This is a genomic window from Bacillus sp. Root131 (assembly GCF_001429475.1).
GTDB lineage: Bacteria > Bacillota > Bacilli > Bacillales > Bacillaceae_G > Bacillus_A > Bacillus_A thuringiensis_S.
Genome location: NZ_LMJQ01000034.1, coordinates 1 through 115,343, shown reverse-complemented (window position 1 = coordinate 115,343; position 115,343 = coordinate 1). Strand labels below are relative to the sequence as shown.

Here is a 115,343-nt window from a genome sequence, read left to right as displayed (position 1 = left end):
TTCCCCTTTCGCTTCAAGCTTTTTATAAAGATCGATAAACTCTGCTGCTAATTCTTTCACTGTAATCGCATTCATTAAATGATCTTGTGCGTGAATTAAAAGAACACTAACCTCTGTTTTTTCTCCTCTTGCTTCTGATTGTATGAGCTCTGTTTGGAAATGATGCGCTTCATTAATCGCTTCTTTCGCCTTTACCATCGCTTCATCTGCTTCTACCATTTTCCCCTGTTTGGCAAATTGAAGTGCCTCCATCGCAAAGCTTCGTGCGTTACCACTATTTAAAATCAATTGGAATGGAATTTGTTCTGCTGTAGTCATCATAATTACCGCCCTCTCTATAAGGTTCAACCGATTTAAATACCCCTTCAGTTTGAACATGTCTATTAAAGTATGAATTTATTAATGATAGTTTAGTGTTCATATAGATGTTTTTCATCTTTTTGAACATGATATAAAGGTAATTGTTCTCACAGGTATCGTTGTCTATGAGAACAATTACTATGTTACATAGGTACAGAGTTGTTATTTTCTTGTGCTGCTTTCTCAGTACGGATAACTGAACGATCGCATGCGACAACGAATGGGAAGTAAATCGCCATTGCAACAACAAAGTTGAATAATTGTAAAATCGCACCAGAAGGATGTAAACCTGTTACAAGATACCCACTAATAATTGGTGGAACGTTCCATGGAACCATCGCTACTGTTTTTGGTACCCATCCTAAGTAAATTGCTGTATAAGATGTAATAACTAACACAACAGGTGTTAATACGAACGGGATGAATAAAATTGGATTTAATACGATTGGTGTACCAAAGATTACTGGTTCGTTAATGTTAAATGCACCAGGTCCAATTGATAGACGAGATACACCGCGTAATTGTGCACTTTTCGCTACAATTAATACAACTACTAAAAACGCTAATGTTGCACCAGAACCACCAAGATATACGAAAGTATCAAAGAATGGTTTTGTAATAATGTTTGGAACATCAAATGCAGATGTACCATCTTGGAATAACTTAATATTTTTCTCTAATGCTGGTAAATAAAGTGGCTCAATAATACCACCAACAATATTTGGACCATGTAAACCGAAGAACCAAAGTACATGTACTAATAACGCAATAAAGATTGCACTTGGTAACGTACCCGCTAAACCTTGTAATGGAACTTGTAATGTATTAAAGATATACTCATGAACACTTGTACCTGCTAGTTTTACTGCTAATTGAATACTTGCAATACCTGTTAAAATCACAAATGCTGGAACTAAAGCAGCGAAAGATTTCATTACTGCTGGTGGTACACCGTCAGGCATTTTAATTGTAATGTTTCTTTGAACAAAGAAGCGGAATATCTCCGTTACGAGTATGGAGACAATAAGTGAAACGAACAAACCCTGTGCGCCTGTCCAAAGCATATTTATTCCAGCTTCTTTTGGTGTTGTTGGTGTAAGAATAATTAATGCACCAAACGAAATAATACCTGCTGACAATCCATCAACACCGTAAGATTTTGCTAAGTTATAACTTATGGTAACCGCCACCATCAGAGCTAATACCCCGAAGGACCCTGTCCACATACCAGCACCAATTTGTGTCCAAGTTTCACCGAATAAATCTTTCATAAAATTTTGGAATGCTGGAATTGGTAAACCATTAACTAGTACTGCCATCGAACCAACTAAAATAAGTGGCATAACTGCAATAAATCCATCTCGGATCGCAGCTAAGTGACGTTGCGATCCGATTTTACCAGCAATCGGAACCATGTACTTCTCCATAAATGCAATAAACTTTTGCATTTTACTTCCCCCCTAATTATTTTTTAAGTGTTAATGCGTGATCTAAAACTGCTTCTCCATTCATCATGCCGTAGTGCATTGGATTGATAACGTCGATTCCAACGTTTCTCTCGTCAGCAAGCGTTTTCATTGAAGAAAGCATGTAACGAACTTGTGGTCCTAGTAATAATACATCTGCTTGATCGATATTTGTTTTTACTGCATCCCCAGATACAGCCCAAATCTTTCCTTCTAGACCGCGAGCTTTTGCGGCCGCTTCCATTTTTGTAACTAGTAAACTTGTAGACATCCCTGCTGAGCAACATAATAAAATATTCATTTGAAAATCCCCCTTGTGTAGTATAAAAAATTTATGTTTTATTTATTTTTCTTTACGCTATTTATTAATGCAATTAGCGTGCCAACTTTTTAAAACCACTAAAATCAGCACTTTTTCGACTGTTTTCTTTGTGTGTTAACGCTTTCAATTAGTGTGTTACTCAAAAAACACACAGTGTGTTATAAAACAACACGCTTTTAACACATAACTGTATGAAAATAGATTAGTGTTTAGTTGTCTAGTTATGCTTAACATAAAAAAACACTAAAAAAATCTTTCATCGTAGAATCTAGTAAAAAAACAACATGCTCTTGAACACACTCTTCTATCTATTGTCCAAGCAAATTCTACTAGATTACATAGAATAGAGTAAAATAACACAATTCGAAAGGAGATTCCTATGCCAAAACATAGAAAACAAAGCAAAATAAAGATTTATAGAATAAAAAGCTATAAAAAAGACAAGCGTTCTGAAGTAGACTCTGACAAATTTGAACTAGAACAGCAGGACAAGCACGATACACAAGACAAACAAGATGAACAGGATAAACAAGTACAATCAGAAAATGTAATTATAGTACCCACAGATTCACACAACTTAGATGTGTGGGATGAAATTTCTCTAAAGGAAATACAAGCTGGTGAACATACAAATTTATTTAAAGAAAAGAGTAATTATCAAAATATTAATTTAGTCCAAGTAAACGATATTCGCTTATACTTGGACAAGCAACTACAATTCAGCTCCGTCGATGAGCAAATTTATCATGAAGCACTTGTACATCCAATTATGTCAAAAGTAATTGATCCAAAACGTGTTCTCATATTAGGCGGTGGCGATGGTCTTGCCCTGCGAGAAGTTTTAAAATATGAAACTGTACTACATGTAGACCTTGTTGACTTAGATGGATCGATGATTGATATGGCTCGTAATGTTCCAGAATTAGTTTCTTTAAACAAAAGTGCATTTTTTGATAATCGTGTAAATACACACGTATGCGATGCAAAAGAGTTTTTAAGCTCTCCTTCCTCTTTATACGATGTAATCATTATTGATTTCCCAGACCCAGCGACAGAGTTGTTAAGTACTTTATATACAAGCGAACTTTTTGCTCGTATAGCTACATTCTTAACAGAAGATGGCGCATTCGTCTGCCAATCTAATTCACCTGCTGATGCACCTCTAGTATACTGGAGCATCGGTAATACAATTGAACATGCTGGACTAACTGTGAAAAGTTATCATACAATCGTTCCTTCTTTTGGAACTGACTGGGGATTTCATATCGCTGCTAATTCTGCCTATGTACTAGATCAAATTGAACAATTATATGTAGTACCAACTCCTCGAACCTTGCCTGCTCTTCTTTTTCCTTTATTTCAATTTAAAGAAGAACATCTAGAACAACGCAACCTCGCTCTTTTAAATTCAGAATCGAACCTTATCCTACATCAATGCTACAAACAGGAAATGAAGTTTTGACGATATTATAGTAAGGAGTGTTGCCTATGGAATATTCTACTTTTGGCAAGCATATAATAGTAGATTTATGGGGAGTAGATTTTTCTCTACTAGATGATACGCACTTTTTAGAATATCATTTAGTTACAGCTGCAGATTGCTCTGGTGCCCATGTTTTAAACGTAAGTAAAAAAGAATTCCAGCCATATGGTGTTACTGTATTAGTGTTATTATCAGAAAGCCATCTTTCCATTCACACTTACCCGGAACAAAATTTTGCAGCTATTGACTGTTATACTTGCGGTACAACCGTTGAACCACAAATTGCGATTGATTATATCGTAAATATATTAAAACCGGAGCGGATGCATATAAAAAGATTAATTCGTGGTATAGGAGAAATTGTTACTGCCGATTAATTATAACTCTTACTCATCCGGAAAAAGGAGGATTGTAAATACCATCAGTGGGATGAACATTCCACTGATGGTACAGGCATATACATAAAGTGAAACTTTAATTAGTGGGGGTTTTGTTCATCTCCCACTAATTATTAGTTGAACCAATCGGGCCTTTACGGACAGTTAAGCTCCCTCCTAACTTCCTTGCTCCAGCCACATTTTGAGGTGGGAGTTTTACTGCCCGTTAATGCGGGATAAAAAAACCTTGCATAAGCAAGGTTCATTCATCCACCGACATCTTCCTATATAACTCTACAAACTCACTTGCTAATTCTTTCACTGTAATTGCATTCATTAAATGATCTTGCGCGTGTACCATTAAAAGAGTAACTTCGGTCTTTTCGCCACCAGCCTCTTTCTGTATAAGCTCCGTTTGTACACGGTGCGCCTCTTTTAATTCCTCTAGCGCTTCTTGTAATTTAGCTTCTGCTTCTGTAAACTCCCCACGCTTCGCACAATCAATTGCTTCCATTGAACAACTTCTCGCGTTTCCTCCATGCAAAATTAAATGAAAAGCTTTCGTCTCTATCGTATCCATTTTACTTCTTCACTCCCCCTTTTCTTCTGCTACTTTTTGTTTATCCCATATTTTTAAGAACGGTAAATAAATGAAGAATGCAAGCGCAAAGTTGACGAGTTGTAAAACAACACCTGAAATTTTCCCACCCGATCCTAAATATCCACTGAAAAGAATAGGTGTCGTCCAAGGTACAGCCGCCCCACTCGGACGTGCGACCCATCCCCATTCCATTGCAAAGTAAGAAACAATTGTTAACACAACTGGAACCAATATAAATGGAATTAATAAAATTGGGTTCATTACAATTGGCATACCAAAAGTTACCATCTCATTAATATTAAATATACCAGGCGCGATTGACAATCTCCCTAAACTTTTTAATTGTTGACTTCGTGCAAATAGTAACATTCCGACAACTAGAGCCAGCGTTGCACCAGAACCGCCCATATAAATCCATAAGTCAAAAAACTGTGCCGTAATGGTATTTGGTACATCTTGCCCAGCTTGAAAAGCAACTCGATTTTGATCCATTAACGACAACCAAACAGGGCTCATTACACCACCAACAATAGTAGCACCATGAATTCCACACGACCAAAGAACATGAACGAGAATAACTGCTATTATTGCGCCCCAAAGACTAGCACCAAGTACACTAAGTGGTTCCTGTAAAATTTGTCCTACAATATTATGGATACTGCCAAAAGAAGTATTTTCTATAATTAAGCGTAAAATCCAAATAACTGTTACAACAATAAAACCTGGAACAAGTGCCGCAAATGAACGCGTGACAGCTGGTGGAACTGTCTCTGGCATCTTTATAATTATCTTTTTTTGTACAATAAACCGATAAAGTTCAGTAGATATAAGTGCAATAATCATTGCTACAAATAACCCTTGGCTTCCCATTAATGCAGCTGGGATAGCGCCTTCTACAAGTACACTCTCTTTTGTACTTGGTATAATATATGCAACTTGAAATGGAGTCGCAAGTAAAAACGTCACAAGCGACAATGCCCCGGATGCTAAAGCATCCACTTTATAATACTCTCCAAGCCTGTAAGCGATTCCAAAAACAGCTATTAAAGCCATTATATTAAAAGTTGCACTAACTGGATACCCTAAAGCTCTCTGCCAATTCTCACCAAACAAACCTGCCATAAACTCGTTATATCCCGGTATCGGCAGTGCACTAATAATGAGGAAAAACGATCCAATAATTAAGAAAGGCATCGTTAAAATAATTCCATCTCGAATTGCTTGTAAATGCCTCTGCTCTGCAACCTTCCCTGCCACCGGCATCACATACTTCTCTAAAAACCGTATCATCTATCCCACTCTCCTCATGGTTTCATTGACAAAGCTGCTTGCAAGATAGCTTCTCCATTACAAAGTCCGTAATGGACGGATTGAATAACATCAACAGGTACCCCTTTCTCCTTACATAATTCTTTCATTTTCGGTAATAAATAACGTACTTGCGGTCCAAGTAAAAGGACATCAGCTTTATCAATATGACTATTCACTTCAGAACCTGATACTGCCCAGATTTTCACTTCTATCCCTCTTGCCTCTGCTGCTTTCTCCATCTTTGTAACAATCAAACTGGAAGACATTCCCGCTGCACAGCAAAGCAAAATATTCATTCCGCTTCCCTCCCCCTTTTTCTAAACCTAAGTTATGGTGCATCCCTTGCCACCACTAGGTTACAAATATATATGTCTAGATTTCCTGCTGTATGCCGAGCTTAAAAACAAAAATTTCTTGGTTTTCACGCTATTCCATTTATCCGTATTCTCCTAGTAAAGAGGACTCTAACTCGCTATAATGATTCAGTATGATTTTTTAATTGATAGGAGGATATATTTATGAAGGCATATCGCTTTCCACTTATTTTATTATCTTCTATCCTAATTGGTGGTTTCATTGGTTATTTCATGGGTGCCGATGCAGTTGCTTTAAAGCCGCTTGGTGATATTTTCTTAAACTTAATGTTTACGATTGTTGTACCTCTAGTGTTCTTTAGCATCGCATCGTCTATTGCTAATATGGATGGATTAAAACGTTTCGGTAAAATTATGTCTAGTATGGCTGGGACTTTCTTATTTACAAGTATTTTAGCTGCTATTTTTATGATTATTGTCGTGAAAGTATTCCCGCCAGCACAAGGTGTTGTACTAGAACTAACACAACCTGACAAAGCCGGCAAAGCTGTTAGTGTTGCAGATCAAATCGTCGGTATTTTAACAGTATCTGACTTCTCGAAGTTACTATCTCGTGAAAATATGTTAGCTCTTATTTTCTTCTCTATCTTAATGGGGATTGCAACTTCAGCAGTTGGCGAAAAAGGAAAGCCATTCGCTACATTCCTACAAGCTGGTGCAGAAATTTCAATGAAAGTTGTATCTTTCATTATGTACTACGCTCCAATCGGACTTGCTGCTTACTTCGCAGCATTAGTTGGTGAATTCGGACCACAACTTCTTGGAACTTACTTCCGAGCAGCAATGGTATACTATCCAGCTTCTCTTATCTACTTCTTTGTATTCTTCACGTTCTATGCATACCTTGCAGGTCGCAAACAAGGTGTACAAGTATTTTGGAAGAACATGGTCTCTCCTACAGTTACATCACTTGCAACTTGTAGTAGTGCCGCAAGTATTCCAGCGAACTTAGAAGCAACGAAGAAAATGGGTATTTCTTCAGACGTTCGTGAAACAGTTGTCCTTCTTGGATCTACACTTCATAAAGATGGATCTGTTTTAGGCGGCGTATTAAAAATTGCTTTCTTATTCGGTATTTTCAACATGGAATTCGAAGGACCGAAAACATTAGCAATCGCACTTGTTGTTTCTTTATTAGTAGGAACAGTAATGGGTGCTATTCCAGGCGGTGGTATGATTGGTGAAATGTTAATCGTATCTCTATACGGTTTCCCGCCAGAAGCATTGCCAATTATTGCAGCAATTAGTACAATCATTGATCCACCTGCAACGATGTTAAACGTAACAGCAGATAACGCTTGTGCGGTAATGACAGCTCGCCTTGTAGAAGGTAAGAATTGGATCAAAAACAAATTTGCTTAATAGATAGAAAGAGGATGCTCGTTTAGAGCATCCTCTTTTTGTCGTTATTTGTTGATAAGTTGATATCTCCTCTCGCCACAAATTTGTTACAATCTTCACAAATATTCCACATCCATTATCCATTCTCCGTACTATAATCATGTATGGAAAAGGAGATGGAAATAATGACTCAAAGCGCACCAGAATTTAAAGTTTTGCAAAGCATTGCATTTCTCGCTGTTGTTTTGCAAAGTTCCTTATTATATACAATGAATCAAGGAAATGTCTTACTTGAGCAATCTCTCATTATGGGCATGCTATTCAACCTTGCAAAATTCTCAGCACCAGCATTCATATTTATCGTTGGATTTCACTTAATTCGGCACTATACCAAGCAATTAGTATATAAAGAATATATTTCTGAAAAAGCGACACACTTACTCATTCCTTATTTCTTTTGGTCTATTCTTTACCTATTAACAACAAACGATCTTATTACGTTACAAAGTGGAATAAAAAGTTTATTACTCGGAACAGCCGCGCCCCATCTTTGGTACGTTATTATGATGTTCCAAATTCACTTATTGTTCCCTTTACTATGCACACTTTTTTATTGGTTTCAAAAACGAACAGAAAATAAAAAAGACATATATAAATATATGACCTTTTTCGCGTGCCTATATTTTCTATTAATGTGGTTCTCTTCTCACTATATTTTTAATGGAGAAAAATTAACAAGTTCAACAATTTTACATTATACAGATCGATCATTTCTATTCTACTCATTCTATTTCGTTATGGGTGGCATTGCCGCTGTAGCACTAAAAACTTGGCGTCTATTCGTCATGAAACATATCCCGCTTATAACAATATTATTTTTCATCTTATTTTTATTCATCAATTATGAGTTGTTTAGTTTTCACGGAGCAAACTCTATTCATTTAACTGTTTCTACCTATTTAAAACCATCTATGTTTTTATATATCGTATGCGAAATTATCATACTGTATATGTTATCTATTATGATAGTACAGCGTCGTGGTTTCTTATATAAAACGTTACGTTTCATTGGAAATTACACGTATGGTGCTTATTTAGCTCACTTATTCTTCTTGCAACTATGCACAAAGTTTCTTTCTTTATTCACACTGCAAGAAAATACTATATTATATAGCCTATTACTATTTGTGTTAACGGCTATTATCTCTATTTCAACAATGGTCATTTGTAGCACAATACCATTTCATACTTGGATTACAGGGCCTTCTCCTACAACAAAGATGAAATGGGCGAAGGTTGTATTCCGAAAAAATCATAAAAAACTATTCAAGCCATATATTTGATATAATGATACGCATATAAAAAGAAAGCGAGAGACACCTATGATTAATCAAGTTGGACAAATTATGCTATATGTAAATAACCAAGACGAAACAGTACAATTTTGGACAGAAAAAGTAGGGTTCCAAATCATTGCGGAAGAAAATAACGGAAACGGATTCTGCTGGATTGAAATTGCACCGGCGAAAGAAACAGGAACAAGCATCGTCCTTCACGATAAAGCGTTAATCGCGAAGATGCAACCTGAATTAAACTTAGGTACTCCTTCACTTATGTTCTTCTCAAATGACTTAGACCGTCTATATAAAGATCTTTCAGAGAAAAATGTCACAGTTGGACAGGTTGTAGATTTACCTACTGGTAGAGCATTCAACTTTGCTGATAATGAAAATAATTACTTTGCAGTAATGGAACGTAAATAAAAAATAAGCTATCCGAAAAAATCGGATAGCTTATTTCATTTTAAGAAACTTGTTCTGCATTCGTTTCTTTATGCTGTATATGGCTCGTGATCCAAGCAATTCCACCGGCAACAACGAGATAACATAACAATATTAAAATTTGCATTTGTAATTGCGACCAATCTCCTAAAGAGATAACATCTTGTAATCCTCTAAGAGAATGGGACATTGGGAGAAACTGTCCAATTTTGCTAAGCACAGCTATGTTTAATTCTCCTGGGAAAGTACCTCCACTCGTCGCTAATTGCAGGACAAGAAGCGTTACCGCTAAGAACTTTCCAACAAGACCAAATACTGTTACTAACATAAGAATAAATGTCATGAACGTAAAGGAAATAACAATACTTGATAAAACAAAAAGTGGCACACTGGCAACTTCTAGTTTCATAACACCTAGCACAACTACATCTACGAGTAGCGCTTGAATAAGTCCAATTAAATATACCAATCCTAATTTATTAATAAAATGTACCGTTCCGCTTACCTTCATATTTTGTCTGCGGCCAAGAGGTAAAATATTCGATGCCATAATTCCGCCAACATAAAATGCAAGTGATAAGAAATATGGTGCAATGCCTGAACCGTAGTTAGGAACGTCAGAAACTGTTGACTTCACTAACTGAACTGGCTCTGAGAACATCGTATTGCGTGCATCATCATTACGGACATCCGCTATCTTCTCTGCGCCCTCTCCCAATTTCGTAGAAAGTTCTTTCGCACCATCATCAAGTTTAACAAGTCCATTTGTTAATTTACTAGCACCGTTATTCAGCTCCGTTCCACCACTCGCAAGCTGATTTACACCTTCTTGTACTGTTGTAAATCCATTTCCCCACTTCGTAAATCCATCAGCTAAATTCGATGCACCATCTGCTACCTTTTTCGTTCCAGCAGTAGCTTCATTTAACTTAACTCCGAATGTATTCATGCCTTCTTCAATCTTATGTTGACCCTCAGTAAGCTTCTTCGCACCTTGTGTCAATTGTTGTTGGCTATTATTTAAAGTACTTGTTGCTTTAGCTAGTCCATTAGACGTAGCAACAATTTTTTGAAAAGCGGGATCTTGCTGCACTTCTGGATGATTTTTCACGTACTCTTCTAATTGTTGTTTTACACTATTAGCTGCACCATCCGCTTTTACTTGGCCTTCAGCAAGCTTCTCACTTCCACTCACCCATTCATTTGTACCAGCACTTAATTCACTAACTCCTGATTGTAACGTTTTTTCACCTTGTGCTAATAACTCCATACCACTATGAAGTGATGTCACTCCTTGACTCAGCTCATTTGCCCCCCCGGTTAAAGCAGATTGACTGGATGCAAGCTTTTCACTTCCCTCTTTCAATTTCGATGTCCCATCACTTAAACGATCAATACCATCCGCAAGCTGATTCGCTCCATTTTTTGCATCGGTCGTTCCTTCATGTAACTTCTCAGCCCCATTACTTGCATCACTCAATCCTTGTGCCAAATCTTGAAACTTTGAAAAGACACCCTCTGTATAAGATTTCGTAATACTATTTGAGATTTTTGTTTTCATATTTTCAACAGCTGTCGTTCCAATTTGAGCTGCTACAAAGTTTTTACCTGGATTTACTTTGTACTGTAACTTTGCTGGCTCTGGTTTCTCATCCATAAGTGTACTTACCTTTTTAGAGAAATTCTCTGGAATCGTAACAACCATATAATATTTATCTTCTTTTAACCCTTCATCAGCATTTTTTTCTGATACGAAATGAAAAGCCAGTTCCTTATTCTCTTTTAAATTTTTAACAAAATCGTCTCCTGCATGAATTGTTTTTTCATCCATCACAGCACCCTTATCTAAATTCACAACTGCAACAGGTAATTTATCTAATTTTCCGTACGGATCCCAATATCCAGCCAAGAAGAATCCTGAATAAATTAACGGAACGATTAATAAAAAAATTAAAGCGATACGTCCATGTTTATGGTGCCACATCGCTTTCCAATCTTTAAATATAAGTTGAATTCCTTTCATGAAACATACTCCTTCTCCTAATTTCACACCATTACAATGGTTTAACAGATTTACTATACACGTCACTTTCCATACTGTATAATACATCTTTAATTATCAATTCATTCCTTTTGGTCTATAGAAAGGAGATTCGAAATGGAACTGCTCCAGTTAAAATACTTTCAGACAGTTGCACGACTAGAACATATGACAAAGGCAGCTGAAGAATTGCATATCGCGCAACCTTCACTCAGCAAAACAATCGCTAGACTCGAAAAGGATTTAGGCGTCCCTTTATTTGATCGCCAAGGCCGACAGATTACTTTAAATTCTTTCGGAAAAGTATTTTTAAAACGGGTAGAACGTATTTTTCATGAATTAAGTGAAGGGGAACGAGAAATTAAAGATTTAGCCGAATTACAACAAGGCTCTATTACAATGGCCGTTTCTATTCCAAGAATATTACCAGAACTACTAGGTTCTTTTTTACGAGAACATCCTAATGTTCGATTCCAGCAATTTCTTGCGTCTACTCCTTCTATGAAACGACAACTGGAAAATATGGAAATTGACTTTTGTCTTTCCTCTGTACCAGTTGAAGGAGAAGAAATTGTTTGGGAACCACTTATTACAGAAGAAATTTTCTTAGTCGTTCCTTCAGGCCATCGGTTATCAAACCGCGAAAGTATCCACCTGCATGAAGTAAAAGACGAACCGTTTATTAGTATGAATACTGGCTATGGATTTCGGCACTTAACGGATGAATTTTGTAAAGAAGCTGGTTTCACTCCGCATATTGCTTTTGAAGTAGATGAACCGACAGTGATTAGCGACCTCATTAAGCAAGGTCTCGGCATCGCTTTTGTTCCAAATTTAACTTTATTAAAAAACTCTACTTTAGCAGCAAACAAGTTGCGTATTATTGAACCCGCTTGTAAGCGAACCATCGGATTAAGTTGGTCAAAAAAGCGATACTTATCAAAAACAGCTCAGCAATTCCGTGAATTCGTGATTGACTACTTCTCTAATATTAGGACGCAAAATTATATCAACCAATAAAAGGTGCCACCCTCATATGGTGGCACCTTTTATTGGTCACTCTTTTTTAATTCCATTTCAGCTAAAAGTGGTAGTACATTATCAAAAATATGCGTATTATTATTTTCACCTGTTACATATCCACCATAATATCTACTAAATACGTTGTCATTTCGGAATGTGGACATATGATCATACAATTCCTTCGCAAACTTTGTATCACCTGTTTGTAGTACGTACAAAATCGTTAGTCCATACGCGGCTGGCGATTCATAATTCACAGTTTGTTTTCCCGTTTCTAAATTGTAACGACCGTATAGCTTTCCATCCTCCTGGAATCTCTTCTTTATAAATTCCAAATAAGCAGCTGATGAAAGACCACCTAAACTTCGATGATATGCAACGTATGATTGGTCAATAAGATTCACTTCTTTATCGTACTTAAATGTACCATCTTCTTTATATTCTTTTGGGAATGCCCAGCCATGCCTTGGATAATCCGCTAAAAATTGAACAATTTCCTGATATTGCTGAGCAGAAACTTTACCGTACTTCTTCATATAAGAGAATGCACGCGGATTTATGTATGATGTTGTTACAAAATTATTTTGTTTCCCTGCATCTGCATCATAATAATCAACATAATAATTATCTTTTTTATTATAACGAAGTACAGCATCACTTAATTGATCGGCAAGGTTTTTATAACGCTCTTCCTTATACATTTCATAAGCACGATATAATTGTTCTATAATACGAAGATCATCTATAAGTGCATTTGTAGCTGACTGCCTCTCTCCCTTTTCAGAGAGTTTCCATAAAACGATATGATTCTTATATACGAAATTATCTTGAATAACCTTTACTTGCTCATCAAATAACGCCTGGTCATCTTTATCAAGTGTATATTGTAACCATAATCCCGCCGATTCTGATAAAGCTTCACGTCCCTTCGCTTCACCCGTACCTGCCTTAGTATCTACTAAACGATACGTGGCAAGCGTTCCATTTTCATTCACCATATGTCTTAAAATAAAATTTTCTGTACGGTTTCCTTGTAAAGCTGACCAAAATACAATTCCACCTAAAGCGATTAAGAAGATAACTCCAATCCCTATATATAAACGTTTCCGCAATCTTTTCACCTCCCTAGTAAGGCTAACCTTAATTTTATCAGAACATACATAAATTTAAAAAAGACAATCTATTAGATTGTCTCCCCCATTTCTATCCCCCACAAACCTCTTTAGAAGGTTTATATAGCGATTGTACAAGTCGATCATATTCACGACGTGTAATTTCTTTATTATATAGCTTCAATAATAAATCTCTATGCTCTTTTGAAAATGCCATCTTTTTAATGACTTCAGGATACATAAAACACCCTCTCCATTTCACATAAACTTCTTTTTCGAAAAACAGAACTTATGTTCGCATAAAAGATTATAAAAGATTCCTGCGCAAAAAACAAACAAAATATAAGCAACTACTTATTTCTTTCTATTCAAAATATTACAACATTATATTATTATATTCACTTTTTAAATACATATATATTTTTGGTAGTTTTTTTGAATAAATCTTCCAATTCAATCAGAAAATAATGGCAAAAAAGAAGAGGAGTTTACATATGGATACGGTAACATTAGCAAGAGCATTTTTTGGTTCTTCATTAGCATTCCACATTATCTTTGCAACACTTGGCGTTGGACTTTCATTGATGATTTTTATAAGCGAAATACTCTATCACTGGAAGAAAGACTCCGACTATGCCATTATGGCGAAAAGATGGACAAAGGCGTTTGCTATTCTTCTCGGTGTAGCAATTCCAACTGGAACAATTGTCGGTGTGCAAATCTCACTTCTTTGGCCTGGTTTTGCCAAAATTGTTGGGCAAGTTATTTCTGTTCCCTTCCAAATTGAGATTTTTGCCTTCTTTTTGGAGGCTTTATTCATGTCGATTTACGTATATGCAGCCGATAAACTTCCTCCATTTATGAGATTAATCTCGCTATTTTTCGTCATGCTTGGTGCCACGGCATCCGCCGTTCTTATTACATCAGCAAATACATGGATGAATACACCAGCAGGATTTTCAATGAATCCAGATGGATCTGTTTTTAACGTTGATCCTTGGAAAGCTTTCTTTAATCCGAGTTTTGGCACAAGTGCATTCCATGTCGTTATTACGGCTTATGCAACTGGTGCGGCTGTCATTGCTTCTATCGCTGGATTTAAATTATTGAAGAAAAATTTAAGTACACGTGAAATTGCTTATCATAAAAAGGGGCTACTATTAGGGCTTGTCGTGACATTTATTACAGGCGCTACGATGTGGCTTTCAGGGCACGAATCGGCAATCGCCCTACATAAACACTCACCTGAAAAACTTGCATCTGCTGAAGCTTTATTTGAAACGACATCACACGCACCGCTATCCATTGGCGGGATTGTGGATCCTAATACGCTTGAACTAAACTATGCACTTGAAATTCCAAACATGCTTAGCTTATTAGTGGGACTAGACCCTAGCACTGTCGTAAAAGGTCTAAATGAATTCCCACAAGAAACATGGCCACCATTTTATACACATACACTGTTCAACTTAATGGTCGGCACTGCTGCGTTTACCTTTGCAGTTGCAGCAATTGCTCTCTTATATTGGTACTTCGTTTACCGAAAAAAGGGGACAGAACTACCGAAGTGGCTACTTTGGGGGGCTGCCGCATGCGGACCAATTATGATGCTCGGTATTGAATTCGGATGGATTTTCAGTTGTAGCGGTCGTCAGCCATGGACAATTTATGGTATGCAACGTACAGTCGATGCTTCTACTCGCGCTGATTTCGTCGGTCCTTTATTTGTTTTATTCATCATTTTATATATTGGACTCGCTATTTTAACAGTCTTTGTTCTACGGACATTCTTTAGAAGACATCCATTAAAGAATGATTTACAACACCAAGGAGGCGATTCTCGTGCATGAGGAAAGTATTGCAATCATCATCTTATGGGCCCTTATTTTCGTATACAGTATATTAGGGTCCATCGATTTTGGAGCTGGTTTTTGGGGCATGGTATACGCAAAACATCCAACGCTCGCTGCCAAACTTGCCAATCGGTACTTATCACCAACTTGGGAAGTAACAAATACGTTTCTCGTTTTCGTCGTTGTCGCATTTCTCGGCTTCTTTCCGAAAGCGGCCTTTACTCTTGCAACCGTTATGTTCGTACCAGTTATGTTAATTTTAGTACTCGTTGCAGTACGTAGTACATTTATGGTATTTGCTTACTCCTTGCCAAAATATCAGTACCTTCTTCGGGTTATTTCAGGTATTACTGGTCTCTTAATTCCAGCACTATTAATTACCGTTTTACCCGTTACAGAGGGAGCGTATATTACAATGTCTGAAGGAAGAGAAGTACTCCTGTATGGAAAACTTCTTTCTAGCCCGGTTATCTATTGTTATATGCTCTTCGGACTAACGTCTGAACTATTTCTCTCCTCTCTCTTTCTTGCTGATTTTGCGAGAGAGCAAGGTTCAGAAGATGCATACAAACTTTATAGAAGGAATGCCATCATACTTGGCCCTGCAACACTTGTTACGGCGATTATCGCTCTCGTTGTAATGGATCCAGAAACACATTGGCTTATGCAAGGATTAATAAAGCAATTCCCATGGTTTACAGTTTCTATTGTTCTATTCGTTATCGGATACTCGTCCCTTTGGTGGACAAACAAGAAGTATAACACACTAGGATTCCCTCGCATTGCTGTTTTAGCTGTCGTCGCTCAATATGCATTTGCAAGCTATGCTTACGGGGTCGCGCATTTACCGTATATTATTTACCCTGACGTAACTGTATTTACAAGCTTTACAACGAAAGAAACGTTCTATGCACTGCTCATTCTATACGCAATTGGGATTGCAATTTTATTACCAGGATTTATTTTCTTCTGGAATTTATTCTTGAAGGATCGTACTTTTTTGAAGGAAAAATAATATAGCCTTGGAGTCTGTTCCAAAAGGTATTTTGGGATAGACTCCTCTTGTTATATTTTGTCGTTAAGTCGATATATTTTAAAAATTTCCGATATAAATCTCATTTCCTACCTTACTGCCCAATCGATTTATAGACTCCTATCACAATAGTTATTTCACTACTAGTGACACTTGTCCTTTAGCATGAAAAACACATATTCGCTTCATCTCGTTATACGTCTAGTTCTTCTTATTTTTTGCTGAATATACTACCAATATAAACTTGAGACAAGCTACATCTGTTTAAGGGAAAATAGAAAGGTAGGCAAAATATGAGCATTGAAATATGGATTACTATTATTGTATTCTTCTTAACAATGATTGTTATCTTTTGGCGGCCTCGAGGTTTAAATGAGGCGTGGCCAGCAGCAATCGGTGCTGGCATTATCCTAATTACTGGACTTGTGTCAAAACCAGACGTCATAGATATTGTTAGTAAAATAGGAGGAGCCTCCATAACAATATTAGCGACTATTGTTATGGCAGTTATATTAGAAAGCTTCGGCTTCTTCCATTGGTCCGCAGCGAAACTAGCAAATTTAGCAAAAGGGTCCGGTCACCGTTTATACTGGTATATTCAATTACTATGTTTTCTTATGACTCTTTTATTTAATAACGACGGCAGTATTTTAATTACAACTCCAATTTTAATTCTTCTTCTAAAAAACCTTCAATTAAAACCACATCAACAAATTCCTTATTTATTAAGTGGCGCTTTAATCGCTACTGCGTCTAGTGCACCAATTGGTGTAAGTAATATCGTAAACTTAATTGCATTAAATATCGTTAATATGACTCTTTATATGCATACTGCTATGATGTTTGTACCTGCAACATTAGGCTTATTATTTATGTCATGGCTCATGTATACAGTTTTGAAGAAAAAACTTCCGAAAAAATTACCTGTTTCTTCATATGATATTGAAGAAATTTTTTTCACGAAAAACTTCCATCCACTAAAAGGAAATAATTCTGTTGATACGAAACAAAAACGGACAAGATTCATGTTAAAAGTATTAGGTTTTGTCTTCCTTATGCGCTGTCTTCTATTCGTTGCATCCTTCTTATCCATACCAATTGAAATCGTTGCGGTACTCGGTTCACTCGTTCTTCTCATTTGGAGATGGTACTACTTACGAACAAATCCTGTCGACATTTTGAAAAAGACACCGTGGCACATTTTAATTTTCGCCTTCTCTATGTACGTCATTATTTACGGACTCCACAACGCAGGATTAACAGCTGCACTTGTACAATGGCTCGAGCCAGTTGTGAATCAGCATCTACTCTATGCTAGCTTTGCGATGGGCGGACTTGTATCCATCCTCTCTAACGTCTTCAATAACCATCCTGCCCTTATGATTGGTACAATCACATTAACAGAAATGGGACTAGATCCAGTCACATTAAAAACAATCTATCTCGCAAACATCATTGGTAGTGACATCGGTTCACTATTACTACCAATTGGTACGCTAGCTTCACTCATTTGGATGTATATTCTGAAACAAAACAAAATTAAAGTAAAATGGAAAGACTATTTAAGTGTATCCCTTATCGTTATCCCGCTCACAACAGTCGTCACACTATTCCTCTTATTCTACTGGGTACACCTCTTCTTTGCCTTATAAAGTGAAACTTTAATCAGTGGGGGTTTTGTTCATCCCCCACTGATTATTAGCCCTAACCAATCGGGCTTTTACGGGCAGCCCGACCCCGACCTAACTTCTTTGCTTCCGCTGAATTTTGAGGTGGGGGTCTTACTGCCCACAAATAGCGGGATAAACAACAGAATCCCCATTTGCTACCGTCTTAGCAAATGGGGATTCTTCTATAATAAAGTTAGGTACTACAGTGTGATCAATCAAGTAAAGAGGTGTAACGTGTTATTGATATAAATGACTACCAGCTTCTTTAAATTCTTCTGCTTTCTCTTTCATTCCTTTTTCAATTGCTTCTGTCGTTTCTAAATCATTTTCTTTTGCATATTCACGAATATCATGTGAAATTCTCATACTACAAAACTTCGGTCCACACATTGAACAGAAGTGAGCTGTCTTTGCCCCTTCTGCAGGCAACGTTTCATCGTGATATTCCATCGCACGTTCAGGATCTAAAGATAGATTAAATTGATCGCGCCAACGGAATTCGAAGCGTGCTTTTGAAAGTGCATCATCACGCTGATGAGCCGTTTTATGTCCTTTCGCAAGATCAGCCGCATGCGCTGCAATTTTGTACGTAATAACACCCGTGCGTACATCATCTTTATTCGGTAAACCTAAATGTTCTTTCGGCGTTACATAACAAAGCATCGCCGTTCCAAACCAACCGATCATCGCAGCTCCAATCGCCGATGTAATATGGTCATAACCTGGTGCAATATCTGTCGTTAGTGGCCCAAGTGTGTAAAACGGCGCGCCCTGACAAATATCAAGCTCTTTCTCCATATTCTCTTTAATTAAGTGCATCGGTACGTGTCCAGGTCCTTCGATCATAACTTGCACATCATGTTTCCAAGCAATTTTGGTTAATTCACCAAGTGTTTCAAGCTCAGAAAACTGTGCTTCATCATTTGCATCTGCAATAGACCCTGGACGTAATCCATCTCCAAGAGAGAACGAAACATCGTACTGTTTCATAATTTCACAAATCTCTTCAAAATGAGTATATAGGAAGTTTTCTTTATGATGGAATAAACACCACTGCGCCATAATCGAACCACCGCGTGAAACGATACCTGTCGTACGCTTTGCCGTGATTGGAATGTAACGAAGCAATACACCAGCGTGAATCGTAAAGTAATCAACGCCTTGCTCCGCCTGCTCAATTAACGTATCACGATATACTTCCCACGTTAAATCTTCTGCAATTCCGTTTACTTTTTCCAGCGCTTGATAGATCGGTACAGTTCCAACTGGTACAGGCGCGTTACGAATAATCCACTCACGCGTCGTATGAATATTTTTACCTGTAGATAAATCCATAATCGTATCTGCACCCCAGCGAGTAGCCCACGTCATCTTCTCTACTTCTTCTGCAATAGAAGAAGATACAGCAGAGTTTCCGATATTTGCATTGACCTTCACATGGAAGTTACGCCCGATAATCATCGGTTCAGCTTCTGGATGATTAATATTCGCTGGTAAAATAGCGCGGCCTTCTGCGATTTCCTTACGAACAAACTCCGGCTCTACCCCTTCACGAATCGCAACATACTCCATCTCAGACGTAATAATGCCATTACGTGCATAGTGCATTTGCGTAACATTTGCACCTTGCTTTGCTCTAAGCGGCTTACGATCCATTTGCGGGAAAACAGGTGTATGTTTCGAAGCCACTTTCACACCGTCATCCTCTGGTTTTACTTCACGCCCTTCGTATGCTTCTACATCACCACGCCCCATAATCCAGGAGTGGCGCGGCGTTGGAATGCCTTTTTCCAGCTCGACCTTATACGCAGGATCTGTATAAGGACCGCTCGTATCATACACACGGATTGGTGGATTTGGGACGCCATTCGTTTCGCTTTGTTCAATCTCACGCATCGGCACTTTCATACCTTCTCGTGGTCCATCCACATATACTTTCTTACTCCCTGGTAAACTCGATTTCAATTCAATTTGCTCAGCTGAAACAGATTGTTTCATAAATTTTGTTGCCCCCCTGTTCGTGACAAGGACAAGATATGGCCAGCGCATGCCAAAATAAAAAGAGCCAGGTCCATAAAAAAATAAGGACCTGGCTCATAAAGACATCATTATGTAAAGCCGTTAACTTCCCTACGCTGGTACGAGCCAGATCAGGTCCAAAGGGTTAAGAAGTTCACGCGCTTCTCTCTCAGCCTACGCATACGTTAGGCACCCCTAGTTTATCACTGATTTAATTTTCAATACTTTCCCATCATACACTATAATCTGAAAAATTAAAAGTTTATTTCTTTTTCTCTTTATGGAATCATCCACGTTAAATAATATGCTTGAACATACGTCATAATACCAACAATAATTACGAAGAATAAACTATGCTTCACTGTAAAACGGAATAAATCTGATTCTTTTCCAGCAAGTCCAACTGCCGCACAAGCAATCGCAATCGATTGCGGTGAAATCATTTTTCCTGTTACACCGCCTGTTGTATTTGCTGCAACGAGAAGCACTTCAGATACGCCGACTTGCTGCGCTGTAATGGCTTGTAAATTCGAGAACAGTGCATTCGCAGACGTATCAGACCCTGTTAAGAATACGCCAATCCAGCCTAAGAATGGTGAGAAGAACGGGAATAGTCCGCCCGTTCCAGCTAATGCTAACGCTAACGTAGAAGATAGGCCAGAATAGTTTGCGATAAATGCAAACCCTAGTACAAATCCGATAGATAGAATTGGCATTTTTAATTCGTTTAACGTTTCTTTAAATGTCACTACTGCATCTTTTACATTCATTTTCAAAATAAACATGGAAATGATACAAGCAATTAAAATCGCTGTTCCAGTTGCCGATAATACATCAAACTTTAGAATTGCCTGGTAAGGCGTTGGTTTATTTACAATTGGCTCTGCTTTCATTACTAGATTATGCAAACCTGGAATTTCAAACTTAAATACAAGACTTGCTAAAGCCCCTCCTGGAGCAAATAATGCCTTAAAGAAATTTTGGCTCCAAATGACTACCATAACCGTTAATACGATAAATGGGGACCATGCCTTCACTACTTTTCCAAACGTTAATTTCGGCATCGATGCTGCTGTCGTTGTTGCTGCTACCTCATTATTTGCTTGCCCGGATTGATAAATTTCTTTCGGCTGCCAAACTTTTAAGAACAGTGCTAAACTCACTAAACTTACAAGTGCTGACGTAATATCCGGAAGTTCCGGTCCTAAGAACGTCGCTGTAATGAACTGCGTAATCGCAAATGAACTACCTGCTACAAGTAACGCAGGCCACGTTTGTCTTACCCCTTTAAATCCATCCATTAAAAATACGATAAAGAATGGAACAAATAATGATAGGAACGGTAATTGATGCCCAGCCATTTGTCCAATTTTATGTGGATCAATACCTGTTACTTGTCCAGCAACTGTAATCGGAATTCCCATCGCTCCGAACGCCACTGGTGCAGTATTTGCAATTAAACAAAGACCCGCTGCGTATAAAGGATTTAACCCAAGACCAGCAAGAAGCGCTGCTGTAATCGCTACTGGCGCTCCAAACCCTGCCGCTCCTTCTAAAAATGCTCCGAATGAAAATCCAATTAAAATAACGAGTAAACGATGATCGTTCGTAATCGATAATACCGATGCACGAATCACATCGAATTGACCTGTTTTTACAGAAATTTTATATAAAAATACCGACATAATGATAATCCAAGCAATTGGCCATAACCCGTACAAAAAACCGTACCCGGTTGCTGCCATTGCCATCGTGAACGGCATTTTATAAGCGAATAATGCTACTAAAACTGTAAGTACAACTGTAATAAATCCTGCCACATACCCCTTCATGCGAAAAACCGCTAAAGCTAAGAAAAAAAAGATAATCGGAATAAGTGCTACTGCTGCTGAAATCCAAATATTACCGAACTGATCATAAACTTGTGTCCATGTGTTCATTGTCCTCTCCCCCTAAAGAATCCCCTTTTAAATAAATACAATCTTATCAATAGACTATCAGGTCATCATACCTTTAAGCCTAAAAATAAAAAACGTTTAAGAAAACGTTTTCAATAACTTCCATTTATACTGTACCATAACAATTTCCATTAAAAAAGATTTTTTTGAAAATTTTATCATTTAACAAAAAAATCTTACAAAATCGTCATGTTCTTGTAATGTTCATCGATAGAAAGCTTAACTAAATTATTGCATAATAATAGTATAACAACAGACATTATTCATGAGGTGATATATATGAACGGAAATAAAATATTAGCTGCGTTATCATACTTTAGTGTACTATTTGCCCCTATCTTATTCCCAATTATCGTTTGGATTGTGGGGGACGCTGAAACAAAGCCACATGCAAAACGTGCTCTATGGACACACATCATTCCAAGTATCGCTACATTTATCGGCTTAACCATTTTAGGAATTATGGGCATAGGATCTGACCAACCAGATGTAACACTTGGAATTGGAGCAATGATTGTCTTAGCTATTTGCGGAATCATCAGCTTATACTACTTCATCTGGAACATTGTAAAAGGAATTAAAGTACTGAAAGCTTAATTTTAAACAAACGTTTGTTTAAAAAAGGACCCTTGCAAATTGCAAGGGTCCTTTTCCCGATTAGTTACTTTATCTTCTGCGTTTCTTCTTTTTTCTCATCATTTTCTTTCGGCGCGTATTCACCTTATCCGCTATAATGTGGAGCGTACTTGCCACAACAATTCCCATTAAGAACGTTACAATTTCAACCTCATGTTTCTTCGCAATTTCTATTAAATTACCATCCAGTGCGATTACATTTAATAGGAATAAAAATGGAGAAAAGACGATTAACATGTACGCAATACGAATCACATCACCAAGTATAATCGTATGCGTAAAGAAAGATCGATGTGGCATTACTTTCTTATAAGGATACCAAAATATACGTAAGAAACCCCATTTGTTATAAGCATTACTGTACGTATCTAAATCTGGTGTTAAAAATGAAGTACCTACTAAAAAACCAATTGCAAAAGTTAATAAAAAATCAAAATTTGTTAATCCATACGAAAAGAGCAAAAACAAAACAACCGGAAGGGATATTAAGTTTATTTTCGTATGCGTTCTTCCTGATGGCATAATGCACTTCCTCGCTTACGTTCGTCCTGTCACCTTATGACAGATTTCACCTATTGACCTAATTTCTGATCGATAAATGTTGTGTCTATATCCGAACCAAACCATTCTGCCAACTTCACTCGTGCCTTATCTTTCACATCTTCATTGACGTATAACGACACCTGTATTAGTGCGGCCGTTAACGCCCCTAAATCATCCGTATAGCCAATTCCAGCAATGAAATCTGGAATCGCATCAATCGGTGCAATAAAATAAGCAAGTGCTCCAATTACAATAATTTTCACTCGTTTTGGAACATCGGGTCTTTGCAAAACGTAAAACAGTAATAAACTTGTATAAATGACCGACTGCCCTGCTTGCTTTGCAACATGTTTTACTTTCTTCCAAAACGCTTCAACTGAAAATTTTTGTTTCATGTAAAAGCCTCCCTATTTTTAAAAAGAAATAAGCTACAATATGTTATCAGTAAAAGTTCATGGAAATTACACAAAACCTATCAATGAACTTTCATTGTAACAAACAAACCAAAAAAGAACAAGCGTTCGTTAATTTTTACACGATTTCCTTCATATAATAGATTTCTAGATAACCCTTATCCATCTTCGTTTCTTATTTCTCAACAAAGAAATTTTCACTTCCACTTAACATTCTGCTCTATCTTTGTTATATTTTCTAGTTGACGGACATATAAACGAATGTTAAAGTTTTCTCTGGTAGTGACAAATCTTATACAAAAAATGTAAAATGTTATAGTGTTTCTCAGAAATGAATTTTGTTGTATAATACAGAAATGACGTTATGCTTATGAGCAACAAAAGAAACCAAAAGGGTATGCATAGTTATAGTCGTATATGGGTGAATATAGAACCTTTAATTATGGCCAAGAAAACTATGTATTTTTTATTTTAGCATTTTTCGCTCCAAAATCGACCAAGCCTGATAGAGAAAGGGTGGAAATGAATGAAAGAAACCTTGAAATCGCAATTTCAAAATGTGCGTTTCACTGTATTCGTAGCTTTAGCCTTATGGCTGAAAACTTACATTATTACACGCACAAGCTTTGATTTAAAACTTGAATCTTTCATGCAAGAATTCATTTTATTCCTTAGCCCATTAGCAGCATCATTACTGCTTGTTGGTCTTGCATTATTTGCAAAAGGGAAAAAACGTAACTATATAGCACTTGGAATTAATTTTGTCTTAACAATCGTTCTTGTTGGTAACGTAATGTTCTACGGATTCTACAATGACTTCGTTACTTTACCAGTACTCGGACAAACATCTAACTTCGGAAGTTTAGGTTCTAGTGTGAAAGAATTATTTAACTACAAAATTATTCTTGCATTCGCAGACATTATCGTATTCTTCGTTCTATTGAAGAAAATGAAAAACTTTGCACCTACAGAGCGTGTAGCACGCCCGATGCGTTCTCTATACTTCGTATCAACAGTTGCTATTTTCTTCGCAAACTTAGGACTTGCAGAAGCTGAACGCCCAGAACTATTAACACGTTCATTCGACCGCGTTATGCTTGTTAAAAACTTAGGATTATATGTACACCAAGTATACGATCTTGGCTTACAAGCGAAATCAAGTTCACAAAAAGCATTCGCTGACGGTAGTAAATTACAAGAAACAGAAAACTACGTGAAAACAACACAAAGTAAACCAGATCCAAATATGTTCGGTACTGCAAAAGGGAAAAACGTAATTGTTGTCTCTCTTGAGTCATTACAAACATTCTTAATTGGCGCAACAGTTAACGGACAAGAAGTTACACCGTTCTTAAACCAATTTACGAAAGAAAGTTATTACTTTGATAACTTCTTCCATCAAACTGGGCAAGGTAAAACATCTGATGCTGAATTCCTAGTAGATACTTCTTTATATCCACTAGACCGCGGTGCTGTATTCTTCACACACGGTAACAATGAATATACAGCAACTCCAGAAATTTTACGTCAGCAAGGGTATCACACGTCGGTATTCCACGCAAACAACGCAACATTCTGGAACCGTAACATTATGTATCCAGCACTTGGTTATGATCGTTACTACAACGAGCTTGATTACAAGATTACGCCGGAAACAAAATTAAACTGGGGATTAAAAGATATCGAATACTTCGATCAATCTATGGATATGTTGAAAGAAGTGAAGCAACCATTCTATACTCGCTTCCTTACTTTAACGAATCATTACCCATTCACTTACGATGACAGTACAAAATTAATCGACGAATATAATTCTGGTGATGGAGTATTTGACCGTTACATGGTAACTGCTCGTTACTTAGACGAAGCAATGAAACACTTTATTGAGCGTCTAAAAGCAGAAGGTATTTACGACAACTCAGTAATCGTATTCTACGGTGACCACTACGGTATTTCTGAAAACCATAACCGTGCAATGGCACAGTTCTTAGGAAAAGAAGAAATCACTGCATTTGACCATATGAACTTACAAAAAACACCGATGTTTATTCACGTTCCAGGTCAAAAAGAAGGTAAAACAATTTCGAAACCAACTGGTGAAATTGATATTAAACCAACTATTCTAAACTTACTTGGTGTAGATTCTACAAATGACGTTCGATTCGGTCATGATGTATTCTCACCTGATAATAAAGGATTTGTTGTTCTTCGTGACGGTAGCTTCATTACAGATAAATACATGTACACAAACAGTACATTCTACGACCGTGCTACTGGCGAAGTTGTACAATTACCGAAAGAAGAATCTCAACCACTAATTGATCGTGCCCAAAATGAATTGCACATGTCTGATAAAATCATTGAAGGTGACTTACTTCGCTTCTCTGAAAGTAATAAGATCAAAACTGGTGAAGTAAAAACAGCTATTAAAGAAGAAAAGAAGAGCGCTGAGTAATCTCAGCCTCTTTTTTTATTTTCTTCCATACAACTGCTTATATTCATTAACTTTAAAATTACATAACCTTTACCAAATATTCACATAGGGTTAATGAAGAATCTCTATAATAAAATATGTAAACAAGGTTCTACATATTTCTTACCTCTCATCTTTCGTAAGATCCCTTAAAGAAATGTGTAAATCTTTTGTTTCTACTTTCTTATAATTGTCTTTCAACATGCTTTGTTTCCATACACAAAGCATTCAACGAGACAATGTCCCTATGAAAGATAGCTACCCTCCTTGTGCAGCATTCCATAAGAATGTTGCTTTTTTTTATTTAAAAGCAGGATTCTCATTTCTTATTTTCGAATTTGTATATACAAAATGCTGTAAAGTGAAACTTTAATCAGCCCGTTAATGCGGGGGAAATCGTCCTTACTTCTCTATGATTTACAAATACATATACGGTCATATATAGAGAATTGCTTACATAAAAATTACTATAGTGATTTTTATCTCGCATGAATGAAAGTTTCACGTTATTTACGTACTTACGAAAGGATGGGACGGAAATTGGCATACGAAAAATTTGTACTTTGGAATGATGAAGTTATTGATACAACAAAACAACAAACGTACATAGAACTTGAAGAAAGAGGTTTGCAATTCGGAGATGGTGTCTACGAGGTTATTCGCCTATATAAAGGGAACTTTCACTTATTAGATCCGCACATAACAAGATTATATCGATCCATGGAAGAAGTAGAATTATCGCTTCCTTTCTCAAAAGCTGAACTCATCACTTTACTTTACAAATTAATTGAACGAAACCATTTCCACGAAGATGGCACAATTTATTTGCAAGTATCTCGCGGTGTACAAGCTCGCACACATGTATTTTCATATGACACCCCTCCGACAATTTATGCCTATATTACAAAAAAAGAAAGACCAGCATTATGGATTGAATATGGTATACGCGCTATATCAGAACCTGATACTCGATGGCTACGCTGTGACATTAAATCATTAAATTTATTACCAAACGTACTCGCTGCTACGAAAGCTGAACGTAAAGGCTGTAAAGAGGCACTTCTCATAAGGAATGGTATCGTAACGGAAGGAAGCCATTCCAACTTCTTTTTAATTAAAAACAGAACTCTTTACACACATCCAGCCAATCACCTTATTCTAAATGGCATTATTCGTCAATATGTCCTTTCTTTAGCGAATACTCTTCACATTCCTGTACAGGAAGAACTTTTCAGCGTTCGTGACGTTTATCAAGCAGATGAATGCTTTTTTACAGGCACAACGATTGAAATTTTACCAATGACCCACCTTGATGGAACCGCGATTCAAGATGGGCAAGTTGGGCCTATCACCAAAAAACTGCAAAAATCTTTTAATCAAATCTTGTTACAATCCAATATGGCATCTTCTTAAACACGAATAATTTCTGTCCTTTCATATTCAATATATACATTTAAATGGAAATCAAGGTGTAAATTTATGCCTTGATTTTTTTTTGTAATCTTTTTGTCATATTCAGATTCCTACATAAGTCTTGACAGTAATCGACATGCTCTTTAGAATTTTTAACAGTTGGTAAATATTTCTTCACTACATTACAGACAGAAAGGAATCGACAAATTATGAAAAAGTATCTTGCCGGTCTTGCGGCAGTGTCTGTAGCAGGAGGAGCAGCACCTACACTTGATAGTGTTCAAGCTGCACCTGAACAAAATACACAAAAAGCTGCTACAACTGTCCAAGCTTCTGCATCAAACGACTCATCTTATAAGGTAAACGCGAGCGTATTACATGTTCGTGCGGGATCAAGCATTTCTCACGACATCATCTCACGCGTTTATAACGGTCAATCACTAAACGTGATTGGCGAAGAAAATGGTTGGTTCAAAATTAACATTAACGGAAAAACAGGCTTTGTTAGTGGCGAATTTGTATCAAAAAGTGGAGCAACAAACAACAATGTAAGCACAGGCGGAAACAATAAAGTTACTGCTGATGTATTACGTGTACGTACAGCTCCTAACACTTCTAGTTCTGTTTCTGGACGTGTATATGCAGGACAAACATTAAACGTAATTGGACAAGAAAATGGTTGGGTGAAAATTAACCATAATGGTCAAGTAGGTTATGTAAGTGGCGAATTCGTATCTGGCGTTTCTTCTAATGCGGGTTCTTCAAACAACAATACGAATAATAACAATAACAACCAAGAAGTAAAACCAGCAAGCGGAAACTATACAGTAAATGTATCTTCCCTTCGTGTTCGTACAGGTCCTAGTACTTCTCACACAACTGTAGGTTCTGTTACAAAAGGACAAGTAGTACAAGTTGTTGGCGAAGTTCAAGATTGGTTCAAAATCAATTATGCAGGACAAACTGCTTATATAAGCAAAGACTACGTAACAAAAGGCGGTTCTAACGAAAACGTTACAGAAGGCAACAAACAAGAGCAAAACAATAATAATGGAACTATTCAAACTGGCGGTTCTTACGTGGTTAACGCTACATCTTTACGTGTTCGTACAGGCCCTGCTGCTTACCATAGTGTAATTGGTGGTGTTTTAAACGGTACAACATTAAACGTAGTTGGATCTGAAAACGGTTGGTTTAAAGTAAATTACCAAGGAAAAACAGGCTTTGTTAGTAGCGAATTTGTAAAATTCGTTAAAGGTGGTACTACTACTCCTGAGCAACCAAAACAACCTGAAAAACCTAACCAAGGTGCAATTGGCGACTACTACATTAATGCTTCTGCACTAAATGTACGTAGCGGCGAAGGTACAAATTATAGAATCATAGGTGCACTTCCACAAGGACAGAAGGTTCAAGTAATCTCTGAAAACTCTGGATGGAGCAAAATTAACTACAACGGTCAAACTGGTTATATCGGAACACGTTACCTATCTAAAACACCAGTTGGAGGCGCAGTAGATAATAAGCCTAACAATAACCAAAATAACAATCAAAACAATAACAACAATAATAATACAGGCAATAATAGTGGCGACAGTTCTTCCGTACTTGCATATGCAAAATCAATGCAAGGTGTACCATACGTTTGGGGCGGAACTTCTGCTAACGGCGTAGACTGCAGTGGCTACATCTACCATGTATTTAAGAAATTGGGTCATAACATTAGCCGTCAAAGTGTTGCGGGATATTGGAGTAGCCTACCAAAAACTTCAAGTCCACAACCTGGTGACTTAATTTATTTCCAAAACACTTATAAATCTGGTCCTTCTCACATGGGTATTTACCTTGGGGGCGGATCATTTATCCAAGCTGGAGATAAAGGTGTAGCAATCGCTTCATTAAGTAACTCTTATTGGAAGAGCCACTTCTTAGGATACACGAAAGCACCTTAATTAATAGTTTCAAAGCCTTCTAGTTTACTAGAAGGCTTTTTTGTTACGAGTTCAACACATTACTCCCTTTCCCCTAGTTTCTCTCTACAAAAATAATGTATCCATTCTTCTATTTCATACACTTTATTCTGCAAAAACAATGCATAACGTTATCATAATGTATATATTTTCATAAAAAACATAACCTATTTCATGTCTATTTATTTTATATGTGTTTTTTTGAAGAATTTTCTTTTTATTTAAACTTTTCATTAGACGTTTGACCTCCGATGTCCATTATGATAAGTTACTTAAGATGTTATATTCGTAAATGTATAGACAACTGGTTTATACACTGTTTTTACTATGAGGAAGGAGCATACACTGCATGAATCTTTTATGGGGAATTGGCGGCGTGATTGGAGTATTAGCAATTGCTTTCTTACTATCTTCCAACCGCAAAGCTATTAATTGGCGCACAATTTTAATTGCGCTAGCATTACAAATGTCATTTTCATTTATCGTATTACGATGGGATGCTGGTAAAGCAGGTTTAAAACACGCTGCTGACGGTGTTCAAGGATTAATTAATTTTTCTTACGAGGGAATTAAGTTCGTTGCTGGGGATTTAGTCAACGCAAAAGGACCTTGGGGATTTGTATTCTTTATTCAAGCACTACTTCCAATCGTATTTATTAGTTCATTAGTAGCAATCTTATATCATTTCGGTATTATGCAGAAATTTGTTAGCGTCGTTGGTGGTGCATTAAGTAAACTTCTTGGAACTTCTAAAGCAGAAAGCTTAAACTCAGTAACGACTGTATTTTTAGGACAAACTGAAGCTCCAATCTTAATTAAACCTTACTTAGCACGCTTAACAAATAGTGAATTCTTCACTATTATGGTAAGCGGTATGACAGCTGTTGCCGGATCAGTTCTTGTCGGCTATGCAGCAATGGGTATTCCGTTAGAGCACTTATTAGCAGCTGCAATTATGGCAGCTCCATCAAGCTTATTAATTGCGAAACTAATCATGCCAGAGACAGAAAAAGTAGATAATAACGTTGAACTTTCTACAGAACGTGAAGACGCAAACGTTATCGACGCAGCTGCACGTGGTGCATCTGAAGGTATGCAACTTGTTATTAACGTAGCAGCAATGTTAATGGCTTTCATTGCATTAATCGCTTTATTAAATGGTCTATTAGGATTAGTTGGGTCTTTATTCCATATTAAACTTAGCCTTGATTTAATCTTCGGTTACTTATTATCACCATTTGCAATCTTAATCGGGGTTTCTCCAGGTGAAGCTGTACAAGCAGCAAGCTTTATCGGTCAAAAACTTGCAATCAACGAATTCGTTGCATACGCAAACTTAGGACCACATATGGCAGAGTTCTCTGACAAAACAAATCTAATTTTAACATTCGCAATCTGTGGATTCGCAAACTTCTCTTCTATTGCAATTCAATTAGGTGTAACAGGAACGCTAGCTCCTACTCGCCGTAAACAAATTGCACAATTAGGGATTAAAGCAGTTATCGCTGGTACATTAGCTAACTTCTTAAATGCAGCAGTTGCAGGTATGATGTTCCTATAAACTTATATAGAGTCTTCTCTTTCTCCAAGAGAAGACTTTTTTCATGCACTCCAAACGCCTTTTATGTATCTATCAATCACCTTATCCCAAATATGAGAACATTATGATACAATAATGTTTAAGTCTTTTTATTTTTCTTATGAAAATAGAGATACTACTTGTTGTTGCCCTTCAAAAGAATTTAACGACATAGTCAATTTCTTAATAATTGCGCATACTACAAGTATCTATGGATGAAATAGCTTTAAGGAGGAAAGTTTTGTGAAAGATAAGTTCTATAAAATCCTCTCTATGTGGATTCTACAAATTGTATTTTATTTTACTACTGTACATGTGACGAATTATGAGCATGCGCTCATTTTTACAATAATATACGTAATCGTAAATGTACTATTCTTATTTTTAGCTGATAAAACAGCATTTATTTTCTTCATACTAGGAACCATTATTTCCGTATTTTATTTATTTTATCAAGCATGGCTTCATTTATGGAGTACATCAGATCAATGGCAATATATGATTACCCACTTCCTGATGGTAGCTAACTTCTTCATTGTATATATAACAACTCATCTATTGAAAAAAGTGATTCATGAAAATAAAACTTTAACTGAGCGTGTGAGAACGTTGGAACAATATATTGGAGAATCAAAATTATTAACTAGACAAGAATTCGAGAGACGCCAAGCGTTATTAACGACTGCAATGAATCGTCGTAATGAAACAGGCGTTATCGTTTACTTTGATTTCACTTCCTTTAGTAAATATACGAAGGAAAGTGTTATGGATCGTGTAGCTTCCTTATTAGTTGAAACGGTAAGGAATGATTTTGACCTTGCTGCTGAATATGATGAGAGTACATTAGTTATTTTATTACAGAACACAAATGAGGCTGGTGCAGATATAGTAATGAACCGTCTACAGCCAAAATTAGAAAAATGGCTTGCAGCTGAAGCAATCCAAGATATAAAAATTTCAAGCGAGCAAATTGGAAACAAAGGACAGACATTGTTATGATGACTCTCGTTATACTTCTTTTATTTCTTCTGTTTTGCGTACTCGTTTTTTGGATCAGTATCACATTTTCAATTAAATATGTACTTATTTTTACGGCCTTTCTATTCTCTGGCTTACTCGTTTACTACTCTTTCTTAACAATCGCGGGCCTAATTCACCGAAATAGCAAACGAAAAGATCGTACACTAGAACATTATCCTAGCGTCGATATTTTCATACCTGCCCATAATGAAGGGGTCGTTATTAAAGATACTTTAGAGGCGATGGCGAAGATTGAATATCCAGGAAAGCTAACTATTTATTTATTAAATGATAACTCTCAAGATGAAACACCTGAAATCGGCGATGATTTCGACAAAGCTTATGCTCATATTCGCCACATTCGTGTTCCCTCCGGTGAACCGAAGGGTAAATCACGTGTACTAAACTATGGGCTTAGTATTTCAGATGGTGAATACTTCTGTGTTTACGATGCAGATAACCAACCTGAACCACACGCACTGCGAATGCTTGTAGAGCACGCTGAAACAACTGAAGATGGGGTTGGAGCAGTTGGACACGTTCGTACTGTAAATGAAAAAAGAAACTGGTTGACGCGAATGATTTCGCTAGAATTTCAAATCTTCCAGCTCCTTATGCAATCTGGACGCTGGTTACTATTCCAAACGGGTTCACTAACAGGAACAAATATGCTTCTTCGTCGCTCAGCACTAGAAGAGCTTGGTGGCTATGACCCTTATGCAATTGCAGAAGATGCTGAATTAACATTACGAATTACACAAAAAGGTTATCTCTTACCAATCGTCCCAGAATCAGTTACTTGGGAACAAGAACCAGAGCATTTAAAAATTCTTATTAAACAACGTACACGTTGGCTCCAAGGAAATTTATACATTTTAGAAAAAATGTTCTCGTCATTAAGTTTCTTTAAAGGAAAACTGCTCGTTCATTCCTTACAACAAGTTCTAGTGTATGTTGTATTTTGGCTATTCCTAATCATTTCAAACGTTTGGTTTGTAATTGGGCTACTCGGGATATTCCAAATTCAATATAGCATTCCGCTACTATTTATGTGGTATGTAGCATATATTACATATGTTTCACAATTATTTAGTGCCCAGAGTGTCGAACGAACCTTTACACCGACTAATATTTTTATTAGCGTTATTATGTACTTTACGTATGCACAGCTCTTTACGTACTTATTTATTCGCAGCTTAATCTTATATTTACGTGCAAAGAGCAAGAAACAAGTCATCGGCTGGGATAAGACAGTTCGATTTAAAAAAGATAAATAAAAATAAGCACAGAGCGCCGTATGCTCTGTGCTTATTTATTGCCGTATAAATTATATATCAGACAATACCCCTTAGCTGAAAGTAATTTCACGTCCATCCCCCAACGAACGATCGACCTTCATTTATATACGAAAAAGTGATTGCTATTTTTGTAGAACCAATTGCTTCTCTTGCTGTTCTTTGCGCGTTTCAGTCTTAGGTTCCGTGCTTTCTTGGACACTACGATGTGCCACACGTTTCAAACAAATATGCTTCCACTTTCTTTCGTAACGTTTCATTATTCTAGATGTCCCCCTTGAATGCGCTTTAAAACTATTTGAAATCGCTTACAGGAAATAATATAGCACATATACATAAAAGTGACAACACATTTCCGACATATTTTTGACAAAAATACGAATAGAATTCGTAAGATATCGAATATTGTCGAAACCCATCGTTTTTTCTTCGTATAAAAGGCATACTACTTATATAGTAAAGTATTTTATTTCCCTTACCCGCATTTCAAATTCCTTCTATATAAAGTGAAACTTTAATCAGCCAACAAATAGAGGGATAAAAAAAGAGCTGATATAAAATCAGCTCTTTTCCTTCTATTATTAATGACGCTTCATACGTCCTTCTTTTTGTAACTCTTTAAATAATGCTGCCATCATAAAGAAAATAACAAAGACGAATGGGAATGCTGCAATGATAGCTGCCGTTTGTAAGGCTTCTAATCCGCCAATATATAATAAGGTAGAAGCTATCGCGGCTAGAACGATACCCCAAATCATTTTAATACGATTTGGTGGGTTTAAACTACCATGTGTCGTTAACATTCCTAAAACAAATGTTGCAGAGTCTGCCGATGTAATAAAGAATGTAGAAATAAGAAGAATCGCTAAAACAGATAAAGCTGATCCAAAGCTTCCCATCTGATCGAACATAGCAAACAATCCTACTTCTGTTCCCATCTCTTTAATTTTTTCAAAGATATGTGCATCACCAAACAGCTCCATGTGAATACCAGTCCCGCCGAAAACGGAGAACCAAAGCGCACCGATTACGGTCGGTACAAGTAACACACCGATAACAAACTCACGAATTGTACGACCTCGTGAAACACGAGCAATAAACGTACCTACGAACGGTGACCATGCAATCCACCATGCCCAATAGAAAATTGTCCATGACTGAATCCATTGATTTCCGCCTTCATCCAATGGACTTAAACGGAAACTCATACTTGGCAATTCCTGAATATAAGAACCTATTGTTGAAGTGAAGTAATTCATAATAAAGTTTGTTGGACCTGCAAATAATACAATGATCATAAGTGCAAATGCAAAAATAATGTTCGTATTACTTAAATATTTAATTCCTTTATCAAGACCTGTTTGTGCAGATAACATGAAAAGAACTGTTACGATTGCAATAATAACTAACTGTGTCGTTAATGAATTCGGAATAGATGTTAAATAGCTAACACCACCTGCAATTTGTTTTGCACCGAGACCTAATGAAGTTGCAACACCAAACACAGTTGCGAAAACAGCTAACACATCAAATGAATGAGCAATACGTCCGTGTTCCCCGCCCTTAAATAACGGACCTACCGTCGCACTAATCGTACTTGCTTTTCCTTTTCTAAAGGTAAAATAAGCAATACATAACGCTACAAACGCATATAGTCCCCAAGGATGTAATCCCCAATGGAAAAATGAAAAACGCAATGCAAGGCGCGCACTTTCCTCAGTTGCACCTTCTCCAAACGGAGGTGCGTACAAATGGTTTAATGGTTCAGCAACGCCCCAGAAAACTAAGCCGATACCCATACCAGCACTAAATAGCATAGCAAACCATGTCATATAACTATAATCAGGTTCGTCATCATCTTTACCTAAACGAATAGAACCGTATTTCGAAACAATTAAAAAGATAGACACACCTAAAATAATAGAAACGGAAATAATATAAAACCACCCAAACTTACTAACTAATGCAGTTTGAATTGCAGTTGTTACATTTCCTAAGCTACCTTTTCCAATAATAGATTCGGGAATAATCCCCCAAATTGTAAATGCAATACATAATGTTAATGAAACGATGAATGTTTTTGTCAGTTTCCTCATCAAATCCCCCTTCGTAGGTTTCGCTTTTGTAAATAACATAAATTCCGATATGTAAAATCGGATAGAAAACTATAATTTTGCGGTGATTTTCTTACTTTCACCTTCACCAATTCGAATTCTTATAGACAGCCTTACCTTTCGTATAACCTTTTCACTCTGCAAGAGCTACAAGTTAGAAATACTGCTGTCAAATTGTGTGAGAAAAACGCGGATAGGAATGTATTTTCCTAAAAAAGGATGTGTTACATATGTAAAAAAGGGCGAATTTCTTCCTTGCAACCCTTTCGTTTTGTAACAATTATGCGGTTTTTTTGCTAGTATATAGCACGTGTTTATAGCTTCACAAACAAAATGTTTATGTTTATATAACTATATTACCCATAAAACGGTAAAATACTCAAGGAATGTAATCGTTTAGTAAACATCATGTAACATTCCTGTAATATTTTTATTTACGTCGAAAAAAATATGTTGTATTAAATATTTTGAATATAACCAGCAACCTATGAGTCATATAGAATGAAAAACGCTTTCCTATATTTTTTGTTATATTACAGGATGTTAACGACTGATTACGAATGGTTTGTAATTGTGTGTTTTCCCCAAATCCGAAAAAATCTGTTGCTATAATGAGGACACGAAAACAAACGCAATGGAGGCTATCATGAAAAAATTAATTGGAATAGCAACAGCAGCAGTTTTTGGTCTTGGGATTTTCACATCATCTGCTAATGCAGAAACTGTTGTAACAACAGACGTACTAAACGTACGCGAAAACCCTACTACTGAATCAAAAGTTGTCGGTAAATTACTAAACGGTAATAAAATAGATGTTCAAAATACAGAGAACGGATGGTCAAAAGTTACTTTAGACGGTAAAGACGCATTCGTAAGTGCAGAGTTCACAAAAAGCATCTACTACGTAACAGCTAACGTATTAAACGTACGTGCTGAAGCGAACACAAACTCAGAAATTCTTGGAAAGTTGAAGAAAGACGATGTAATCGAAACAACGAGCCAAGTACAAAATGAGTGGTTACAATTTGAATATAACGGGAAAACAGCTTATGTTCATGTTCCTTTCTTAACAGGTACAGCACCTGTAATTGAGAAACAAGAAACAACTGCTCCTGCTAAAGCTAAAGTTGAAGCACCAGCTAAGGCTCAAACACCTGCAGCACAAGCAAAACCAGCTGCTAAGCCTGCTGTGAAAGCTGCTGAAACTAGCGAACCATCTGGTGGTCGTGAGTTAACAGTTGTAGCTACAGCATATACAGCTCATCCGAGCGAAAACGGTGGCACATATGGCGGCCGTGTATTAACTGCAATGGGTCATGATTTAACTGCGAATCCAAACATGAAAATGATTGCTGTTGACCCGAAAGTAATCCCATTAGGATCTAAAGTATGGGTAGAAGGTTACGGAGAAGCTATCGCTGGAGATACTGGTGGTGCAATTAAAGGTAACCGTATCGATATCTTACTTGGATCAGATAGTGCTGCTCAAAAATGGGGCCGCAAAACTGTTAAAGTGAAAATTTTAAAATAACCAATGACTGCTAAATTACAAGCCGGTTCTCTTTATTGAGAGCTGGCTTGTATTTATTTATAATACATATAAGGAGGCTATGCCCATGAATGTACAAGCAAAAATAGACTGGATTGGTACGCCAAAACCGTACATATATAAAGATGAAGTAACATATAACGCTACTTCTATTGATTTCTCACTCGCTGGCGATGATAATCGCTATAAGCTAATTGTGCTCAAGTCAGAAAAAAATACACATTACAAAATTGTGCAATATGGAATAAAACCAGGCTCTCAAAAGCCATTTCCTATCGACATTCCATTTGAACAAAACATGTTACCAATTATAGAGCAAATATTACATGATCCATATGTACAAGCGATATTAAAGGAAACGCACTCATAATTGTAAAAAAAGATATCAACGATTTTCCGAATATATCTATCATAAATCGCAATATATCAACGATTTTTCAATTATATCTATCATAACTTACGATATATCAACGGTTTGACACGAAATATCGATTTAGCTACCAAAAGAGGCTGTTCAAATATTGAACAGCCTCTCTCATATTAACGAGTTGGACCAGATACATCTTCTGATTTCAACGTATTATTTGCACCAAGAGAATGATACAACATCTTTCCATTTCCATTCACAGTTACAATATGTTCGTTGTTAAAACTTTTGAACTTCACAGATCCATCACCGTAACGAATATGATACTCTTCATATGTCGTTACTTTATATTTCGTATCACTTTGACGCTCTACATTACGAACTTCCATCGTTAATAAGTCTTCTGTAATTCCTTTTTTGTGTAAATACTGTATATAATCACGGTCTTCCTTATACGATTTCCCGCTCTTATCATAATTATTTTCAATTAAACTAAAATCATTTAATGAAATTGCACGTACGTTATCATAAATATGATTTTTTACAAATTCGCCCACTGCTGAACTTGATGTTTCTTTCGGGAATTTTAAGTAATAGGTGCTTTGGTCTCCAACTTTAACGCTTTCTGATTTAATTAAGCCAAACTCAGCATTTTTCTCTAAATGCACTTCTACCGTTTCATCTGTTGGTACAGGACCAAGTTTATAACTTCCGCGGCTTAACTTCCCACGCTTCTTACCATTCACAACTACATTTGCATCATTTTCATCAGAGGAAATTGTTACATAATTGCCTTCTAATGATAAATTTACATCTACCTTCGCACTTTTTTCATCTGCTAAATCTACTTCTTTTTCTGTTTCTAACTCAGTTAACTCTGACTTTGCTTTTGCCTTTACAACGTAAGAACCCGGAAAATATGGACCAATTTCTTTTGAAGTTTTGTCATTAGACAATTCTACTTCTTTCTTATCATTCACATATATTTCTGCATTCTTCGCAGTTGTACTTACATTCATATAATACGATTTCATGCTAAATTTATACTTCGGATATAAAAACCATTCTTTTCCGTCTTCTATAATTTGTCCATCTTTAAACGATGCTTTATCACTTGCTAGTTTTTGATCCACTGTCTCTCTTTGTAAATAAGACAGCAGCTCTTTATTATATGAAGGGTTGTCTTTTAAATAACGGATATATGCCTTAATATCCTCTGCCTTAATCTTTAAGCTCGGATCATCTACCTTTACAAACTCATCAATTGCATTCGCATCTTTCTTTTGAAACGCCTCAATCATAACGTTTACTTGTTTTTCCTTTGAAAACTTGCTTGCACCAAATTTATATGCTCCGAACAATATAGCAAAAATAACAAGAAAACCTAGCAGTAAAAATATGTTCTTCTTACTTTTCACCGGCTTTGTTTCCCGTTGTATTTCTGAACGAGAAGAAGCTGTTTGATCAGCTATTTCTTCTATCTTACTTCCACACTCTGGACAAAAATTTAAATGGTCTGCAACTTTTTCATTACATATTCCACAAAACTTCAAGCGATTCTCCCCCTTATTTTTTTACCAACTTCATCCCAGCAAACACTAATACGTAAGAAAGAATAAAGCTACCTACTATTAAATACATCGTGCTACTTTGAATCGATAATAGCGGACCAGAAATCCCCGTAAATTCCTTCATAATTTCCTTACTACCTGAAGCTTCGATTTGGATTTTTGCTAATCCATTTACACAAAGCATCATCACAGTATAAACCGCACTAAACATCGCAATTGTTACATATATATTTTTCATTGGATATTGAGCTAATTTCATTCCAGCTCTAAATAGTAAGATACATGGTATTAAAATTAATAAACCCCACCAATGCATGTAGGAATTGAAATCATCCATATATTTAATTTCTTTAGCAGAAGCACCATTAGCAATTGCCACATCTTTTAAAGACGTACCATTTAATGATATGCCTGATGTATATGATAAATGTAACGGCCCTTTTCCTCCTGGATAGTTCTGTATTTCTTTCTCCATGTTCGCCCATTCAATTGCAGTTGGAGCAAAGTGAGCCATATTCCACATATACGGTGTTGCTTCTAATGAAATTAATGCTTTATATGTTTTCTCAGGGAAATCAATTGGTCCCATTGATTTTGAACTACTAAATAAAATCGTAATAAGTATAATACCAAATGTAATGATTAATCCTTTTAAAACAGTCACTACACTATAATAAATAGATGCTGCATATGGAACACTTTGACTAATTGCGGAAAGCATACGATGTGGTCCCGCTGCAATACTCATGCCAATAAAGCTAAATAATAAACCAAATATAATACCGTACAACAAACTAATAATATGAGAATAACTAACATTAATTGTCATTGTTTCATAGAATTGAGAAATCGTCGTAGAAGAACTTGCTACAAAACTTATAACACATAAGAAACTTCCATATACAATACCGATAATACATGCTGTTACTAGCTTCTCACGCCAAACAATAGACGGGTTTTTTTTCTCTACAAAAAAGCCAATTCCACCTAATATAAGTGCTGGAATAGTTAATAAAATGAACAATGGGACATGAAGAATAAATGACATTATGTATGTACCACTTCCACTGACTTCAAGACCCGCTAAATGATACATTAAAATTAATGGCGCTATGCCAATGAAAGATTGATTAATAGTAGTCATATCCAGCATACCGTTCGTATTTGTAACCATCGTTCTCATTAAATCATTCATCGCTGCATCGATAATTAAACTACTAATCCAGCCAGCCAAAAACATGCATATAATTGCCAGACCACCACCAAGTAAGCCTTTTTTCAAAGCAATTCCAGATGAACCCACATTTAGTTGTACACCCTGGTCTGGTAATTTCGTTTTCATTTCTTTTTTCGTAATACCTACTAGTAAGGAATCGCCGCATTTCTCACAATATGTAGCAGTTTCTTTACTTTCCACTCCACAAGTTCGGCAATATTTTGAGTCTTTAGGCGCTAATATAATATGACTTGCTACACCACCTGTACTAGACCCATCATGCGTACAATAATTTGATACATCAGACTGTTCTAAACCACAAGTTTTACAATACATGTTCCTCACTCCTTACTTTGCTTCATACCACAAACTGGACAGAATATAGCTTCTGTTGCGATTTGTTCACTACATGAAGAACATGATTTATTTTCAACATTGTTTGTTTGAAGGAGTAACTCATTTTCTTTCCCGCACTGTCCACAAAATTTATCATTTAATGATAATGAGCCACCACAGCTACACTGCCCTTTCTGACCTTGATTCTGCAAATTAGCAATTTGCTTACGCATGTTATAAATAGCAATATCAAGCTCTTGTACCGGTTCTACAATTCCTTTCAATACCTCTATTCGAACTTCATCATTGCGCAGTTGCATATATGTAGTTTGACCAAGCTCCAACAAAATTTCAGTTTTCGCTTGTAACTTCTCCTGCGTAATTTTCTTTAGTTGTGCAACCTCTTGTGCAACTTGCAACTTCATCTTTCCTTGCTCAATTCCCTCTTGCAACTTGTTCATACCATTCCCAAACTTCGCTTGTAAATCTGACACAACTTCCCCTCCTATAAATATATAGTAATATACGAAATTAACATTTTATATATTACCATGATTTTCAAGTTATGTAATCCAAATTTCATTTTTTCTGTTTTGAGCATTTTTTGTTTATAATGGTAAAGGAAAGAAATATGTGTACGGAGGAATATTATGCTGCAACACTCAATTACGAAAGATGAAATTATGATGATTGCGAATGAGTTCGTTCAAGGACTAGATCCACAGCAAACAGCTGATCAGGAACATGTCGCTACAGCTCGGCACCTATATCGTAGTGGTGTTGTCTATAACGTTGACTTTGATGGTTATACACTATCAGGAACTGTAGATGCGGAAGGCAACGTATATAGCGTTCATATTCCGATTCGTAACGTCGCTGAAAGCTATTGTGATTGCTTCGCACCAACACAATGTGAGCATATGCTCGCTGTATTACTATCTGCAGCGTCTAGTTTTGGGCAAGTAGGAGATGTATTAACTTTATTTAAAAATAATACGAAACCTTCCCTTCCCCCTATTCGAACTGCAAGACAAGTATTACAATCATCAGCTTTTGAAGAAACTGACTATAAAAGTTGGGAATCATATTTTGAAAAAGAATATGATTCATTTAAAAAAGAACAAGCTCGGCTTACTTATAAACAAATGTATTTTCTTATGAGTATCTTTACAGATTTCTATACGAAACTTGAGCGGAAAGCTCCGCGTATCATTGCGATACATGAATTATTCAGGTTACACGCAGCACTTTACTGCTTTCAAAAATTATTAGAAGAAATTCAGGCATTCGAAGCAAACAAAACATATTCTTATCACCAACCTGTTAATGTCATTCGCCTATTTGTAGACAAAGTGGAATCCATCGTTCGGGACTTACAATCAGAAGCGATTCCTTCAGAGTCTGAAATAATTTTACAAGAAACAGCTCGTCTCGTTCATGAAGTATTCTTCTCTACCGACGCTTATACGCAAGAGCGATTTTTCATTTATCGTCACATATGGAGTGAACTTTTAAACAATAAAGAGAAAATACAAGAAGAAGAAAAACGAATCGATACGAAAATCAATCCACTATCTAAAGCGTTAGCGTCTTCTCATCTTCTCTTTTTAAATGACGAAGATCTACTAGCGATGGACTTACTAAAAAAACAGCCTGCTTCTGTTGTGAGTCTATACTTCTATTGGTTAGAAGAACTATTAAGTGCCATGCATTGGGATCGTGCAAAAAACTGGCTTTCCTTTACGTATAAACAAGTAAAGAAAACGATCCAAGATCACGAAAATACGATTTTCATAAAAGATGTCGTTCGGCTATTTGTAATCATGTATGAAACATATGCAACACATACAAATGAACAAGCTGGTTTCGAAATGATCTTACAAGAACTATTACCGTATAGTTTCACAAACTATGAACAGTACGTACTCGCGAAAAAACAGTATCGTACATGGGCAGAGCTTCATCTCCTATATGGATTTAAAGCAATTGAGCTGTTGAAAGAGCCACTGAAAGATATTGAAAAAGAAGCGCCAGAAGTGGCACTTCCTCTTTACCATCTTGCTGCTGTAGAGGCGATTGAAGAACGAAATCGTAAATCATATAAACGCGCAGTTCGTTACTTAAAGAAATTACGTACATTGTATAAACGATTAAAACGCACCGATGAATGGGATGCTTTCATTATTCACATCGCCAATCTCCATTCACGTCTGCGTGCACTACAAGAGGAATTACGGAAAGGAAAATTAATCGATGATCAATCAAACTGAAGTAACAATTAGGCTCCAGCATGTTAGTCAAGGTTGGTTCCTTTGGGGAGAAGATGACAGCGGTACTCCATTATCCGTAACAAGTTGGAAACGAAATGCATTCACATGGCACTCCACTTCTTTCTACGGTACTTCTCTAAAAGAAGCAACCTTCGAAGGAAAACAAGGTGTGCTCCTAACAAATGCACAAGCCTTTGAATACATTGCAAACAAACCGATGAATTCCTTTGCACATATGCAAATAAACGGACCTATTACAGCACTTACGAAAGATGCAAATGAATTATGGGACGCCTTTACGAGTGGTAGCTTCGTACCAGATATGAATCATTGGCCTAAACAGCCATCTTGGAAAGTTCAAAATACACCAATTGAAGATGAAACATTAGCATCTCTTTTCTCAGCAGCAGTTAATGAAAGCATATTACAAGATAATCGCTCAAATGACGGCTGGGAAGATGCTAAAAGGCTATATGAACATTACGACTTTACGAAAAGACAATTGGAAACAGCACTACATGAAGAAGATTGGCTTCGAAAAATCGGTTATATTGAAGATGATCTTCCGTTTACAATCGGACTAAGACTACAAGAACCACAAGAAGAATTTGAAATGTGGAAGCTTGAAACAATTGTGACACCAAAGCGCGGGGCTCATCGCATATATGTATATGAAAACATCGATTCCTTACCGAAAAGATGGCACGATTACGAAGAACGGATTACAGAAACACAAGAAGGTTTTAGTAAGCTCATACCGTGGTTAAAAGAAGGAGATACATTCCGAAATGAGCTCTTTGAAACAGAAGCTTGGAACTTCTTAACAGATGCAAGCAACGAATTACTTGCAGCCGGCATTACAATTTTACTACCATCATGGTGGCAAAATTTAAAAGCAACAAAACCGAAATTACGTGTCCAGTTGAAGCAAAATACAGCACAAACACAATCGTTCTTCGGTATGAATACGCTCGTTAATTTTGACTGGCGCATTTCGACGAACGGCATTGATTTATCAGAAAGCGAATTTTTCGAGCTCGTTGAACAAAACAAACGTCTATTTAATATAAATGGTCAATGGATGCGACTAGATCCAGCCTTTATCGAAGAAGTAAGGAAACTCATGAACCGTGCCGATAAATACGGACTAGAGATGAAAGATGTCCTGCAGCAACATTTATCAAATACGGCTGAAACAGAAATTGTAGAAGATGATAGTCCGTTTACTGATATTGAAATCGAACTAGATGGATATTATGAGGAACTATTCCAAAAGCTGCTTCATATTGGAGATATTCCAAAGGTAGATGTCCCTACTTCACTAAACGCAACACTTCGTCCGTATCAACAACATGGTATTGAATGGTTATTATATTTACGAAAGCTTGGATTTGGAGCATTGCTAGCTGACGATATGGGACTCGGGAAAAGTATTCAAACAATCTCTTACTTACTATATATAAAAGAAAACAATCTCAAAACAGGCCCTGCATTAATCGTAGCGCCGACATCTGTTCTTGGAAATTGGCAAAAAGAATTTGAGCGTTTCGCACCGAATTTATGTGTCCAATTACATTACGGAAGTAATAGAGAGAAGGGCAATTCATTTGAAGATTTCCTTCAATCAGCAGATGTTGTATTAACATCTTATGCATTGGCTCAACTCGATGAGGAAGAACTGACTTCATTATGCTGGGATGCTGTTATTTTGGATGAAGCACAAAATATTAAGAACCCACATACGAAACAGTCGAAAGCAGTACGAAACTTGCAGGCAAATCACAAAATCGCTTTAACTGGTACACCAATGGAAAATCGCCTCGCTGAACTTTGGTCCATTTTCGACTTTATTAATCATGGATATCTCGGAAGCTTAGGACAATTCCAACGCCGCTTCGTCACACCGATTGAAAAAGATCGTGATGAAGGAAAAATCCAGCAAGTCCAACGGTTTATCTCACCATTTTTACTGCGCCGAACGAAGAAAGATCAAACAGTCGCATTAAATTTACCAGATAAACAAGAACAAAAAGCTTACTGTCCTCTTACTGGTGAACAAGCTTCCTTATATGAACAACTTGTTCAAGATACACTGCAAAATGTAGAAGGATTAAGCGGAATTGAAAGACGCGGCTTTATATTACTTATGTTGAACAAGCTAAAACAAATTTGTAATCATCCTGCTCTTTATTTAAAAGAAGAAGAACCACAAAATGTCGTTGAACGCTCTATGAAAACAAAAACGTTAATGGAGCTCATCGAAAATATAAAAGATCAAAATGAAAGTTGCCTCATCTTCACTCAGTACATCGGCATGGGAAACATGCTAAAACGTGTGCTAGAAGAACAATTTGGCCAGCGTGTCCTCTTCTTAAACGGTAGTGTACCGAAAAAAAATCGTGACAAGATGATTGAGGAGTTCCAAAACGGAACGTATGACATTTTCATCTTATCCTTAAAAGCTGGGGGAACAGGATTAAACTTAACTGCTGCCAACCATGTCATTCACTACGATCGTTGGTGGAATCCAGCTGTGGAAAATCAAGCAACAGACCGCGCATATCGCATTGGTCAAAAAAGATTTGTTCATGTTCACAAACTCATTACAACAGGAACATTAGAAGAAAAAATCGATGAAATGCTAGAAAGAAAACAATCTCTAAACAATGCGGTCATCACAAGTGATAGCTGGATGACCGAACTATCAACAGACGAACTAAAAGAATTACTTGGTGTATAAAGTGAAACTTTAATCAGTAGGGGTTTTGTTCATCCCCCACTGATTATCAGCCCTCACCAATCGGGCTTTTACCGGAAGTTTTACTACCCGCAAAAAAAGCGCTAATCTCGAAATGAGATTAGCGCTTTTTTCTATTCCAAAACCAATTACTTATTATAATTCCCGTTAATCCGCCGCACGTATCAAGCAATGAATCTTGCCACATTGGTGTACGGTCCCCCGTATACCATTGGTGAATTTCATCAAATGTTGCATAACCCGCAACGAAAAGAATGGCATATATAAAACATCTTTTCCTCGAATGACCTGATCGATGAAAAGCGTAATAAATCAATGAACCTAGCATAAAGAACACCATAAAATGAGCACCTTTACGAAGGAAAAACTCAATAAATCCGCCTACACCTTTATTCGCAATACTAACAGGGGTTCCTCCACCATAATCAATAGATACCCATGAAAAATGCTCTTTTACAAATTCAACATTTACATATTGTTCAATATCTGAACGCATATCCTGCTTTTTATATGGTTGTGCCGAAGAATAGAAAATCAGCCCCATCCATAGTAATACAGGAATCCAAAATAACCATTTACGATTCATTATCCAGAATTCTCCTCTCTTAATCTTTTAAGGGTACCAAAAAAAAGAAAAAATTTCACGCCAAAACATGACATTCACGCCCTATTTATAAAGTGAAAGGAGGTGATACACATGGCAATTGAAACAATCGTAATGGATTTAACTTTACGTCTAGTATTAAACAACGGATTAGATAAGAACGGCAAAACAGTTTTCAAGAGCAAACAATTTAAACGTGTTAAAACAAATGCGAGCTTAGATCAAGTACACAACGTAGCTCATGCTCTTGCTTCCTTACAGGCATCACCACTTCACGCTGTACAACTTGTAAGCACATCAGATCTTTCTAAACTATAAAGTAAAACTTCAGATCAGTAGGGATTTTATTCATCCCCGCTGATTATTAGCTCGCAATTTAACCGGCAGACCCGAATCCCGTAAATAGCGGGATAAATACAAAGGAGGGAATAACACATGCAAGTACTGGAATTGATTTTCGCGAAAGAAGATGGAAAAACAGTCGTTTTTTCTATCGATATGCCCATCACACCAATTGATGCAAAAGTCGTAAATCAAGTAATGGATACAATCCTTGCCTCATCTGTATTTTCATCCATTGATGAAAATACAAGAAAAAAGGGAGCTCGCCTTGTAGAAAAAAATGTATCTGAAATTCCAATTACTCTATAAAATGAAAAAGACGAATCTGCATCATTTTGCAGATTCGTCTTTTTTCTTCGGCATTTCAATCGGAATAAAAATCTTTGAAAAACCGACGCATACGTACTTATAATGTTCTTCACCTATATCAAACTCAGTCGTATATGTTGAGAAGAATATATAATCATTTCGCTTCGTATAATGATCAATTAATAACCCAACTTGTGGCTCAACATACTTTTTCGCTAACTTTTTACCGGCCGATGCCAAGTCGCCAAGAAGACCCTCTTCATTCTCTTTTTGAACTTCATCTAGCTTCTTACTCACATCATTACGCTTCATAAACTGCTTCGCTGCCCATTCTGTATATTCTCCTTTACTCGGATTGCTGTTTGCTAAATATACTAGGAGAATGACAACTAAAGCCATAATAATATACTTTTTCTTCATACTATATCACCGCCTACTCTTTTCTATTTTCATATATATGTACAAGCGATGCAAATTAGAAAGACTATCACCTATTGATTGTAAACGAATAGCCAAGATTTACAATACAAAACAAAATATTAACAATTAATTTACTTATTCCGTATATAATTATATTCGAAATATAAATTTTATAAGGGAGGACTTAAAATCATGAATGATGAAAATAACATTATTATTTCTAGTTCTACTATGATGCTTGTTCCATACAATCACCCTTATTACCGTACAAAAATTATTGACAGTAGCGGAAATGATCTTTGTTCCTGCCAAACCGCACTACAACTCATCAAGAAATCTTGCTTAACCCAGATTCATTCTACTTATCAAGGCAGGCGTAATGCAGTCCAAACAAATTTTAGATTCAAACAAAACGTTCCAATTCCAATTAATCATCGGGAATACATTTGTACTTTTCCAACAGAATCTCCTTCATCTCCAAACTGTATATGGCTATTTTATAACCACATACATGATATAGAGTTTTGCCAAAAGATTAAAGAGGCTAAAATACATTTTTCAAATGGCACTACTACAACAATATCTATTAGTCCCCATAAATTGCAGCAACAATTATTAAAAGCTGGATACATACTATCTCGTATGAACATGCAAGATTCACTACAATTTAAAAACCCCTTGTTGCATTTACTACATTAAACTAACAAGTAGAATGGAAAGCAACATCTCTTGCCTTCCATTCTTATATTAATATTTATCCCCTTACACTATCTCGCATTTTCTCGAGTGCTTGCCGATACATCCATCTTACTTGATAATATGTCATTTCCGTCTCTAAAGCGATTTCCCCCATCGTCTTTCCTACAAAAAAGCGTTCAAAAATAATATACTTCTCCTTCTCATCTAGCACGCTCATAAAATCCTTCACTTTCATTTCAACATCTTCAAAATGAAAGATATCCTCATACTCTCCTACACATACACACCTTTCTTGCACTGTGAACTCTTTCTTCAATCTTTCTAATATATAACCACGCACCGTTACAAGTGCGTATGCAGGGAAATACCCTTTCTTTGCATCAAATCTTTCATACGCATGCCAAAGACCAATTAAACCACATTGATAATACTCTTCATAATCTTGGCGAATACCTAATTTCTTTATTTGATTTACAATCATTCCTTCATACAAAACAACTGCCTCTTTAAAAGTCGCTGGCTTCACACAGTACCCGTTTCTAAAAGGTATACCTTTCTAGTATTCCGCGGTACCTTCACAATATAAAAATAAAGAAAAGATTTCACTGTGAGTAATTTCAAATACTACCGACGGAATTTGAAATTACACTAGAGAGTATTTGAAATTTTGTTGGTGGTATTTGAAGTAAGGGTAAAAATAAAAAAGGTGAATCCTTTGAAGAGTCACCTTTTTCTAAAAGAATGAATTATGCACCTAATTTTGGAGCTAGACCACTTAAACTACTAAATCCAACTGAAAGAATAAAGAAAATAACAATTAAAATCGTTGCTTGTTTTTTACTTAATCCAGCCGTAATATGTAATCCTAATCCCATTACAACTAATGCCCAAATATTGAAAACTTCGAATGATGAAGCAGCACCATGAACAACTGTACCTGGCTCAAATAAAGTTGCTAAACTTGTATAAGAAGTTTCAATATCTCCACCAATAATCATTCTAATAATAAAGTTCACAATTGCACCTAAAATTGAAATCGTATATGTGTAGACATAAATAGATAATAATTTCATGTATGAAGTATCATTACTCATAAACATCATAATCACTTTATAAATAGCTGCCGCAATGAAGAACCAAATCGCAGTACCAAATAGTCCACCAACAATACCTGCTCCTATTCCGAAGTAACCAACAACTTTAGCCGCTTCGGCATCAGGTACCTCACTCATTACATCAGGATGATTCATTACTTGATACATGCTAATCCCTGCAATTACAGCTGTTAATATAATGAAAAGGAAAAATGCCCCCCAAACCGGACTTTTCGTCTTCATTCTCTCAAATTGCTCACCTGGAGAAGTAATCATTCCTAATAATGATGGCTTCTTCGCACCTACATCTTGCGTATTAATATTTGCTTCCATTATAACGCCTCCTTCTATTTATATAACCCGTTCTAACGGGCGGTTCACTTCCTCACGCAAGAGGCTACGAACCGCCCATTAGAACGGTAATGTGTAGTTCTACTACACTATTAATTACTCATAACGCAATGCTTCAATTGGATCTAATTTCGCAGCTTTATTTGCTGGAATTAATCCGAAAATAATACCGAGTGTCATCGAGAACAGTACGCCTCCAACAACAACTTCCCACGAAACGAGCGGTGGCCATTTTGCGAATGTGGAAACGATATATGCTCCGCCGTACCCAAGACCAATTCCGATTAAACCACCTAGAAGTGTTAACATAACAGCTTCAATTAAAAACTGTAATAAAATTTTACTACGTGTTGCCCCGAGTGCTTTACGTACACCAATTTCACGTGTACGCTCCGTTACAGATACAAGCATGATGTTCATAACACCAATTCCACCAACGACTAATGAAATACCAGCAATACCACCGATGATCATTGTCATAATACCGGTCATCTTCGAAATACCTTCTTGAATTTCTTTTAAATTCATAACTTCATATTTACCAGTTGCATCAGTCGGTTTACGACTGTTTAAGACATCTGCAGCTTTTTTACCTGCTTTTTCTAGATTATCTACATTTTTTGCTTGAACAGAAATGTTTTGAATTTCATCTTTTCCATACAGTGTCGGCCATAATGAAATTGGAACTAGTGCTTCTGATGGTCCCATTCCCATAAACTCATTATCTGATTTGTAGACACCGATAATTTGCATCGGTTGACCTTTCATTTCAATAATTTTACCGACTGGATTGGCATCCTTAAACACCTTTTCTTCCATTTGTTTACTAATCATAACAACGTTATTACCTTGATCCACATCTGATTCTTGTAAAGAACGTCCCTTTAACAACTTTACTTTATTTACTGCAAAGTACTCGCTATCTAATCCAGTAATACTCACCATTTCTTTTTTATCTTCAATATCAAGTGGTTCCATGCTGGAATTTGTTGTTACCACATGTGCGATTTCTGGAATTTTTTTAATTTCAAAAATGTCTTCTTCAGTTATCTTCGGTGCTTCTACCATTCCCATACCGAAAGGATCGTTTATATCTGCACTATAATGAATCGGAACCGTTTGATTACCTGCCCCAACAAACTGCGATTTCAATGCAGCTTCCCCGCCTTGCCCAATCGCAACGACAGTAATAATTGAACCTACCCCGATAATAATACCGAGCATCGTAAGAGCTGAACGCAATTTATGAGCTAAAATAGAAGAGAGGGCAATTTTTATACTATCTAGTAAACTCATACCGCACACCTTCTATCTTCTGTAACTTTCCCGTCCCGCAGTACAATGCGGCGGGAAGAATACGCTGCTACTTCCTCTTCATGCGTAACCATAACAATTGTTGTGCCTTCTGCATTAAGCTTCGTGAAAATATCCATAACTTGCTCACCAGACTTCGTATCAAGTGCACCAGTCGGTTCATCGGCCATAATGAACGTCGGATTATTTGCAATCGCTCTTGCAATCGCTACACGTTGCTTCTGTCCACCTGACAATTCGTTCGGTAAATGATGCACGCGGTCTGCTAATCCAACTTTACCTAACGCCTCTAAAGCACGCTTGCGACGCTCCGCTTTCTTCACGCCACCATATACGAGCGGAAGCTCAACATTTTCGACTGCCGAAAGACGCGGAAGCAAATTAAAGTGCTGAAACACAAAACCGATATATTCATTACGAATTAAAGCAAGCTTTGACTCGTCTGCTGTTAAGATATTCACATCATTCAGCATATATTCGCCTTCAGTTGGACGATCTAAACAACCGATAATATTCATAAGCGTCGACTTACCAGAACCAGACGGTCCCATAATCGAAACGAACTCACCGCTCTGAATCGTTAAACTAATACCATGCAAAATCGGCACCGCCAATTTTCCTTGATAATACGTTTTAGCAATATTATTTAACGTAATCATTTCTCTTTCACTTCCATTCCGTCATACACATCGTCGGAAGGATTTTTAACCACCTTTTGCCCCACTGTTACGCCTNTCATGCAAAATCGGCACCGCCAATTTTCCTTGATAATACGTTTTAGCAATATTATTTAACGTAATCATTTCTCTTTCACTTCCATTCCGTCATACACATCGTCGGAAGGATTTTTAACCACCTTTTGCCCCACTGTTACGCCTTCTACAACCTCTGTCCAGTCTCCATCAGTAGAACCTTTTTTCACATTTTGTTTACGAAGCTTCCCTTTATCCTCAACATAAACAAATGCATCATCGCCTTTTTCTACAATGCTTTTACTTGGAACAGCAATCATCGTCTTATTCTCTAAGTTTACTTGCAGAGAAACGTGGTAACCCGGAGATAAACCATCTTGACTATCAAGGCTAGCTTTATATGTATATTGGGACATATTTTGAGTTGCTTCACCCACGCCGCCAGCTTGCGCCATCTCTGCACTCGTTGGGAACTCACTTACCTCTGTAATCTTACCTGTCCACTTCTTCTTATTATTTGCTTTCGCTGTTACAGTGAATGTTTGATCCTTTTGAATTTGTGACTTCTGAAGCTCAGTTAACGTACCTTGAACTTGGAATGGATCTTTAGAAGCTACTTGTAAAAACGATTTTCCTTGACCACCTAACGCTTGAGATGAACTTTGCGCCGCATCTTTATCTAACTTTTGAACAACACCAGCGAAATTACTATAAATCGTAAGCTCTTTCTGCTTTTTACTTAACTCTTCTTTCTGCAACTTTCCTTTTTCTTTCTCAAGATCAGTTGTCTTTTGAGCTATTTCTAATTCGTTTACTTGCTCGTCCATCGGATCTGTTACTTCTTTCCCAGCTCCGCTATCTTTCGCCTTCTTAATTTCTTTCTTCAATGAATCAATCTTCTTTTTCCCTTGATCATAACGCATATCCGCCATCTTCTGATCAAGCTCAGCTTGCTTCATTTGAAGATTAATCTCTTCATTATCATAAGAGAATAACTTCGTACCTTTCTCTACCTCTTGCCCTTCTTTTACCTCAATATCTTTCACTTTCCCTTTGGCTGGATCTGCATAGAAGCTTTCAATATTACCAGGCTTCACCTGACCAGAAATTAACTTCGTATTATTCAGCTTACGCTCCGTTACCTTCTCAAAACTTACAGCATCAGCATTTGTTGATGCTCCTTTCTTCTTACCTTGCATAACAAAAATATTAATTGCTGCTACAATAACAATTAGTGCAATAACCCCAATAATAATCCATTTCTTCTTCTTGTTTGGAGTACGAACCGTATTTGGTAACATATTCTCGCTCCCTTTTATAACTTAATAGTTTAATATAAAAATTGTATAAAACTTTCTGAAAATATATTACATATTATTACATTATTTTTACAAAGTTTTACACATCCATTTATATTGTAACAAAAATTCCAATGATTAGAAATATGACATTATATCTTTTAAGATAGATTTAAGGAAAGGAAAAAGAGCAATTTTAATTGAATGGAAGCCATTCTTTATTAACATACTTCTTGCCAAAATGAATCATTAAAATCATTTTCCTAATTGCACCATAGCTATTTTGTCATATATATTTGACATTTCATCTATTCAATTATAAAATGTCACATATAAATGACATTTCGGTACACGAGGTCTACAACCATCAATGGGAGGGTTATATTTGAATAACGTTAAACAATATCGAAAATCTGAAGGGCTATCGCAACTAGAGTTAGCTAAAAAAGTTAACGTGGCGAGACAGACAATAAATTTAATTGAAAACAAGAAATATAATCCCTCTTTAGCCTTATGTATCGAATTAGCAAAAGCACTAAAAACAGATTTAAATAGTCTATTTTGGGAGGGAGATTAAATGATGAAAATTGAATGGAAAGAAAGAGTTTATAATAGTTTTGTTGGAACACTAAGTGAGAGAGATGAATACCAAAAACAAGAAATCAATAAAGAGTTATCTGTAGCTGGAATTGGTTTGTGGTGGTTAAATATGTTGGTAATGCTTATTATGTTACTTGTTGATACTATGAATCACACAATATCTATAGGGACAATATTCATTTTTCTATCTAATATGATTTATGCTAATTACTTAGCCTTTAAATTCAAGAAAAAAGGTTTAAGTGATACTGAATGTGCAACAAAAGAAGAATATTTACAACACAAGAAAAAATTAAGAAAAGCTGGCTTAAAAGCAGGTGTGCTTTGGGGCTTTCAAATGTTTGTTTTTATGAATTATATCCTTCCCTATGTAGGTTCAGAGGAAATCTCTATTTCTTTATTTAAGGTTGTAATTTTCATCTGTGGCGGCGGATTTTTCGGTATAACCATGTATCTATTTGGTTTATGGAATCTAAAAAAATTATATTAATTAACAAAAATCATTTATATATTAAACTGCAATTTTTCATACTGTTTGTTTTTTCTAATATAAAAGCTATCCAATCACACACAATTGGATAGCTTTTTCAAACAAAATATTACGCTACTTTAGGATCTTTTCTCTCATGTCCACGTTGAACAATAAATAAGAAGATTGTTGATAAAACCGCTCCTGTTAATAGTAAGATGAAACAACCATCCCAGCCAGAACGATCAACAATAACACCAATTGCTGCGTTAGCTACAAGACTTCCGCCTACATAACCGAATAAACCACACATACCAACTGTCGTACCTACTGCAAATTTCGGTACTAATTCCATTGCACTTAAACCGATTAAGAACTGTGGTACATAAATTAAACAACCGATAATAGAAACTGCAATACTTACAACAAGTACGCTAGTTGCTTGCCAATATATAAACGTACCAATAACAACACCAACCATACTAATAATACATAATGGCATACGTTTTCCTTTAAATAATTTATCACTTAAAAAACCAACGATTAATGAACTTGGAATTGCCATACCTTCAAAGATTGCATATGCCGCATGCGCTTCTGCTTTTGAAAATCCTTTAACTGTCGTTAAATAAAGTGGAACCCAGTTAATAACACCGAAACGAATTAAATAAACAAAAGCATTCGCAATACATAAGAACCATACAAATTTATTTTTCACTACATACTTCATTAAAATTTCTTTTGGTGACATCTTGTTAGCGTTATCTGCTTTTTCAAGATTTTCATAGTCATTACGATACTCATCAATTGGAGGAAGACCTTCAGATTCTGGTGTATCCTTCGCATTAATCCAAACAAGAACTGAAATTACCATTGCGATAATTGCAGGGAAAATAAACACGCCGCCTTGCCAATGGTTTTCACCAAAAATACCTACACCAATTCCGACAAGTGGTGGCACAAGCATTCCACCAACGTTATGTGAAATATTCCAAAGACCTGTTTTCGTACCGCGTTCTTTCTTCGAGAACCATTTCGTCATAACAATACTACAAGGTGGTGCTCCCATACCTTGTACAATACCGTTAACAACAAGTAATGTAACAATCATCCCAAATGAAGATGCAAAGCCAAAACAAATATTTACAAGCCCTGATAAGAATAAACCGACTGCAATAAAGCGCTGGGCGAAAGCTTTATCTGATAAATTCCCCATAAAGAACTTACTAAATCCATAAACAATTGCCATTACTGAACCTAGTAGACCAATTTCTGCTGTACTAAAACCATATTCTTGTACTAAGTACGTACTTGATAACGTAAAGTTACTACGAACTAAATAATAAGCAGCATATCCAACTGAAATCCCGATTAACACACGAATACGTAGTAATCGATATACACGGTCGATCATATCCGCTGGCAATCTTTCAATTGCAGGTGCTGGCTTGAGCCATTTAAACATATATTTTCGTCTCCTTTTCTCACTTCAGAGAGAGACGCTGTCTATTCCATATCTCGATTATCCCGCTATTTGATATATTTTGGTTCGTCCTTCTAACCGGCTGTCCTTCTATTTCTTTCTCATTCTTCGCAAACATCGTTGGTACGCCAAACGACACTTTTTCTAAAATGTGACCCGCTTCTTCTGATAAACAATAATCAATAAATAAATCCGCAATAATACCACTCGGTGCACGTTTTAGTTTAGAAATCGCATTAACGGATAACCCTGTTTGCTCAGGTTCGTTACTTAAAATAGGAAAGCCTTGTTTTTGAAGCATTCTCTGATCTCCCATAAAGTTGATGCCTATCATATATTCACCGCTCGCAACAAGTTCTGCTGGGATATAACCATTCACTGTTACTTCTCCAACTTGTTCTGCCAGATTCTTCACATATTCCTTCGCTTCCTCTTCACCTAACGTATCAATAAGTGATTGAAAAAACGTATATGCTGTACCTGAAACATTTGGATCGGGCATGACAATCTTTCCTTTATATACTGGATTCAATAAATCTTTCCATCTTAACGGATACGAGAGACCGAGCGGCGCTATTTCCTCGTTCCACCGCTCTTTATTAATCGCAATTGCTAGCTTCTCCACTTCATAACCGTACCAATAACCATCTTTATCTTTAACAGTCTTTGAAATACGATTTGCATGTTGGCTTATCACAGGAATAGAAAGATTTTTTTGCTTCATCATTTGATGCGCATCTACTGTACCGCCAATAATAATATCCGCCTTCGGATTTCCAGCTTCTTCTTCCACTCTACGAAGAAGTTCTTCTGTTGAAAGACGAATAAATTCATACGTACATCCGCGTGGCTTACAAAATGATGAAAGTAACGCTTCACCAACTTCCTCACGAGCCGCTACATACGCAACAATATGACGATCATCCAAAATAGGGAGACCATTTTTACTATATTTAATAGAGGTTGTATCTCGAGAGCAACTAGACATCGCTCCTCCAATTACTAGCAAAAAGAAGAAAAAGGCTATCTTTCTCATGACGCATTCTCCTTTACGAATAACTCCGCTAGAGAGCCTTTCATATACATGACATTCCCGTTATTATCACCGAGATATTGCACTACAAAGTACGATGGATACACAGAAATCGTAAGAATATCTTCACGATCACTCTTTACACGCTTACCTGTTTTATAAGCTGTAATATAAGCAATCGGTTCATTCTGCGATTGTAATAACTTCTGAATTTCTCCGTAATCTGTAATTTGCTTTGCGTACCGAATAGAATCAAGTATGTGCGTAAGATTGATAGTACGTACCACATCACCTTGACGTACTACGACATCCTTTGCCGAAGCAAAGAAATCACTAATACGCTCTGGCGTGTAATACAGGCTTAATAAATACGTTTGAAGTGCTGAAATCATCGGATCCATGCCATTCTTTCCGTATACATTTTCCCCATACTGGAACAAGTCACCTACTGCAAAAGTACGCTTATGTCCATTCAAGTACGTTACTTCTCCAGTAAATACTTGTTCTTGGCTCTTAACGCCCTCAGGTTCTATTCGAATTCGGTCAAAGAATGAAACAATCGTATGCAAACGAACTTCATCCGTTACAACAATTTCTCCCCACTTTTCATGTCTTACTTTCACTTCAATTGGAAGAGATTCATTCACCCTTTGTAAAACGGCTTGTTTATCATTTACAATGTTGATTCGATTATAGATTTGCTTCTCCATAACATAAAACAAAACAAGAGAAACAATTATACAAATGACAAACATAAGAATTTGAAATGATAGCCTTTTCATTTCTGCCTACCTCCAAGATAAAAAAACGTTGTTTCGAAAATACCGCATAATTGTTTCATAAATGTATCATTTAACCGCTTTCAAGTTTTTTATGTCTTCCATCCTTCTCGGAAGCAAAAATGTAATGAATATTGTAGTACCTATTTCTTCACTACTCTCAATCCGCATGCTTCCGCCCTGCTTATTCATAATCTCCTGACAAATATACAAACCATAACCATTCCCGTAACTAGACGGAAGTGCCTTTCCTTTCGGAGACTCATTCCACTCTGCAAGCGCCACTTCATCTATACCGATCCCATCATCATGAACAAAAACCTTCGCCTCATGCTCATTTATAATTACATTCATACGAATGTGCGAAGCATCACTATACTTAATTGCATTATCAAGCACATTTAAGAAAATTTGCTTCGTCTTATCAAAATCCGCAACAACATGTACATCCGTTAACTCATTTATCACTTCAATTTCAAACTGATTTAGACGAGGTTTCACAATTGAAACTGCTTCTTCTGCCAATTCCTTTATGTTCACAACTGTAGGAGACACTTCAAACGTACTCGTCCCATATTTCGAAGACTTAAGCAGTTCCTCTACAAGTGATAATAAACGCTCACTTTCCACCGCCACATAACGAAGACTTTCCTGTACATCTTCTTTCGATTGTAACTTTGGAATTAAATCAACATAACCGATAATTGCCGTTAGCGGTGTTTTTAGCTCATGCGTAATGCGGTCTAGGAAATCTTTCTGCTTCTCTTTCTCCTCCTGCAATTGCTTAATATGCAGTTCAATTCCATCGGCCATCGCGTTAAAAGATGCTGAAAGCTGAGCGATTTCCACGTACTCATTTAACTCAATCTTACTCTTATAATCACCATTCGCGAGCCTCTGTGCCATTTGTCTCAACTGATCAATTGGTTTATGAAGAGACTTCGCCAAACGAATTGCAAAGAAAATACCGGTTGCTACTAGGCAAAGAGATGTCATTAAAAACGTCCAGCTCACATTTGTTAAAACTTCCTTCTCACCCGTTAACTCATTTATAAAACGAATACTTCCAATGACATCGTTTCCATAATAAACCGGGCTTGAAAACAAAAGAATGGGAGCCGGATCCGCCTCCTCAAAAACATAAGACTTCTTTCCCTTCAAGGAACTCTCAATGTCGATGTTACGGTGAAGCAATGCTCCTTTTTGTGTATCTGCAACAACATCGCCATTCTTCCCGATCATCTGCACACGGACATCCATACGCTTCGCTAAATACGACGCAATTAAAAGTGAATTAGGACCAAGCGTATCCACTTCTGCTTCCTTCTCTAAATAATTCATCGTATAAATTTGTGCTTCTACACTTAACTTTTCTAAAGAATCTGCTGCGTTATGATACATATTCTTTTCTAACGTAATATAAACAACTGCATATAAAAGAACAAAAATCGGAATTAACAGCCCAACTATTCCAAACACCATATTTCGCTTTAAAGACATACCATCACCACTTAACAATCCAGTTTATAGCCAACGCCATAAATTGTCTTAATATATTCTCCGCTCGTCCCAAGCTTCTTTCGAAGTCTCTGCACCATAATATCAACTGCTCTCGTATTTCCGATATACTCAAACCCCCATACTTTCTCAAGCAACTCATCCCTCATAAACACACGCTGCGGATTTGAAACAAACAACTGACATAAATTAAACTCTCGGTACGTTAACTGAATCTCTTGTCCACTCACATGTACCTTTCTTTCCTTAGGACAAATCACTATCTCTCCAGCCTCAATTACTTCATGACTTACAGCCGCCTCCGTCTTCTTTACACGCCGCGCCATATTCTTAACCCGAAGAATAAGCTCCGCATAATTAAACGGCTTCGTCACATAATCATCAGCACCAAGCTGCAATCCAAGCAACTTATCATTCATCTGACTCTTTGCCGTTAACATAAGTACCGGAATATCCCTATCCCTCTCACGGAACAAACGAAGCAACTCATACCCATCTGTATCCGGAAGCATAACATCCAAAATCAATACATCCGGCCCTTCATTCCATCGCTCTAAAGCTTCTCTCCCATCAGCCGCTGCCAATACTTCATAACCTTCCATCTCCAACTGCATCCGAATCAAATTACGAATACTCGATTCATCATCAACCACAAGTATTTTCATTACTCTCCTCCTTCCATCATGTATTATAGTACAGTTTAGTATAGCAAAAATCCTATAAAAAAAGAGAGGGTATTGTCGAACATATTTTGTCGACGATACCCTCTACCCTTTTATTATTTAGCTACAAAATAATCCGTTACATATTGTGCCCAAACTTCATGACCTTTAGCAGTTGGGAAACCAAATTCTTCTTTTAAATATGGTAGGATAGCCTTTGTCGATGCATCCGGCCATGCTCCCCAATGATCAATGTATGTATAATTATTTTGCGTCGCAAATTGTTTTAATGCTTCAATCGCTTTCGGATAATTTTTCGCACCATACACTGGATTTGATGGCTGAATCATAATCGTAGCGCCCTTTGCACTAGTAGAAAGTGCTTGAACAAACTTCTGTGTACTCGCAACAGAATTCCCATTACCAGTTTTACCGTTATCAGTAATAAATGGTGGCTCAAATAAAATCACATCTGGATTCTCTTTCGCAATCTCTTTATCACGCTTATTCGCGATTAACTCTTCTGTACTTTCACCCTTATATTCCTTTACAGTCACATTCCATAAACCTTTACCGTAAGCAGCTTCTAAATTAGCCGTTAACTTAGCTGCCCAAGCACCTTTTTCAGATGAAGAACCTTCATCACCAACAATAACAAGATTTACTGCCTTTTTATCCTCCGCAGCTTTCTTTAACTTCTCTTTCACTGCATCTGGCAAATTCTTCGCATATGCTTCATTAAAAGATGACTTCGTATCTTGTTTTTTCTCTTCTTTCTTCGCTCCGCTATCTTTCACTTCAGCCTTTGTTTTCGTTACTTCACTCGTTTGTCCTGTTGCATTCGCAATCTTCTTATTCCAGTACAATTTACCGCTCACAATCGAAGCAACAAACAATACAAAAATAACAAGGACAAGTACCGCTTTCTTATTCATCGATTCACCTCATCTATTAATCTCACAATATATAATACTAATATAAATTCATGCAAAAATAAACCCAACTCCTTCCAAAGGAGTTGGGTTATTACATATTATTTAGTCACTTCAAGATGCGCTCTTAATTTATTCGTTAAATCTTGTTTTGCAGCATCTGGAACGTAGTAATACCAAATACCATCAGCAGCTTTGTGGCCGTCACCTGGGATTTGAATATCTTCACTATTCTGCAGACAATCTTTATAATTCTTTTGCATATCAAACATTTGATCTTGCGTTAAGTTTGTCTTCACATTCTTTTGAATTGCTGTTAACACATCACCATAACTTGTTAAAGAAGAGAAAGTTGCGCCTTTCTTAATAACAGCTTGCATCACTTGGCGTTGACGCATTTGACGACCGAAGTCGCCTCGTGGGTCCTCTTTGCGCATGCGTGTATATGCTAGAGCTTGGTCACCCGTTAAGTGAATATTCCCTTTCTGGAAGTGTTTCCCTTCCAGAGAGAATTCTAAATCATTATTAACATCGACCCCGCCTACTGCATCTACAATATCTTTAAATCCTTCCATGTTTACTTCAATATAGTAATTGATTGGAACATTTAAGAATTTTTCTACTGTCGCTACAGACATGTCTACGCCACCAAATGCATACGCATGATTAATTTTATCACTTTTACCTTTTCCAACAATTTCTGTATATGTATCACGAGGAATACTTACTGTTTTCATTGAATTGTTTTTAGGGTTTAATGTAATGACCATTAAAGAATCTGAACGTCCTTTATCTCCACCACGCTCATCTGCACCTAATAGTAAAATTGAAACAGGTTCAGATTTATTGATTTTTTCTTCTTGTTTATTACCTTGATCACGTTTTAATGGTTTATGAACTTCATCTAATGTTTTTGAAACAGAAGAATATATATTATAAGCGTAAGCTCCTCCACCTATAATTAATACCCCTATGATTCCTAATATCCAAAATAAGATTTTCTTTTTCATGCTTTTAACCTTCTTTCTTCAGGTACCGCTATCAAATTATTATGACTACAAAATATAAAATACATTATACATCTAATTCAATTTTTAAGCCAAACTATATTGATAACTCAATGAAAGTTTTAGCACCTATAACCTATTCTCTAGTTACTAACTTTCTGATATCCAGTCTTATTTTCAGACTGCCATCTCCAAGAATCTGCACACATTTCTTCTAATCCGCGTTTTGCCTCCCAGCCTAATTCACGCTTTGCTTTCGATGCATCAGCAAAACATACTGCCACATCACCTGGGCGACGCTCTGTAATTTTATGAGGGACTTTCTTGCCCGAAACTTTTTCAAACGCTTCAACCATCTCTAGTACACTATAGCCCATGCCTGTGCCCAGGTTATAAGCATCTACTCCTGTTGTACTCAKTACTTTCTCAAGCGCCTTTACGTGACCATTTGCTAAGTCCACAACATGGATGTAATCACGGACTCCTGTTCCATCTYTCGTTGGATAGTCATTTCCGAATACACTTAATTCTTTTAACTTACCTACTGCTACTTGCGTTACATATGGCATTAAGTTATTTGGGATTCCATTTGGATNTCGTTGGATAGTCATTTCCGAATACACTTAATTCTTTTAACTTACCTACTGCTACTTGCGTTACATATGGCATTAAGTTATTTGGGATTCCATTTGGATCTTCTCCGATACGCCCACTTTCGTGTGCACCAAATGGATTGAAATAGCGAAGTAATGCGATACYCCATTCTGCATCTGCAAATGCYACATCACGCATAATTTGCTCAATCATTAATTTCGTTTGACCATATGGATTTGTTGCACTTAATGGAAACTCCTCCGTAATCGGTGACGTTTCCGGGATACCATATACAGTTGCAGATGAACTAAAGATCATCTTCTTTACATTATGTTTCTGCATTACTTCACATAGCACTAACGTGCTTGTAATGTTGTTATGATAATAKGTTAATGGAATCGCTACTGACTCCCCTACAGCTTTAAATCCTGCAAAGTGAATAACTGCTTCAATTRCATTTTCTTCAAAAATTGCGTCAAGCGCTTCGCGATTTAAAACATCTTCTTTATAAAACTTAAATTGTTTTCCTGTTATTTCTTTCACTCGATTTATRGATTCTACCGAGCTATTCGAAAGATTATCCACTACTATAACTTCGTAACCGCTATTTAGTAATTCTACACATGTATGACTACCAATATATCCTGCTCCACCTGTTACAAGTATTGCCATAATTATAGTCCTCCATATTTCATTCATTATAATATACAGTTGCAGATGAACTAAAGATCATCTTCTTTACATTATGTTTCTGCATTACTTCACATAGCACTAACGTGCTTGTAATGTTGTTATGATAATAGGTTAATGGAATCGCTACTGACTCCCCTACAGCTTTAAATCCTGCAAAGTGAATAACTGCTTCAATTGCATTTTCTTCAAAAATTGCGTCAAGCGCTTCGCGATTTAAAACATCTTCTTTATAAAACTTAAATTGTTTTCCTGTTATTTCTTTCACTCGATTTATAGATTCTACCGAGCTATTCGAAAGGTTATCCACTACTATAACTTCGTAACCGCTATTTAGTAATTCTACACATGTATGACTACCAATATATCCTGCTCCACCTGTTACAAGTATTGCCATAATTAAAAACCCCCCAGTTATTACATATCTTTATAATAAACATGTAAACATTAACCTAGCTAAAACTTAAAATAGCTAGGTTAATAAAAAACTTCTTTATTTATAAAAATTAGTCTTACAGATTCTCATCCTATAAATTATCCCCTAATTATAAAGAAACTTTTTCACGAACTACAGCTGGTCTTCCTACTGAATAATAGTCTACATTAAACTTCTTCACATATTCTAAACCATGGCAATTACGACCATCAAAAACAATAGGTTGTTTCATTAATTTAATATACTGTTCAATAGGGAATTCCTTTATATCATCCCATTCAGTTACAATAATTGTTACATCGGCATTTTCAACTGCTCCTTCAACAGAAGATACATATTGAACCTCATTAGGTAATATCTTCTTTGCATTTTCAGTAGCAATTGGATCATAAGCTACAACCTGCGCACCCATTTTTACTAAATCATTTGCAATAACAATAGACGCCGCTTCTCTCATATCATCAGTATTTGGTTTAAAAGCTAAACCAAGCATAGCCACTTGTTTACCTTCCATATCACCTAATACATTTTTTATTTTTTCAACAAGCGATGCCTGCTGATTATTATTTACTGTAATAACTGATTTTAACAAGTCAAAATCATGATCTACATTACCAGCAATTTGTATTAAGGCATGTGTATCTTTTGGGAAACAAGAACCACCATATCCAATACCAGCTTTTAAAAATTGTGTACCAATTCTTTTGTCTAATCCCATACCATTAGCTACATGCTCTACATCCGCACCTATTTTTTCACAAATATTAGCAATTTCATTAATAAAGCTAATTTTTGTAGCCAAGAAAGCATTTGCTGCATATTTAATCATTTCTGAACTTCTAATTGTTGTTTTAAAAACAGGAACATTAAAAGGTTTATTCACTTCTTCCATAGCCTCGGCAGTTTTAGCATCATCAGTCCCAATAACGATACGATCTCCATAGAAACTATCGTGAATTGCTGAACCCTCTCTTAAAAATTCAGGGTTCGATACCATGCTAATTTTCACATTTGCTTTTAAATTTTGCTGAATTAAATTTTTCACATGATCATTTGTGCCAACTGGAACTGTACTTTTAATTACTACAATCGAATCTTTTTTAAGGTTATTAGCAATATCCAAAGCGACTTGCTCAATATATTGTAAATTAGCTGAACCATCTGCTTGCTGCGGTGTACCAACTGCTATATAAATAACATCTGCTTCTTCAATCCCTTGACGACAATCTGTTGTAAATAACAATCTATTTTCTTTAATGTTTTTACTCATTAAATCATCTAAACCTGGTTCATATATTGGTGAAATACCTTTTTTCATTCTTGCAACTTTATTTTCATCAATATCAATACAAGTCACGCGATGGCCAATATCCGATAAACAAACCCCCGTCACTAGTCCTACATAACCTGTACCAAAAATAGCAATATTCATCTTATATCCTCCTTAATTATTAACAATAAAAAAAGCCCTTTGAAGAAAGGGCTTTTTTGCTTATTTAACAAAATGTTTTACTACTCCATTCAGAGCATAATTTATAAAACACCATGCAGATTTCAGGATACTTAATCCCTCAATTTCTCTATATAATTTCCAATTCATTTTAGCCATTTTGAATTTTTTACTAGAAATAGAGTTTTCAACTTTTCTATATTTAGATAAAACTTCATCTAAGCCATAAGCAACATGGCCTTGTCTTAATATTTTCAGCCATGTTGCAGTATCCTGACGTGTTCTAATATTAGGCATTTGTACTTTCCCTAACTTCTCAATATCCAACATAACCGTTAAACAGCCGATTATCGTATTTTTTAATAATCCATTATAATTAATTTTCTCTGGAACATGCACAACCTTATCAGTGAGAATACCATCTTGATTCATAATTTGATAACTCGTAAATGAAAAAGCTATATCATTATTCTGCATAAATTCTAATTGCTTTTCAAGTTTTTCCGGTAGCCATAAGTCATCACTATCTAGGAAAGCTACATACTTTCCTTTTGCATTATTAATGCCAGTATTTCTCGCTATTGCTGCTCCACTGTTTTCTGTCAATTCAATTAACCGAATACGGTTATCTGTTTCAATTTCTTCTTTTATTAATTCACGAGTATTATCTTTTGAAACATCATCTACAATAATCATTTCCCAATTATTATAAGTTTGAGATTGTACGGAATGAATCGTCTCTTTAATAAAGGAACTTGCGTTATAAGATGGTGTAACAATTGAAATAAAAGGTTTAATATCTGATACATTCGAATCAATATCCATTTTTTTACAATACTCCTTTAAAAATCATAATAAGAGCTACTAATGCTAAAACACTAGTAGCTTAGGTAAAACTATATCTAAATATAGACTATTTTGAAGATAGCATAGACTTTCCACATTTAATTAAAAGGTCATTTTAAATACAACTTAAAAACTTCATTAATGTACCTTGTAAATCACAATGCTTTCACATCTCAATTAATCCTCTATATTATTATAAACCTCAAGCATAATCCTTACACTTTCTTTCCAACTGTACTTAGAGCTTACAAGTTCTCTACCGTTTTCTCCAAACTCTTTTCTTAATTCTGGGTTTAATGCTAGTTCATATAACCTCTCAGATAGCTCTTTTGAATTTCCTGCATCGACTAGATATCCAGTTTCCCCATGTAATACGACTTCTGGTAATCCTCCTACATTTGAAGCAACAACTGGAACCGCACAAGCTGAAGCTTCTAAAGCTGCAACCCCAAAGCTTTCTGATAAACTAGGGATGCAAAAGATATCTATTTCATTCAAATAATTAGGGATTTCTACATTTGGAATATTCCCTATAAACTCTACATGATTTTCTAACTCAAGTTCCTTGACTAATGAATTTAATTCCTCTCTCTGACTTCCCTCACCAATAATAATTAATTTTAAATTATCGGCTATATTATTATATCCCTGGATTTTTAATTTCTTTTTTAATTCACTTACTGCTCGTATTAAATAATCAATCCCATATACCTTCTCTAGTTTTTTTGCAATTCCTATACGAAGCTGATTATTTTCATTATTACTCTTATTATCATTCGCCCTAAATAATTGGGTATCAATACCAAATGGTGTAATGTATATTTCCTTATTATAATCTAAGTATTTTTCTGTCTCTTTTTTCATATCATGGCTTGTTGAAGTAATATATTTTGCATGGCTCAAATTTTTCTTTAATATTCGTCTATTTACTTCCCTTTTATTAGGAAATAAATACACATCACTTCCCCAAACAGACAGGATTGTTGGTTCAAATTTAGCTAATCGAGCTAAAGTTCCATAACCACTTGCATAATGTACATGTAAGAAATCTGGACTATATTTTCTTAATACAGATTTTAAAGCCCATGCATTTAAATAATAACCATATCCCTTTTTAAAAGGTAACACCTCTATCTTGACATTAGAATCTATCTTATCCATATCAGGTTCATGCATAGTGACTAGGGTAACATCAAATTGATTTTCAACTAATGCATTTACCCATCGAACAGTATGAATATTTGATGCAGGGGCTAAATAGCATATTTTTTTCATTATTTTACTCCTTTGAGGTATTTTTTTCGAATTAAACCTCCACTAAATCCTAAGGAAATAATTATCCATTGCATTATACCAATTGCTAAATTATTTTGAATTAACGTTACTTCAAATAATTGATGTATTATTATAGCAATTAAAGCTGCTCCTGAAATTCTAGAATTAGCATAATGACCATAACGACACAGATACAACCAAAGACAATAGAATAAGATTAACAAAAGTCCTACTCCTAATATTCCTGACTGTAATATAATTTCTAGATACATGTTATGTGCTGACATACCACCATTAAATCTCATATCAAAGCTATATCCTAATAATGGATTTTCCATTGCTGAATTCAATAGATCTTTCCAAACAAGCTGCCGTCCAGAGAATAATGATTTCCCTGTTAATTCCAATAACTTACTATTCCATTCTAGTGCAAAGTCATATTCTGGCAATCTAGGATACCAGAAGCTAAATAACATACAAAAAGCTAAAACAACACATATATATATATGTGTTAAAATTTTTCTTTTGCAAAGAAAATCCCATATATAGTAAGTTATAAAAAAGACAGCAAGACTAATCCAAATGGATCTAGCTTGGCTATAAAAAATTAATATTATTGAAAAAAAAGACACACAAAGAAAATATAAATTACCCATTCGCTCTGTTTTAAAATAATTCACTCTAAATATAAAAAATATATACAAATAGAATACTGTTGCCCCCAAAGTGTTAGGGTTTGTATATAATATATTACTCATTCTTCCATTAGTAGCAACATCTAATATATAACAAATAACCACATATGCTATTCCAAATATAGACATATACTTTATTATATTTTCAGTTAAATTATAAATTGTTAAAGAAATAAAAAGTATGTTAATTAACAACAGTTCGCTAAATATATAGACACCTTTACTACTTGGATGATCTAGCAAACTAAAGAATGAAGAAATCGTAAAAGCAATAAACACAACATATATATATATTTTTCTCGATCCTACTCTAAAATTAATTGATAGTAAAGATAATAAAAAAAACGCTCCCATACCGAAAATAGACAGTAAACTAAGGAAGCCTAGTTTATTTAAGACCGGTATACCACTATTATTTAAAATAGCACAAATAATAAACATACTTAGTAATATTGATAGTATTTTATTTGATACTTTTTCTACTTCAGTAGAAGAAATAATATTTTCCAATCACTTTTACCCCCAGCATACGATACGACTTAGTATCCTTATAAAAATTTACTCACTTATTATTTTCTTCTCATATTCTGAAACAATTTTATATATCCATATTATAAATACAATACAGCTTAATGAACCAATCAGTGATAACCATGGTAATAATGTATAGATGTCTTTACTAAAGAAAGGAATAGCTATTATAGTTGATATCGTCATAACTGTTTGAATAAATGAATAAACTAAAGCATTCCTCTGCTTATTTAACACAACAAATGTCTGTACAATGGGTGAACTCATAAAATTAAAAAATAACCAAGGTGATAATATTTGAACATAGCTTCCAGCCTCTTTCCAACTTTGACCAAAAACAAAACTAAAGATTACGTCTCCCTCAAGCCCCAAAATAAGAAATAATGGAAGTGCAACTAATAACAATCTAAATATAATTTTGTTCATTAATGGTTTAATGGCTTGTTTATCATTATAATATTGAGAAGCTCTATTCAAATAGACTTGTCCAACAGCAGATCCAATAACTGCTAATGGTGCCCTCAATACTTTCCATGCAAATGAATATAATCCTAAAACAGCACTTCCATAAAATATACTAATTAAAAATAATAACCCATTATTCATAATTACATCCATAAATGCATGAATAGAATTATACATTGGCATATCTTTATATTTTTTTGCAACCTTTATTATACTTCTGGAACCTTTTAACTGAAAATTGATTTCAAAAAAGTTATTACTTCTTCGATTCTTTAAGTATATATAAGATGCTATCACTGACAATATATGTGCAATAACTAATCCATTACCACCTATTTTATAAAAAGCTATTGATAAGACAGAAAATAGTAGCGTCTGTATTATACGTGAATTACCCATCCCTTTATAATCGTTACTTCTATTGCTTAAATAATAATATGTTTGATATAAACCCGTAAATAAAACAAATATAAACAAACCTAAAAATAACTTATTTCCTTCATTAGAAATACTATTATAAATTAAGGTAGTAAATAATATTATAGTAGATATCATTAAACTGGAGGATATGCATAGTTTTTTTAAGCTATCAGCTTCTTTTTCATCTTTAGGTAGTAAAATAGCCATTTCATATCTCATTGTAGCAAAAAGGCCTAACGATGTTCCTATTGTCAGAAATAAAGTATATAATCCAAATTCACTTGGGCTATAAACTCTGGTGATAATTGGAGAAAATAAAAATGTAATAGCATGAGCAATTGTAGTACCTGTTAATAACTTCATAGCATTTTTAACAAAATCATTTTTCAACAAATTCTATTCCTCAAATCTTTACTCTTTTTATTTATTATATTCAATCTAAATTTAAGCAATTAGAGAATTTATTATATCATCTAGCGCCATCGCCAGTGATTACAACTCTAACTGTTTTAATAATAATTTTAAAATCTAAAATTATACTTGCATGATTGATATAATAAACATCTAAGTTTAATTTTTCTTTCGGGGTAATTTCATATCCACCATTGACTTGTGCCCACCCAGTCAATCCTGGTTTGACTTCTAATCTTTTCTTAAACCCAGGTATATCTCTTTCAAATTTCTCTGTAAATATCGGTCTTTCCGGTCTTGGTCCGACAAGAGACATATCACCTTTTAAAATATTAAATAATTGCGGTAATTCATCAATTCTTGTTTTACGAATAAATAATCCTATTTTTGTAACACGTGGATCATTCTTTTCTGCCCATTTTGCTCCATTTTTTTCTGCATCATTCCGCATGGAGCGTAATTTTATAACTTTAAATCTCTTCCCATTCAATCCTAATCTTTCTTGCAGGTAAAAAGGAGACCCTGGAGATTCTAAAATAATAAGTATACTAAATATCAATATAACAGGCATCAATAGAATTAATCCTACTAAAGAAAACATAACATCTAATAAATACTTAATTCCTAAATAGATTTTAGATTGATTACTTTCTACTTGAATAGTTTGAGTATCAGGTGTAATTTGATAATCCCTCGCTATATTTTCACCAGTTTTCATATTCCCTCTCCCTTACAATTATTTGATCGCTTCTTTATGTACTAGTTCAACCATATATTTTATGAGTTGTTCTTTTAATTCTTTTTGTTGCAGTGCCATTTCAATTGTAGTCCTAATAAACCCAAACTTTTCCCCAACATCATAACGAGTACCTTCAAAGTCATACGCAAACACACGTTGCATTTCATTTAAACGCTGAATCGCATCTGTCAACTGAATTTCTCCACCAGCACCTGTCTGTTGATCTTCAAGAAACATAAATATTTCCGGTGTTAATACGTAACGACCCATAATTGCTAAATCGGATGGTGCTGTTCCTTCTGCTGGTTTTTCTACAAATTGACGCACTTGATAACTGCGGCCATTTCGCTCAATTGGATCGATAATGCCGTAACGGTGTGTTTCATTTTCTGGCACTGTTTGTACACCAATTACAGATGATTGTGTACCTTCATATTGATTCATTAATTGACGCAAGCATGGTGTTTCTGCCTGCACAATATCATCACCAAGTAATACCGCAAACGGTTCATTTCCAATAAATTTACGAGCACACCATACTGCATGTCCAAGTCCTTTTGGTTCTTTTTGCCTTATGTAGTGAATATTAATTTTTGAAGATGCTTGCACTTTTTCAAGCATTTCATACTTGCCTTTTTCCAAAAGGTTTTGTTCTAATTCAAAAGAGTGATCAAAATGATCCTCAATAGCACGTTTACCTTTTCCAGTAACAATAATAATATCTTCAATTCCTGATTCTATCGCTTCTTCTACTATGTATTGAATTGTTGGTTTATCAACGATAGGTAGCATTTCTTTCGGCATCGCTTTCGTTGCTGGCAAAAACCTTGTCCCAAGACCAGCAGCTGGAATTATCGCCTTTCTTACTTTTTTCAATTATAGTCCCCCTGCATCCTTATATTTATATGTAGCAATAACAAAAACCCTACCTATAGAGTTATTTTTATAACTCTATAGGTAGGGTTTCTAGTAAAAATAAATTATGGGCATCCAACCCATCCTCACGCCATACTCCCGACGACAAGCGTCTAAGGTAGGTTGAAATATAATTTCTACCCACAGCACGACCGAGTGCCTCCGTTGATAACGGTTAGGAGACATCACCAATTCTTTATTTAAAAAATACCGAATAATTTTTTGCGGCGAATTTGTTCTGGATCTTCTTTATAAATTGCTTTCCCGCTAATTAATAAGTACGGATTCTCTTTTAAATCACTCATAACACTCGTTCCAAATTCTTTCTCAATTAATTCATAGCTTTCCGCTAAATGAAATCCTCTTGAAGTTGTGTTATGTGCATCTGAAGCGACCATATGTGTTAAATTATGTTCTACAAGTTGAAGTGAAAACTTTTTAATTTTTTTACCGAAGTTCCCTAATAAACTACCTGCCGTTACTTGCGTTAATGCCCCTTTATTTACAAGGTTATATAACTTATCTGGCCGCTCGATTAACTCGGCATTACGTTCCGGATGAACAATAATTGGAATCATTCCTTTTACACGTAGTTCATATAATAGGTGTTCAGCATAACGAGGTACGTGATTCGATGGGAATTCAATGAATATGTATTTATTTGTTTCATTTAAAGTAACAATTTTACCAGCTTCATAGTCTTCTAATAAATCGCCATATAACCTAATCTCCTGCCCCGGTAAAATGGTAAGTGGAATATTGTATTGTTGTAGTTCATCATTTAGTTGTTTTACGTGATGAATAACTGAGGTATATTCATTTATATATTTGCCATTTTGATGGTGCGGCGTTGCGACAATTGTATGTATTCCTTCTGAAACGGCTTGTTGTGCCATTGTTAAACTATCTGTTATTGTCTGTGCACCGTCATCGATACCAGGTAAAATGTGACAATGTAAATCTATCATTTGTTTCATCCTCCCTCTCTCCTATAAAGATCTTTTTTCCCTTGAATATGAGATATCGCTCATATTCAAGGGAAAAAAGGAGATATGTTTTTACCATATCTCACTTTAAAATTAGTTTGCACCGTAGTAATAATATAAGCCCTCTTCACGTTCACGGTCATTTAGAACAACGCCTAACAATTTACCTTTAGCCGATTCTAACAATCCTTTTGCTTTTACTGCCGTTTCCTTTTCTGTTGATTCACTACGAACAACAAGAATAGAAGCATCGCATACATTTGCCATAATTTGCGCATCGGTTACAGCTAAAATTGGTGGCATATCAAAAATAACTAAATCATACATACTGTATGCTTGTCCAAGAAGTTCTTTCATTGATTTTGAACCTAACAATTCTGCCGGGTTTGGTGGGATTGGACCACAAGCTAAAAAGTGTAGATTGTCTACAGATGTCGTTTGTACACATTTTTCTAAACGTTCACTATGTGTTAATACGTTCGTGAGTCCAAAAATATTATCTACTTGGAACATTTGATGCATTGCTGGTTTACGCATATCTGCATCAATTAATAATACTTTTTTTCCTTGTTGAGCAAACACAACTGCCATATTCGCTGTCGTTGTCGTTTTCCCTTCACTTGGGTTCGCAGATGTTACCATTAATGAATGTAAATTCGTATCAACAGCTGCAAATTCAATATTCGTTCGAATATTACGATATTGTTCTGAAATTGGTGATTTCGGTTGTTGATGAGCAATTAATTGACGGCGTTGACGATGATTTTTTTTCTTTTTAAATAAATTAAGAGCCAATTGTTTGTCCCCTCACTTTTCTTGATGATGGAGCGTGTGATTTCACGTTCAATGTTTCTTCATCCATACGAGCTACAATACCTAATACTGGTAAACCAAGTAAATTTTCTACATCTTCTTCTTTTTTCACTGTGTTATCTAAGTATTCGAGTAAGAATGCAAGACCAACCGAAGCCATTAAACCAACAATAAAAGCAATTGCTATATTAAGCATAGGAGCTGGTTTAATCGGAGATTGATTTTCTGCAACTTCTGCTTTAGATATTACTGTTACGTTATCAACGTTCATAATTTTTGCAACTTCGCCTTTAAATACATCTGCAGTTGCATTAGCGATATCACGAGCTATTTTAGGATCTTTATCCTCAGCTGTTACAGCGATTACTTGTGAATCCTTTTCATTAGCAACATTAACCTTTTTTGTTAACTCTTGCGCTGTCATATTTAAATTTAATTTTTCATTCACTTGTTCTAAGATTACTGGGCTTTTAATAATAACCTTATATGTATTCGTTAATTGAATATTCGTTTGAATTTCACCAGCTTGGAACATTGCCCCCTCTTGTTTCTTCTGGTTAACAAGAATTTGCGTCGAAGATTGATAGATTGGTGTCATAAAGAAGAAGCTAATAATAGCACTTACTATTGCTGCACCAAAGGCAATTACGAGGATCATTGCTAAACGTTTTTTAAAAATATGAAATAACTCTTTTAAACTAATTGTTTCTTCCATAAGTTCCTCCAACTTTCTAAAATTTACACATAGGAAAAATTATAACATATAAATCTTACATTTTTTATTTTTAATAATTCAGTTCTATATTTGTTCACAAGAAACAAGTTTAATCTTACAAAATAATCTTAAATATGACAACACATTCCAATGATTTTCCAAATTATTTATCATATCACGTTTTTTATGCTATGTAACTTGAGAAATAAATTTCAAAATGAGAAAAAAAGCCAACAAGTATTTCTTATTGGCTTTTTTATATTTCAGTAATAACCATACTGCTCTTTTTCTTCTCTTTTATCGTTCAAAACAACACCTAGTAGTTTTCCTGATGCTTTATCTAATATTTGTTTCGCTTTTACGATTTTATCTTTTTCTGTCTTTTCACTGCGTACAACGAGTACGATTCCATCACATTTATTCGCAAGTATTTGTGCATCCGTAACCGCAAGGACAGGTGGTGTGTCAATTAATATAATATCAAACATGTTATATGCTTCTAACAACGCCTCGTCCATTGCCCGGCTCCCTAATAGTTCTGCTGGGTTTGGCGGGATTGGACCTGCTGCCATTAAGTATACGTTCTCTATATCTGTTTTTTGAATGCATTGCATAAGTTTTGCTTGTCCTGATAATAAGTTTGTTAACCCATTTGAACTATGAATGGCAAATAAGTTTTGTATCGTCGGCTTACGCAAGTCAGCTCCAATTAATAAAACTTTCTTTCCTTGTTGTCCGAAAACGACTGCTAAGTTTGCGATTGTTGTTGTTTTCCCATCACCTGGATCTGCTGAAGTAACAATGATAGAACGAACATGATTATCTACAGATGTAAACTCAATGTTTGTACGAATGTTACGGTATTGTTCTGTAATACGCGATTTAGGCTCTTTATGTGTAATTAATTGTCGTAATGGTTTTCTTTTCTTTCTCCCGAACATATTCATAATCTCCTTTTGTGAAATGCGACATTTCCCTTTTCTCTCTTTTATGCTCGATTTCATACGTCTAATTAATATTCTTGCTGAGTTCCCCACATTTCATCATAATCAATAACATTCTACTTTGTCTTATTTAAGTACCTTAACAATATGACAATGCCCTTATTTCTTTATTACCTTTATCACTTATCCTGTTTTCTAGATAAATAATAAAGTAAGTATATGGTAATTGCCATCTATTTACAAGTTATTTTCTGATTAGTTTGTAAATTATCGTTTCATCGTTATATAGCAGAAATTAAAAAATCTCCTTGTCTTTTCACAAGGAGATTTTTTAATTTCTATTCTTTTTTATCACCAATCGCAAATGTAATTTCTGCCTCACATGCAACTTCACCATCTACTGTTGCGATTGCTTTTCCTTTTCCAATCGGGCCGCGTACGCGTGTCATTTCTACTTCTAGACGAAGCTGATCACCTGGTCGTACTTGTTTTTTGAAACGGCAATTGTCGATACCTGCAAAGAAAGCAAGTCTTCCGCGGTTTTCTTCTTTCTTTAATACTGCAACTGCTCCAACTTGCGCTAATGCTTCTACAATAAGTACACCAGGCATAACTGCATAGTCAGGGAAGTGTCCGTTAAAGAATTCTTCGTTTGCGGATACATTTTTAATCCCAACCGCTCTTTTTCCTTCATCTACTTCTAATATTTTATCAACAAGTAAAAATGGATAGCGGTGAGGAATGATTTCTTTAATTTGTTCTATATTTAGCATGTAACAATCGCCCCTTTTGTAATATTGGTCTTACCACTTGGACATATTGCTATTATCCCATTTTGTTTATTATTTGTCATTACAAAGTAACATTTTATATTTAGCACAACTTCCTAAAAAAAATGCACACACTCTATTCCATTAAAATAGTTGCACATTTTTGCAACTGACACGGAGGTAGAAAAGAGTGTATGCCCAAATTAGGGAAAGGCAATATGTATTGAAACATTATTTGCCTTAATGTCGTATTCGACTCATTATATTATAAACGTTTTCAAATAAGGAAATATTAAATTTAACCATATATATGAATATTTTACCTGTTTCCTTCATATTTCTCTATTTTCCTTCCATTTTCGCAAAAAAGCAAAATAAAAAAATATAAAAATGAAAAAAAGAACTAAGGCGTCAGCCTTAGTTCTTTCAAATTATCTCAAAGCACGCTTTGGTAATCTGTCGATATTCTCTAACATAATACCTGTACCAACCGCAACGCAGTGCATTGGGTTTTCAGCAATTAATACCGGTACTTTTAGTTCTTCTGCTAGAAGCATGTCAATACCGTGTAGTAAAGCTCCACCGCCTGTTAGAATAACACCGCGGTCGATGATATCTGCAGATAATTCTGGTGGTGTGCGCTCTAATACGCCTTTTGCAGCTTGTACAATAACAGCTGCATTTTCTTTTAATGCTTCTGTAATTTCTTCAGAGCATACTGTAATTGTACGTGGTAAGCCTGTTACCATGTCACGTCCGCGAATTTCAAGTTCTTCGCTACGTGCACCTGGGAATACTGTACCAACCTTAATTTTAATATCTTCTGAAGTACGTTCCCCGATTAATAGCTTATACTTACGTTTAATATAGTTTAAGATCTCCATATCAAACTTATCGCCAGCCATTTTGATAGAGGAAGAGGTAACAATATCACCCATAGATAGTACAGCGATATCTGTTGTACCTCCACCAATATCAACAACCATGTTACCGCTTGGTTGGAAGATTTCCATACCAGCACCAACTGCGGCTACTTTTGGTTCTTCTTCTAAAAATACTGTTTTACCACCTGAACGTTCAGCAGCTTCACGAATTGCTTTTTGTTCTACTGATGTAATATTTGTTGGACAACAAATTAAAATACGAGGTTTTGAAAAGAAGCTCTTTACGTCCAATTTGTTAATGAAATACTTTAACATTGCTTCTGTAATTTCGAAATCTGCTATTACACCATCTTTAAGCGGACGAATTGCTACAATATTACCAGGCGTACGTCCCACCATACTTCTCGCTTCTTCACCGACTGCTAATACTTTACCACTATTACGATCAATTGCCACAACAGATGGCTCGTTTAATACAATACCCTTACCTTTAACATGAATTAATACATTAGCCGTACCTAGGTCAATTCCGATATCTCGCGCAAACATTCCCGTTTTTTCCTCCTCGATATTCAAAATCAGGTTACACCCGAATTCTTTTCACCTAATTTCTGATTTTATCATAAATTTAACAGAAACGTAATATTCGCAAAAAGAATTCTTCTGAAAAATATTACCGAATGTGAACGGAATGTTTGCTACTGTAACATTATTGACGTACAGGCTTCTCTACATCTTCTTTTCTATACTTTTGTTTTGTTGCTTCTCCACCTCTTAAATGACGAATAGACTTATGATAATCAAGAATTTCTTTTACTTCATTTGCGAGCTCTGGATTAATCTCTGGTAGACGTTCTGTTAAATCTTTATGAACTGTACTCTTTGATACCCCAAATTCCTTTGCAATGACACGCACTGTCTTTCTTGTCTCCACGATATACTTACCAATCTTGATAGTTCTCTCTTTGATGTAATCGTGCACACCACTCGCCTCCCTAATTTGGATGTGAGAAGGGTGAAATGAGCCTCGCTGCATACGACTAAGAAGTAAGTGTGAGTGCTGTTTGTAAGCGTTAAACATTCTTGGATTTATAATGAAATGATTCACGATTTCTCACCTCAAACACTCTCTTTGCTTTGGTTTATACCATTGTATTGCCCGCACTACTGATATATGCTACATGTTCACTATTTTTGCGGACTAAGTTAAGAAAAATTACGTTTTTTTGTGAGAAATACGTTAAAACTGACTATTATGGCCAAAAAAAATGACACCTTGTATAAAAGGCGTCATTCTTCTCGTTCCAATTCTTCTTCTAACAACTGATGGTGGGGAACCTCTTTCTTACCGGCAATATAATAATATAAAGTGAATAAAACAAACAATAAAATAATAGCAGTCGACAGAACAAATAAAAATGACACAGTATCCCCTCCCTTTTGTAATATATATTCGAGAATCTCGTCATTTTTCCTTGTTTTTGCAACTTTTTTCTCGAAATTGATTATTTTTATATAGAAATAAAAAAATCAGCTCTCCTAGTGAGAACTGATTTTTTCACTTTCTTATTCTTGTGAAGAAGAATCGTTAGATGATTGTGTAGAACCATTTGTTGATTTTTCTTCTTTCTTCGGTTCTTCTTTTTTGTCACTAGTTGAACCGCTTGTTGATTTCTCTTCTTTTTGAGACTTGTCTTCTGTTTTATTTTCTGGTTTCGTGCTCGTTGACTTCTCTTCTTTTTGAGATTTGTCGTCAGCTTTTTTACCAGAAGCATTCGTAGCTTTTGCAGCACCTGCATCAGCTTTAATTTCTGTTACTGATTTATTTAAGTAACGTTCAGGATTCACAGCCACATTGTCTTTACGTACTTCAAAGTGAACGTGAGAGCCTGCCTCTTTATTCATTGCACTTAGACCGGATGTTCCTAATACTTCACCTTGTGCAACTCTTGCACCTTTTTCTACTTTCACACTGCCTAAGCTTTGATAAGATACCGCTACACCATTTCCACTATCAACTGTTACAACATAACCAAGAAGTGAATCTTTTTCAGCTTTCGTTACTGTACCACTTAAAGCAGCAGCAACATTGAACTCTTTCCCATTCTTCGCAGCAATGTCAATTCCTTTGTTCGGGGAATATGTGTTGTTATAAAAGACAAGTGCTTTTTCTTGTTCCGCCTCAGTTGCTGCATCTTCATAGAATTTCTTCTGTACGACTACTTCCGCATTCGCGGCAGCTGGCATTTTCACTACTTCTGAAGATTTCGTTACTGGTACTGCTGGATCTTCCGATTGTGTATACGGTGTTGCTTGATCGTGGTTTGGAGTCTTCTTCGGATTAGCTCCTTGGAACCATAGCGCAACCATTAAGATTACCGCTGCACAAGCAATGTATAGTGCCGGAAACACCCATCTTTTCTGAAATAAATGTACTACCTTTTGCGACTTTTTATTATTTCTTCCTCGCATTCCATCATCACCTCAGCAATCATTTTGAACAATATTCACGTATCCTATACAACGTATAACTAATTACTTTTCGACAAAATCTGTAAAAATATGTATAAGGAATGTAAAATTTCCGAGGAAATGATAGAAAAAAAGAAAAAACTGAGCGTTTCGGCTCAGTTTTTAGTCTAATTGTTTCTTTTTGTACACAATAATACAAAGAATGATAAGACATATAGTCCAAATTGTATTGTTTAAAATATGTTCTTGAATCGCAATAAACCCTTCTCCCTTTATAACTTTTTGCAATGCCTCCATAACATGATTTGTCGGAAGAAGATTAACTACTTTTATAATAAATTCATTCTTAACCATTTCTTGTAGCATCGGCCCCATTATGAATATTATAAAAATCGGAAGCCCCAATATAGATGTTTGTGCTATATTTTGGGATAGTAAGCCAACTATAGTACCTAAAACGACACATAACAATGTTCCTATTAAAATAATAATAACTAGCATACCAATATTTCCTTTAAAAGTATCTAAAATCACTAAACTAATAAAACTAGATGCTAGTACAAAAAATACAGTTAATACACTTTTACCTAAAATAACTTCTATTGGACTTGCTGGAGACAACATCAATACTCGTAACGTGTGTTTTTCCTTCTCCTCTGCAATAATAATTGCTTGCACATAACTTCCCACCATGGTAATCGTCATTACAATAACAAAACCTGCAAAGAACTCTTTTATAGAATCCATATTACTATAGAATACAGCAAGTAGAATAGGTAATAGCGCCATTAATATAACTTGTGAGTTTTTACCTGCATCATTTATTTCTTTTCTTACAATAGCCGAAAACCGTTTCATTGAAAATGTCATTATAATCCCCTCCCAGTAACTTCAATAAAGATATCGCCTAGCGTTGGTTCGTGTGAATGAATAGATAACAGTTCGCCCTTTTTCATCCATTCTGAAATACGTTTTGCGCCTAATTCATCTTTTTGCACTACTTCTTTTTGTTTATCTTTTAATACGACCTCTATTTGATCCTTAGCGTATTGTAAGCGTAGGTTCTCTGGCGTATCAAGCGCTACAATTTCTCCGCCACAAAGGAAGGCAATACGGTTACAAAGCGTTTCTGCTTCATCCATGTTGTGAGTCGTTAAGAAAATGGTCGTTCCTTCTTCATTTAAGTCTTTTAAGATTTTATGAATGTTTTGAACGTTTACTGGATCGAGTGCAGATGTTGGTTCGTCTAAGAAGAGGATATCTGGTTTATGAAGGATTGCTCTTGCTAGTGTGACGCGTTGCTTCATTCCCTTTGATAGTTTCTTTACTGGTGTTTTTTTATCATCTAATAAATTTACTTGTGCTAGTACTTCATCGATTCGTTCTTTTTTACAATCGTATAGGTCACAAAATAATAGTAAGTTATCATAAATACTAAGTCTTTCATATAAGCCGCTGTTATCTGTTAAAATACCAATTCGTTTGTAATCGATGCTACTTGGTCCTGTAATATCTTTCCCTAATACTCTTACTGTTCCAACACTATGAAGCAATTGAGAAGTTAAAATTTTTACCGTTGTCGTCTTACCAGATCCACTCGGTCCAAGGAATCCGAAAATCTCTCCTTGCTTCACCTCAATATTTACATTTCGAAGTGCCGTTTTTCCATCGAAACTTTTCATTACATCTTTCATTTCAATTGCCAATGTCATTTCTTCATCCCCTTTGTTTTTCTTCTTTATAGATGAAAGTCGCTTTAGCGCTTTTCGTTCGTTTGTTTCGCTTTTCTTGACTCAATCATATGAAAAACAAAGGGTTTACGCAGTAAAATACCGGTAAAAGGAGTATTTTTACCGGTGAATGAATCGCATGTTGAGCTTATTGGAGCACTTTTTATAGCCCAATCACGCCTTTTAATTCATCCATGCGTCCTTTCGAAAGCGGGATTGAACTTTTTCTTTCGTCATCCAAAATTAAACTAAAACTATTACGAGTCCACGTAATCACTTCTCGTACTCTTTGTAAATTCACAAGATACGAGCGATGACATCTAAAGAAACCAAAACCTGTTAATCTTGCTTCTAGTTCACTTAATGTTAATGCACATACGAAATCACCTTCACGAACGTGAATATGCGTTACTCCGTTTTGCGTTTCAATGAAATGGATTTCCATCGGATCAAGTAAAATGATTTTATCGTTCACTTTCGCTGGTATTCTTTCTAACTTCATTTGCGGAATCATTTGAATGACTTTTTCTTCACCGACTTCTTCCACTTCCTCTTGCTCAATTTCTATCTTTTTCACACCATCGTTGTTTAATATGTATACATCTTCCGTTAACGAAAGGGCATCCGATAGGAAAGATGACGTAATAAAAATCGCCTTTCCTTGTTCTTTCATTTTCATGATTGCTTTTCGAATAATGATCGTACTCTCTATATCTACATTTTGCTCTGGCTCTTCCAAAATAACTAAATCCGGATTATGAATCATCACTCGTCCAATATGAAGACGACGCTTCTCTGAAAACGATAGTTTTTCTATTTTAACGTTTAGTTTATCTAGGAGACCAACAGACTGCACAACTTCTTCTATGCTTATCTTTGATTCATAAAGCCCTATTAAAAACTTAAAGTATTCCTTCACCTTCAAACGATCATATGCCTCATCTTTCAAAAAACAAAAGCCGATGCGTGGATAATTTTTCTTTCCAATTGCTCCCCCTTCAAACAGTACATTGCCAGTCGACGCTTCTTCTTCGCCTATAATGATGCGGTGCAACACTTTAGCTGTATGATTATTGCATTGCAAAACAACACATTGTCCTTTCGCGACTTTTAGGTCAATTACCGGTAATTGGTTCGTTTTCCCTAACTGTTTCAACTCCAGTAGCACCATTTCATCTCCCCCAAATGCCTTTTTATCCTATTATATCAAACAGTTAATGGAAAATTATGATATTTTAAACAAAAAAATAAGTGCCAGAGTTCTGACACCTATTTCTTCACCATCAATTTTCCTTCATAATCATTCATCGTCTTTATTTCAACGCCTTTATAGTAATGAGCGACGATATCTGTATATTTCTTTCCTTCCGCTGCCATACCGTTCGCTCCGTATTGACTCATACCAACGCCGTGACCGAAGCCTTTCGTTGTAATGATGATTTTATCCCCTCGTTGTTTCCACGTGAAATCAGAAGAACGTAAATCTAACTTTTCACGAACTTCTTTTCCTGTTAATGTTTTTCCTTGAAAAGCTACATCCTTTACGCGCTTTCCTTCCGTAAGGTCTTTAATATTTCCAACCTTCCCGTCTGCTAGTACTTTCACACCGAGACGTTTTTGAAAATCAGCTACTGTAAATGTTTGCTCGCTCGTAAACTTTGGAGAGGCTTGATCCCACGGACTATCTACACTTTTCAAGTACGGATAATCATTTCCCCAATAGTCAGCTGCATTTTCTGTCCGGCCATTACTCGTTGAGAAGAAGGATGCTGAAATTGGTTTTCCATCATATGTTAAAACTTGTCCTGCTGTTTTCGAAACGGCTTCTTCGATTTTCTTCAAATTATTTTCGTAGTTATTACCCCATTGTTTCTTCAATTCTTCTTTACTTTTGTACACTTGATCTTTCACCGTATCTGTCACGTCCGCATTATTTTTCTTTCCTCCGCTTAGCATACGTTGTACTACAAATGTTCTCGCTGCTAATGCCTGTGCCTTTAGTGCCTCTATTTCAAAACTGGCATTCATCTCAGAAGCTACTACACCGGTCACATACTCCTCCATAGGCAATGATTCTACCTTCTTCTGTTTCTCACGATATACAGCAACTTGAACCGCTGTATCTACTTTTCCTGGAGCTGGTATACTTTCTATCGCTGGAGGAGTTTTAGAGGCCGTTTCTTCCCCTACTTTTGCTTTCGCAAATGGGATAACAAGGGCTGCAGGTACAATGATAACGAGCGCTATTAAGAGCGCTACTGTAATAAAAAGTGGCTTTGAAAATTTCATCCTATTTTCCCCCAATATAAAAGCTTTACTCCATTCATTCTTATGGAACAACTCTTTCTTTTAGAACATACTTAAGGAGGAAGAGCATAAAACGGAAATTTTCTAAATATTTTTACTGGTACGTGCATAAGTATAGAATTTATTGACTATAACAGTAATAACCCCAAAAAAATAGCCCCTATGTCAAAAGACATAGAGACTATTTCAATTAAGCGTGAAGATCAGAAACTTCTTGTTCTTTCACTTCTTCTACTTTTTCGTTTACACGTTCAATAGTTGCACCTAATGCAGCTAATTTCTTATGGAAATCTACATAACCACGGTCAAGATGTTTTAACTCAGTTACACGAGTATAACCTTCTGATACTAAACCAGCTAAGATTAATGCAGCTGCAGCACGTAAATCAGTTGCGCCTACTTCAGCACCTTGTAAGCTGTTTGGACCGTTCATAATAACAGAACGACCTTCAATTTTAATATCAGCATTCATACGACGGAATTCTTCAACGTGCATAAAGCGGTTTTCGAATACCGTTTCTGTAATCATGCTTGTTCCATCAGCTTGTAGTAATAATGCCATCATTTGTGATTGCATGTCTGTTGGGAAACCTGGGTGAGGCATAGTTTTAATATCAACCGCTTTTAACTTATCTGGGCCGATAACACGTACACCTTCGTTTTCCTCAATAATTTTAACACCCATTTCTTCCATTTTCGCTGTAATTGAGCGTAAATGTTCAGGTACAGCATTTTCAATTAAGATGTCTCCACCAGTAATTGCTGCTGCAACCATGAATGTTCCCGCTTCAATACGGTCAGGAATAATAGAGTGGTTTGCACCATATAATTTATCAACGCCTTCGATACGAATCGTTCCAGTTCCAGCTCCGCGTACTTTCGCTCCCATTGCATTTAAGAAGTTAGCTAAGTCAACGATTTCTGGTTCTTTCGCTGCGTTTTCAAGAATTGTTGTCCCTTTTGCTAATGTAGCTGCAGACATAATGTTTTCTGTCGCGCCTACGCTTGGGAAGTCTAAGTAGATTTTAGCTCCTTTTAGTTCTCCCTCAACATATGCCTCAACAAAACCGTTACCAACCTGTACTTTTGCTCCCATTGCTTCGAAGCCTTTTAAATGTTGGTCAATTGGACGTGAACCGATTGCACATCCACCAGGAAGTGCAATACGAGCACGACCATTACGTGCTAATAATGGTCCCATTACTTGAACAGATGCACGCATTTTACGTACATATTCAAATGGTGCTTCAATGTTTAGTTCTTTAGAAGAATCGATTGTTACTTGATTATTTTCAAATACGACTTCAGCATTTAAATGACGTAATACCTCATTAATTGTGTATACATCAGACAAAACTGGTACTTCAGATAGTACATTCTTTCCATCACTCGCTAATAGGGCTGCAGCGATTATAGGTAATACAGCATTTTTTGCGCCCTCAACACGCACTGTGCCGTTTAACCGCTTTCCGCCACGGACGATGATCTTTTCCAAATTATTCCCCTCCGTGTCCTTTTTTCAGTATCTATTCACTCAATACTCAGAAGTTATGATCGGTGTGCCAACCACAATTGTATCTTTGTTGTCTGTAGAACGTATTGCTATTTGCACATTTATTTTCTCTCTATTTGTTGAAAGAGCGTCATCCCACTTTTTATTGTATGCGGAGACTGACACAAATGCTCTTTCTTCTACTTGTTCGATCGCTCTTGCTGAAAGATCTTTCAAAACCTGATTGGTTTTATTTTGCAAAACACCTTCAATCTTATCATTCAGTACACCTTGAACACAAGTGTAAATTATAGGTTTTTCACTAAAAATTTTATTCACTTTTTGAACATACTTCGGGTCCCATTTCGCCCCACTTACTTCAAAGATAATGAAAGTGTTTTCTTTAGTATTTTCTTTACTCCAAGTTACTACTACTCGTTCTTCATGAGAAGCAAACTTTTTATAGGATGTAGCTTTATATCCATCTGGAGATTGCTCTACTTCCCACTTTTGAATATTTGCCTTGTCCTTCACATCGTTTAACAACTTTTGAAACGTATGTATATTAGAAATTGTTTTTGTTTCTCTAGCTAACCATGACCATTTTTCTACTTTAGCATCATTTTTCTCTAAAGCCTTAATCATGCTCTCCATTTTCTGTTCATCGCTTATCGGTTTCATCTCTCTATATCCAACCAAAAATAAAACAACACTAAGTGCAACAATAAGAATGGCTTTAAGCTTCAATTTCATCCCCTCCTATCCCCATTGTTAACGGAGATTTGAGGTTCTATACACTTACTTTACTAAATACGTTAAACTCTTCGAATAGCCTAAATAATCAAGGAAAAAGTTACTTACAGATGTCCCAATTGCAATTGTAATTAAGATGAGTAATACTCGCGTCTGCAGCACTTTTCCGGACTTCATTAAACGCTCAATGTGAATGCCTTGCAAAGCCCACCACGTAATGGTAATAAACAATAAATGCGAAACAATGGCAATCAGTGCTTGTTGCCCTAAAAGTTGTGCCAAAAAATCGACCCCTTTTTACTCAGCTACTACTTATGAAAGAATATAAAAACGATACCATAATAAGTAGGAGCCACACTTTTTCAAATGCAAATAGACATCTTACATTTTACATCGTGATTTTCTTTCAAAAAACGTATATCTACATTACAAGTTAACACAAAATAAAAAGCGCAGAGTACTGACTCCACACCTTTTATTTTCACTATTGTACCACGTTCCCTAAGAAGAAGAAATCTTTCATTAATGGAAAATATTCATAAAAGAAATTGTACCCAATCATCGGCATAATCCCTAGTATTACAATCGAAATTGCACAAAGACTCATAACAACCTTTATATTTAACGGTAACCGTATCCTCTCTTCTGTCTCTCCGGTGCGGAAAAACATTTGTTGTAAAATACGGAAATAATATACGAATGAAACAACTGTCGTACCCATCATAATCGAAGCTAGTACGTAATGTGCTGGCTCTACATGAAGCGCGCCTAAAAAGATGTTAATCTTTCCAATGAAGCCAGCCGTCCCTGGTATCCCGGCCAGCGATAAAATAAAGATTGTCATCATGATCGCTGCAAATGGTGATTTCTTATATAATCCGGTGAAAATCGTTATGTTTTCCTTATCGTTTTGTAAGATTAAGCCGTGGATAATGGCAAACGCGCCTATATTCATAAGCATGTATGCCAGCATATAAAACCACATGCTATCCAGCGTAAATGGTGATAATGCCACAAGTGGAACGAGCAAATACCCAGCATGCGCAATACCTGAATAAGCAAATAAACGTTTTATGTTGTATTGTTTTAACGCGACTACATTCCCAACAATCATCGTTATACTTGCTAGCACCGCAATATATATACTCATATGCCCATATAAAGATTGCATATCTCCTTGTATTAATACACTTGCAAAAACCATAAGGAACAAACGAATAATGAGTAGGAACCCAGCAATTTTAGAAATCGTTCCAAGAAAAGCGGTAACAGGTGTAGTCGCTCCTTCATACACATCAGGTGCCCACATATGAAACGGCACTGTGGCAATTTTAAATGAGAGACCAACTAGCAATAAAAGAAATGCAAGAGCTAACAATAACTGAATACCACTAGCGAGCTCCCCAGTGAGTACCTTTTGCATATCTACAATGTTAGTTGAACCTGTAATACCGTATAAATAACTCATTCCGAAGAGCGTGATCGCCGTTCCAATTCCTCCGCTAATGACATATTTCATTGCCGCTTCATTTGATGCACGGTTCTTTTTTCGTATTCCGACTAAAATATAAGAAGAAAGTGAAAGTAACTCTAAACCAACAAAAAGGGTGATAAAGTCAACACTAGAAGCCATGAACATCGCGCCAAGAAGTGCCATTAAAAATAAGTAATAATATTCGCCCTTATCTTCAATCGGATTCTTCTTATCATCGCTCATTGCGATGCATAAAATGAGAGCTGAGGCGCCTAATAACAACGTTTTAAACCCTTTTGAAAATCCATCTAACACAAACGATCCATTTAAAATATCTCCAGCTGGTTCGCTATATAGCGTAATTAATGAAACAATTGCTAATACGATGGCAGCGATCGCACCAAGAGCTACATATCTATGGTTCAGCTTAAAAAACAAATCACATATGGAAAGAAGGATGGCGGCCCCGAGAATAATAAATTCTGGCACCATTAGATGCCACGATAAGCTAAGTAACGTATTCATATCCATCCTACTTCACCCCCAATGTTTTCAATGTATTTTGAAGCGGATCCCCTAGTATCTCTGGCATAACTCCAATTGCAATAATACAAAAGATAAGTAGTAAAACAGGGACGTACTCCCATCCGTGTATATCAGATTTTGCTTCCCATTCTTTCTTTCCAAATGTCACTTGAAGTGTCGCTCTTAATACGTATACAGCGGTTAAAATGATGCCAATCACACCGACTGCAGCAATGACGGGCTCTCCTTGAAATAAACCAAGAAAGGCAAGAAATTCACTAACAAACCCAGACATCCCTGGTAGTCCAAGCGATGCCATTCCTCCTGCTAAAAAGAATCCGCTAAGTATCGGTACACTTTTCGCAAGTCCGCCTAGCACCATAATATCCGAAGTTCCAAATCGTTGTTCTATAACACCTAGTAAGAAGAAGAGCAAGGCTGCAATTAAACCATGTGATACAACTTGGAATAACGCTCCCTGTGTACCAGGTGCATTAAGTGACGCAAGTCCCATTAACACAATTCCCATATGCGAAATACTAGAGTAAGCGAGGACTTTCCTAAAGTCCGTTTGGATGAGCGCTAAAAAGGTACCGTATAATAAATTAATTACGCCTAATATCGCAATTAGCGTTGCAACATCGTGAAAATATTCCGGGAATAACCCTTTCCCGAAGCGAATAATACCGTACGCTCCAATCTTTAACAAAACACCCGCATGAAGCATAACTACAGCTGGATGCGCTTCTATGTGTACATTGACCATCCAGCGGTGCAACGGAAAAACAGGTAGTTTAATTGCAAAGGCAATCATTATGGCAATAAATACACCAAGCTGCAAGCTACTTGGGATGACGAGTTCTCCCCCTGCGCTTACGCTTCTTAATATCTCTTTCAGCTCCACAATATTTGTTGTACCTGTTTTCGCGAACAAAATTGAGAAAACAATGAGCAAAATAGCTGAGCCAATGCCGTTATATATTAAATAACTATAAGCAGCCTTTTCACTCGACAATTTTCCCCACTTCCCAATTAATAAAAACATTGGTGGCAACGTAATTTCCAAGAAGATAAAAAACAACATTAAATTTTGAGCAGCAAAGACGCCGAGCATCCCTATTTCTAGCATGAGTAACAGCATATAAAATGCTTTTAAATTGCTTTTAATAGAAAAGGCTGCAATTGCTGCAAGCATCGCTAGAAGAGCCGTCAGTACCATCATGATAAGCGACAAACCATCAATACCGAGCTCGTAATAAATAGAAAACCACCTTTTATCCACCGCTGTAAAATCTCCGAACTTAATCCATTTCACCTTTTCATCAAATAGTGACAAGCTCTTTCCAGAAGCATATGTACAAGCGAGGACGATGGCGATTCCAAATGGAAGTGCCGTCCCAAATAAGCCAAGCGCCCGCACTGTACGCAATTCCTTTTTCGATGTTAATACAAGCAATAAAATTCCTAAAAGCGGGGAAAAAATGAAGAACGTTAACAACAAATCATTCATCGTAAATCCCCTCCCGTATAGAGCAAAATAATGACGAGTACAGCGAGCGAAACAGCCGTTACAGTACCGTACACTTGTACATTCCCGTTTTGAAGCTTCGATCCAAGATTACTTGTTCCTTTAACTACACTTCCAATTAAAACTGCAATTCCTTCGACTACATACACTTCAAATAAGCGAAGCACACGAGCGATTCCTTTCGTAATAGGGATCACCGTCATGTTGTATAGTTCATCCACATAATATTTTTCTTTCAAAAGATTATAAAACGAGGTTCCCGTACCCCCAGCCCACTCTCTAGAAATTGATTTCTTGCCATATATGAAATATGCAAGAGCGATTCCCGCAAATGAAACGAGCGTCGCAACAATCATAATCCAAACTGGTCCATGCGCTTCTTCAACCTTAAACCCTACATCTTTCGTCAACCAATCTCCGAGAAACGTCCCAAACCATGGTGTATTTATATATCCTGCCACTACTGCGAGAACGCCGAGAACAATCATTGGATACTTCATAACGCGGGGCGACTCATGCACATCTTCCTTCGTCTTCGCTTCCCCAGTAAAGACAAGGAAGTATAGACGAAACATGTAAAATGCCGTTAAGAATGCCGCAATTACTGCTAATACGAATAAAAAGTAATTACCATTCATCCAAGTCGCAGCCAAAATTTCATCTTTACTAAAGAACCCAGAAAGGAGTGGAACCCCACTAATTGCAAGTGTACCTATCAAAAATAGCGTACCAGTTACTTTCATCTTCTTCTGTAAACCGCCCATTTTGTTAATGTTTTGCGTATGCACGGCATGAATTACACTTCCTGCTGCCAAAAATAGTAGTGCTTTAAAAAAAGCATGTGTCGTCAAATGGAATATACCAGCTACATAACCAGCAGAACCTAACGCGAGCATCATATACCCGAGCTGGCTAACTGTAGAATAAGCAAGTACTCTCTTTATATCTGTTTGTACAAGGCCGATAGAGGCCGCAAAGATTGCAGTGAAAGCTCCAACAATTGCCACTGTCTGCATCGCTACCGCACTTGCCGAAAATAATGGAAACATCGTCGCTACTAAATATACGCCCGCTGCAACCATCGTCGCCGCGTGAATAAGTGCCGAAACGGGCGTTGGCCCCTCCATTGCATCTGGCAACCACGTGTGAAGCGGGAACTGACCTGATTTCCCCATCGCCCCGATAAAAATTAATATCGCCGTTATTGTAATCATGTAAGGAGGTAGAGCCCCTGTATAAATCGCCCTAAATATTGCGTCATATTCAAAACTACCTGCGTACCAAAAAATTAAAATCATCCCGATAAATAAACCAACATCCCCAATACGGGTCATAATAAAAGCCTTTTTTGCAGCAGCCTTCGCTTCTTCTTTAAAGAAATAAAAACCGATAAGTAAAAATGAGCCAAGGCCAACTAATTCCCAAAATATATAAAGCTGTAATAAATTCGTTGATATAACAAGCCCTAACATCGCAAATGTAAAGAGTCCTAAATATGCGTAAAAGGTTGGTAATCGTTCATCACCTTTCATATAACCTTTCGAATACACATGTACAAGCAGACTCACAAGCGTAACGATAAACAACATTAAAGCTCCTAATGCAGTCACTTCAAAGCCAAATGATATATCCACATCTCCAGCTCTAAGCCACACCCACTTATGCTTCACGCTTGCTTCTGAAAATCTTTCTATTAACACAAGTACCGCAAGTATAAAGGAGAGAAAGACGAAAAAAATACTAAGTACACTGCTTCCTTCTCTAATTTTCTTCCCGAATATAATAAGTAACAAAAACGAAACGAGTGGGAAAAGCGGTATGAGCCATGCATAATCGATCATTGTTTCCTTCCCCCTTTTTCGGTCACAATGCTATCCTTTGAGCGTATCCATTTCATCCACCTGAACTGTCGTACGATTACGATATAAAGCAATTAAAATAGCGAGTCCTACCGCCGCTTCCGCTGCCGCTACAGCCATCGTAAACAGTGAGAAAATTTGACCTGTTAAATTCGGAAATAAGCCTAATTTACTAAACGCCACTAAGTTTAAATTGGCAGCATTTAGCATTAATTCGATACAAACTAATACGATTACTGTATTCCGCTTTGTTAAAGCTCCAAATAGGCCGATGCAAAACAAAATAATCGCAAGTGTTAAATATGCAGAAGCCGGAACGCTACTCATTGGAATCCTCCTCTTTCTCGTCCTTTTTCGCAAGTATAATCGCGCCAACGAGTGCTACAAGTAAAATAACTGAAGTTAGTTCAAATGGGATAATATATTTTGAATAGAGAAGCGTACCGATTTGAAGTGTGTTGTTTTCATGGAGAGGTAAACTTCCTTGTGTGCTCTCATTTGCAAAATCAATATTATTAACAGCGAAATACATAACCGCTCCAAATGCTACAACCGCAAAGAAGATAATCCATTTTCGAAGAGTAAGACGCGATTCATTTTCCGCGTTATGTTTCGTTAACATAATGCCGAAAATCATAATAATTGTGATTGCACCAGAGTAAAGTAAAATTTGTGCAACGCCTATAAATTCGGCTGATAAAAGAAAATACAAACCTGCAATGCTGAGAAATGTTAGAACGAGAGCTAGCATCATGTGCATAACTTTCGTTAAGTTCAACATAAGAACACCGCCGATAATTGCAGACAAGGATAGTATAAAGAATGCTACAAACTCGCCATTCATGCCTTATTCTCCTTCCTGACGTTTTCGTCGTTTTCGTCAAGCCACTGCAAATTTTTAAATAAGTCATCACGTGAATATTCCGCGAGCTCAAAGTTATTTGTCATGACAATCGCCTCTGTCGGACAAACTTCTGTACATAAATCACAAAGAATACAAATTTCAAAATTAATATCATACGTGTCGATAATTTTTCCTTTTTTCGTAGGATCCGGATGTTTCTTTCCTGTTAACTGAATACAGTCTGTCGGACAAATGTTAGAGCATTGATTACAAACAATACATTTCTCCGGATAGAATTTTTGAATCCCCCGAAAACGGTCTGGCAACGGCAACGGTTGATTTGGATAATCATACGTTACCTTCTTCTTGCTCAAATTACTTAGTGTATATTTTAATCCTTTAAATAGTCCCTTCATCTCTTACTGGCACCCCCCTCATAGATTAGAAGAATAACTCCTTAATCAATGCCGTTAAGAAAATATTTGCAAGTGCAATCGGCAATAATACTTTCCATCCAAACTCCATTAACTGGTCACCTCTTATACGCGGGAACGTAACGCGGAACCAAATTAATAGAAAGACTACACTGCTAAATTTCAAAGCAAACCATACGGCACCTGGGATAAATCCAAGAAACATGACTGGATTCCATCCGCCTAAAAAGAGCACTGTAATTAACGATGCCATCCCGAAGAAATATACGTACTCTGAAAGCATGAAAAACGCCCAGCGAAAACCTGAGTATTCCGTATGATATCCAGAAACAAGTTCTGACTCCGCTTCTGGCAAATCGAATGGCGTCCGATTTAACTCTGCAACTGCTGCAATTAAGAAAACGACGAAGCCAATTGGCTGCACGAAAATGTACCAAACCTTCTCCTGCGCCGCTACAATCTCATTTAAATTCAGGCTACCAGCCAACAACACGATACCAATTACACTCATTACGAGCGGAATCTCATAAGAAATCATTTGCGCCGCCGCACGCATCCCTCCTAAAAGGGAATATTTATTATTCGATGCCCATCCCCCAGTTACAACACCTATCGTCGTAATACCGGAAACAGCGATATAATAAAGTAGCCCGACTCCAATATCGGCAAATTGAAATTTATCAGTGAACGGTATAACTGCCAGCACCATAAATGCTGGCGCAAATGCAATGACAGGTGCTAATATAAACAGTGGTTTATCTGCTGCTTTCGGAATACTATCTTCTTTCAATAATAGTTTTAAAACATCAGCTACCGTTTGCAGTAAACCGAATCGGCCTCCAACCTGGTTTGGTCCAATCCGCCCTTGCATAAATCCCATCACTTTCCGTTCTGCCAAAATTCCATATGTAACGAAGCCAAGGACTGCAAATAGTAGAAGCACCGCTAATCCGAAAAAAATGAAGAAATTCGTCCAGCTTGAAGGTGATTGTAAGAGCGTCTCAATCATTAGCCATCAACCTCCCCAAGTACAATATCAACTCCACCTAAAATCGTAATTAAATTAGCGATGTTTTCACCTTTCAATAACTTCGGTAAAATTTGCAAGTTATAAAAAGATGGCCTACGAAACTTCAAACGGTACGGCTCTTTCTTTCCGTCACTAGCGATGTAACAACCAATCTCTCCGCGCGGCGATTCGATACGTACAAACGCTTCTCCCTTAGGTGCCTTAATAATTTTCGGTACTTTTGCCAGCACTGCTCCATCTTTTGGGAACTGCTGAACTGCTTGCTCAACAATCTTTAAAGACTCCTCGATTTCTTGCATTCGGCAAACGTAGCGATCCCAAGCATCTCCCACGCTTCCAACAGGAATATCAAAATCAAAACGATCATAAATCGAATACGGCTCGTCTTTGCGAAGATCCCAGTTTACTCCAGTGCACCGCAAATTTGCTCCGCTTAAAGAATACGAGATCGCTTCTTCCGCGCTATATATACCAACGCCTTTCACACGATTTAAGAAAATCTCATTACCGCTAACAAGATCATGATAACCTGCCAATTGCTCTCTCATATACGGAACAAACTCTTCCACCTTTTCAATCCAACCATCTGGCGCATCCCACTTCACACCGCCAACTCTCATATAGTTAAAAGTAAGCCGTGCCCCGCATAATTCATTTAATAAATTTATAATCATCTCTCGTTCACGAAACGCGTACAAAAACGGGCTGACCGCTCCTATATCAAGAAGATTCGTCCCCCACCAAACGAGATGGCTTGCAATTCTCCCTAGCTCCATCGCAAGTACTCGCAAGTATTCGGCACGCTCCGGAATTTCAAGCCCCATCATCGTCTCTACAGCATGGCAAATGACGTAATTATTCGTCATGGCTGATAAATAGTCCATTCGATCTGTATAAGGGATAATTTGCGTATACTGTAAGCTCTCAGCGATTTTTTCCGTCCCGCGATGCAAATACCCAATAACCGGTGTAGCTTCTCTAATAATTTCCCCGTCAATCTTAATTACGAGCCTGAACACACCATGTGTACTCGGATGCTGAGGTCCTACATTCAAAAGCATCTCTTCCGTACGGATCATAGCTACACCTCCACATCATACGGTTCATAGTCTTTTCTAAGCGGATGTCCTACCCAATCATCTGGCATTAAAATACGCGTTAAATTCGGATGCCCTTTAAATATAATGCCGAGCAAATCGTATGCTTCTCGCTCCGGCCAGTCAGCCCCTTTCCAAAGCGCTGTCACAGATTCAACTTGCGGTTCTTCCCGGTCTAGCTTTACCTTCACCGCTACCGATTGTTTCTTACCATATGAAAACAAATGAACATATACTTCCATATGTGTCACAAAATCCGTCGCATGTAGCTCTGACATATAATCAAAAGCAAGTCCTTCATGGAATCGCAGTGACTCCATCACTTCATAATATTTTTCGGGATCCACCACAAGAGTCGGCACATCCTTTGACAGTTTATTAATGTAGGAATCTACTAATACACCCTCTCCTACCTTCTCCCTAATAGCCTCAACATACTGATTTAAATACGGCTGATTTACGGACGTTTCTTCCCGCTTCGGCTCATCCTCTTTCTTACCTTCAGCTCCCTTTGTCTTCGCTCTTGCAGCCGCTGCTGCTTTCGCTTTTGCTGCTGCAATTGCCTTTGCCTTTTCATCTCCCGAATCCCCATCACCTTGCGAAGCTTTCTGCTTCGCTAATGCTGCCGCTTTTGCCTTGGCTGCTGCCACCGCCTTTGCCTTTGCTTTCGCTTTTTCTTCTTCCGTTACTTCTTCTGTTCCTTCTCTTTTCTGCTTCGCTAACGCCGCCGCTTTTGCTTTTGCTGCTGCCGCTGCCTTTGCCTTCGCTTTCGCTTTTTCTTCTTCCGTTACTTCTTCTGTTCCTTCTCTTTTCTGCTTCGCTAACGCCGCCGCTTTTGCTTTTGCTGCTGCCGCTGCCTTTGCCTTCGCTTTTTCTTCTTCCGTTACTTCTTCTGTTCCTTCTCTTTTCTGCTTCGCTAACGCCGCCGCTTTTGCTTTTGCAGCCGCTTCTGCCTTCGCCTTCGCTTTCGCTTTTTCTTCTTCCGTTACTTCTTCTGTTCCTTCTCTTTTCTGCTTCGCTAACGCCGCCGCTTTTGCTTTTGCTGCTGCCGCTGCCTTTGCNTTTTTCTTCTTCCGTTACTTCTTCTGTTCCTTCTCTTTTCTGCTTCGCTAACGCCGCCGCTTTTGCTTTTGCTGCTGCCGCTGCCTTTGCCTTCGCTTTCGCTTTCTCTTCTTCCGTTACTTCTTCTGTTCCTTCTCTTTTCTGCTTCGCTAACGCCGCCGCTTTTGCTTTTGCTGCTGCCGCTGCCTTTGCCTTTGCTTTTTCTTCTTCCGTTACTTCTTCTGTTCCTTCTCTTTTCTGCTTCGCTAACACCGCCGCTTTTGCTTTTGCAGCCGCTGCTGCACGTCGTTTTGCTTCTTCTATAGTAATATCATTATTTTTTGGTAGCGCTTTCTCTTTTTCTTGATTTTTTGCCTCAAGCTCACTTATTTCCGCCTCGTGTTTCGCTACAAGGCGTTTTCTAGCTGCTTCTTTTTTCAGATCCTCTAAGTCTTTGTTTGGATTACTCATTTATTCGTCACCTGCTTCCCGGTCTTTGCTTCGTAACGAATTTTTTCTTTTAATTTATTAATTCCATAAATTAAAGCAGCCGGATTTGGGGGACAACCAGGAATATACACATCAACTGGTACGATTTGGTCTACACCTTTCACAACAGCATATGAATTTACATACGGACCACCTGCTGTCGCACAAGATCCCATCGCAATAACCCATTTCGGTTCGGGCATTTGATCATATAAGCGCCGAACAATAGGAGCCATCTTCTTCGTTACTGTTCCCGATACAATCATGACGTCCGATTGTCTTGGTGAAGTCCGAAAAAATGACCCAAATCGATCTAAATCGTAATGTGATGAGCCTACTCCCATCATTTCAATTGCACAGCACGCCAGTCCGAATGTCATCGGCCATAAAGAATTGCTCCTCGCCCATCCTTTCAACTGCTCCAATGTAGAAAAAAAGATATTTCGTTCTAATTCTGCTCGCTCATTTGGATGTAATTCCTCAAAATTTATAACCATTGTAACACCTTCTTTTTCCAAGCATACGCTAATCCAACTAGCAACATTACAACAAAGATGAGCATTTCAATTAATGCAAATAAACCTAGCTTGTCATACGCAACAGCCCAAGGATATAAAAATAAAGTTTCTACATCAAAGATCACAAACAATAAAGCGAAAATATAATAACGAGCATGAAACCGAATATTTGCATCATGAAACGGCTCAATTCCACTCTCATACGTCGTCGCCTTTGCTGCACTTGGCTTATTTGGGCGCAGCATCCTTCCTAATGTAAGAGCCACTACCGGCAGCAATATACCTAATAGCAAGAAAATCAAAACGATCATATAACTATTTTCATATACACTTGCCATTGTGAAACCCTCCCCCCTAAATTAAGAACAAGTTCACATAGTAAACAATATGTCCTAGTTGCAGTAATTATTATTTTTAAATTTTTCTAAATAATACAACTATTCTAATCATTATAGCAAACTTCAAATTCCTATGTCGATATGTTGGGAGACAGAAACAAGAATTATTAAAATCTATTTTTACAACTCGCTATAACTGTGCAAAATAAATATAAAACTTATATACGCTTTTCAAGAAACCGTAGGTGATATAAATGAAAAAACAAACACATGTAAGTATTCTTATAAGCATTGTATTGCTGTCTATAACGATTCACTACGTAGCGATGCCTTTTCTATATGAATATTCATTTCCTTTTCAGCTATTAATCGGAATGAGTACCCTATTAATTGATATTATCGCTTGTAGTTATATACTTTACTTTTCAAACATGAAAGAAGGGCTATCTCGTTTATTTTGGATTATATTATCTGTTGGAGCTCTCTCTTATTTTATCGGTGATATAGTCGTTGCCTATCAGCGTTTAATTGTAAAGGACTTCTATACGTTCGTTGATCCATCTGACCTTTTTTACTTACTTTTTTTAGTTACTTTTGCATTTGCCTTTCTATACGAAATCATTTATAACCGAGATTTATTAGAAAAACTTTTTATGCTATGTGATATTTGTATTATCGTTACAGCCCAATTTACTTTAAGTTACTACTTACTTATTGAACGAACCATTCACGTTTTTACAACATCCTATATCGACATATTTGTTCAACTTACCTATCCAATGGTTGATTTACTCTTTCTCTTAATAGGAATCAATCTTTTATTCAAACCACTATCCTTATTACCTAAAAAGGTTGGTGCGCTTCTTAGCAGTGCTTTAATTTTATATGCTACTACAGATGCGATTTATGCTTATATAAAATACTTCATACCAGAGTATTCTATGTTTACAGTTACTCCTTTCTATCAAGTAACCTTAGTACTAGTAGCAATCGCCTGTATTCTCCATACAAAAGAACCTGAAAAACAAGAGCAAGTACTACTAACACCTAAAATTGGTGAATCAATCCGATTATCATTGCCTTATATTTCAGTAATAACACTTATTCTTTTTATATTAGTTGAATACGTCTTTGGGCCTATTATAGTAATTGGTCTTATAATAACTTTCTCTTTCGTTCTCATACGTCATAGTTTAGTTCGAAAACAAAATAAAATATTATTGCTAGCTCAAATGCAATTCAACTCAGAACTCGAGAAACAAATTAAACTACGTACAGAAGATTTAGTAGAACAGAAAAATGAACTCTATCATAATCAACAAATGTTTAAATCTTTATACGAGCATCATCCAGATCCAATCTTCACATTAGATTTATACGGCAATTTTCTCAAAGTAAATAACGCTGGTACTACTTTACTCGGTTATCAAACGAATGAATTATTAAACCAGCCTTACTATTCACTCATATACGAAGAAGATTTAGAAGAAATGATTAATTCCTTTCATCGTGTAAAAAAGGGACATTCTATCTCTTTAGAAATACGGGCGTATCATAAAAACAGAGATATTTACTACTTGCACGTTACCGCCGTACCGATCTTTTTAAAAGAGAAAATTTCTGGGGTTTATTTAATGATTAAAGATATTACGGAAAGCAAACAACAGCAAGAACAGATTAATTTTCTAGCATACCATGATACTTTAACAGAACTTGCAAATCGTCGTGCATTTCATCAACATTTGGAACAGGCAATTGCACGAGCAAAAATATCGAAAAAGCCTTTTGCTGTTATGTTTCTCGACCTAGACCGTTTTAAAGTTATTAATGATACCCTCGGTCATCGAGTAGGAGACCTATTGCTCATCGCAGTAGCAAAAAGGCTCGAAAGAATATCAACATCAAATATGAAACTCGCGCGGCTAGCTGGAGATGAGTTCACAATCCTTATCGAAAATTACAAAAAAAAGCCAGATGTTCAAAAAATGGCTGATATAATTGTAGCGGCCATGAATGAGCCATTTGAAATCGAAAATCAACATTTACAAATCTCACCGAGTATCGGAATTGCAATATATCCTGAAGCAGGTGAAGATCCGCTATCCATTTTGCAGCATGCTGATATGGCCATGTACGAAGCAAAAAATAAAGGAAAAAACGGTAGCTCTCTTTACACGAAAGAACTATATAAAAAAATGGAACGAAAAGCTCGAATTGAAAAAGATCTGCCAATTGCTTTAGTAAACAAAGAATTTCATCTCGTCTATCAACCACAAATTGATACGACAACAAATAAAATCATCGGCGCTGAAGCTTTAATACGTTGGAAACACCCACTATTAGGTGATATTTCACCATGTGAGTTTATTCCAATTGTAGAAGAGACGCCACAAGTAGTCCCACTTGGACATTGGGTATTACAAGAAGCTTGTCTCCAATTAAAAATATGGCATATCCTTGGCTACCAAAATTTAAAAATAAGTGTTAATTTATCCGCAAAAGAGTTCCGGCAAGATCAATTAATCGAAAACATTTCACAAATATTAAACAACGTAAGCGTCGACCCAAAATATGTCACACTTGAGTTAACAGAAAGAATTGCAATGATTGACGAGAAAGAAACGTTATTAAGACTGAAGCAATTAAAAGAATACGGTATCCAAACTTCCATTGATGACTTCGGTACTGGGTATTCTTCTCTTGCTTATTTATCAATTTTTCCAATCGACACATTAAAAGTACCGAGAGAATTCACACAATTAGCCGATCATCGTCCTGAAGAACGAGCCATCGTTTCTACAATCCTTTCCCTCGCAAATACTTTAAATCTTTCAGTCGTTGCCGAAGGAATTGAAACCGAAAAACAGCTTAAGTTTCTGCAAAAACATAACTGTAAATATATGCAAGGTTACTATTTCAGTAAACCACTTACTAGTAATCAATTTATAAAGTTTCTACAAAAAACCCCCAGTATGAACAAATAATTCATACTGGGGGTTTTATAGTGCTAAATTTTTTTCTCATAATATTCTTCTGCGATTTCTTCGTAAAAAGCCGCAGATGTTGTGTAGAAATATGGAATTAACCATAAGAATCCAATCCCTAACGTAATACAACTCAATATAAACCAACCGATAAAACTTAAACATAAAATGAAATACTCCATCTTATGCCCATCCATCATACGACGGCTTTCTGTAATAGCTTGATTTATGGAATACTCAGGATGATCATTTATTATAAAGTACGTCATCGCATAAGAGAATGATTTAATGATGCCTGGAATAATAAATAGTAAAAACCATAAGAAAATATAAATGTTCACTACTATATATAATAAAAATGACTTTATAAACTTACTTCCTGCTGTAAACCATCTAAATATATGCCCAATACGCGCGTCTTTTTCTCGAATTATATGTAGCGCTAAATAATAGCCACCTAACGTTAATGGACCTACCATAAAAGTTGTAATAATATCTACTATCATGGAGTTTTTCATATCTTCCCAACCCAAAATTTGTGTAAACGAAAAATCAACAATAAAGTTAAAAGTGATCATTATAACAGAAATAAGTAATGTGGCTCCGACTGCTAATCCCCATTTCCCTTCTAATGAATCTAGTGCTTCTCCTTTTAGATCACTAATCATATTTAGCCTCCTATACACAATAATTCTATTAGTATAGCATGTTTCTATTGCAATTCACCTTTTGAGATGTAGCGATAAAAGTGTGCTGTCGTTGTACTCATATACGGACTAAGCCAAAGAAAGCCTATTCCAAAAGTAAGAAGCGCTAAAATAGCCCATCCTATGAAGCTCAGCCATAAAAGAAACAAATCTAACTTATGCCCCTTCATAAGATTCTTACATTCCTTCATCGCCTGCGAAACACTATATTCTGGATTTTCAATCATTACATAGTACGTCAGCGCATAAGAAAAATACATCACAATCATACCAACAATTGAAATCGCTAATAGCACGAAGAAAGCTATTGCAAATGACGTATTCCCTTCTTCACCTAACAATGCAAATAAGCCTATTAACAGCATCGGAATCCATGTACCTGTATATAACAAAATTGCAAGCATTGCCCACATTGTTTTCATCATTCTTTTAAAACCGCGAAATCCTTCAAATAAGTGATCTACTTTAGCATCTTCTCGTTTACTAATCTGTAAAAATACATTTGTATAACCATATGATGTAATCCCATACGATGCGTTACTCAAAATTATCATAATGCAATAAAAAATCCCAAAGGTAATACCTGCTCCAATTGACATCGTTTCCTCTTCAAATGATCCAGTTAAACTTACAACTGAGAGAAATATAATAATTCCTGGAATTAATAGTATAAGCATTGCAGCCATCGAAACGACATAACTTAAAATAAAATATAAAATTGTTGACCCAACACCTAGTCCCCATTTTCCCTTTAAAGAGTACAATGCTTCTCGTTTCATTTCACCAATCATTGATTCATCCCCTTCATAAAATATAAATTGTTGTACACTTCTACTTATACAAGCATCAATATAATTATACCAGTTTTGTAAAATTCTCCATAAAATAGACAAAAAAATCCGTAAAGGCAAGGGCCCTTACGGATTTTTTTTACTTCATATCAGAAACGTTTAAACGGTTCACGGCACGTTGCAAGGCCATTTCTGCACGTTTAAAGTCAACATGTGCTTGTTTATCTTGCATACGTTGCTCAGCGCGACGCTTCGCTTCATTTGCACGATGGATATCGATATGGTTTGCTTCTTCAGCAGATGATGATAATACAGTCACTTTATCTGGACGAACTTCGATAAAGCCACCGCTTACTGCTACATAATCAGTGTGTCCACCATTTTTCAGACGAACTGCACTAATTTTTAATGGTGCAACAGTTGGAATGTGACCTGGTAAGATCCCCATTTCCCCACTCTCTGCTTTTACACTTACCATTTCTACTTCTTTTTCGTAAACCGGTCCATCAGGAGTTACAATACTGACTGGAAATGTCTTCATACTTCGTCCCTCCTAAGGCCTTACGCCATCATTTTCTTCGCGTTTTCAATAACTTCTTCAATGCCACCTACTAAGCGGAATGCATCTTCTGGAAGGTCATCATATTTTCCTTCTAGAATTTCTTTGAAACCACTAACTGTATTTTTTACAGGTACGTAAGAACCTTTTTGACCTGTAAACTGCTCAGCTACGTGGAAGTTTTGAGATAAGAAGAATTGAATACGACGAGCACGATGTACAACTAACTTATCTTCTTCAGATAACTCATCCATACCTAAGATAGCGATGATATCTTGAAGTTCTTTATAACGTTGTAAAGTTTGTTGTACTTGACGAGCTACTTCATAATGTTCTTCTCCTACGATTTCTGGAGACAGTGCACGAGATGTAGATGCTAATGGATCTACGGCTGGGTAAATACCCATTTGTGTTAAACGACGCTCTAAGTTTGTTGTTGCATCTAAGTGAGCGAACGTTGTAGCTGGTGCTGGGTCAGTATAGTCATCGGCTGGTACATATACCGCTTGGATAGACGTGATAGACCCTTTATTTGTAGATGTAATACGCTCTTGTAATTGACCCATTTCTGTTGCAAGTGTTGGTTGGTAACCTACCGCAGATGGCATACGACCAAGAAGGGCAGATACTTCAGAACCCGCTTGCGTGAAACGGAAGATGTTATCGATGAACAGAAGTACGTCTTGTCCTTGCTCATCACGGAAATGCTCAGCCATTGTTAAACCTGTTAATGCAACACGTTGACGTGCTCCAGGTGGCTCGTTCATTTGTCCGAATACCATCGCAGTTTTCTTGATTACGCCAGAATCGCTCATTTCGTGGTATAAGTCATTACCCTCACGAGTACGCTCACCTACACCAGCGAATACAGAGATACCACCGTGCTCTTGTGCGATGTTGTTAATTAATTCCTGAATTAATACTGTTTTACCTACACCGGCACCACCGAATAGGCCGATCTTACCACCCTTAATGTAAGGAGCAAGTAAGTCTACTACTTTAATACCAGTTTCAAGAATTTCTACTTTAGTAGATAATTCTTCGAATGCAGGTGCTTGACGGTGAATTGGATCACGGTGTACATCCGCAGGAAGTTCACCATCTAAGTCAATTGCATCACCTAATACGTTGAATACACGTCCAAGTGTTACATCACCAACTGGTACAGAAATTGCTTTACCAGTATCTTCTACTTCTGTGCCACGAACAAGTCCATCTGTGGAAGACATCGCAACTGTACGAACTGTATCATCACCTAAATGAAGTGCAACTTCAAATGTTAAGTTCATGCTTCCGTTTTCGTTGCTTTGTTTTACCGTAAGGGCGTTGTAGATTTCTGGTAGCTTTCCGCCATCAAACTTAACGTCTACAACCGGACCCATGATTTGCGTAACGCGCCCTTTATTCATCGGGTTCCCTCCTAGCTTTCTTTTAATTAGCCAGCTTTCTAAGAGAAGTTGGCTTTTAATTTTTTATTAGTTTAGCTTACGCGACTCTTTTGAAAGAGCCGCTTCCGCTTTTTATTGAATCTAGCTCCGGTGGCTAGAAGGGTCGGTCATTTCACCCCTTCCTACGAGGCAAAGAACGCCTCTTTGTCAGGAGTTCCAATGCCCTTCCCTTCTGAGCAAGTCACCTACGCTTTTTATTGAATCTAGCTCCGGCGGTTAGAATGTTCGGTGGCTTCGCTTTTTCCTACGAGGCACAAATCGCCTCTACGTCAAAAGCTCCATCTCCCTCTCATTCTGAACGAACCGCTTCCGCTTTTAATACTATTCTAACGCTGCTGCTCCACCAACGATTTCCGTAATTTCTTGCGTAATCGCTGCCTGACGCGCACGGTTGAATGAAAGTGTAAGTGAATCGATAACTTCCATTGCGTTGTCTGTAGCACTCTTCATTGCTGTCATACGCGCTGCGTGCTCACTTGCTTTACCATCTAGTAATGCACCGTACACTAAGCTTTCTGCGTATTGTGGCAATAGTACTTTTAAAATCTCTTCTTCAGAAGGTTCGAATTCATAAGCTGTCGTCGGTTTATCAGACGCCACATCAGTAAGCGGTAAAATTTTATTTTCCGTTACTTCTTGTGAAATTTTACTTACGTAATGGTTGTAGTAAATATACAGCTCATCATAAGCACCATCTGCAAACATCGCAATTGCTCGAGAAGCAAGATCTTTAATATCAGTAAATGATGGGTGGTCAGATAATCCAACTACTTCATCAATGATGTTAAAGCCGCGACGTTTTAAATAATCACGTCCTAGTCGTCCAAGCACAATAATTGAATATTGGTTTGAATCCATATTATGACGTTCACGAATTACGTTACTCACTGTACGTAATACGTTACTGTTATAACCACCTGCTAGTCCGCGATCAGATGTAATAACGATGTATCCTGTACGCTTTACAGGACGCGCATTTAGCATCGGATGATTAATTCCTTTACTTCCTTGCGCAATGCTCGCTACTACTTCTTGAATCTTTTCCATATACGGAACGAAAGATTTAGCATTTTGTTCTGCACGGTTTAACTTAGATGCAGATACCATCTCCATCGCTTTCGTAATTTGACTCGTTTTCTTTGTCGAGGTAATCTTCGCTTTTATATCGCGTAAAGATGCCACAGGTTTTCACCACCTTTTTTCCGGAAGTTGGCACGATTAGTAAGAATCCTCTTCCTAATCTACGTTGCAAGATATTCTTGCTCATGATTGAAGGAAAAGAATAGGTGCACCTACTCTTTTCCTTTACATAACCGTCAGCAATCTCAAAGATTGAGATGCCTATATATATTATTATCTAGCTCCAGCGGCTTGAATGTTCGGTGGCTTCACTTCTTCCCCCTCACATTCAGGACGAGCCGCTTCCGCTTTTATTACTCAGAAGCTACGAATACTTTTTTAAATCCGTTAATTGCTGCTGCAAATTTGTCGTCATCCGCAAGTTTCTTAGTTGTGCGGATTTCTTCTAATAAGTCAGTCGCATTAGAATCTAACCAAGCATGGAATTCTTCTTCGAAACGAGTGATATCTACTACTGGGATATCATCTAGGAATCCACGTGTTAAAGCGTAAAGAATGATAACTTGTTTCTCTACACGTAACGGTTTGTGTAATCCTTGTTTTAATACCTCAACAGTACGAGCACCACGGTTTAGTTTCGCTTGAGTTGCTTTATCAAGGTCAGAACCGAACTGAGCGAACGCTTCTAACTCACGGTAAGATGCAAGGTCAAGACGAAGTGTACCTGATACTTTACTCATTGCTTTAATCTGAGCAGATCCACCAACACGAGATACAGAAGTACCTGCATCGATCGCTGGACGTACGCCAGAGAAGAATAGGTCAGATTGTAAGAAGATTTGTCCATCCGTAATAGAAATTACGTTTGTTGGGATGTAAGCTGATACGTCCCCTGCTTGTGTTTCGATGAAAGGTAGTGCAGTTAAAGAACCGCCGCCTCTTGCATCACTTAATTTTGCTGCACGCTCTAATAAGCGAGAATGTAAGTAGAATACATCCCCTGGATAAGCTTCACGACCTGGAGGACGACGTAATAGTAATGACAGCTCACGGTAAGCCGCTGCTTGTTTTGATAAGTCATCATATACTACTAATACGTGTTTACCATTGTACATGAACTCTTCACCCATTGTTACACCAGCATAAGGAGCTAAGTATAATAATGGAGCTGGTTGAGAAGCAGATGCAGTTACAACGATTGTGTACTCTAATGCACCGTGCTTACGTAGTGTTTCTACTACGTTACGTACAGTTGATTCTTTTTGTCCGATAGCTACATAGATACAAATCATATCTTCATCTTTTTGGTTAATGATTGTATCAAGTGCAACTGCTGTTTTACCAGTTTGACGGTCACCGATGATTAACTCACGTTGACCACGGCCAATTGGTACAAGAGCATCGATCGCTTTAATACCTGTTTGAAGTGGCTCATGAACAGATTTACGATCCATTACACCTGGTGCTGGACTTTCGATTGGACGAGTGTTTGTTGTATTGATTGGGCCTAAACCATCAACTGGTTGACCTAATGGGTTTACAACACGACCAATTAGTTCTTTTCCTACTGGTACTTGCATGATGCGACCAGTACGACGAACTTCGTCACCTTCACGGATTTCTGTGTAAGGTCCTAAAATGATAATACCTACGTTGTTTTCCTCTAAGTTTTGTGCTAGTCCCATAACGCCGTTAGAGAACTCTACAAGTTCACCAGCCATAACGTTATCAAGACCATGAGCACGCGCAATACCGTCACCAACTTGGATAACTGTACCAACATCACTAACTTCGATTTCAGACTGATAGTTCTCGATTTGTTGCTTTATCAGTGCGCTAATTTCTTCAGCTCTGATGCTCATGTGCTTCACCCCTATCTATTCTTCATTAATTCACGCTGAATACGTGCTAATTTTCCTTGTAAACTTCCGTCATAAATGCGATTTCCAATACGTACTTTAATTCCGCCTAGTAAATCTTCATCTACAACATTTTTCACGCGAATTGCATCTTTTCCCGTTCTCTTTGCAAATGCTTCTGCAATGTTAAGCTTCTCTTCTTCAGATAGAAGACGAATAGAATATACAGTTGCATCCGCTACGTTACGTTCTTCATTAGCAAGAACAACATATTCATCTGCAATTTCAGGTAAGATATCAATACGCTTGTTATCAATTAAAATATATAACGTATTTAAAATTGATTCAGAAACAGATCCGAATACGTTTGCAAGAAACGTTTTCTTCTGCTCTTTTGAAATGTTTGGTTGCGTTAAAAAGCTATGTAGTTCCCCGTTCTTTACATAAACGTTTTGTACAAGGCGTAATTCTTCTTCAAACATTTCTAATACGTGTTTTTCTTTTGCAATTTTAAAAAGAGCGACAGCATAACGTTTTGCTACAATCCCATTGCTCATCGCGCTTCTCCTACTTCTTTAATATAATCGCGAATTAACTTAACTTGATCTTCTTCTTTTAATTCTTTTTCAATTACTTTAGAAGCAATTTGAACAGATAAAGAAGCGACTTGTTCTTGTAAAGCAGCAATTGCTTGCTCTTTTTCGCGTTGAATTTCTTGTACAGCAGATGCTTTAATTGATTCTGCTTCTTCTTTCGCAGCAGCAACAATCACATCTTTTTGATCTACAGCTTGTTTTTTCGCTCTTTCGATTAACTCTTGTGCTTCAACACGCGATTGTTTTAACATTTCACGTTGTTCTTCTACTAACTTCTTCGCTTCAGCGTTACTTCTTTCTGCAGCGTCGATTTCATTAGTAACATGCTCTTCACGTTCTTTCATAATTCCCATTAAAGGACCCCACGCAAATTTGCGTAGCATTACTAATAGAATTAAGAAAATGAACAATGTATAAGCAATCGTTCCAAATGGAATGGCAGCTCCTAATAATAAAGTTGGCACAAGGATTCACTCCCTTCAAAATATCTAAATTGATCATATGAAAAAAAAAGACATACGTTTCGTTCATAAAGCAATGGCGAAGAAAGTTCGGAAAAACACTCTTCGCCATCTATGTAAGGGGAGTCTCCCTTATTTGTTCATTACGATGAATGCAATAACTACACCGATGATTGGAAGTGCCTCAACTAAAGCAACCCCGATGAACATAATTGTTTGAAGTGCGCCTTTTAATTCTGGTTGACGAGCAACACCTTCGATTGTACGTGATACGATAAGACCGTTACCAATACCTGCACCTAATGCTGATAAACCAATTGCAATTGCAGCTGCGATTACACCTAAACTCATTTAATTTGTCCTCCTTTGTATTATAAAAAAATAAATTTTTTCTTACTTAAATTATATTAATGGTCATGACTTACTTTATGAGCCATATAAACCATCGTTAACATAACGAAAATAAATGCTTGGATTGATCCAACGAATACACTGAATCCCATCCATGCTAACATCGGTACAAGCGCACCTAATGCTCCAAGGAATGATGCCCCGCCTAACTTAGCAAGTAATCCTAATAAGATCTCACCTGCATAAATGTTACCGAATAAACGAAGACCTAACGTTAATGTGTTAGCAAACTCCTCAATAACCTTTAATGGGAATAAGAATTTCATAGGTTGGAAATAACCTTTAACATACTCTTTCGTACCCTTCATCTTAATTCCATAATAATGGGTGAGGGTAACTACCATCACGGCTAATGTTAATGTAACTGCTGGATCAGACGTTGGTGACCTCCACCATGCAATATGTTCGCCAGCTTCAGTTGCTGAATACATGAATGGTAAACCAAGGAAGTTCGATACGATGATAAACATGATAAGCGTAACGCCAAGCGTTAAGAAACGTCCACCTGTTTTCCAGTCCATCGTACTATTGATAATCCCTTTCACGAAGTCAAACACCCATTCCATGAAGTTTTGCATCCCGGTTGGGCGAAGGGCTAAGCTGCGAGTTCCGATAACAGCGATTAAGAAAACAATAACTGCTGCTACAGTAACCATCATAACTGATGACAAATCGAACGTTAAACCTAGAAATTCAACTAATTTACCGTGTTCCACTAGTAATTCACCTCTCTTCCCTGCTCTTATACTCTAAATAAAGAAAATCTATGATCATGACAAGGTATCCTGTCAGCAATCCTACACCTAAGCCCCACATCGCAATTAACTCTTGATATTTGGCTGCAAATAAAATTAATAACCCAATCGTGGCGAATCTTGAATATGTACTTACAGCTGTCGCCTTAAACTTCACGTTTTCTCCATTTGTTACGCGATCTAACAGCTTGTCTGTTCTACGTGCAATGATGCGCAAACTAAGAAAACTGAAAATCGTTCCGATAATCAGCCCAAGAAATACATCCTTGTAAGAGGTAAATCCCCATCCTAGCACTAGAAGCGCAAGCAAGTAGTACATATATTTCTTTTGTCTTTGGACAAGTCCATGTACGTCTATCATCATTGCTCTCCCGAATAGTAATGTCGAATGAGTCGAATCATTGCGTATACCCCTGTTCCTAACCCGAGTAATAACCCTATAATAAGAAACAATGGAAACGTTCCAACCTTATTATCAATCCACTGCCCACCAAAGATTCCAACAAGTATAGAACCGACTAATTGAGCAAGAATTCCTGACATTAAAGCATATGCTTTTATATGGCTGCGATCGTTTTTTTGCAAGGATTCATCCCTCCAATACGTAACCCTCATTCACGATGTGTTAATAATAACTCATTTTTTTGCATAAATCCTATACAAAACAAAAAGTTTACATTTTCGTCACGGAATAGATGTATTTTTGTCACTGAAAGCCCTACCATCTATCCCCGTTGTTAGCATACAATAGGGTATTAACAGTGTCAACGAGAAATCGTAAAAAATCTAAAAATTTGAGTATTAGGCATTTCCTCCCAAAAATGAAAACGTTCCCCTTCTAAATACTGGTTACATATATGCAATTTCTAACAGTTTTCTCTTTATAATAGAAGGAAATGTTCACAAGTTTGTCACTATTATATTTTCGAGATATAACGCTTTTCTTCCATAATATAGTGTTCCTCAGACGTAAGACTTCTATATTATATGTGATGTGTATGCAACTTATGTTGTATATACGATGTATATTTATCCTCTCCCCTCCCCTACTTGCTTACAGCAAAAAAAAAAACGAGCAGGGGAATCTCCCCTGCTCGTCAGTTGTCTTACTTCGTTCCGAATAAACGGTCACCAGCATCACCAAGACCTGGTACTACATATCCGTGGTCATTTAATTTCTCATCTAATGCTGCTACATAAATATCAACATCGGGATGTTCTTCTTGTACTACTTTTACCCCTTCTGGAGCTGCAACGATACACATTAATTTAATTTGTTTCGCACCGCGCTTTTTCAGAGAGTTAATTGCTTCAGCCGCAGAACCACCTGTTGCTAGCATCGGATCTAGTACGATAAAGTCACGCTCTTCTACATCCGTTGGAAGTTTCACATAGTATTCTACCGGTTGCAATGTTTTAGGGTCACGGTATAAACCAACGTGTCCTACTTTTGCTGCTGGAATTAATTTCAGAATTCCATCAACCATTCCTAAACCTGCACGTAAAATCGGAATTAAACCAAGTTTTTTACCAGCGATCACTTTTGTTGTCGCTTTGCTTACAGGCGTTTCAATTTCAATATCCTTAAGCGGAAGGTCGCGAGTAATTTCGAAAGCCATTAAGCTTGCTACTTCGTCCACTAATTCACGAAAATCTTTCGTACCTGTATTCTTATCGCGAATATATGTAATCTTATGTTGAATTAACGGGTGATCAAATACATACAGTTTTCCCATGTGAATCTCTCCTTTAGATGATATTCATGCGTTTGCACGCTTTTTTACACTATTTACGATTGTAAAGAAAACGCTACTAATATTCAAGGGCAAATTTGGCAAAATCATGATTTTACGATGAATCTATCTAGTATCTTTACCAATTATGGGAGCTGTATCCTTCATTATATCGCCAAAATTTATTCATCATTTGTATACATACTTTAAAAATAATATATGTCCACAAAAAAGACTGCCAAAACAATTACGTTTCAGCAGTCTTCTTCAATCTATTATAGATTTGGATACATTGAGAATTTGCTCGTTAACGCTTCTACACGCTTACGTGCTTCTTCTAATGCAGCTTCATTTTCATGATTTTTTAATGTATAAGCAATAAGTGACGCAATTTCATCCATTTCTTCTAAACCGAAACCACGAGATGTTACAGCTGCTGTACCGATACGTACACCACTTGTTACAAATGGGCTTGCTGTTTCAAATGGAATTGTATTTTTGTTCACTGTAATACCAACTTCATCTAATACGTGCTCTGCTACTTTACCTGTGATTTCTAGGTTACGAACATCAATCAAGATTAAGTGATTGTCTGTTCCGCCAGAAACAAGTGTAAGTCCTTCTTTTTGAAGACCTTCAGCTAAGCGGTTCGCATTGTTAATGATATTTTGTGCATACGTTTTGAAATCCTCTTGGAGTGTCTCACCAAACGCAACAGCTTTTGCAGCGATTACGTGCATAAGTGGACCACCTTGAATACCAGGGAAGATTGATTTATCAATTTGTTTTGCAAACTTCTCTTCACATAAAATCATACCACCGCGCGGACCACGTAACGTTTTATGTGTTGTCGTTGTAACGAAATGTGCATGTGGTACTGGATTTGGATGTAAGCCAGCAGCTACTAAACCAGCGATATGTGCCATATCCACCATTAAGTATGCACCCACTTCATCTGCAATCTCACGGAATCGTTTGAAATCGATAACACGAGGGTATGCACTTGCACCTGCAACGATTAATTTTGGTTTATGTTCTTTCGCTTTTGCTAATACATCATCGTAATTAATACGGTGAGAGTCAGCATCCACGCCATATTCTACGAAATTATATTGTACTCCACTGAAGTTAACAGGGCTTCCGTGTGTTAAGTGACCACCATGAGATAAATTCATACCAAGTACTGTATCGCCTTGCTCTAAAATTGTGAAGTATACTGCCATGTTCGCTTGTGCACCAGAGTGTGGTTGAACGTTTACGTGCTCTGCGCCAAAAATTTCTTTTACGCGATCACGTGCGATATCTTCTACTACGTCTACGTGTTCACAGCCACCATAGTAACGTTTTCCAGGATATCCTTCAGCATACTTATTTGTTAAAACAGAACCTTGCGCCTCCATTACCGCTTCACTTACAAAGTTTTCCGAAGCAATTAACTCAATCTTTGAACGCTGTCTTCCTAGTTCTGCCTCAATTGCAGCAAATACCTTTTCATCTTGACGTTTTAAATGATCCACCAAAATCCCCCTTTTCTGAACGAATTACATCGATTCCCAACAGTTTTTTCTCATTTATTCAGAAAAAACGAAAATTCAGGTTGTAATTCTTTCGAACCTTCATGTTTTCAACTACATTCTAACATGACTTTCTATATCATAAAAGAAAAAAAAGACCGAAAATCGGTCTTTTCTTTCTTCTACTATAAAGTCAGACAACATACCTTTTATCTTATGATAAACAGCTACTATATGACTTCCTAATTTCTCATATTTAACGGCAAGTGGTAGTCTCTTCCGTCACCGCGTAAACAGCACGTGCTCCACCAATTAGTTTTCCACGTGTTTTGGCCATCGTTACATGCGCACTTCCAATTGCCTTCACACTTGTACGAACCGGAACAGCTACATGTTTTAAATGCATACCAATAAATGTATCACCAATATCCATTCCTGCATCTGCTTTAATAAACTCAACTACTACCGGATCTTTCAAATTGTGATACGCATATGTCCCCAATGCACCACCTGCTGATCTAACAGGCGTAACTGTTACAATTTCAAATTGATATTTTATCGCTACTTCTCTCTCAACTACTAAAGCACGGTTTAAATGCTCACAACATTGAAACGCTAATTCAATACCTGTTCGCTCTTGAAATTGTTTTAACTCAGAAAAAATCGCCTCTGCTACTTCCATCGTTCCTGATGTTCCAATTCTTTCGCCTAGCACTTCGCTCGTGCTACAACCCACTACAAAAATTTGACCGCTTTGTAATGAAGCTTGTTCTTGGAAATCAGAAAGCGACATTTGTAGCTGTTCTCTTACTTTTACGATTTCTGTCATTACGCCTCTTCCTTTCACAGGTTGGTTCACCAAATTATATTTCACACTACTAATAGTTAGAATCTATTACTTTGTTTCGTATGTTTTAATTTTTCCTACGCGGTTTTCGTGACGACCACCTTCATAGTCAGTTGTTAACCAGATTTTTGCGATATCACGCGCTAGACCAGCACCAATTACACGCTCGCCCATTGCTAGCATGTTAGTGTCATTATGCTCTCTCGTTGCTTTCGCACTGAAAGTATCATGAACTAACGCACAACGGATACCATTTACTTTGTTTGCTGCGATTGACATACCAATGCCTGTCCCACAAACTAAAATACCACGATCTACTTCACCGTTCGCTACCATTTCAGCTGCCGGAAACGCAAAGTCAGGGTAATCAACAGAACCAGCTTCACATTCACAACCTAAATCAATATATTCAATATTTAACTCTTCTAATAAACTTACAAGTTCTTTGCGGATATTCATACCGCCGTGATCAGATGCTATTACTACTTTCATTTTTACCCCTCCAAAGTTTCAATCAATTATCTTCATTTCACACTCGCTACCTCAATAGGACGAAGTGATCTCCAATATCGTATTATACACGAAACATCAACCTACTGAATGTTTTTTCAGTAAAGTTTGTACAAGTTTTTCCATCTCATCTAACGTTTTTTTATAAATAGAAAGCGAGCCTCCAAATGGATCTGAAATGTCCTTACCTATACCTTCAGTTAATCCATATAACGTATTCAATTTCTTTTCAACACTCGGATAATGCCCAAGTACAATGTGTTTATGATTTTCTGTCATCGTTACGACAATATCAGCCCAATCAAGCAAAGTTTCGTTTACTTGCTGCGCGGCATGATTAATTGAAATCCCTTTTTCAGCTAAAGCTTCCTTAGCATATACCGATGCATCGCTCCCAGGATAGGCGAAAACACCGGCAGATTGCACTTCAAACCTATCTCCTCCGTGATGACGAAGCAACGCCTCAGCCATCGGACTACGACATGTATTGCCAGTACAAACAAATAACACTCGTTTCATCCAACCCCACCCCTATATTCGATTTCTTACCACTCATCATAACTTACATTAGAATAGAACAAAAGAAATGTGAATATACAAAAAGCGCAGTTCTCTTATATTTTTTCTAAGAAAAATGCGCCTTATCCACATATATGTGAAACCCTATTTCCAAGTGCCCAGAGTATTTTAACATACCTACTGAATATGCAACAAAAATAAGGAATCCATTTCATACGAAACGGATTCCTCTTATACAGCAATTATTTCATTGTAACTTTCATTACTTCTGTTGAACCTTTTGTAGCTGTTACGCCTACAGTTGTCTTAATAGACTCAGCTGCATCTGTGTTTGTAATAACGATTGGAGTAATTGTGCTTTTCGCTTTTTCACGGATTAATTCTAAGTCGAATGAGATTAATTTATCTCCAGCTTTTACAGCTTGGCCTTCAGAAACGTGAGCTTCGAAACCTTCGCCTTCCATTTTTACAGTTTCTAATCCAACGTGGATTAAAATTTCTGTGCCGTTTTTCGCTTTAATTCCGATAGCATGTTTTGTGTGGAATAATTGTACGATTTCACCATCAACTGGAGATACAACTACACCTTCAGTAGGATCGATTGCAACACCGTCACCCATCATACGACCAGCGAATACTGGATCTGGTACTTCTTCAATATTTTTCACTGCTCCAGTTAATGGAGCTACGATTGTTTCTTCATTTGTTTTTGAACCAAGACCAAATAATTTTTTAAACATAGGATAGTCCTCCTTATAATTTACCTAAAAGTTTATAGGGCAATCCCTAGTAAAGCTCGGGATACATGTAAGACTTCATACTTCGAATATTATACTGTAAAAACGCTTTCGAAATAAATTACGTCATTACTAATAGACTCTTATTGTAGCGCTTCACAAAATTCCAGTCAATTCTGATTGTCTGAATAACAATAAGAAGTTAACTTCTATTTATATTTTCTCTTTTTTTGCCCAACTTGTCTAGAGGTCTTTACTACATTTTGTTTTTTGTTGTTAATTTGTAAAATTTAATTCAAACTTTTTTCAAAATCCGCTTGACTAAAGTAAGTAACTATTTTATCATTACTTACATAAGGTAAGTTAATAACTTTTAGGAGGTTTTTAAAAATGATGGATTTCGGTCTTCTTATTATTCGTCTTATTATAGGAATTACATTCATGGGTCATGGTGCTCAGAAATTATTTGGTTGGTTCGGCGGTTACGGTTTAAAAGGAACAGGTGGCTGGATGGAATCAATCGGTTTACGTCCTGGTGTATTTATGGCATTTATGGCTGGTGCAACTGAATTACTAGGTGGTTTCTTATTCGCATCAGGTATTTTCATTATAGTTGGCTCATTATTTATCGTTGGAACAATGTTAATGGCTATCTTCACTGTTCACGGGAAAAATGGTTACTGGGTGACACAAAACGGATATGAATATAATTTAATGTTAATCGCTGTTGCTGTTGGTGTAGCTTTAATCGGACCTGGCGCATACGTTTTACTTTAATTTTCATCTCAATCTTGAGATTCTTGAAAAAGAACTTACTTCATTACAATTGAAGTAAGTTCTTTTTATGAAACAAAATATTATTTCCAGCAGGATTTTCTCACCGATATCTTGTAAACAAACAATAAGTATTCATATTTAGAAAGGGGATTACAAGCATGTTATCCATTAATCCAAATGAACAAACTGAAAAAGATAATTACAAATTACTTACTGGAAGTATCATCCCTCGCCCTGTCGCATTCGTTACTTCTGTAACAAAAGACGGTGTATTAAACGGCGCACCATATAGTTATTTCAATATTGTCGCTGCTAATCCACCACTTATCTCTGTTTCTGTACAACGAAAAGCCGGAGAAAGAAAGGACACTTCCCGAAACGCAATTGAAAAAGGTGAATTTGTCGTACATATTTCTGACGAATCATATGTAGCAGCAATTAACGAAACAGCAGCTAATCTCCCGCCAAATGAAAGTGAAATTGAACTAGCAAAACTAACACCAATTGAAAGTGAAGTCATCTCTGTTCCAGGTGTAAAAGAAGCAAATATTCGAATGGAATGTATATTAGAACGTGCAATTCCACTTGGTGGAACAGAAGACTCACCAGCTTGTGATCTACTAATTGGACGCGTCGTTCGTTTCCACGTTGCCGAGCATCTATATGAAAAAGGGCGCATTCACGCAGAAGGACTCAAACCAATAAGCCGCCTAGCAGGACACAACTATGCAAAATTAGGAGAACAATTTGAACTGGTTAGGCCAGTTTAAAAGCGGAAGCGGCTCGTTCAGAATGAGAGGGGGATGGAGCTTCTGACGTAGAGGCGCTTTTTGCCTCACAGGAAGACGCGAAGCCACCGACCATTCTAGCCGCTGGAGCTGGATATATATCTAAAAGCGGAAGCGGCTCGTTCAGAATGAGAGGGGGATGGAGCTTCTGACGTAGAGGCGCTTTTTGCCTCATAGGAAGACGCGAAGCCACCGACCATTCTAGCCACTGGAGCTGGATATATATCTAAAAGCGGAAGCGGCTCGCTCAGAATGAGAGGGGGATGGAGCTTCTGACGCAGAGGCGCTTTTTGCCTCATAGGAAGACGCGAAGCCACCGACCATTCTAGCCGCTGGATCTGGATATATTTAAAAGCAAGGCGGCTCGATTCCTGCCATCACTCAAACATAAAAATCCCCTGCTTTTTTGAAGTGAACCCCGAAAACGGGACACCAATCAAAACACCTAAACCACTTGTTCCCTAAATTCTTTAGGGGATAGGTGGTTTAATTTTTCTTGAATT

General features: G+C 36.7%; 112 protein-coding genes, 5 pseudogenes and 1 riboswitch (1 of these 118 running past the window's edge). Of the genes and pseudogenes, 28 read left to right on the top strand and 89 right to left on the bottom strand.

The window, feature by feature from the left end; genetic code table 11:
- From ASE54_RS27500 to ASE54_RS27490, 3 genes are all read right to left on the bottom strand, one after another.
- Positions 1 to 321, bottom strand: partial view of a PTS lactose/cellobiose transporter subunit IIA gene (locus tag ASE54_RS27500; protein WP_000989059.1) — the 5' portion only. The gene continues 3 nt to the left of window position 1, outside the view; only the first 321 of its 324 coding nucleotides appear in the window; it begins with the start codon at positions 319 to 321; the stop codon falls past the left edge of the window.
- 182 nt (positions 322 to 503) lie between these two features.
- Positions 504 to 1,808 (bottom strand): PTS cellobiose transporter subunit IIC, encoded by a 1,305-nt coding sequence (gene celB, locus ASE54_RS27495; RefSeq protein ID WP_001168857.1) that lies wholly within the window; start codon positions 1,806 to 1,808, stop codon positions 504 to 506.
- Between the two features lie 16 nt (positions 1,809 to 1,824).
- Positions 1,825 to 2,127, bottom strand: coding sequence for a PTS sugar transporter subunit IIB (locus tag ASE54_RS27490; RefSeq protein WP_001023569.1), 303 nt, complete (start codon positions 2,125 to 2,127; stop codon positions 1,825 to 1,827).
- Between the two features lie 400 nt (positions 2,128 to 2,527).
- Between ASE54_RS27490 and ASE54_RS27485 the strand changes: the two genes are divergently transcribed.
- Complete coding sequence (locus ASE54_RS27485) at positions 2,528 to 3,610, top strand: polyamine aminopropyltransferase (RefSeq protein ID WP_001123950.1); 1,083 nt, start codon at positions 2,528 to 2,530, stop codon at positions 3,608 to 3,610.
- A gap of 26 nt (positions 3,611 to 3,636) precedes the next feature.
- Positions 3,637 to 4,008: an adenosylmethionine decarboxylase gene (speD, locus tag ASE54_RS27480; protein WP_000456838.1), complete on the top strand. Its 372-nt coding sequence runs from the start codon at positions 3,637 to 3,639 to the stop codon at positions 4,006 to 4,008.
- Between the two features lie 262 nt (positions 4,009 to 4,270).
- On the opposite strand, the gene ASE54_RS27475 is transcribed toward speD, so the two are convergent.
- From ASE54_RS27475 to ASE54_RS27465, 3 genes are read right to left on the bottom strand one after another with little or no spacing between them, the layout of a single operon-like run.
- On the bottom strand, positions 4,271 to 4,588 hold the full coding sequence (locus ASE54_RS27475) for a PTS lactose/cellobiose transporter subunit IIA (protein WP_000379645.1): 318 nt from the start codon (positions 4,586 to 4,588) through the stop codon (positions 4,271 to 4,273).
- 9 nt (positions 4,589 to 4,597) lie between these two features.
- Positions 4,598 to 5,899 carry a PTS cellobiose transporter subunit IIC gene (gene celB, locus ASE54_RS27470; protein ID WP_000617788.1) on the bottom strand — a complete coding sequence of 434 codons (1,302 nt, stop codon included), beginning with the start codon at positions 5,897 to 5,899 and terminating at the stop codon, positions 4,598 to 4,600.
- A 14-nt stretch (positions 5,900 to 5,913) separates the two neighbouring features.
- On the bottom strand, positions 5,914 to 6,216 hold the full coding sequence (locus ASE54_RS27465) for a PTS sugar transporter subunit IIB (protein ID WP_001023546.1): 303 nt from the start codon (positions 6,214 to 6,216) through the stop codon (positions 5,914 to 5,916).
- 222 nt (positions 6,217 to 6,438) lie between these two features.
- Between ASE54_RS27465 and ASE54_RS27460 the strand changes: the two genes are divergently transcribed.
- The 3 genes from ASE54_RS27460 to ASE54_RS27450 all read left to right on the top strand — a co-directional run bounded on the left by ASE54_RS27460 (position 6,439) and on the right by ASE54_RS27450 (position 9,398).
- Complete coding sequence (locus ASE54_RS27460; RefSeq protein ID WP_000649376.1) at positions 6,439 to 7,656, top strand: dicarboxylate/amino acid:cation symporter; 1,218 nt, start codon at positions 6,439 to 6,441, stop codon at positions 7,654 to 7,656.
- Between the two features lie 164 nt (positions 7,657 to 7,820).
- Positions 7,821 to 8,978: an acyltransferase gene (locus ASE54_RS27455; protein ID WP_000194337.1), complete on the top strand. Its 1,158-nt coding sequence runs from the start codon at positions 7,821 to 7,823 to the stop codon at positions 8,976 to 8,978.
- A 39-nt stretch (positions 8,979 to 9,017) separates the two neighbouring features.
- The gene (locus tag ASE54_RS27450) at positions 9,018 to 9,398 is read left to right on the top strand and encodes a VOC family protein (RefSeq protein WP_000610156.1); all 381 of its coding nucleotides are present in this window, start codon (positions 9,018 to 9,020) and stop codon (positions 9,396 to 9,398) included.
- Positions 9,399 to 9,438: 40 nt separating this feature from the next.
- On the opposite strand, the gene ASE54_RS27445 is transcribed toward ASE54_RS27450, so the two are convergent.
- A complete protein-coding gene (locus ASE54_RS27445; protein WP_000676322.1) occupies positions 9,439 to 11,439 on the bottom strand; it encodes a YhgE/Pip domain-containing protein in 2,001 nt (666 codons plus the stop codon).
- Between the two features lie 135 nt (positions 11,440 to 11,574).
- Here ASE54_RS27445 and ASE54_RS27440 point away from each other — a divergent pair, with 135 nt between their 5' ends.
- A complete protein-coding gene (locus ASE54_RS27440; protein ID WP_000421919.1) occupies positions 11,575 to 12,477 on the top strand; it encodes a LysR family transcriptional regulator in 903 nt (300 codons plus the stop codon).
- 29 nt (positions 12,478 to 12,506) lie between these two features.
- On the opposite strand, the gene ASE54_RS27435 is transcribed toward ASE54_RS27440, so the two are convergent.
- Positions 12,507 to 13,592: a hypothetical protein gene (locus tag ASE54_RS27435; protein WP_001231674.1), complete on the bottom strand. Its 1,086-nt coding sequence runs from the start codon at positions 13,590 to 13,592 to the stop codon at positions 12,507 to 12,509.
- Between the two features lie 91 nt (positions 13,593 to 13,683).
- A complete protein-coding gene (locus tag ASE54_RS36590; protein WP_000283180.1) occupies positions 13,684 to 13,833 on the bottom strand; it encodes a hypothetical protein in 150 nt (49 codons plus the stop codon).
- Positions 13,834 to 14,086: 253 nt separating this feature from the next.
- Between ASE54_RS36590 and cydA the strand changes: the two genes are divergently transcribed.
- The 3 genes from cydA (at position 14,087) to ASE54_RS27420 (ending at position 18,130) form a co-directional block, all read left to right on the top strand.
- On the top strand, positions 14,087 to 15,442 hold the full coding sequence (gene cydA, locus ASE54_RS27430; protein WP_000381974.1) for a cytochrome ubiquinol oxidase subunit I: 1,356 nt from the start codon (positions 14,087 to 14,089) through the stop codon (positions 15,440 to 15,442).
- Positions 15,435 to 16,460: a cytochrome d ubiquinol oxidase subunit II gene (locus tag ASE54_RS27425; RefSeq protein WP_000544189.1), complete on the top strand. Its 1,026-nt coding sequence runs from the start codon at positions 15,435 to 15,437 to the stop codon at positions 16,458 to 16,460. Before cydA ends, ASE54_RS27425 begins: the two co-directional genes overlap by 8 nt.
- Positions 16,461 to 16,771: 311 nt before the next feature.
- On the top strand, positions 16,772 to 18,130 hold the full coding sequence (locus tag ASE54_RS27420; protein WP_000021125.1) for an arsenic transporter: 1,359 nt from the start codon (positions 16,772 to 16,774) through the stop codon (positions 18,128 to 18,130).
- Positions 18,131 to 18,385: 255 nt separating this feature from the next.
- Here ASE54_RS27420 and thiC read toward each other — a convergent pair whose 3' ends face one another.
- Both thiC and lldP read right to left on the bottom strand, forming a co-directional pair.
- A complete protein-coding gene (gene thiC / locus ASE54_RS27415) occupies positions 18,386 to 20,146 on the bottom strand; it encodes a phosphomethylpyrimidine synthase ThiC (RefSeq protein ID WP_000814477.1) in 1,761 nt (586 codons plus the stop codon).
- Between the two features lie 112 nt (positions 20,147 to 20,258).
- Positions 20,259 to 20,374, bottom strand: a riboswitch (TPP riboswitch).
- 71 nt (positions 20,375 to 20,445) lie between these two features.
- Positions 20,446 to 22,107 (bottom strand): L-lactate permease, encoded by a 1,662-nt coding sequence (gene lldP / locus ASE54_RS27410; protein ID WP_001099354.1) that lies wholly within the window; start codon positions 22,105 to 22,107, stop codon positions 20,446 to 20,448.
- A 297-nt stretch (positions 22,108 to 22,404) separates the two neighbouring features.
- On the opposite strand from lldP, the gene ASE54_RS27405 reads away from it, so the two are divergent.
- Positions 22,405 to 22,722, top strand: coding sequence for a DUF4870 domain-containing protein (locus ASE54_RS27405; protein WP_001014091.1), 318 nt, complete (start codon positions 22,405 to 22,407; stop codon positions 22,720 to 22,722).
- A gap of 69 nt (positions 22,723 to 22,791) precedes the next feature.
- Here the strand turns inward: ASE54_RS27405 and ASE54_RS27400 are convergent, their stop codons facing one another.
- Together ASE54_RS27400 and ASE54_RS27395 are read right to left on the bottom strand one after the other, a co-directional pair.
- Positions 22,792 to 23,283 (bottom strand): metal-binding protein, encoded by a 492-nt coding sequence (locus ASE54_RS27400; protein WP_001139059.1) that lies wholly within the window; start codon positions 23,281 to 23,283, stop codon positions 22,792 to 22,794.
- 50 nt (positions 23,284 to 23,333) lie between these two features.
- Positions 23,334 to 23,699: a YkvA family protein gene (locus tag ASE54_RS27395; RefSeq protein WP_000810378.1), complete on the bottom strand. Its 366-nt coding sequence runs from the start codon at positions 23,697 to 23,699 to the stop codon at positions 23,334 to 23,336.
- Between the two features lie 544 nt (positions 23,700 to 24,243).
- On the opposite strand from ASE54_RS27395, the gene ASE54_RS27390 reads away from it, so the two are divergent.
- The 6 genes from ASE54_RS27390 (at position 24,244) to ASE54_RS27365 (ending at position 33,449) form a co-directional block, all read left to right on the top strand.
- Positions 24,244 to 26,172 carry an LTA synthase family protein gene (locus tag ASE54_RS27390; protein WP_000665346.1) on the top strand — a complete coding sequence of 643 codons (1,929 nt, stop codon included), beginning with the start codon at positions 24,244 to 24,246 and terminating at the stop codon, positions 26,170 to 26,172.
- 546 nt (positions 26,173 to 26,718) lie between these two features.
- Positions 26,719 to 27,603, top strand: coding sequence for a D-amino-acid transaminase (locus ASE54_RS27385; protein ID WP_079997269.1), 885 nt, complete (start codon positions 26,719 to 26,721; stop codon positions 27,601 to 27,603).
- Positions 27,604 to 27,812: 209 nt separating this feature from the next.
- Positions 27,813 to 29,555, top strand: a complete 1,743-nt coding sequence (locus ASE54_RS27380; protein WP_000760261.1) for an SH3 domain-containing protein — start codon at positions 27,813 to 27,815, stop codon at positions 29,553 to 29,555.
- A gap of 367 nt (positions 29,556 to 29,922) precedes the next feature.
- Positions 29,923 to 31,134, top strand: coding sequence for a NupC/NupG family nucleoside CNT transporter (locus ASE54_RS27375; RefSeq protein WP_001051018.1), 1,212 nt, complete (start codon positions 29,923 to 29,925; stop codon positions 31,132 to 31,134).
- 261 nt (positions 31,135 to 31,395) lie between these two features.
- On the top strand, positions 31,396 to 32,151 hold the full coding sequence (locus tag ASE54_RS27370) for a diguanylate cyclase (RefSeq protein WP_000653231.1): 756 nt from the start codon (positions 31,396 to 31,398) through the stop codon (positions 32,149 to 32,151).
- A complete protein-coding gene (locus ASE54_RS27365) occupies positions 32,148 to 33,449 on the top strand; it encodes a glycosyltransferase (protein WP_000988756.1) in 1,302 nt (433 codons plus the stop codon). The genes ASE54_RS27370 and ASE54_RS27365 overlap by 4 nt, the downstream gene beginning before the upstream one ends.
- Positions 33,450 to 33,592: 143 nt before the next feature.
- On the opposite strand, the gene ASE54_RS37455 is transcribed toward ASE54_RS27365, so the two are convergent.
- Together ASE54_RS37455 and opuD are read right to left on the bottom strand one after the other, a co-directional pair.
- Positions 33,593 to 33,727 carry a hypothetical protein gene (locus tag ASE54_RS37455; protein WP_000833067.1) on the bottom strand — a complete coding sequence of 45 codons (135 nt, stop codon included), beginning with the start codon at positions 33,725 to 33,727 and terminating at the stop codon, positions 33,593 to 33,595.
- Positions 33,728 to 34,048: 321 nt separating this feature from the next.
- Entirely contained in the window at positions 34,049 to 35,563 is a 1,515-nt protein-coding gene (gene opuD, locus ASE54_RS27360) for a glycine betaine transporter OpuD (RefSeq protein ID WP_001230116.1), read from the bottom strand.
- A gap of 664 nt (positions 35,564 to 36,227) precedes the next feature.
- Here opuD and ASE54_RS27355 point away from each other — a divergent pair.
- Both ASE54_RS27355 and ASE54_RS27350 read left to right on the top strand, forming a co-directional pair.
- Complete coding sequence (locus ASE54_RS27355; protein ID WP_000733345.1) at positions 36,228 to 37,112, top strand: cell wall-binding protein EntA; 885 nt, start codon at positions 36,228 to 36,230, stop codon at positions 37,110 to 37,112.
- Positions 37,113 to 37,197: 85 nt separating this feature from the next.
- Complete coding sequence (locus ASE54_RS27350) at positions 37,198 to 37,500, top strand: DUF3910 family protein (protein ID WP_001102514.1); 303 nt, start codon at positions 37,198 to 37,200, stop codon at positions 37,498 to 37,500.
- A gap of 170 nt (positions 37,501 to 37,670) precedes the next feature.
- On the opposite strand, the gene ASE54_RS27345 is transcribed toward ASE54_RS27350, so the two are convergent.
- From ASE54_RS27345 to ASE54_RS27335, 3 genes are read right to left on the bottom strand one after another with little or no spacing between them, the layout of a single operon-like run.
- The gene (locus tag ASE54_RS27345) at positions 37,671 to 39,050 is read right to left on the bottom strand and encodes a membrane protein (RefSeq protein WP_000666859.1); all 1,380 of its coding nucleotides are present in this window, start codon (positions 39,048 to 39,050) and stop codon (positions 37,671 to 37,673) included.
- Between the two features lie 13 nt (positions 39,051 to 39,063).
- Positions 39,064 to 40,620 (bottom strand): zinc ribbon domain-containing protein, encoded by a 1,557-nt coding sequence (locus ASE54_RS27340; protein WP_000271612.1) that lies wholly within the window; start codon positions 40,618 to 40,620, stop codon positions 39,064 to 39,066.
- Positions 40,621 to 40,625: 5 nt separating this feature from the next.
- Complete coding sequence (locus tag ASE54_RS27335) at positions 40,626 to 41,114, bottom strand: zinc ribbon domain-containing protein (protein WP_001281737.1); 489 nt, start codon at positions 41,112 to 41,114, stop codon at positions 40,626 to 40,628.
- Between the two features lie 156 nt (positions 41,115 to 41,270).
- Between ASE54_RS27335 and ASE54_RS27330 the strand changes: the two genes are divergently transcribed.
- Together ASE54_RS27330 and ASE54_RS27325 are read left to right on the top strand one after the other, a co-directional pair.
- The gene (locus ASE54_RS27330) at positions 41,271 to 42,890 is read left to right on the top strand and encodes a hypothetical protein (RefSeq protein ID WP_000939129.1); all 1,620 of its coding nucleotides are present in this window, start codon (positions 41,271 to 41,273) and stop codon (positions 42,888 to 42,890) included.
- Positions 42,874 to 45,630, top strand: a complete 2,757-nt coding sequence (locus ASE54_RS27325; RefSeq protein ID WP_000610129.1) for a DEAD/DEAH box helicase — start codon at positions 42,874 to 42,876, stop codon at positions 45,628 to 45,630. The genes ASE54_RS27330 and ASE54_RS27325 overlap by 17 nt, the downstream gene beginning before the upstream one ends.
- 118 nt (positions 45,631 to 45,748) lie before the next feature.
- Here the strand turns inward: ASE54_RS27325 and ASE54_RS27320 are convergent, their stop codons facing one another.
- Positions 45,749 to 46,234, bottom strand: a complete 486-nt coding sequence (locus ASE54_RS27320; RefSeq protein WP_001080704.1) for a VanZ family protein — start codon at positions 46,232 to 46,234, stop codon at positions 45,749 to 45,751.
- Positions 46,235 to 46,345: 111 nt separating this feature from the next.
- Between ASE54_RS27320 and ASE54_RS27315 the strand changes: the two genes are divergently transcribed.
- Positions 46,346 to 46,570 carry a DUF1659 domain-containing protein gene (locus ASE54_RS27315; protein WP_000963861.1) on the top strand — a complete coding sequence of 75 codons (225 nt, stop codon included), beginning with the start codon at positions 46,346 to 46,348 and terminating at the stop codon, positions 46,568 to 46,570.
- Between the two features lie 117 nt (positions 46,571 to 46,687).
- Complete coding sequence (locus ASE54_RS27310) at positions 46,688 to 46,903, top strand: DUF2922 domain-containing protein (protein WP_001197587.1); 216 nt, start codon at positions 46,688 to 46,690, stop codon at positions 46,901 to 46,903.
- A 21-nt stretch (positions 46,904 to 46,924) separates the two neighbouring features.
- On the opposite strand, the gene ASE54_RS27305 is transcribed toward ASE54_RS27310, so the two are convergent.
- Entirely contained in the window at positions 46,925 to 47,323 is a 399-nt protein-coding gene (locus ASE54_RS27305) for a DUF4359 domain-containing protein (protein ID WP_000731400.1), read from the bottom strand.
- 192 nt (positions 47,324 to 47,515) lie between these two features.
- On the opposite strand from ASE54_RS27305, the gene ASE54_RS27300 reads away from it, so the two are divergent.
- Entirely contained in the window at positions 47,516 to 48,022 is a 507-nt protein-coding gene (locus tag ASE54_RS27300; protein ID WP_000997457.1) for a competence protein ComK, read from the top strand.
- A 55-nt stretch (positions 48,023 to 48,077) separates the two neighbouring features.
- Here ASE54_RS27300 and ASE54_RS27295 read toward each other — a convergent pair whose 3' ends face one another.
- The 5 genes from ASE54_RS27295 to ASE54_RS27275 all read right to left on the bottom strand — a co-directional run bounded on the left by ASE54_RS27295 (position 48,078) and on the right by ASE54_RS27275 (position 52,774).
- A complete protein-coding gene (locus ASE54_RS27295; protein WP_003255535.1) occupies positions 48,078 to 48,548 on the bottom strand; it encodes a sigma-70 family RNA polymerase sigma factor in 471 nt (156 codons plus the stop codon).
- Positions 48,549 to 48,768: 220 nt separating this feature from the next.
- Positions 48,769 to 49,449: a Yip1 family protein gene (locus ASE54_RS27290; RefSeq protein WP_000387918.1), complete on the bottom strand. Its 681-nt coding sequence runs from the start codon at positions 49,447 to 49,449 to the stop codon at positions 48,769 to 48,771.
- A gap of 114 nt (positions 49,450 to 49,563) precedes the next feature.
- On the bottom strand, positions 49,564 to 50,763 hold the full coding sequence (locus ASE54_RS27285; protein ID WP_000054346.1) for an ABC transporter permease: 1,200 nt from the start codon (positions 50,761 to 50,763) through the stop codon (positions 49,564 to 49,566).
- On the bottom strand, positions 50,760 to 51,440 hold the full coding sequence (locus ASE54_RS27280) for an ABC transporter ATP-binding protein (RefSeq protein ID WP_000631624.1): 681 nt from the start codon (positions 51,438 to 51,440) through the stop codon (positions 50,760 to 50,762). The genes ASE54_RS27285 and ASE54_RS27280 overlap by 4 nt, the downstream gene beginning before the upstream one ends.
- A 140-nt stretch (positions 51,441 to 51,580) precedes the next feature.
- On the bottom strand, positions 51,581 to 52,774 hold the full coding sequence (locus ASE54_RS27275) for a biotin/lipoyl-binding protein (RefSeq protein WP_014895362.1): 1,194 nt from the start codon (positions 52,772 to 52,774) through the stop codon (positions 51,581 to 51,583).
- A gap of 382 nt (positions 52,775 to 53,156) precedes the next feature.
- Here ASE54_RS27275 and ASE54_RS27270 point away from each other — a divergent pair, with 382 nt between their 5' ends.
- Together ASE54_RS27270 and ASE54_RS27265 are read left to right on the top strand one after the other, a co-directional pair.
- A complete protein-coding gene (locus tag ASE54_RS27270) occupies positions 53,157 to 53,348 on the top strand; it encodes a helix-turn-helix transcriptional regulator (RefSeq protein ID WP_001067014.1) in 192 nt (63 codons plus the stop codon).
- Positions 53,349 to 53,861, top strand: coding sequence for a DUF3278 domain-containing protein (locus tag ASE54_RS27265; RefSeq protein ID WP_000975590.1), 513 nt, complete (start codon positions 53,349 to 53,351; stop codon positions 53,859 to 53,861). It begins immediately after the preceding gene.
- 109 nt (positions 53,862 to 53,970) lie between these two features.
- Here the strand turns inward: ASE54_RS27265 and ASE54_RS27260 are convergent, their stop codons facing one another.
- From ASE54_RS27260 to nuoA, 45 genes and pseudogenes are all read right to left on the bottom strand, one after another.
- Positions 53,971 to 55,305, bottom strand: a complete 1,335-nt coding sequence (locus tag ASE54_RS27260) for an MFS transporter (RefSeq protein WP_000477603.1) — start codon at positions 55,303 to 55,305, stop codon at positions 53,971 to 53,973.
- 19 nt (positions 55,306 to 55,324) lie between these two features.
- Positions 55,325 to 56,359 carry an ABC transporter substrate-binding protein gene (locus ASE54_RS27255; protein ID WP_001225641.1) on the bottom strand — a complete coding sequence of 345 codons (1,035 nt, stop codon included), beginning with the start codon at positions 56,357 to 56,359 and terminating at the stop codon, positions 55,325 to 55,327.
- On the bottom strand, positions 56,356 to 57,138 hold the full coding sequence (locus tag ASE54_RS27250) for a DUF3919 family protein (protein WP_000826607.1): 783 nt from the start codon (positions 57,136 to 57,138) through the stop codon (positions 56,356 to 56,358). Before ASE54_RS27250 ends, ASE54_RS27255 begins: the two co-directional genes overlap by 4 nt.
- A 66-nt stretch (positions 57,139 to 57,204) precedes the next feature.
- The gene (locus ASE54_RS27245; protein WP_000054019.1) at positions 57,205 to 58,635 is read right to left on the bottom strand and encodes a HAMP domain-containing sensor histidine kinase; all 1,431 of its coding nucleotides are present in this window, start codon (positions 58,633 to 58,635) and stop codon (positions 57,205 to 57,207) included.
- An 11-nt stretch (positions 58,636 to 58,646) separates the two neighbouring features.
- Positions 58,647 to 59,318 (bottom strand): response regulator transcription factor, encoded by a 672-nt coding sequence (locus ASE54_RS27240; RefSeq protein WP_000699553.1) that lies wholly within the window; start codon positions 59,316 to 59,318, stop codon positions 58,647 to 58,649.
- Positions 59,319 to 59,431: 113 nt separating this feature from the next.
- Entirely contained in the window at positions 59,432 to 60,250 is an 819-nt protein-coding gene (locus ASE54_RS27235) for an SGNH/GDSL hydrolase family protein (protein WP_001034166.1), read from the bottom strand.
- A 98-nt stretch (positions 60,251 to 60,348) separates the two neighbouring features.
- Positions 60,349 to 61,275 (bottom strand): annotated as a pseudogene (locus tag ASE54_RS27230) (LytR family transcriptional regulator); the annotation flags it as partial.
- A gap of 122 nt (positions 61,276 to 61,397) precedes the next feature.
- Positions 61,398 to 61,849 (bottom strand): annotated as a pseudogene (locus tag ASE54_RS37285) (GDP-mannose 4,6-dehydratase); the annotation flags it as partial.
- 1 nt (position 61,850) lies between these two features.
- The coding region (gene galE / locus ASE54_RS37280) for a UDP-glucose 4-epimerase GalE (protein ID WP_268750868.1) at positions 61,851 to 62,520 on the bottom strand (670 nt) is incomplete at its 3' end.
- Between the two features lie 31 nt (positions 62,521 to 62,551).
- Positions 62,552 to 62,935 (bottom strand): annotated as a pseudogene (locus ASE54_RS27220) (SDR family NAD(P)-dependent oxidoreductase); the annotation flags it as partial.
- Positions 62,936 to 63,083: 148 nt separating this feature from the next.
- Positions 63,084 to 64,406, bottom strand: coding sequence for a UDP-glucose/GDP-mannose dehydrogenase family protein (locus tag ASE54_RS27215; RefSeq protein ID WP_001017337.1), 1,323 nt, complete (start codon positions 64,404 to 64,406; stop codon positions 63,084 to 63,086).
- Between the two features lie 60 nt (positions 64,407 to 64,466).
- Positions 64,467 to 65,249: a glycosyltransferase family 2 protein gene (locus ASE54_RS27210; RefSeq protein ID WP_000350513.1), complete on the bottom strand. Its 783-nt coding sequence runs from the start codon at positions 65,247 to 65,249 to the stop codon at positions 64,467 to 64,469.
- 198 nt (positions 65,250 to 65,447) lie between these two features.
- A complete protein-coding gene (locus tag ASE54_RS27205) occupies positions 65,448 to 66,545 on the bottom strand; it encodes a glycosyltransferase (RefSeq protein WP_000717689.1) in 1,098 nt (365 codons plus the stop codon).
- On the bottom strand, positions 66,545 to 67,750 hold the full coding sequence (locus tag ASE54_RS27200) for an O-antigen ligase family protein (protein WP_000427709.1): 1,206 nt from the start codon (positions 67,748 to 67,750) through the stop codon (positions 66,545 to 66,547). Before ASE54_RS27200 ends, ASE54_RS27205 begins: the two co-directional genes overlap by 1 nt.
- Before the next feature lie 48 nt (positions 67,751 to 67,798).
- Positions 67,799 to 69,046: an oligosaccharide flippase family protein gene (locus ASE54_RS27195; protein WP_000786763.1), complete on the bottom strand. Its 1,248-nt coding sequence runs from the start codon at positions 69,044 to 69,046 to the stop codon at positions 67,799 to 67,801.
- Positions 69,047 to 69,125: 79 nt separating this feature from the next.
- Positions 69,126 to 69,785, bottom strand: coding sequence for an exopolysaccharide biosynthesis polyprenyl glycosylphosphotransferase (locus ASE54_RS27190; protein ID WP_000847747.1), 660 nt, complete (start codon positions 69,783 to 69,785; stop codon positions 69,126 to 69,128).
- An 18-nt stretch (positions 69,786 to 69,803) separates the two neighbouring features.
- Positions 69,804 to 70,682 carry a UTP--glucose-1-phosphate uridylyltransferase GalU gene (galU, locus tag ASE54_RS27185; protein ID WP_000757801.1) on the bottom strand — a complete coding sequence of 293 codons (879 nt, stop codon included), beginning with the start codon at positions 70,680 to 70,682 and terminating at the stop codon, positions 69,804 to 69,806.
- 239 nt (positions 70,683 to 70,921) lie between these two features.
- A complete protein-coding gene (locus ASE54_RS27180; RefSeq protein WP_014894859.1) occupies positions 70,922 to 71,689 on the bottom strand; it encodes a CpsB/CapC family capsule biosynthesis tyrosine phosphatase in 768 nt (255 codons plus the stop codon).
- A 111-nt stretch (positions 71,690 to 71,800) separates the two neighbouring features.
- The gene (locus tag ASE54_RS27175) at positions 71,801 to 72,502 is read right to left on the bottom strand and encodes a CpsD/CapB family tyrosine-protein kinase (protein WP_001207164.1); all 702 of its coding nucleotides are present in this window, start codon (positions 72,500 to 72,502) and stop codon (positions 71,801 to 71,803) included.
- Positions 72,492 to 73,235 carry a Wzz/FepE/Etk N-terminal domain-containing protein gene (locus ASE54_RS27170; protein WP_000393115.1) on the bottom strand — a complete coding sequence of 248 codons (744 nt, stop codon included), beginning with the start codon at positions 73,233 to 73,235 and terminating at the stop codon, positions 72,492 to 72,494. Before ASE54_RS27170 ends, ASE54_RS27175 begins: the two co-directional genes overlap by 11 nt.
- Positions 73,236 to 73,498: 263 nt before the next feature.
- Entirely contained in the window at positions 73,499 to 74,176 is a 678-nt protein-coding gene (locus ASE54_RS27165; RefSeq protein ID WP_000467945.1) for a CpsD/CapB family tyrosine-protein kinase, read from the bottom strand.
- A 341-nt stretch (positions 74,177 to 74,517) separates the two neighbouring features.
- On the bottom strand, positions 74,518 to 74,952 hold the full coding sequence (fabZ, locus tag ASE54_RS27160) for a 3-hydroxyacyl-ACP dehydratase FabZ (RefSeq protein ID WP_000931959.1): 435 nt from the start codon (positions 74,950 to 74,952) through the stop codon (positions 74,518 to 74,520).
- 428 nt (positions 74,953 to 75,380) lie between these two features.
- The gene (locus ASE54_RS27155) at positions 75,381 to 76,382 is read right to left on the bottom strand and encodes a rod shape-determining protein (protein ID WP_000457978.1); all 1,002 of its coding nucleotides are present in this window, start codon (positions 76,380 to 76,382) and stop codon (positions 75,381 to 75,383) included.
- Positions 76,383 to 76,542: 160 nt separating this feature from the next.
- Positions 76,543 to 76,815 (bottom strand): sporulation transcriptional regulator SpoIIID, encoded by a 273-nt coding sequence (gene spoIIID / locus ASE54_RS27150; RefSeq protein WP_000544012.1) that lies wholly within the window; start codon positions 76,813 to 76,815, stop codon positions 76,543 to 76,545.
- A gap of 308 nt (positions 76,816 to 77,123) precedes the next feature.
- Entirely contained in the window at positions 77,124 to 77,258 is a 135-nt protein-coding gene (locus ASE54_RS27145; RefSeq protein WP_000008903.1) for a hypothetical protein, read from the bottom strand.
- 141 nt (positions 77,259 to 77,399) lie between these two features.
- Positions 77,400 to 78,305: a M23 family metallopeptidase gene (locus tag ASE54_RS27140; protein ID WP_001214924.1), complete on the bottom strand. Its 906-nt coding sequence runs from the start codon at positions 78,303 to 78,305 to the stop codon at positions 77,400 to 77,402.
- Positions 78,306 to 78,467: 162 nt separating this feature from the next.
- Entirely contained in the window at positions 78,468 to 79,175 is a 708-nt protein-coding gene (locus ASE54_RS27135) for an ABC transporter permease (RefSeq protein WP_000144420.1), read from the bottom strand.
- Positions 79,175 to 80,017 carry an ABC transporter ATP-binding protein gene (locus tag ASE54_RS27130; protein WP_000170827.1) on the bottom strand — a complete coding sequence of 281 codons (843 nt, stop codon included), beginning with the start codon at positions 80,015 to 80,017 and terminating at the stop codon, positions 79,175 to 79,177. Before ASE54_RS27130 ends, ASE54_RS27135 begins: the two co-directional genes overlap by 1 nt.
- Positions 80,018 to 80,198: 181 nt before the next feature.
- Positions 80,199 to 81,206 carry a LytTR family transcriptional regulator DNA-binding domain-containing protein gene (locus ASE54_RS27125; RefSeq protein ID WP_000243437.1) on the bottom strand — a complete coding sequence of 336 codons (1,008 nt, stop codon included), beginning with the start codon at positions 81,204 to 81,206 and terminating at the stop codon, positions 80,199 to 80,201.
- A 98-nt stretch (positions 81,207 to 81,304) separates the two neighbouring features.
- Positions 81,305 to 82,324, bottom strand: a complete 1,020-nt coding sequence (gene spoIID / locus ASE54_RS27120) for a stage II sporulation protein D (protein WP_000672657.1) — start codon at positions 82,322 to 82,324, stop codon at positions 81,305 to 81,307.
- Between the two features lie 208 nt (positions 82,325 to 82,532).
- Positions 82,533 to 83,837 carry a UDP-N-acetylglucosamine 1-carboxyvinyltransferase gene (murA, locus tag ASE54_RS27115; protein WP_000411275.1) on the bottom strand — a complete coding sequence of 435 codons (1,305 nt, stop codon included), beginning with the start codon at positions 83,835 to 83,837 and terminating at the stop codon, positions 82,533 to 82,535.
- Positions 83,838 to 83,876: 39 nt separating this feature from the next.
- Complete coding sequence (locus tag ASE54_RS27110; protein ID WP_003272396.1) at positions 83,877 to 84,587, bottom strand: YwmB family TATA-box binding protein; 711 nt, start codon at positions 84,585 to 84,587, stop codon at positions 83,877 to 83,879.
- 45 nt (positions 84,588 to 84,632) lie between these two features.
- Entirely contained in the window at positions 84,633 to 84,869 is a 237-nt protein-coding gene (locus ASE54_RS27105) for a DUF1146 family protein (protein WP_000057889.1), read from the bottom strand.
- A gap of 202 nt (positions 84,870 to 85,071) precedes the next feature.
- Positions 85,072 to 86,586 carry an NADH-quinone oxidoreductase subunit NuoN gene (gene nuoN / locus ASE54_RS27100; RefSeq protein ID WP_002083561.1) on the bottom strand — a complete coding sequence of 505 codons (1,515 nt, stop codon included), beginning with the start codon at positions 86,584 to 86,586 and terminating at the stop codon, positions 85,072 to 85,074.
- A gap of 7 nt (positions 86,587 to 86,593) precedes the next feature.
- Entirely contained in the window at positions 86,594 to 88,096 is a 1,503-nt protein-coding gene (locus tag ASE54_RS27095; protein ID WP_000998960.1) for an NADH-quinone oxidoreductase subunit M, read from the bottom strand.
- Complete coding sequence (nuoL, locus tag ASE54_RS27090) at positions 88,093 to 89,955, bottom strand: NADH-quinone oxidoreductase subunit L (RefSeq protein ID WP_000568213.1); 1,863 nt, start codon at positions 89,953 to 89,955, stop codon at positions 88,093 to 88,095. Before nuoL ends, ASE54_RS27095 begins: the two co-directional genes overlap by 4 nt.
- A gap of 30 nt (positions 89,956 to 89,985) precedes the next feature.
- Positions 89,986 to 90,300, bottom strand: a complete 315-nt coding sequence (nuoK, locus tag ASE54_RS27085; RefSeq protein ID WP_000100079.1) for an NADH-quinone oxidoreductase subunit NuoK — start codon at positions 90,298 to 90,300, stop codon at positions 89,986 to 89,988.
- Entirely contained in the window at positions 90,293 to 90,817 is a 525-nt protein-coding gene (locus tag ASE54_RS27080; protein ID WP_001012810.1) for an NADH-quinone oxidoreductase subunit J, read from the bottom strand. The genes nuoK and ASE54_RS27080 overlap by 8 nt, the downstream gene beginning before the upstream one ends.
- Positions 90,814 to 91,233 carry an NADH-quinone oxidoreductase subunit NuoI gene (gene nuoI, locus ASE54_RS27075; RefSeq protein ID WP_000677191.1) on the bottom strand — a complete coding sequence of 140 codons (420 nt, stop codon included), beginning with the start codon at positions 91,231 to 91,233 and terminating at the stop codon, positions 90,814 to 90,816. The genes ASE54_RS27080 and nuoI overlap by 4 nt, the downstream gene beginning before the upstream one ends.
- A gap of 25 nt (positions 91,234 to 91,258) precedes the next feature.
- Entirely contained in the window at positions 91,259 to 92,260 is a 1,002-nt protein-coding gene (gene nuoH / locus ASE54_RS27070; protein WP_000573426.1) for an NADH-quinone oxidoreductase subunit NuoH, read from the bottom strand.
- Positions 92,260 to 93,360, bottom strand: a complete 1,101-nt coding sequence (nuoD, locus tag ASE54_RS27065) for an NADH-quinone oxidoreductase subunit NuoD (protein ID WP_000621463.1) — start codon at positions 93,358 to 93,360, stop codon at positions 92,260 to 92,262. Before nuoD ends, nuoH begins: the two co-directional genes overlap by 1 nt.
- Positions 93,361 to 93,362: 2 nt before the next feature.
- Positions 93,363 to 94,439, bottom strand: a pseudogene (locus ASE54_RS35285) (NADH-quinone oxidoreductase subunit C); the annotation flags it as partial.
- A gap of 1 nt (position 94,440) precedes the next feature.
- A pseudogene (locus ASE54_RS37275) lies at positions 94,441 to 94,890 on the bottom strand (NADH-quinone oxidoreductase subunit C); the annotation flags it as partial.
- A complete protein-coding gene (nuoB, locus tag ASE54_RS27050) occupies positions 94,887 to 95,405 on the bottom strand; it encodes an NADH-quinone oxidoreductase subunit NuoB (RefSeq protein ID WP_000236331.1) in 519 nt (172 codons plus the stop codon). The pseudogene ASE54_RS37275 and the gene nuoB, both read right to left, overlap by 4 nt.
- The gene (nuoA, locus tag ASE54_RS27045; protein ID WP_000179273.1) at positions 95,396 to 95,764 is read right to left on the bottom strand and encodes an NADH-quinone oxidoreductase subunit NuoA; all 369 of its coding nucleotides are present in this window, start codon (positions 95,762 to 95,764) and stop codon (positions 95,396 to 95,398) included. The genes nuoB and nuoA overlap by 10 nt, the downstream gene beginning before the upstream one ends.
- Positions 95,765 to 96,018: 254 nt before the next feature.
- Here nuoA and ASE54_RS27040 point away from each other — a divergent pair, with 254 nt between their 5' ends.
- On the top strand, positions 96,019 to 98,748 hold the full coding sequence (locus ASE54_RS27040) for an EAL domain-containing protein (RefSeq protein ID WP_000744996.1): 2,730 nt from the start codon (positions 96,019 to 96,021) through the stop codon (positions 98,746 to 98,748).
- Between the two features lie 23 nt (positions 98,749 to 98,771).
- On the opposite strand, the gene ASE54_RS27035 is transcribed toward ASE54_RS27040, so the two are convergent.
- From ASE54_RS27035 to ASE54_RS26945, 19 genes are all read right to left on the bottom strand, one after another.
- Complete coding sequence (locus ASE54_RS27035) at positions 98,772 to 99,416, bottom strand: DUF975 family protein (protein WP_000622478.1); 645 nt, start codon at positions 99,414 to 99,416, stop codon at positions 98,772 to 98,774.
- A 44-nt stretch (positions 99,417 to 99,460) separates the two neighbouring features.
- Positions 99,461 to 100,246 (bottom strand): DUF975 family protein, encoded by a 786-nt coding sequence (locus ASE54_RS27030; RefSeq protein WP_000578833.1) that lies wholly within the window; start codon positions 100,244 to 100,246, stop codon positions 99,461 to 99,463.
- 139 nt (positions 100,247 to 100,385) lie between these two features.
- Positions 100,386 to 100,787, bottom strand: coding sequence for a F0F1 ATP synthase subunit epsilon (gene atpC / locus ASE54_RS27025; RefSeq protein ID WP_000847214.1), 402 nt, complete (start codon positions 100,785 to 100,787; stop codon positions 100,386 to 100,388).
- 20 nt (positions 100,788 to 100,807) lie between these two features.
- On the bottom strand, positions 100,808 to 102,214 hold the full coding sequence (gene atpD, locus ASE54_RS27020) for a F0F1 ATP synthase subunit beta (protein ID WP_001032597.1): 1,407 nt from the start codon (positions 102,212 to 102,214) through the stop codon (positions 100,808 to 100,810).
- A gap of 360 nt (positions 102,215 to 102,574) precedes the next feature.
- Entirely contained in the window at positions 102,575 to 103,435 is an 861-nt protein-coding gene (gene atpG / locus ASE54_RS27015; protein WP_000157703.1) for a F0F1 ATP synthase subunit gamma, read from the bottom strand.
- Positions 103,436 to 103,686: 251 nt separating this feature from the next.
- Positions 103,687 to 105,195 (bottom strand): F0F1 ATP synthase subunit alpha, encoded by a 1,509-nt coding sequence (gene atpA / locus ASE54_RS27010; protein ID WP_000027521.1) that lies wholly within the window; start codon positions 105,193 to 105,195, stop codon positions 103,687 to 103,689.
- 11 nt (positions 105,196 to 105,206) lie between these two features.
- The gene (gene atpH / locus ASE54_RS27005; RefSeq protein ID WP_000064682.1) at positions 105,207 to 105,749 is read right to left on the bottom strand and encodes a F0F1 ATP synthase subunit delta; all 543 of its coding nucleotides are present in this window, start codon (positions 105,747 to 105,749) and stop codon (positions 105,207 to 105,209) included.
- Entirely contained in the window at positions 105,746 to 106,252 is a 507-nt protein-coding gene (gene atpF / locus ASE54_RS27000) for a F0F1 ATP synthase subunit B (protein ID WP_001142615.1), read from the bottom strand. The genes atpH and atpF overlap by 4 nt, the downstream gene beginning before the upstream one ends.
- A 129-nt stretch (positions 106,253 to 106,381) precedes the next feature.
- Positions 106,382 to 106,600, bottom strand: coding sequence for a F0F1 ATP synthase subunit C (gene atpE / locus ASE54_RS26995; RefSeq protein WP_000052064.1), 219 nt, complete (start codon positions 106,598 to 106,600; stop codon positions 106,382 to 106,384).
- Between the two features lie 56 nt (positions 106,601 to 106,656).
- The gene (atpB, locus tag ASE54_RS26990; protein ID WP_000399870.1) at positions 106,657 to 107,376 is read right to left on the bottom strand and encodes a F0F1 ATP synthase subunit A; all 720 of its coding nucleotides are present in this window, start codon (positions 107,374 to 107,376) and stop codon (positions 106,657 to 106,659) included.
- Between the two features lie 7 nt (positions 107,377 to 107,383).
- Positions 107,384 to 107,776, bottom strand: coding sequence for an ATP synthase subunit I (locus ASE54_RS26985; RefSeq protein ID WP_000567600.1), 393 nt, complete (start codon positions 107,774 to 107,776; stop codon positions 107,384 to 107,386).
- Positions 107,776 to 108,000: an AtpZ/AtpI family protein gene (locus ASE54_RS26980; RefSeq protein WP_001171223.1), complete on the bottom strand. Its 225-nt coding sequence runs from the start codon at positions 107,998 to 108,000 to the stop codon at positions 107,776 to 107,778. The genes ASE54_RS26985 and ASE54_RS26980 overlap by 1 nt, the downstream gene beginning before the upstream one ends.
- 26 nt (positions 108,001 to 108,026) lie before the next feature.
- Positions 108,027 to 108,140: a DUF4024 domain-containing protein gene (locus ASE54_RS26975; protein WP_000232961.1), complete on the bottom strand. Its 114-nt coding sequence runs from the start codon at positions 108,138 to 108,140 to the stop codon at positions 108,027 to 108,029.
- Positions 108,141 to 108,521: 381 nt separating this feature from the next.
- Positions 108,522 to 109,151: a uracil phosphoribosyltransferase gene (upp, locus tag ASE54_RS26970; protein WP_000517539.1), complete on the bottom strand. Its 630-nt coding sequence runs from the start codon at positions 109,149 to 109,151 to the stop codon at positions 108,522 to 108,524.
- A gap of 272 nt (positions 109,152 to 109,423) precedes the next feature.
- Positions 109,424 to 110,665: a serine hydroxymethyltransferase gene (gene glyA / locus ASE54_RS26965; RefSeq protein ID WP_000349800.1), complete on the bottom strand. Its 1,242-nt coding sequence runs from the start codon at positions 110,663 to 110,665 to the stop codon at positions 109,424 to 109,426.
- 253 nt (positions 110,666 to 110,918) lie between these two features.
- Positions 110,919 to 111,491, bottom strand: coding sequence for a TIGR01440 family protein (locus ASE54_RS26960; RefSeq protein WP_000136383.1), 573 nt, complete (start codon positions 111,489 to 111,491; stop codon positions 110,919 to 110,921).
- Between the two features lie 66 nt (positions 111,492 to 111,557).
- Entirely contained in the window at positions 111,558 to 112,001 is a 444-nt protein-coding gene (rpiB, locus tag ASE54_RS26955) for a ribose 5-phosphate isomerase B (RefSeq protein WP_000869542.1), read from the bottom strand.
- A gap of 96 nt (positions 112,002 to 112,097) precedes the next feature.
- Positions 112,098 to 112,538: a low molecular weight protein arginine phosphatase gene (locus ASE54_RS26950; RefSeq protein ID WP_000832378.1), complete on the bottom strand. Its 441-nt coding sequence runs from the start codon at positions 112,536 to 112,538 to the stop codon at positions 112,098 to 112,100.
- Between the two features lie 242 nt (positions 112,539 to 112,780).
- Positions 112,781 to 113,278, bottom strand: a complete 498-nt coding sequence (locus tag ASE54_RS26945; protein ID WP_000473666.1) for a PTS glucose transporter subunit IIA — start codon at positions 113,276 to 113,278, stop codon at positions 112,781 to 112,783.
- 387 nt (positions 113,279 to 113,665) lie between these two features.
- Here ASE54_RS26945 and ASE54_RS26940 point away from each other — a divergent pair, with 387 nt between their 5' ends.
- Positions 113,666 to 114,052, top strand: a complete 387-nt coding sequence (locus ASE54_RS26940) for a DoxX family protein (protein WP_000968613.1) — start codon at positions 113,666 to 113,668, stop codon at positions 114,050 to 114,052.
- 158 nt (positions 114,053 to 114,210) lie between these two features.
- Complete coding sequence (locus ASE54_RS26935; RefSeq protein ID WP_000949048.1) at positions 114,211 to 114,822, top strand: flavin reductase family protein; 612 nt, start codon at positions 114,211 to 114,213, stop codon at positions 114,820 to 114,822.
- The last annotated feature ends 521 nt before the right edge of the window (positions 114,823 to 115,343 follow it).

Coding starts and splice junctions, on each gene's coding strand:
- ASE54_RS27165 (WP_000467945.1), bottom strand. CDS start 74,176: ATGTTCGGGAGAAAGAAAAGAAAACCATTACGACAATTAATTACACAT.
- atpA (WP_000027521.1), bottom strand. CDS start 105,195: ATGAGCATCAGAGCTGAAGAAATTAGCGCACTGATAAAGCAACAAATC.
- ASE54_RS27125 (WP_000243437.1), bottom strand. CDS start 81,206: ATGGTGCTACTGGAGTTGAAACAGTTAGGGAAAACGAACCAATTACCG.
- ASE54_RS36590 (WP_000283180.1), bottom strand. CDS start 13,833: ATGTATCCTGAAGTCATTAAAAAGATGGCATTTTCAAAAGAGCATAGA.
- ASE54_RS27490 (WP_001023569.1), bottom strand. CDS start 2,127: ATGAATATTTTATTATGTTGCTCAGCAGGGATGTCTACAAGTTTACTA.
- ASE54_RS27095 (WP_000998960.1), bottom strand. CDS start 88,096: ATGAATGATTTGTTGTTAACGTTCTTCATTTTTTCCCCGCTTTTAGGA.
- ASE54_RS37455 (WP_000833067.1), bottom strand. CDS start 33,727: ATGAAACGTTACGAAAGAAAGTGGAAGCATATTTGTTTGAAACGTGTG.
- ASE54_RS26985 (WP_000567600.1), bottom strand. CDS start 107,776: ATGATAGACGTACATGGACTTGTCCAAAGACAAAAGAAATATATGTAC.
- ASE54_RS27110 (WP_003272396.1), bottom strand. CDS start 84,587: ATGAAATTGAAGCTTAAAGCCATTCTTATTGTTGCACTTAGTGTTGTT.
- ASE54_RS26975 (WP_000232961.1), bottom strand. CDS start 108,140: ATGGTAGGGCTTTCAGTGACAAAAATACATCTATTCCGTGACGAAAAT.
- nuoH (WP_000573426.1), bottom strand. CDS start 92,260: ATGATTGAGACGCTCTTACAATCACCTTCAAGCTGGACGAATTTCTTC.
- ASE54_RS27440 (WP_000421919.1), top strand. CDS start 11,575: ATGGAACTGCTCCAGTTAAAATACTTTCAGACAGTTGCACGACTAGAA.
- opuD (WP_001230116.1), bottom strand. CDS start 35,563: ATGAGGAAACTGACAAAAACATTCATCGTTTCATTAACATTATGTATT.
- celB (WP_000617788.1), bottom strand. CDS start 5,899: ATGATACGGTTTTTAGAGAAGTATGTGATGCCGGTGGCAGGGAAGGTT.
- ASE54_RS27340 (WP_000271612.1), bottom strand. CDS start 40,620: ATGTATTGTAAAACTTGTGGTTTAGAACAGTCTGATGTATCAAATTAT.
- cydA (WP_000381974.1), top strand. CDS start 14,087: ATGGATACGGTAACATTAGCAAGAGCATTTTTTGGTTCTTCATTAGCA.
- celB (WP_001168857.1), bottom strand. CDS start 1,808: ATGCAAAAGTTTATTGCATTTATGGAGAAGTACATGGTTCCGATTGCT.
- ASE54_RS27215 (WP_001017337.1), bottom strand. CDS start 64,406: ATGAATATTGCTATTTTTGGTACAGGTTATGTAGGACTAGTGACGGGG.
- ASE54_RS27235 (WP_001034166.1), bottom strand. CDS start 60,250: ATGAATAAGAAAGCGGTACTTGTCCTTGTTATTTTTGTATTGTTTGTT.
- ASE54_RS27385 (WP_079997269.1), top strand. CDS start 26,719: ATGGGACGGAAATTGGCATACGAAAAATTTGTACTTTGGAATGATGAA.
- ASE54_RS27450 (WP_000610156.1), top strand. CDS start 9,018: ATGATTAATCAAGTTGGACAAATTATGCTATATGTAAATAACCAAGAC.
- ASE54_RS27140 (WP_001214924.1), bottom strand. CDS start 78,305: ATGCGAGGAAGAAATAATAAAAAGTCGCAAAAGGTAGTACATTTATTT.
- nuoI (WP_000677191.1), bottom strand. CDS start 91,233: ATGAAGGGACTATTTAAAGGATTAAAATATACACTAAGTAATTTGAGC.
- ASE54_RS27380 (WP_000760261.1), top strand. CDS start 27,813: ATGAAAAAGTATCTTGCCGGTCTTGCGGCAGTGTCTGTAGCAGGAGGA.
- ASE54_RS27305 (WP_000731400.1), bottom strand. CDS start 47,323: ATGAAGAAAAAGTATATTATTATGGCTTTAGTTGTCATTCTCCTAGTA.
- atpC (WP_000847214.1), bottom strand. CDS start 100,787: ATGAAGACATTTCCAGTCAGTATTGTAACTCCTGATGGACCGGTTTAC.
- ASE54_RS27265 (WP_000975590.1), top strand. CDS start 53,349: ATGATGAAAATTGAATGGAAAGAAAGAGTTTATAATAGTTTTGTTGGA.
- ASE54_RS27250 (WP_000826607.1), bottom strand. CDS start 57,138: ATGAAAAGGCTATCATTTCAAATTCTTATGTTTGTCATTTGTATAATT.
- ASE54_RS27180 (WP_014894859.1), bottom strand. CDS start 71,689: ATGATAGATTTACATTGTCACATTTTACCTGGTATCGATGACGGTGCA.
- nuoB (WP_000236331.1), bottom strand. CDS start 95,405: ATGGTTATAAATTTTGAGGAATTACATCCAAATGAGCGAGCAGAATTA.
- ASE54_RS27275 (WP_014895362.1), bottom strand. CDS start 52,774: ATGTTACCAAATACGGTTCGTACTCCAAACAAGAAGAAGAAATGGATT.
- ASE54_RS27445 (WP_000676322.1), bottom strand. CDS start 11,439: ATGAAAGGAATTCAACTTATATTTAAAGATTGGAAAGCGATGTGGCAC.
- ASE54_RS27080 (WP_001012810.1), bottom strand. CDS start 90,817: ATGAATGGCGAGTTTGTAGCATTCTTTATACTATCCTTGTCTGCAATT.
- ASE54_RS27390 (WP_000665346.1), top strand. CDS start 24,244: ATGAAAGAAACCTTGAAATCGCAATTTCAAAATGTGCGTTTCACTGTA.
- ASE54_RS27330 (WP_000939129.1), top strand. CDS start 41,271: ATGCTGCAACACTCAATTACGAAAGATGAAATTATGATGATTGCGAAT.
- ASE54_RS27190 (WP_000847747.1), bottom strand. CDS start 69,785: ATGAAAACTGGTGAAAATATAGCGAGGGATTATCAAATTACACCTGAT.
- rpiB (WP_000869542.1), bottom strand. CDS start 112,001: ATGAAAGTAGTAATAGCATCTGATCACGGCGGTATGAATATCCGCAAA.
- ASE54_RS27405 (WP_001014091.1), top strand. CDS start 22,405: ATGAACGGAAATAAAATATTAGCTGCGTTATCATACTTTAGTGTACTA.
- spoIID (WP_000672657.1), bottom strand. CDS start 82,324: ATGAAATTTTCAAAGCCACTTTTTATTACAGTAGCGCTCTTAATAGCG.
- atpD (WP_001032597.1), bottom strand. CDS start 102,214: ATGAATAAAGGGCGCGTTACGCAAATCATGGGTCCGGTTGTAGACGTT.
- ASE54_RS26940 (WP_000968613.1), top strand. CDS start 113,666: ATGATGGATTTCGGTCTTCTTATTATTCGTCTTATTATAGGAATTACA.
- ASE54_RS26945 (WP_000473666.1), bottom strand. CDS start 113,278: ATGTTTAAAAAATTATTTGGTCTTGGTTCAAAAACAAATGAAGAAACA.
- ASE54_RS27135 (WP_000144420.1), bottom strand. CDS start 79,175: ATGACATTTTCAATGAAACGGTTTTCGGCTATTGTAAGAAAAGAAATA.
- ASE54_RS27300 (WP_000997457.1), top strand. CDS start 47,516: ATGAATGATGAAAATAACATTATTATTTCTAGTTCTACTATGATGCTT.
- lldP (WP_001099354.1), bottom strand. CDS start 22,107: ATGAACACATGGACACAAGTTTATGATCAGTTCGGTAATATTTGGATT.
- ASE54_RS27155 (WP_000457978.1), bottom strand. CDS start 76,382: ATGTTTGCGCGAGATATCGGAATTGACCTAGGTACGGCTAATGTATTA.
- ASE54_RS27205 (WP_000717689.1), bottom strand. CDS start 66,545: ATGAAAAAAATATGCTATTTAGCCCCTGCATCAAATATTCATACTGTT.
- ASE54_RS27210 (WP_000350513.1), bottom strand. CDS start 65,249: ATGGATATTGATTCGAATGTATCAGATATTAAACCTTTTATTTCAATT.
- ASE54_RS27315 (WP_000963861.1), top strand. CDS start 46,346: ATGGCAATTGAAACAATCGTAATGGATTTAACTTTACGTCTAGTATTA.
- nuoK (WP_000100079.1), bottom strand. CDS start 90,300: ATGAGTAGCGTTCCGGCTTCTGCATATTTAACACTTGCGATTATTTTG.
- ASE54_RS27035 (WP_000622478.1), bottom strand. CDS start 99,416: ATGATTAGTGATCTAAAAGGAGAAGCACTAGATTCATTAGAAGGGAAA.
- ASE54_RS26935 (WP_000949048.1), top strand. CDS start 114,211: ATGTTATCCATTAATCCAAATGAACAAACTGAAAAAGATAATTACAAA.
- ASE54_RS27040 (WP_000744996.1), top strand. CDS start 96,019: ATGAAAAAACAAACACATGTAAGTATTCTTATAAGCATTGTATTGCTG.
- ASE54_RS27400 (WP_001139059.1), bottom strand. CDS start 23,283: ATGCCATCAGGAAGAACGCATACGAAAATAAACTTAATATCCCTTCCG.
- ASE54_RS27375 (WP_001051018.1), top strand. CDS start 29,923: ATGAATCTTTTATGGGGAATTGGCGGCGTGATTGGAGTATTAGCAATT.
- ASE54_RS27280 (WP_000631624.1), bottom strand. CDS start 51,440: ATGATTACGTTAAATAATATTGCTAAAACGTATTATCAAGGAAAATTG.
- ASE54_RS27475 (WP_000379645.1), bottom strand. CDS start 4,588: ATGGATACGATAGAGACGAAAGCTTTTCATTTAATTTTGCATGGAGGA.
- ASE54_RS27030 (WP_000578833.1), bottom strand. CDS start 100,246: ATGATTGGTGAAATGAAACGAGAAGCATTGTACTCTTTAAAGGGAAAA.
- ASE54_RS27130 (WP_000170827.1), bottom strand. CDS start 80,017: ATGACATTGGCAATTGAAATGAAAGATGTAATGAAAAGTTTCGATGGA.
- ASE54_RS27325 (WP_000610129.1), top strand. CDS start 42,874: ATGATCAATCAAACTGAAGTAACAATTAGGCTCCAGCATGTTAGTCAA.
- ASE54_RS27365 (WP_000988756.1), top strand. CDS start 32,148: ATGATGACTCTCGTTATACTTCTTTTATTTCTTCTGTTTTGCGTACTC.
- ASE54_RS27240 (WP_000699553.1), bottom strand. CDS start 59,318: ATGAAAATACTTGTGGTTGATGATGAATCGAGTATTCGTAATTTGATT.
- ASE54_RS27350 (WP_001102514.1), top strand. CDS start 37,198: ATGAATGTACAAGCAAAAATAGACTGGATTGGTACGCCAAAACCGTAC.
- ASE54_RS27260 (WP_000477603.1), bottom strand. CDS start 55,305: ATGTTTAAATGGCTCAAGCCAGCACCTGCAATTGAAAGATTGCCAGCG.
- ASE54_RS27245 (WP_000054019.1), bottom strand. CDS start 58,635: ATGTCTTTAAAGCGAAATATGGTGTTTGGAATAGTTGGGCTGTTAATT.
- ASE54_RS27320 (WP_001080704.1), bottom strand. CDS start 46,234: ATGAATCGTAAATGGTTATTTTGGATTCCTGTATTACTATGGATGGGG.
- nuoD (WP_000621463.1), bottom strand. CDS start 93,360: ATGATCCGTACGGAAGAGATGCTTTTGAATGTAGGACCTCAGCATCCG.
- ASE54_RS27170 (WP_000393115.1), bottom strand. CDS start 73,235: ATGGAAGAAACAATTAGTTTAAAAGAGTTATTTCATATTTTTAAAAAA.
- ASE54_RS27290 (WP_000387918.1), bottom strand. CDS start 49,449: ATGGAAGCAAATATTAATACGCAAGATGTAGGTGCGAAGAAGCCATCA.
- upp (WP_000517539.1), bottom strand. CDS start 109,151: ATGGGAAAACTGTATGTATTTGATCACCCGTTAATTCAACATAAGATT.
- ASE54_RS27455 (WP_000194337.1), top strand. CDS start 7,821: ATGACTCAAAGCGCACCAGAATTTAAAGTTTTGCAAAGCATTGCATTT.
- nuoN (WP_002083561.1), bottom strand. CDS start 86,586: ATGAATACGTTACTTAGCTTATCGTGGCATCTAATGGTGCCAGAATTT.
- thiC (WP_000814477.1), bottom strand. CDS start 20,146: ATGAAACAATCTGTTTCAGCTGAGCAAATTGAATTGAAATCGAGTTTA.
- fabZ (WP_000931959.1), bottom strand. CDS start 74,952: ATGCTAAATATAGAACAAATTAAAGAAATCATTCCTCACCGCTATCCA.
- ASE54_RS27310 (WP_001197587.1), top strand. CDS start 46,688: ATGCAAGTACTGGAATTGATTTTCGCGAAAGAAGATGGAAAAACAGTC.
- nuoA (WP_000179273.1), bottom strand. CDS start 95,764: ATGGCAAGTGTATATGAAAATAGTTATATGATCGTTTTGATTTTCTTG.
- ASE54_RS26950 (WP_000832378.1), bottom strand. CDS start 112,538: ATGAAACGAGTGTTATTTGTTTGTACTGGCAATACATGTCGTAGTCCG.
- ASE54_RS27460 (WP_000649376.1), top strand. CDS start 6,439: ATGAAGGCATATCGCTTTCCACTTATTTTATTATCTTCTATCCTAATT.
- ASE54_RS26960 (WP_000136383.1), bottom strand. CDS start 111,491: ATGACAGAAATCGTAAAAGTAAGAGAACAGCTACAAATGTCGCTTTCT.
- nuoL (WP_000568213.1), bottom strand. CDS start 89,955: ATGATCGATTATGCATGGCTCATACCGCTTTTCCCACTCGTTTCGTTT.
- ASE54_RS27255 (WP_001225641.1), bottom strand. CDS start 56,359: ATGAGAAAGATAGCCTTTTTCTTCTTTTTGCTAGTAATTGGAGGAGCG.
- ASE54_RS27465 (WP_001023546.1), bottom strand. CDS start 6,216: ATGAATATTTTGCTTTGCTGTGCAGCGGGAATGTCTTCCAGTTTGATT.
- speD (WP_000456838.1), top strand. CDS start 3,637: ATGGAATATTCTACTTTTGGCAAGCATATAATAGTAGATTTATGGGGA.
- ASE54_RS27395 (WP_000810378.1), bottom strand. CDS start 23,699: ATGAAACAAAAATTTTCAGTTGAAGCGTTTTGGAAGAAAGTAAAACAT.
- ASE54_RS27355 (WP_000733345.1), top strand. CDS start 36,228: ATGAAAAAATTAATTGGAATAGCAACAGCAGCAGTTTTTGGTCTTGGG.
- ASE54_RS27420 (WP_000021125.1), top strand. CDS start 16,772: ATGAGCATTGAAATATGGATTACTATTATTGTATTCTTCTTAACAATG.
- ASE54_RS27285 (WP_000054346.1), bottom strand. CDS start 50,763: ATGAGTTTACTAGATAGTATAAAAATTGCCCTCTCTTCTATTTTAGCT.
- ASE54_RS27485 (WP_001123950.1), top strand. CDS start 2,528: ATGCCAAAACATAGAAAACAAAGCAAAATAAAGATTTATAGAATAAAA.
- atpH (WP_000064682.1), bottom strand. CDS start 105,749: ATGAGCAATGGGATTGTAGCAAAACGTTATGCTGTCGCTCTTTTTAAA.
- atpE (WP_000052064.1), bottom strand. CDS start 106,600: ATGAGTTTAGGTGTAATCGCAGCTGCAATTGCAATTGGTTTATCAGCA.